The sequence below is a fragment of the Leptolyngbya sp. PCC 6406 genome, from assembly GCF_000332095.2.
Lineage (GTDB): Bacteria > Cyanobacteriota > Cyanobacteriia > Phormidesmidales > Phormidesmidaceae > PCC-6406.
Genome location: NZ_KI913950.1, coordinates 74,944 through 187,328, shown reverse-complemented (window position 1 = coordinate 187,328; position 112,385 = coordinate 74,944). Strand labels below are relative to the sequence as shown.

Sequence of the window (112,385 nt, the reverse complement as noted above, 5' to 3'; positions counted from 1 at the left end):
GCGGCGACGGTCGGCTCTGGAGCCGGAATCCACGGGGGCAGAGTCCCTGGTGGCGGCGGTGGATAAGGCCCAGGTGTTGGCGATGGTGGATGACTTGGAAGCAGCTCAGCAGATCGGGGCGATCGCCCATGATGAGTCGGTGGGAGTTTGGGTTGGTTGTCTTCAGGGGTGGTTTGAGCAATTCCCTGACCCGATTGAGTTGCGCCAGCTCCAGGCGGGGTTGGGTTGGCCTTTGGTGCAACTTTGGTTGGCTCTTTTGTTGGGGGGCTTTGAACTCAGGCCGGTGGGGCAGGGATTCTACACCACAGCCATTTGGGTGGGGCGGGGGTGTTCGACCTAGGGAACTGGAGTATATTTGGACTAGCACTCGCCCCATTTCTCCCATGGCTGCTCCTAAGCCCCTCACTAATGCTCAGCAGATCTCCTTCAAAGAACTGAAGGAGGAAGTATTGATGTGGTGGGAAGTTTTTGCCAACACGATGCGTATCGTTACTAAGGTCGAGGATGCCAAGACTGAGATGCGCCAAAAGTTTGGGGATCTCCGCTGCCGTCGTACCTGGGAGTTGGCCTACAGCTACTACCTAGTACAAGAATGGGCTAATTCCTATTGCTACCAGGGCTATCAAATATTGACTGATCTGATGAACCCGACTGAGGAGCCGGAGTGGTCAGCTAACCTCATTGAAGACCGTCTCAACTTTCTTCTGGAGCATTCCGGGGGGCTCTACATGATTCGAGTCGGGTTAGAGCAACTCCTCAAGTACAACGATCCCGAAGACTGGGCCGCTTCTCAACCCTTCTTTGCCATGGTGCGACAACGCCCAGGGCCGGTGGCCGATGCCGTGGACTACACCTTGAAGCTACGAAGTGCAGCCTTGGCTGGCAACAGTCCTAGCCGTCAAACAGCTTTGCCTATCTCTGCTTAGGAGCTTGCATTAGTGGGTTTTCTCAGTTGGTTTGAGCAGAACAAGGACCAGGCTGCCCTTCAGCAAAGCCTGGATCTAGGCATTGATGGCGAACTGACCCAGGCTCAACACGACCAACAGGTCTTGGCTGAGCGCAAGCAGGTGACGCGGCAGTATACGGGTCGCATTAAAAAGGTGGTTGAGGATAAAGGCGAAAAATCCAAGGAGCCAGCTTATCGGATGGCTCATGCAGCGCTAACTGAAGGTCTATTCGACTGCACTGTTGATGACCTCTACAACGCTGTCGGGGGTAAGAGGGGGAATCGGGACACCCTACCTCCCATCGCTCAGAATGCCTACTTGATGGCGGAGACCCTAGCCTGTGAGGACTTGGATAATCTCAGTGAGGCGGAACTGAAGGCTAGCAAGGCTCAACGCCGCCATCGGGTGGTGCGGGGGGCGGCGCAGTCAGGGCGTAAGGCCAAGGATCTCAGTAGTTGGCGGGATGGGTAGGGTTCGCTTTATCATCCTCGTTTTCCCTTTAACCAGCCGTTGTAGTCTGCATGGGACAGGACGACAAAGGGTTTGAGGCGACCATTTAACCAGCGACACAGCATTCGGTAGTTTTGACCCAGCGGGATACGAATTACTTTTCGTTTACAGGCTTTCAGGGGGCGTCCTTGCAGTTTTCTGTAGTGGACACCTTGTTCTAGCTGGGCCAGGATATGGCGGGCTTTCTTCACCACATGAGCGGGAAGCCGGGTCAGGTCAATCGGGTCGTCCTTAAAGCTCGCTCGCCACTGTTGGCGGGCTTGGCGATCAAGGAAATGCTGATCTCGTATTTGTGTTTCTTGCTGCGACTGGTTACAGTGCGGGCAAGCCTCTTTCGACCTCCTATGGCCACAGGCAGGGGATTGGCGGTGTCTACGGGAATGTCCCAACTTTCGGTACCCAGTTCTGCACAATCTAAAAAACAGAACTCGGGTGAAGACTTGCGTGATAAGGGCGTGGCGGATCTCCGTCAGATCTTGGGGTGAAATAGGGGCGGTTAGGGGGTTTGGGCTAGCTGAATGTCTTGGTCTCTAGCTGTTCTGAATCAGGCGCTAGGGCACATTAGAGGGAAGACACAGGATAGGTAAGGTATGGCACAGGCTATAGACAAATCAGGGATAAGATGTGCCTATTTTCCTGATCTGCGGTGAAATTTAAGAGCAAACCTGACGTCAAGGTTCCCCTTAACCTCGGCGGTGGGAACGCTTTAGCTAATGCGTGTCTACTTACCGCCCAGTGCCACCAATCGCCCCATGCTGTCCTCTATTTTCGATACTTGCGTTCCCCGCGATGAAATCCGCACTGGGGAGCTATCCCTAGACCTGTTTGCGGCGAAGCTGCGCCTAGTGGTCGAAGGTCGTGCGCCCCTGGTGTACGGCGACCCCAGCACATTCTTTGCCAATACCTTTGCCACCGATGGCCTCAAAACCCTGATTAAGGAGGTGTTTGGACGGCTCACGGGGCAGATTGGGGGTTCTCCCATTATTCGCCTAGAAACCAGCTTTGGCGGGGGTAAAACCCACGATGAGATTGCTCTGTGGCATATTGCCCGACGGGGGCGCGAGATTGATGGTTTAGAGCGTTTTGTCGATAATTTGGCCATGATTCCAGATCGCCCCACCCAAGTGGCGGCGATTGACGGACGTGACCTAGACCCTGAAGCCGGGATTTATCATCCCGAATCTGGCATCACGACCTATACCCTCTGGGGGGAGATTGCCTATCAACTGGGGGGGATTGAGGGGTATCAACTGCTGCGGGGCTCTGATGAGAACCGGATTAGCCCTGGCACTTCAGTCCTAGAGCGCCTGGTGGGGGATGAACCCACGGTCATTATCTTGGATGAAATTGCCCGTTACTTGCGGGCAGCCAAGGCTAAGGTGGTGGGTCAAAGTACCCTGGCGGATCAGGTGGTGGCCTTTTTCTTCTCCTTAATGGATCAGGCTGCTTCCTGCAACAATCTGGTCTTTGTCTATTCCCTGGCCTCAGCCTCCGATACCTTTGCGAAGGAAACCGCTGAGGTCCAGCAGGAGCTGGTGCGGGCCTCGGCGCGGCAGGAACGAGTGCTGAGCCCCAGTACGGACATTGAGATCTATAACATTGTGCGTCAGCGGCTCTTTGTCACCATCGGTGCAGAGGCTGCCCAAAAAGCAGCGGAAGCCTATCTGCAAGCCTTCCGCGCTAGTCGGGTAAACCTACCGGATGGCTGTAAGGATGCCAGCTATTCAACCGCGATCGCAAATAGTTATCCCTTTCACCCCGAACTCTTCAACCTGCTGACGAAGAAAATTGCTTCCATTCCCGAATTCCAGCGGACTCGTGGGGCACTTCGGCTCTTAGCACGATTGGTGCGCTACCTGTGGCGACACCAAAATTACCCCCACCCACCCCTGATCCATGCCCACCATTTACCCCTGGGGCTGGAAGAGGAAATCACTAGTGACCTAACGTCCCGCCTCCAACGCTCCTTAATGCGTCTACCCATTGGCGCAGATATCTACAACCCTGACGGGCGCGAGGCCCATGCTCAACTCCAGGATCAAGAATGGCAGGACGCGGGCAAACCGCCCTTCTCTAGTTGGGTCAGCCGCACCATCTTCTTGCATTCCCTCACCCAGGGCATCTCATCCGGCATTCGTCGCACTGAGCTGAATTTGTCGCTGCTCACCCCTGGGCTGGAAATCAGCTTTGTAGATCGGGCCTTGGAGCGATTGACCAACGTGGCTTGGTATCTCGATGTAGACCCCATCACCTCCATCGCCCGGTTTAAGGAAGAGCCCTCCATCAACAAAATTATTGCTGAAGAAAAGGCACAGGTGGGGGTCACCGAGGCCAAGGATGGCCTGCGCGATCGCAGGGATACCATCTTTGCAACCCGGTTTTTTGAACTGGTGAAGGGGCCAGATGCGGCCCATGAAGTGGATGACCGGGCAGATACCATTGCCCTATGCATTATCGACTTCAATGAAGCCACAATTACCTCTTCCCTGGATGGCCCACCGCCTTTGGTAGAGCAGATTTTCAACAACACTGGGGAATCAGGTAAGTTTCGCACCTTCCGTAATCGGCTGCTGTTTCTGCTGGCCAATGGTCAGGAGTTGGAGCGGGCTATTGATCTAGCACGGGAATACAAGGCGATTCAAAACATCCTGCGTAGCCCTAATCGTCTGGAGGATTTGTCAGAAAGCCAGCAGCGGCAGCTCAAGGAAAAGGAAGGGGCCATGGATCTGGAGGTGCGCATTGCCCTCACCAATGCCTATCGCCACCTGTTTTACCCTGCCCATGACTCTGTCAAGGCTCCCAAGGGTTTGATGCACTATCCTCTCCCGGCCCAAGACTCCAGCACGGTGAAGGGAAATCGCAATCAGCAAGACATCATTCTCAAGGCTCTCAAGGACTGTGCCAAGGTGCGGGACGAGGATGCCGCCGCCTATGCCCCCGCCTACTTGCTGCAAAAGGTTTGGCCCCCTGGCATTGACCACTGGACGACCAAGGCTCTGCGAGAGCAGTTTGCCAAAGACCTGAGCCTGAATATTTTGCTGGATGCGGAAGTGTCGAAGCTACGGGATACGATTCGACGGGGTTTGCAGGAAGGGCAGTGGGATATGAAGGTGGGAGATCGCCTGTATATTGCCCCAGGAGGGGGAGATAAGGGGACGCGGGGACACGGAGACGCCCAGTTCTCCGCGTCCTTCTCTCTGCCCGACACCATTGAGTTTTCTGAACGAATGGAGCTTTACCGTCGGGGGGTGTTGAAGCCACCGGAGCCCAGGGTCATTGAGTTGAATGCCCAGGTGTTAGCCGGAGGCGGGGAAGAACCCACGGTGCAGGTGCGCTGGCGTGCCCGCGAAGCGTTGCAAGTGCGTCTGTACCAAGACGAGCAGTTGGTGACCAGCGATCGCGACTTCCTCCCCTCAGATGCCTATGAGGGCACCATTACCCGCACGACTCAGTTTCGGCTGGTGGCGGACTATGGCTCTGGAGAAACGGCGGAGCAAACGGCGACGGCTGTGGTCTACACCGCTGGGGGTGGGGCTCTCCCGAATGGCAACGAGGGCAGAGGCAGCTATGGCTCTCAAGGCACGCTCCTGGAACGCCCGACGCAATGGGAACAAAATGGCAGCCCTAACAAGGTGTTCAATGACCTGGCAGATTGGCTGAACGATCGCCCCGTCAAAGCCCTCACGGCAATGGACCTGACGGTAGCTGATGGGATGGACTACCGGAAAATGGGCACTACCCTGAACCTGCTGGTGCGCTATGACTTTACCGTGGAGCAGTTCGTCACGATTTCGACTGGGCAGCAGTTCGTGCGGCTAGAGTACCAGGGCGATGTCCGGGGGTTCCAAAGCTTTTTCAGCACCCTGAGCGGATTGCTGAACCAGCAAGGCACTGAAGCCACCCTCAATCTAAAGCTCTTATTTAGGTTTGACCCTGCGATCGCACCCAATAGCCCTGAACTCAAGGCACTCCAGCAAGCCCTGACCCGTAATCCAGTAGGGCGGCTGAATCTGCTCGTCAGAGTTGAGTATTGACGCGGAGAAAGGGGGAGGGGGAGGGGGGAGACGCGGGGAGAGGGAGACGCGGGGAGGGGGAGACGGAGATGGGGGATATTCGGTCGTTTAAGGACTTGCGGGTTTGGGAGAAGGCGATCGCAGCCGCGATGGAGATCTTTGAGTTGACGAAGCGGTTTCCTGTGGAAGAGAGATATTCTCTCACTGACCAGATTCGTCGGTCTTCCCGTTCGGTTGCAGCTAACATCTCTGAAGCTTGGCGAAAACGGCGCTATCCGGCTGCGTTTGTCAGTAAGTTGAGCGATGCTGAGAGCGAGGCCGCAGAAACTCAAACCTGGCTCGAAATTGCTTACCGTTGTCAATATCTGACCCTCCAGCAAGCCCAAGCTCTGGATCAGCAATATGAAGCAATCCTCAGTCAGCTTGTTGTTATGATCTCAAAGCCAGAGAAGTGGACGATCCGCCCGTCTACTTCTCCGCGTCCCCAAGTCCCCCCTTCTCCGCGTCTTCATTAGAGGCTATGCAAGAGTTCCAACTGCGGGTTGTACCCCTGAGCAATAATGACTTTGCCCTGGAGCTATACCAGTGCGCCTATAAAAAGGCGGGGGAGAAGAAGCGTCCGGCGGCCAAGCGGGTGGGGCGGCTAAAGGGCAATGCACTGGTGCAGGCGCGGCAGGCTATATACGGGGCGCTCAAAGCGAACAATTACGATCCCAAAACTTTGAGCCACAAGCGCCAAACACCCTATGTCCTCAGTGAGGAATCGGGGGTAAATCTGGCACTGTTGTTTCAGACTTTACAGCCCTTGTCGAAGCCGGAGCGGATCGCCAATATCACTGATGGCATCACGGCCATGAGTAATGAAGAGGCGCATTACTGGTTTGCCAAGGTCAGTAATGGCAAGAAGCGACCCGCGTTGAAGGCGATGCGGGTTTTATTAGGGGATTAGGCATTGAAGTTACCCTACGGAGATGCCGCTAATCCGGCGCAGATAGTGGAGAAGCTGGAGACCTATGCTTTGGACTTCAATCACTCTAGCGGGAAACACAAGGCCAGATTGTTTCGGTCAAAATTAGGAATTACCCTAGACAATAAGGCTCTGCTGGTTGAAGCGCTCATTGTAGCAGCGGCAGCAAAACCGGCGTTTCTCACGACATCTGACCTGTATGGAGAACGCTACGTGATTGATTTCTCGATGACGACAGCAGTTGGCACATCTATGGTGCGGAGTGCTTGGATTATTCAACCCGACAAAGCTTATCCGCGACTGACCAGTGTTTATCCGATCTAAGCAAGGAGACGTTATGAAGACTATTCATCTCCATGACATAGTTGCCCTGATGGAAGATATTCCTGCTCAGCGCTTCCCACGGGGCGGGCAAATTTTACTGCGGCGAGGACAAGTCGGTACGGTGGTTGAAGAGCTAGGAGATGGAGAAGCTTTTGAAATTGAGTTTTCGCGCTCCGATGGCCAAGCCTATGCCATGTTGGCGATTAGAGCTGAACAACTCCTGCCACTGTACTACGAGCCTATGGAGTTAGCCGCAGCCAGCTAACGATGGCTCTACTAGATAAAGGTGGCTTTAGTTATGAAACTTTCAGATCTCGATTCGAGTTCTTTGGCCGCGATTAAAGCGGTTCGGTGGGATCGCATTATTGAGAAGCACGAGGGACCGGAGGATTGGGCCTCTGTGTTGGAGTGGTATGACCCAGAATTCACGATGATTGAGGGGCGGGCAGTTTTACTACCCGTTGAGCGATCACACCATGATAACATCACCATTCTCCGCACCATCTGGAGCGCAGATGGCAATTCCCTCACGCTATTTTTGAAAGACACCACCTACGGCGACGACTGGTTTATGAGTGGGTATATGGCAGTCTGTGATCGCATCCCCAAGCAAGACTTCTACCTGGCGATTCTCTACCATGAGTGGTTCATCATTGAGCCCTTAAATATATCGACTAGCAGCTAACTTAAAAGAAAAAATAGGATAAAACCATGACTCAAAGCACAGCCTCATCCATTAACGTTCAACAGGCGACTCAGGCAGCAAAAGCCTACCTCTCAGAGCTTCAGGGATTTATGGGAGGGCTGGTTAATGATATTCGCCTTGAAGAATCTGAGATATCTGAGGACGATCATCTGTGGCATATAACGCTGAGTTTCACACGCCCAGCCGACAACCAACTGGTGCCTACTCAAGTTCAGCGAGAATACAAGGTATTTGAGATCAGTACAGCAACAGGGCAAGTCAAAGCCATGAAAATTCGGACGCTATGATTGAGGAGATAAAAGCTCTACTGAGTCGGTATCGTTCATTGGGGCTACTCATAGACACTAACATTCTGCTGCTGTACGTTGTAGGGCTTGTGAACCGAGAACGAATTACTCGATTCAAACGCACTCAACAATTTATCCCAGAAGATTTTGATTTGCTGTCGCAGATTATGGCTTCTTTTCAGACCATCGTGACTACACCCAATATTTTGACTGAGGTCAATAGTTTTGTGAATCAGATAGGAGAGCCGGAACGATCGCGCTGTATATCTTTGTTTGGCCAAGCCATTACAAATATGCAGGAAGATCACCAAGCCAGCGCCACATTGGCTACATTCCCTGAATTTCAGCGATTTGGTTTAACGGACTGTGGCATTGCCAGCGCAGCTCGCGATCGCTATCTGGTGCTGACCGATGATCTACGGTTGACGGCACATCTCCAAAGCCAAAATATAGATGCCATTAATTTCAATAACATCCGACCTCTGAGCTGGCCTTAAAAAATCATTAGACAGTCAGCCAGCCTTGGGCTTTTAGGTGGTTCCAGGCCATGGCGAGGTGTTGGGGCTTAAAGAGGTTCTTCTTGCGATCGCTCCATTCCCGCACCCGCTCAATGGCCACCTCGCAATCTACTGCTGTCTGAGGGTCTTCTTGGGCTACCCAGTGCAGGCTTGCCAGCATTTCTAGGCCGTAGGGGGTTTCAAATCCTTCGATTAGCTGACTGACTCGCTCTAAATAGGGGTCAGCATTTTGGCCGTCAGCCAAGAAGCTTTGGGCCGCCTCATGCCCAGCGGGCAAGACCTGAATCTGGGCACGACCGCTACCGTCACCGTATCCACGAATGTAGTGGCCCTCCATACCTTGCAGGGCGTGGCCCAGGTTATGGGCATAGGGGCCATAGTGAAAGCGCTGGTAGGCCAGGGTTTGCAGCGTGGGCTCTCCAGCCACCTTGAGAAAGTAAGCCAGCTTTTGAATTTCGATGCGGCTGGCGCTATACCCCGGTAGCCCGTAGAGTTCTAAAATCCGAATCAGGGCGGCTCTAAAGGCTGTCATTGGCGGCTTTGAAGTGGCGATCGCCATCGCTTCAACCGGCGGTGCCCCGGCTGGTTCAAATACAATCACTTCAATATTGGGCAGCGATTTGAAGGCTTCTAGAATGAGCGGTTTTACCTCGGCCCAGTCTAGTCCCCCATTGCCACAGCCTAGGGGGGGGATGGCAATCGACCGAATCCCCAATCGTTGGACTTCTTCTACTAAAGCGACTAGCCCGGCCTTGATATCGTCAAGCTGGGAGGGTTGCCGCCAGTGGCGTTTGGTCGGGAAGTTGATGATATACCGAGGGTTCAGCAGGGAGTCGGTGGCGACGGTAAACATGCGGCCTGGCTCGACATCGTTGTTCTTGCACGCTTTTTGATACTGCTTAAAGTTGTCTGGAAATGCCCGCTTAAATTGCAGCGCCACTCCTTTGCCCATGACACCTACGCAGTTGACGGTGTTCACCAGGGCTTCAGTTTTTTCGTCTAGGAGGTTGCCACGCTTTAGCTTGAGCATTGTGTCGTCATATTACTAGTTCAATTGTACTGAATAGAGGGGATTGGGTTCAAGACCATCGGGGAGTAATCAAGTCAACTGAATTTTACGAGTAATACCACTGGGGGCGCAGGCGGGCGGTCATCGTTTGCCCAAATTGTCGCAAAATTTGGTTCACCTCGGCAGCGATCGCCTCATCCATCACCCCAATGCCACGAATCAAGGGCCAAGGCACCGCTTGGTGTACCAAAAACTCGGCCTGGCGGCGACGCTTGCGATCGCCATCCTCTTCGGTATCTCGCCAATACTTGGTCTGCATGATGTCCCAGTCGATGGCGGCGTCGATTTCGTTGAGGTCGTCGTAGAAGCTGGTGTAGCCCATGACGGCATGGCCATCGCTAAATACAAACCCTAGACTGGCCTCTGCAATCGCTTCGGCGGTGGTGACTAGATGCAAGATAGACCGCTGTCCGCTGGTATAACCCGTGACGTTGCCGATGTGGATTGCCCCCAGCATGGGCGAACGGGGGGCAAAGTAGAAGGGCACGTAGTCGTGCAGCACGCCACCAGGGCCACAGGGCACCGTTTTGGAGTAGCGCCGATCTTGAATGTGTTCGTAGGCAATGGAGGTGTAGTCGGCCTCGTTGGCTTGCAGCCGGTTTTTGGCTAATAGGGTACCGGCCTGCACGATAGTAGCCAGGTTGCTGATGGGGGTAATGTGGTATAGCCAAACGGGCATTCTACACAGGGCGGTGGTGAGTGCTCCTTAGCGTAGCAATGGGTGGGGTCGGGCGATCGGGCTAGGGCCAGGGCTGTTAAGCAATACCGGCTAAGTCCAGGCAGTTTTTTTTCGCTTCGTACAATGGGATGAGCTATGGAGCCTAGCATGACCGAACCAACGCCCAAGCCCACCCGCCCCGCTGTTTTTATCGAGAAGATTTTTCCGGTGACGCTGCTGAATAGGCAGGTGTACTACGAGCATGGGGGCAACCCGTTTAAGGGGCTGCATCGTTGGTATTCGCGGAAGCCGCTGTCGTTTAGTCGGGCCAGTGTGTTGGGGTCGCTGCTGCCGGATTCGGTGACGATGGAGGAGTTTGAGTATCTGCTGGGGCTGGAGCGGCGGCTGGGGGGGCAGCCGGATACCACCACCAAGCTCTACAAAACCCCGCCTTCGCCGGAGCGGATTAAGCAGGTGCATGACCTGTGTGAGCAGACCTGGGGCACGCGCACGCCGACGGTGCTGGATGCGTTTGCGGGGGGTGGCAGCATTCCGTTTGAGGCGGTGCGGTATGGGTTGAATGTGCTGGCCAGCGACCTGAACCCGGTGGCGGTGGTGACGATGAAGGCGGCGATGGAGTACCCGCTAAAGTTTGGGCCAGATTTGCAGCATGACATTGACAAGTGGGTGAAGTGGGTGGGCGATGAGGCGGAAAAGCGGTTAGGGTCGTTTTTTCCGTCGGGAGAAGAGAATCTCCCCCAGCCCCCCTTTGAAAGGGAATCCCCCCCGGCCCTCCTTTTTAAGGGGGGTGCTGAAGAGGGGGATGCTGAAGTCCCCCTTGAAAAGGGGGATTTAGAGGGATACAACACCGCTAGCGCAGAAGGGAATCCCCCCCAGTCTCCCTTTGCAAGGGGGGAAGCAGAGGGTTCGGAAGTCCCCCTTGAAAAGGGGGATTTAGGGGGATTTGACCGGGGTTTAGGGGGATCAAAAACTTCTCACACAAAAGTCCAAAACTATTTGTGGGCGCATACAGTGGTGTGTCCGAGTTGTGAGTCGGTGGTGCCGTTGAGCCCAAATTGGTGGCTGAGTAAGACGAGTAACTATGCTGGGGCAGGGCAGGCCAGAAAGGTTACGAGCGATTGGTATGCGGTGAAGCCGATTCCAAATCTGGCAGAAAGGCGGGTAGATTTTGAGTTGGTGAAGGGGCGAAAGGGAAAAGGAACGACGATTCAGACACCTGAAGGAGATTTTGATCCGGGGGATTTTAATACGATTAGTCGTGGGGTTGGCAAGTGCTGTAATTGCAGTTCAATTTTAGATGATGAGACTATCAAGGCTTACTCATCAATCAATGATTTTGGCCAGCAACTTTATGCAGTTGCCTTCAAGAAGGGGAAAGGTAACCTTGATTTTAGAATTCCTAGCCAGGTCGATCTGGATGGTGTTGAGAAAGCTGTAATAGAACTAAGAAAAAATGAAGATAGGCTTATTCTAGAAGAGATTATTCCTGTTGAAGCTACAAGTACAGGATTACATGATTCTCCCAGGAACTATGAATACGGTTTACGTCAATATGAAGACTGCTTTAATCCTCGTCAGCTTTTGACGCTAGTGACGTATGTTGAAATCCTGAATGAGGTGAAGGAGAAGCTGAGGGCAGAGCACGAGCTAGAGAAGGTGGCGGCGATTTTAACCTATCTAGATTTAGTGCTTGACCGGTGTGTTGACGTTAATTGTAGGCTTGCCCACGTCAACACAATGGGGCCAAAAATTGAAGGCGCTTCTGGGCAGCACTCACTCAATTTGTTTTGGAACTACCCAGAAACAAACGGTAGCACTCGTTTATGGCAATGGTGTTCGGACAAAGTTTTATCTGACTACGAAGCTCTCTGTAAACAACTTGGCTTAGATCATCCCAGCCTTTTGAACTTCCAGCCAAATCCCCCATCCCCCATCCCCGTCGCGCAAGCGTCCCGATTGCAAACCCCACCAGAAGATTCTGGACCTGCTCCCAAAGTCAGACCCAGAGATGAGCAGCTAGTTGCCCAGATTCAAGCGATGGCAGCACAGCGGAACCTGTCTTATGATTCTCGCTTTTTGCCCTACAACAAAAAACTGGTTGCGCGGGCGAAGGAATTGCGTAAGAACATGACCACTGCGGAGAAAAAGCTGTGGCATGAGTATCTGAAAACATTAGAGGAGCGATTTTGGCGGCAGCGACCGATTGACCATTTTATTGTTGATTTTTACTGTCCTTCTCGTTACTTGGTAATTGAGGTGGATGGTGATACTCATAGCACGGATGAGGCGGAAGCTTATGATGCAGAGCGGACACAAATTCTAGAAGCCTATGGGCTAACAGTGTTGCGGTTTACCAATGATGAAGTGTTGAATAATTTTGAGGGGGTTTGTGCGGCGATTGGGGAGAAGAATCCCCCCCAGTCCCCCTTTGCAAGGGGGGAAGCAGAGGGTTCGGAAGTCCCCCTTGAAAAGGGGGATTTAGGGGGATGCAACGCCGCTAGCGCAGAAGGGAATCCCCCCCAGTCTCCCTTTGAAAGGGGGGAAGCAGAGGGTTCGGAAGTCCCCCTTGAAAAGGGGGATTTAGGGGGATTCGACCGCTGCAAAATTGTCGCTGCTTCAGCAGATAACCTGGCCCATATTGCAGACAAATCTTTGGATGCGATCGTTACCGACCCGCCCTACTACGCCACCATCCAATATTCTGAGCTTTCCGACTTCTTCTACGTCTGGCAAAAGCGCGTTCTCGGTGACATCTTCCCCGAACTCTACCTCTCCGAACTTACCGACAAAGACCGCGAAGCCGTTGCGAACCCTTCCCGCTTCCGCAACATGGGCGAAAGCCCGGAAGAACTCGCCAACCGCGACTACGAAGCCAAAATGGCCCTCGCCTTTGCCGAATACTTCCGCGTCCTCCGTGACGACGGCGTCATGACCGTTCAGTTCAACCACAAAGACTCCGGTGCCTGGGACGTGCTCGCCAAATCCCTCATCGACGCAGGCTTTGAAATCACCGCCAGTTGGGCCGTCAGCACCGAGAACCCGCAAAACCTGCACCAGGCCCAGAAAAACTCCGTCTCCAGCACCGTGCTCCTCGTCTGCCGCAAGCGCGACCCCAACGCCGGTTCCGCCTGGTGGGATGACCTGCGCCCCGAACTCGCCAACCTCGTCGAGCAACGCGCCCCCGAATTTGAAGCCAACGACATCGGCGGCATTGACCTCTACCTCAGCGCCTTTGGCCCCGCCCTCAACGTCTTCAGCCGCGCTTGGCCTGTCCTCGATAGCTCCGGCGTTGAAATGCGCCCCGAAGTCGCCTTTGGGGAAGCTCGTAAGGCGATCGCCAACTACCGCTTCCGCAAACTGCTCGAAGCCGACACCGCCGGGTTCGACCCCCTCACCCAGTGGTACATCCTAGCCTGGGATGCCTTCCGCGCCCGCGAGTTCCCCTTCGATGAAGCGCGACAGCTCGCCCTCGCCGTCGGCGGCTTCAACGTCAGCGACCTGGCCAAAACCCACAAGCTGATCGACTCCGCCAGCGGCACCTGCAAACTGCTCACTCCCCAACAACGCCTCAAAAAACGCGCCTTCTCCACTAACCCCGACGAATTTACCGCCGCCGCCCTAGTCGATGGCCTCCACGCCATCATCGCCCTCTACCTGGAAGAGCAAAGCATCGACCCCGTCCGCCGCTTCCTCAAAACCACTGGCCTGCTCAGCAACGACCTGTTCATGCGCGCCTGGGAAGTAGCCCTCAAGGCGATCCCCCACATCGGCGATGAACGCAAACGGATGGTGGAGGAGAAAGCCCTGGCCGACCTGTGGCTAGCGATGGACGAGATTCAGGCCAAAGTGCTCTACGTACAGCCAGAGCTGGAGTTTCAGGGAGGGCAGATGGGGCTGTTTTAGACGGGGAGAGGGGGAGAGGGAGACGCGGGGACGCGGAGAGGGGGGGACGCGGAGAGGGTTTTGGGGTTGCGTCACCATAGGGTTAGTTAGGAGTTCATAGGGAATAGGCATTATGGCGGGTACATCGGCTAAGGTTCCAAAATCCAAAAAGAAAAACTTTTCCAGCTTTAGCTATGCCGAAGCCTTCAAACAACTCCACTTAGACGATCTCATTCCCTGGGAACTAGCAGCGCCCCCGGTTGAACCCAGTACCTTTTTTCAAGAACGGCTCCACCGCCTAGAGCAAACCTTTGACCTAGAGGGCTACGAAGAATCTAAAAAGCTGCTGATTGATGCCATTTGCGAAGAGGCGATCGCCAGCACCGATCATCTCAAAATTTGGAAGGGGGCACAACTCGAAGGCGATGTAGCGGCGGGCTATGTCGATTATTTAATCGCCGAGCGGAAACGGTATTTAGACATTCCCCTACTGTGCATCATCGAAGCCAAGAAGGACGATTTTGAGAAAGGGCTGGCCCAATGCCTAGTCGAAATGCAGGCTTGCCAGTGGCAAAATCACCAGGCAGACCGAGAGATTGATGTCTACGGCATCGTCACCAATGGCCGAGCATGGCAATTTTATCGCATGGCCCCAACGGGTGCAGTCTACGAAACCCCTGTGTATTCCACGGGCGATATGGATCTGTTGCTGGGTCGATTGCGCTACGTCTTTCAATTGTGCGAACAAAATCTAGGCTAAAGAATAAAGGGAGGACGCGATCGTGACTGCTAAAGCCCCTAAGAAAAAAGCCTTTTCCCGGTTTACTCTGGGCGAAGCCTATAAGCAACTGTCCCTGACGCAACTCATTCCCTGGACGATTGACTTTAGCCCCGTTGCCCCCACCGATGCCTTTCAGCTTCACTTGGAACGGTTACAGGCTTTTGATACTCAGCGCTCCGAAGAGGGCAAAAAGCTACTGATTGATGCCATTTTGATCGAAGCCATTCAGGATTTCAAACGCCTCAAATTTTGGAAAGGGGCAAATCTGGAAAGCGACATTGCCCATGGAGCGGCAGACTACCTCCTTGCCGAAAATCGCGGCTATTTGGAAGCGCCTTTCCTCTGTGTTATTGAAGCCAAAAAGGATGACTTTGAGCAAGGCTTAGCCCAATGTTTGGTAGAGATGCAAGCGTGTCAGTGGAGTAATCGAGTGGGCGATCGCGCAATCGATGTGTTTGGCATTGTCACCAACGGCGAAGGCTGGAAGTTTTACAAACTTGATCAGGCCGGACGAGGCTATGAAACCCTGCTGTATTCCATCAGCGAACTCGAAAACATCCTGGGGCAATTGCACTATATCTTTCGGCAGTGCGAACTACACTTACCCTGAAATCCGTATGTCTGAGGTTACAATCCATCAGCAGTTCAGTTATTTATGGAGGTGACGATGCGTAAGCAAATCATTGAGTACACATCCCCGCTGGATGCCCTAGTGGCCGTGGCCAAGCGTCTAAGCCTGTATGAAACTCAAGCTCAGATGGATTCAGAAGAATTCTTCTATCAATACGGCCAAGGACAATTGGGAGACGACACCGTTTATGTGGAATGGGCCAATGACTATCGCCACTACATCGCCCTACGCCAAGACCTAGAAGCTAGACTCAGCCATGCTGCATGAGCAACTGTCTCGCTATTTGGGACAGGTTGAGGCTGCCGTCTCCCAGTACCCCACCGCTTACGTCGAGCGCTACACCGAAGAAATTTTGACCCCTGAACGGGTAAACCTACGGCTACGCCTTCGGTTTGACTCAGGACGCTTGCTAGAGATCAATGAAGCAGTAGTCGTGGTCGAGAATCAACTGACCTTCCTGGACTATCGCTACCATTGCCAGGATGAGAACAATCAACTGCTGTTTCGCTACGACAGCACTCCTCACTTTCCAGACCTGTCCACCTTTCCGCATCACAAGCACTTGCCCAAGGTCGTCATTGCCAGTGAGAAACCTGATATCACCCAGGTATTGCAGGAAGTCAGCCAGCAACTTCCGGGTTTTCAATGATCCCAAGGGTGGGGTGCCGTCGTCATAATTACGGAAAGGGCCGGATTTCGCAGACGATATTCCTGCGGGTTCCACCTGTTCCCCACCTCACATAGGAGCTTGTAATCTCGTGTCAGTATTTGACGGCATGGCAAAGACAATCGGCAACCTGACAGACCATGTCACAGGACAAATGGTCAAGCTGGGGGCGATCGCGATCGGGCTGCTACTGGCCCTTGCCTTCCTGTTGCAAGCTCTTCCTAGCCCCTTTAGTATCACCACCATCACTGAAGTCCAGGATCTACTGCTGGGCCAGATCCAAGCTGAGAGCCTGCTGACCACGGCCAGTCAAGACATCAGTGCGAACGTCACGATTGACCAAGTTGCCAAAGTCCTGAAAATTCCTATCGGTACCACCAACCTGGTCTACGCCGCAGTGGGCAAAGCAAGCGCCGGGATCGACCTTCACAGTATTGAGGTGGTGAAGTTCAATCGGGAAGCGCGAAGCGTCACACTCCGCATACCAGCGGCAGAGATGAATATCAGTCTTAACCCCGAGCGTTCTGAAACCCTGGCGAACTATCGAAATTGGTTTGGCCCTAAAGCAGGTATTGAGATTTATCAAGATGCTCAGCGCCAAGCCGCTGCTGCCATGAGTAGCAAGGCTTGTACCAGCGGCATCCTAAACGCAGCCACCCATAATGCTGAAGTTGAAATCCGAGCCATCCTTACCAAAGTCGGCTTCCAGCAGGTGACATTTAAGACCACCCCCACAGCTTGCCCCACAGCTTGATACGTTCCCAGCAACTCGGTACTGAAAAGGCCCTGAAAACCAGTTTTCAGGGCCTTTAGCGCATCTGAGCCTATGATCTATGGGTCTTGGCATATGGGTCTTGGCAAGGCTCTAACAAAAGCGCTATAGTTCATGTGAACTATTCGACGATTTGCGACAATCCTTTGCCCGCGATCGCGCAAGTCATGACGACGCTATCCTGCAAAACCAAAGAAGTGCTGGAGTGGCTGCGGGACTTCCAGGCTGATCATGCTTACTTTCCGACCTTTCGGGATGTTCAGCGGGCCGTGGGGTTCAAGTCAGTAAATTCGGCGCGGTACCATATCTGCAAGCTGAAAGCAGCGGGCCTGGTGATTAGTGACCCGAATAAGGCCCGAACCCTGCGATTAGCGGACGTGGAGCCACTAAAGTCGGATTTTCTGGGAATCCCCATCTGCGGTGCGATCGCGGCAGGGAGCTTGGTTGAATTCTTCCCCGATCATGAAATTTCCCATATTCCCCCCGATCTGTTCTCCCCAAAATCCCGAGGACTGGAGCGCTTTGCTCTGCGGGTGCGGGGAGACAGCATGATGGATGTCCATATTCTTGACAACGATGTGGTGGTTTTGGAGAAACCCTTTGATGTCAAGGCAATCAAAAATGGTGCAATTGTGGCAGCGCGGGTAAAGCAGGAAAATCGAGCCACCCTGAAGCGATGGCGACGGGTGGACGACCAAGTTTTTCTAACGCCAGAAAATGCGAACTACTCTACGATTCAGGTAGCGGCCCAGAACGTCTCTGTAGAAGGCATTTATGTTGGGCTAGTTCGAGATTTGGTGTAACCCAGTTCCATGCTCGCTTCCCTGGCCGATTATCCCTGGAAAATTAGCTACGCCAGCGACACCAGCAACCCCGTCGCCGACTTCTACATCCCTGCCCTCGAACGCGCCACCCAATACGATCGCAAATCCGGTTTCTTCAGCAGCGCCATCCTCAGCCAAGTCGCCGGGGGACTCGGCGCTTTCCTCCAGAACCAGGGCCGCATCCGCCTGATTATGAGCTGCCACCTGAGCAAAGCAGATCTCCAGGCCATTCAACAGGGCTACACCCTTCGTGATGCCGTCGCCGCCAACCTAGACGCCAACCTCACCCCACCAGAAAACTTCGCCCAGCTCAAACGCCTCGAAATCTTGAGCTGGCTGATTCAGAGCGATCGCCTCGACATCCGCATCGCCATCCCCCTGCGCCACGATGGCCAGCCCCTCGACCCCGATGAGGCCATCAATACCCACTACATCTATCACGAGAAAGTTTGCCTCTTCACGGACGCTGACGACAACCAGATTGCCACCACCGGCTCCAACAACGAATCCAGTGGCGGCTGGAACTTCAATGTCGAATCCTTCCATGTCTTCTGCTCCTGGGAGGGCGATCGCGACCTGGCCCGTGTGCAAGAAGAAACACGGCGGTTCGAGCAGCACTGGCATAACCAGATTCCTAGCGTCCGGGTATTTGAAGTCCCCGATGCCGTCAAACGCAAGCTGATCCGCTACGCCCCTCCCCAAAAACCCACCTGGAGAATTGAGGATGAGTTTGATCAACGACCGCTTCGAGACGCGGAGAACTGGGGACACGGGGACACGGAGACAGAGGGAGACGGCGATAATCCCATCACCGTGTCTCCCCCTCTCCCCCTCACCGCGTCAGAACTAGCCAGGGAACAGGAGATGTTTGGTGCGATCGCAAACATCCATAAACATCCTGGTTGTCTCGCCGCCTGTCTCGACTCCATCCCCATTCAGCCCTGGCCCCACCAGATCAAAATCCTCAAACGCGCCGCTGCCGAATTCCCCCGCAGCTTCCTAATCGCCGATGAGGTGGGTTTGGGCAAAACCATCGAGACCGGGCTGATTCTCCGCTACCTACTGGTGTCCCAAAAGGTCAAGCGCGTCCTCGTGCTAGCCCCTGCCAGTGTGCAACCCCAGTGGCACGAAGAACTGCGGGAAAAGTTTAACCTCCACTTTTGGAGCCTGACAGGAGGGGAGTTGGTTGATCCGTTTGGTAGCAAGAATGGAGCGATACGGAGATATGGGGACACGGAGATCAGGAGAATCGGGGACACGGAGACAGGGGGACACGGGGATGAAGCCCTCTCCGCGTCTCCCCCTCCCCCCCTCTCCGCGTCAAGCCTCAGCACCATTTGGAATCAGCAAGATCTAATCCTGGCATCCAGTCACCTGGTGCGCCGCCAAGAGCGGATGCAAGAACTGCTCGATGCCGAACCCTGGGATCTGGTCATCCTCGATGAGGCCCACCACGCCCGCCGCAAATCGCCCCAGGCCCGCAAAGATACCCCCAACCGCCTGTTGCAACTGCTGGAGCAACTGCGCGACAAAACCAAAGCGCTGATTTTGCTGTCGGCCACCCCGATGCAAATCGACCCCATTGAAGTCTTTGACCTGCTCGATGTACTGGGTTTAGAGGGCCATTGGGCCGATGGCGACACCTTCTGCGACTACTTTGCTTCCCTCGATAGCAAGCCTGATCGCCACCTGCTGAACTTCTGGCAAACCCTATCTGCCGACTACTTTGCCCGTGGGGGCCAGCCCTGCCCCCGGCTTCAGCAGCACCTCAGTCAGCAAAACCGGATGTTGGCCAGCACCGTTGAGGCCGTGTGGCGGGGGCGGCTGAAAATAACCATCAACGAGCACGCCTACTTGCAAGACGATGCCTTTATCGCCGCCTCCCTGCAATTCCTTTCCACCAACACCCCCCTCAAAGACATGATGTTCCGCCACACGCGGGACACCCTACGGGAGTATTATCGCCTCGGTCTATTGAACAAAGACGTGCCCCGGCGCGAAGTGCGCGATAACGCCATCACGTTAGAACCCTTACGAGAAGCGGAACTCTACCGCCAAGTCAGCGACTATGTGCGCCATTTTTACCGTCTGGCCCAGAAAGAACAGCGCAAAGCTCTAGGCTTTTTAATGACTCTGTACCGCAAGCGGCTGACCAGTTCCTTCTACGCCATTCAGCAATCCCTCCAGCGACGGCTGGATTCACTCATCACTCAACAGGGCAGCAGCCTCACCACCGATGACCTGGCGGATCTGGACGATGCTGATGATGCGGTGATCGAAGGGTTGGAGGGTTACATGGAGCCCGTAGACCCCAGGGAAATTGAGCATCTAGAAGCCCTGCTGCGGCAGTTTGAGAACACTGGGGAAGACACTAAACTGGCCCACTTCATTACCACCCTACGGCAGGAGTTGGTGAATCGGGAAAGTGCGATCGCCTTTACCCAGTACACCGACACCATGGACTTCCTACGGGGCCAATTACGGGAACTGTATGGCGATCAAGTAGCCTGCTACTCCGGGCGGGGTGGCGAACTGTGGCGCGATGGGCAATGGGCCAGCGTCCCCAAGGAAGCTATCAAGCGCCTGTTTCGGGAGGGCACCATTAAAATCCTGCTCTGTACCGAATCCGCCAGCGAGGGGCTGAACCTACAAACCTGCGGGGTGTTGATCAACTACGACCTGCCTTGGAACCCGATGCGGGTGGAGCAGCGCATTGGCCGTATTGACCGCATTGGCCAGCGCTACCCCACCGTCACCATCCACAACTTCTACTACGACGGCACGGTGGAGGCAAAGGTGTACCGGAAATTGCGCGATCGCATCAATGCCTTTACCGCTGTCGTCGGTAACCTCCAGCCCATCCTGGCCCAGGTACCCACCTTTTTAGAAAAGGCCACCATGAGCGTTGACCCGGAAGAAGAAGATGTGTTGCTGTCGGAGTTTGACCAAGTGCTCGACACCCCGCCCCTGCGTCCCGGCCTAGATGACATGGTGCAGCGGGATGTAGAGGCGGATTTACAAGAGATCCAGCGTCCCTTGCCCCCTAGTCCAGTGGGTTGGGCAGACATTGAGCGCACCCTCACCCAGTCCCAGCTTCTCCAGGCCAAGGGGATTCGCTTTTCTCCCAAGGAACCCGACATCTGGGAGTTGCAGTGGGGCGATCGGGTTTACTCAGTCACGTTCCAGCCCAATATATACGATGAGAATCCCTCCCTGCGCCTGATGGCTTGGGGTGATCCGCTCTTTGCTGCCCTAGTGGCCCAGGGGCAAGCCTAGGCGCACCTCAAAACACCTGAAAAAGCTCGGAAGCTTGGTAGCCCCGTCTCTTTGGTCGGGGAGGATGTCAAGGCCATAGCCCATTTGGCTTCCACTGCGAATGCGGGCATGGCCACCGCAGACCCCGCAACATTAAAAAGTCATCTCGGTTCAAGGTAATAACGGCACGATTATCTGCTGTGGCTGTTTTAAGTACCTGAGCGTCGGGAATCCGCTGATTTGCATTCCCTGCATCCAGGGATGTCAACACATCGTGTCCTCGTTGCCGTAGGGTCTCAACTAACTCGAAGGTCAAATTTTCGTTGGCATAGAGCCTAAACAGCATCCCAAGCCTCCTCGCTGTGGTGAGAGGCCATGAGGGTATCAATTTCCCCTGGATGGGTCTGGTAGTAGACTCGGGCGGCCAAAAGGTCAAAGGGAGTCAGCCCAGGGAAATTTCTGATCAAAGCTGTTTCGTCTAGCCCTTGCTGGGCTAGGGAGATCAACGTCCATACGGCAATACGAGTGTTGCGAATGCAGGCATGGCCTCCGGCTACCCCCGGTGTTTTTTGCACCATGTGACCCAGTAAGTCCGCCTGAAACGCCTGGAAATCTTCTATGGACAAAGCTGACACCGCTTCTGCTAATGAGGTTGCCAGTTGGGGATTCATCGACTTAACTCCTGTAGGCCACTAGAGTGAGTTCCGTGAATAGATTCAGCTATGGAACTGATATGTCCTGCAATATGGCTTGACTACTGGTCTTGAAAGGTTGCAGGTCATTGGGTTCGACTCCGCTCTAGCAAGACCGACCGGACATCGCGAAAGTAGCGATCGCTCAGCCTCCCGCGATTCCTTCACTAGCGGCTGAGAACATCAAGGGTTGAGATACTGCGCCTGAATTAGGGCCATATCCCAGAAGGCGGCTTCAATTTTGTGGCCATCGGGGTCGCGCACAAAGCAGCCGTAGTAGGGGTCACCATAGTCTGGGCGGGGACCCGGTGGGCCTTCATCAATGGCCCCTGCGGCCAGGGCCGCTTCGTAGAAGGCATGAACAGCCTCTTTAGTGGGAGCGATGAACCCCACATGGGTACCGTTGCCCACGGTGGCGGGCTGGCCATCGATAGGAGTCTGAATCCAGAACTCAGGCAGTTGCTTGCCGTAGGCGATCGCCCCTGGTTCTCGCATGATGCACTGGCAGCCCAGGGTGGGTAGGACACGATTGTAAAAGGCCACCGCCCGCTCGAAGTCGTTGGTGCCCAGGGACATATGGGAAATGATGCTGGTGTTGTCCATAGCTGATTGACCGTTTACTTAACTCTTGTGGCAATCCACCAGGTGGTACCCCCTGGATCTTTCACTCCGCCCCGTTTGTCTTCGTCATCTTTTTGCATCGGTACCTGCACCGAGGTCGCACCCCAGTCGAGGGCACTTTGGTAGGTGGCATCGACATCCGGCACATAGATATGGACATGGGCTGGGCGGGCAGGCCAACCTTCAGCCTGATCCCCCAGCATGATCACGCCATCCTCTAGGCGTACTTCAGCGTGAATGACATATCCTTGGGTGTCGGGGAACCGGCGCAGTTCGGTGGCACCCAAGACATCGGTGAGAAACTGAATGGTGCGATCGGCCCCGTCTACCACCAGATAAGGAGAAACGGCGGGATAGTTGTCGGGTCGATAAGGTGGGGGCATGACAGTAGAAATAATGGGGTTGAATGCAACCAATGCCGACAAATTAGTACATATAGACTATTTAGTCAAGATGAAGTGAACCTCAATGGAGGTGTGATCTGTCTCTATACGGCGTCCACTCGCGAAAGTCAAAACCTGGCCACCTGATACACCATTAACCCGCAGATCCCTAACAATAAAGAAACCTCATCCACAATAGAGAAGCAACCATGACTACAAATGTACTTGGCTACGCTGCAAAGTCTGCCACAGCCGATCTAGCACCCTATCGCTTTATGCGTCGCGAGCCCCGCGCTGACGATGTAGAGATCGAAATTCTCTATTGTGGCGTCTGTCACTCAGATTTACATACGGCCCGCAATGACTGGGGAGGTACGACATACCCAGTCGTACCTGGCCATGAAATTATCGGTCGCGTGGTCAGCGTGGGGACAGAGGTGACGCGCTTCAAACTGGGGGATCAGGTGGGTGTCGGCTGCATGGTCGATTCTTGCCAGAACTGTGCGCCCTGCGGACAAGGCTTAGAGCAATACTGTGAGGAGTTTCCAACCCTGACCTATGACGGCAAAGATCGCCAGGATCACACGCCCACTTTTGGCGGTTATTCCGAGAAAATCGTCGTGTCGGATAAATTTGTGCTGAAAATTCCTGACGGGTTAGACCTCAAAGGGGCTGCACCATTGCTGTGCGCCGGGATTACCACCTGGTCACCCCTGCGTCATTGGCAGGTAGGTGAGGACAGTCGGGTGGCGGTTGTTGGTCTTGGTGGTTTGGGGCATATGGCGCTGAAACTGGCGAAGGGGTTGGGCGCAGAGGTTACGCTGTTTACCCGTTCTCCCGGTAAGGAGGAGGATGCCCGTCGTCTCGGCGCAGACAACATCGTGATCTCTACCGACGCAGCCCAAATGAAGGCCGTTAAGGGACAGTTTGACCTGATTATTGATACCGTACCCATCGAGCACGATCTCAACCCCTATCTGCCAGCGCTAACGCTTGATGGCACGCTTGCACTAGTCGGGTTTCTAGGCAATCTGATGCCAACCTTAAATACTGTGCCGCTGATCATGGGGCGGAAATCGGTGGCAGGGTCGCTCATCGGCGGCATTGCCGAAACCCAGGAAATGCTCGATTTTTGTGGTGAACAGGGCATCACTTCGGACGTGGAAGTGATTAACATTCAGGATGTTAATGAAGCCTATGGACGTATGCAGAAAAGCGATGTGAAATACCGATTTGTGATTGATATGGCTTCGCTGAAGGACTGATTACAAATAGGTTTTACAATTCCATTTCCACCTTCTGTTGGTGTTTACGCCCCACGCCCCGGTGAGATCGTGGGCACTGTGCTTCCGCACCTACCGCCGCCCCCATCTCCTCCAACATCACCTCTCCACCCAAAATTGCCCCCTTCGCCACCTCCGGGTCTTGGAATTCACCACTAGAGCGTTGAGGCACCCGCAACGTCCCCGGTTCCACCCTCACCACAGCAGCAGCATTGCGGCCATCCTTCGTATATCCCTCAATCTCAATGGAGCGGGCCTGAAAGACCGTACCCAGCATCGGCATCCGGCTATTCTGGGCAAAAGTCCCTATCGCCCTGCCATCTAGGGTCTCAAGGCAGGGTTGATTCGCATGACGCAGATCCGGGTGGTCTGCGGGTAGCCGTCCCACCCGTAGCAGTGTGCCCTCTGCAAACCCCTCAGTCTGTTGATGCTCGTTGTACTGCAACCCAATCAACTGCATTTCCTGGATTGGGCAGTGGTGGCGCAGACGCTCCACTAACGTCGGCAAGCAGAGGTTGTAGGCCAAGGATCCCAATCCCCCGGCAGTCTGTTGCGGCTGCGCCCATGCCAAGTATTTCGCTGGGGCTTCAATGCGACCTCCATACTGGGGCTGAAGGTCGTGGTCAGGGTATGCCGCTAACAGTTGGCTCACCAAACGACGGCTAGGCCGCTCCAGGACAAAGTCAACGTAGGGGCCATGGGTGCTGATCAAGGCGGTGTACTGCCCTGGTGCTGCATCCAGTTTGGCCTTGGCCGCCTCTACCTCAGGACCAAAGGGCGCACTCAGCACCCATTGCTGATTCTCAACGGCATGGTAGGGCAGTTGCATCCGTTTGGCCCCAAAGTGGGTGTCTTTGCCCTCCGCCCACGCTAGGCACGCCTGTCTGAACTCATCGGGCTGGTCCGCACTGTGGCAGGCCACCCACAGCTTTTGTTGAAAGACGATCAACTCCTGGGGGCTATAGTCTCTGGCATCAATGTCCGCTTGAATCGCGTCATAGATCGCCTTGATGGACTTGCGGAACGCTTGCCCCTCCAATCCCTGTTTCCTCAGGTCTCCAAGGGCTTCGTTGTACTGGGTTTTGATGGCTTTGGCGTCTGCGTCTAGTTCATGGCTACGGGTGAAGCGCTCAAACTCCTTCAATCGGGGCAGGTTCGCCACCGCCCCTTGGAAGTAATGCCGGGGGGTATGGTGCAATCGAGCCGGTTCCCACTGGGCATTGACCAGTTTCGGCAACACGTCGAGGGCACTGTTCAGGTCTTCTCCCTCCGGCATCTGGTAGGTGCGGTACACGTTCCGGTCTTTGTGGAAGTCAAAGAAGGGCATGGGGTAGGCATCGGCCCAGTCCTTAGCCTCTGCCAACAGGGTGCTGCCACCAATCTCTTCGACATCTTCTAGGCGTTCGGCGCTTTTGCCATAGTCCACTTCGATTTGCAGGGCTTGCATCAACCGGGTCAGCAGGGCTTTCTTGTCTTGATGAAAGGCTGCTAGGGCTTCAGGGCTACTGCGGTCTTCGGAATCCGGTTGGGAACCCTGCACCCGACCAATGAGGGTGGCGACGATGCCGACTTTGTTTTCACTGCCATAGGCGGCGGCTTCCCTCAGGTTGCCGGATAGCACGGGGGCCGGTTGCATGTGGGTGGCTGGCTCGAAGGTGAATCCAGAGCGATCTACGAGGATGTAGGGTTGTTTGGGCCGTTGCACAATGGCTTCAAAGTCCCCCGGTTCATGGGTCCAGGCGACTTCTTGGGCGATGTGGGGCAGGTCTTTGGCGTAGGACCATTGCATCTGGTCGCCATCAAAGTCCCCTTGGTGGAACTGGGCCGCATCTGCGGGATGCATCCAGATCACGTTCTCGTACTGGCAGAGTTTGGGCACTGACCGATTGATGTATTTGCGGATGTTGTCTTTGCTGGGAATGGGGGAGCGGGTGACAATCACCTCTTCTCCATCGGCAACCCCTGGGATACACACTTGGCCTGATTGCAGTTGGGGGGCGGGTTGGGCCAGGGCGGAGTGATGCTTGAATCCCCCATTGACGGCCAGTTCTTGCCATTGTCGTTGCAGGAAGCGGGCGCAGTAGTCTTGCACTTTGGGGCTTTGGCTCAAGATGCCTTGGACATCGGCCTTCAGGATTTGAATCATGGCCGGGTCGGGGTCGCCCTCTCGGTCTTGGTCACGGCCATCTAAGCCTTCGGCTCCCTGGTTGCGTTCGGCGGCTTCCGCTAGAATCAGGCGCTTGAGGCGGGCTGGGTCGGATTGGATCTGGGCGAGACGGGCGGCTTTGGCGATGGTGATGGGTCCGAGGTCGGCAGCGATCGCGGCGGGGCTGAAGCAGGCGGTGAATTGCCAGCTATTGCGGTAGGGGGTGGCGGTGGCGTTCTGGCGATTCCCCATCACTACCTGGGGTAGGTAGTAGTCCCCCAGGGGCATGAAGTCATCCAGCACTGTTTTATGGATGCCTTTGATGGAGCTACGGTCGAGGATAAGGTCGTAGTCCCCCACCAGGTCATCCTCGACCGCTAGAGTGCCCTTGGCGATGAAGCTGACCGGGGCATCGGGGCTCTCGGTCACATCCCAATTCCGGTTCCAGGCGAGGCGAAACTGAAAGGGCCGCTCGGGGCTGCCATTGAGGGCGGCGGCTAGGGCACTGCTGCATTTGCCGTGGCAGTCTCCGCTCTGGAATCGGGCAGCTTCGGGCTGGGTATAGTCCACTAGTTTGAACCGCAGTCCTTGAATCCGGGCGGTGCCTTCGTAGCAGTTGGAGGTGAACAGGGAGCCATAGCGGCAGGCGGCATCTGGTTCGGAGCGAAAGAAGTTTTGGATTTGGGCTTTGAGGGCATCTCCGCCGAAGTAATGGTTCTGGCCGGAGGAGAAGATCAGGCTGCGCCGTTCCCCTGCCCCAGAACCAGAAGTGGCTAGTTTTAGGGGTTTGAACAGCTCTGGGTTGGGTTCGGGGGCGTTGACTTTCAGCAGCAACAGGGTCTCTAGCTCTGACGCCGTGCAGAGTTGTCCCAGGATGGCATTCTCGACGGGCATCCTGCCGTAGTCGCCTTCGGGGGTGGCGGGTTTTTGCAGGTGAAATCGCCGTCTGCCTTGGGCGGATTCACTAATTTCTAGAACTGGAATTAGCAGTCTATTGGCTTCAATCAGGGTCGTAGGGGCCATAGGTCTTGATGCTCACTACACTTCCCCTCAACCCCGCTAGGGGTCTTTCTGGGTTCAGGGTGGGTGGGGCTATTTCTGTCCTAGCCGATGAATGGGCCGATGACCGCTCTGGCGCTGAAAGTTCAATCTTCGGATAGAGAAGGGGCTGCGTCATAGAGCGCCCCAACCTCTGGGCTCTAGCCAGTGCAGATCCTGGGTGATGGCACTGATTTCCAAAGAGGTGATGAACGCCTGAGAGAATTGTCTCGCAAGGGTTCTAGCTGATTTACTGCAAACAGCCCGAGATGTATACCTGGCAGGGCTTTTAGAGGCTTATCACCCGTCAGAAGTCCAGTGTCCAACGAGCACTTATTGAGTTCTTTGACTTATCCTATTTATCTTGTTACTAGGTATTTGATGAAAGATATAGAAAATCCACAGTCTTCGCTGCTTAAGATGCGCTATAGTTCAAAGAAACTAACCTGCTTGCAGGGTGAGTATCGATACCCTCTACAGGTTCTAGGCTTCTAGTTTCTTATGGCCAAGAAGGCTTGATTAATGATGACAACATCACCTTCAGAAGCACATAACTTCTCGTTACTTGCTCAGGTTACTGAGCTGAGGAAAGCATGGAAGCAAGATTATCCTGACCAGGCACAGGGTGGATTATTATCAATCAGTGGTTTTGAATATCAATTTCTGTTAACGCTTCTAAGAATCGTAGCTTTATGGAAAAAATCAACTGATATTCAACGCCAAGACTTAGAAGTAGCCAAACGTGTTCTTTCTGAAGATATTTCCGATATTACTGAGACTGGAAAATATATTATTTTGACTCAGGCAAAGAGAACTCTCTCTGCTAGCGGCCTCAGGAAAGCTCTTGAGGAATTGTGGGACATTTTCATACTTGCTTCTACAGAAACTCCTGAGCTAGCAACACATCTCGAATTTGTAATATCAGGTCAGTTCAAAGGTGATAAAAACCCACCGAAAGTTATACAAGGATGGGGAACCAAATCTCAAAAATATCCTCAAGAAGAATTGAAATTATTTAAAGAAAAAATCCGCTATGAAATAGTGCCTGATCCAAGATTTAAGCTTCTAACTGAATTACAAGTTCTTGTGAGAAATGAAGATGCAGAAACGACAATTGCGCGCTGGCTAGGGTATCTTCTTCAGCTTGGTTCTGGGTTTTCTCCAGAGAGTATAAGTACATTAATCTGGAAAGAGCTTTCGAGCGACGGAAGCCTAAAGGCATTTCGCACAACACTTGCTAGACTATTCAGCTGTTCTCAGAGCCATCTTTCTGCTATTCGAGAGACTCTTGGTCAGAATATTGTTCTGCCTAGAACAGAGATTTCGGAGTTGCGGCTAGCTTTAAATGAAAAGAATATTACTCTTCTTGTAGGCCCTTCTGGATCGGGAAAGTCGGCACTCTGCAAGTTAGGTATTCAGCAAGAATTTAACCGGGATTTTGACTGCTTATTCTTGCAGGCATCTGATATCACTGTTTTTACTGAGTCCTCAGAAGTCAATGCCAGTCACAAGCTAAGAAGACTTGACGAACTTTTAAACGCTAAGATTACTCAAAAGCCTAGCCTTATTATAATTGATGATCTAAGTGATGTGGATGATCGCCACTTGGATGCTGTTCTGGATTTACTGCAAAAAACGTTGGCTGCTGGTAAATTTTCAGATATTCGTTTTATTCTTGTTTCTCATATAGATGCTAGAAATCGTATTTATGAAAAAATATCCGCCAAATTGGGCAACAGTTCTACCTGCACTGATGTTGAACTACCGCAACTTCCCGTAGATGAACTTCAGTCTTCTGAAAACCTGCCTGATAGTATTGGCCAGCTGATCCAACGACGTCACGAATTTGGACCTGCGCTCAATTTGAAGTTAATTGATTGGCTAGTTCGCAGTATTCAACAAGAGAAAATTGATATACCTGTTTTTAGAAACGATTTAGACTTGCTTAATTGGTTTTGGCAATACTACATTCAAAATGGGCAAAAAACTAGTGATTTAGGTCGAGCATTGATAGAAATTTCTGAGGAGTTGGCCGATAAATTTTTGCCCGATCTTCCATGCTATTTCAATTCGTCCATCGACAGTAGCACTTTAAACGCTTTGGTGAGGCGTGATTGTCTTTATATTGAGGACGAACGGCTCGCTACTACTCATCGCTTTGTTGGAGACTGTGCAAGGTTTCAGTATCTTCGAAGCCAATGTAGAGAGATTGAAGGGGAATATTTAGTAGAAAAGTTGAAAAATCCATTTTGGGTTCAACCAATTCGCTGGTTTTCACTACAGATGGCATTAGAAGAGGAGCAAAGGGAAACTTGGCAGGAACTTTTTTGTGAAGCTTTAGAATACAAGCATTCACAACTTTTAGATCTACTTTTGGATGGTGCAATTTTAAGCAAGCAGCCAAGCTATGTTTTGCAAGAATGTCCAGATGGAAGTCTGTCTTTTGTAATTAAACGTCTCATTTTTCGCCTTCTAAGAATCGCAACAATACAAGATCCCTTTCATGCAGATGACTATAAATCTAAGCCTCTCCAAACACGCATTACGATTCGAGAGAAAGTGATCGGAATTCCTCAACCAGAGTTTTGGGAACCTATATGGCGTTGGCTTTTGTGCCAAGATCCTGAAAACGTACTTGAAGAATCCTGCATAGTTTTTAAGGCATCAGAGGCTTGGTTGAATTGGGGTGAGAAGGCGCAAGAATTCTCGCTTCGAAATGAAGTTGCCAAATTTACGCTTGATTTGGCACAGAAAGTATTGTTGTCTAATCCTAAGTCACGGGGGCGCAGTCTTAGCTCTGCCGAGCTTGCAGAGCTATTTCAACAAAAACAGAGAGAGAAACAGAAAGAGAAACAGAAAGAGAGGGTCTCGCTACCGGAGCCACCTAGGAGAAGAAGCTACTATTTGGGTGATTTTGAGGAAAATGCTTTTTCTTGTATAGTTTTTGCTCTCCTCATCACTCAAGAGCGTGCAACATGGTTTCTCAGAGTATTGGCAGGCCGAGAAATTGTCCCGGCAAACAAGCTAGAACCCACGGAAGTTTCATCTTTATTGAGTAGACCTGGTATAGGAATACTTGAGACACCACATCCACAAGGCCCGTTAGGAGAAGTTAATCACCGTTTCCGAAAGTTCATGCTTAGCCGGAATGGTCTATATCTAAATGCAGTTATCCTTACCAATCTTCAACTTGGAGTTGAGTTATTCTTAGCTTTGATGATTCAACCGCCAAGCTACCGCTATGAAAATGATATGGATTTTGATTGGGATAATCGACATATCGGGATAGCTGGCTCTAATGATATCGATGTTTGTACCTTCAAATTCCTCCCGTTGCTTTCATTACTAGAAATTGATGAAGCAGTTGCCATCAAAGTCATCAATATCCTTTGCAAAATTGCGACAAAAAACAATCAAAATAATTGTGAAAAAATCGACCAAAGAGCAAGTTATTTAGAGGATAGTTTAATTGATCCTCTTCGGGCTGATACACATGAGCTTAGTTTAATTATTGGGAATGTTAATAAACAATTTGAGGGAGAACGAAAAACTCTTTACTGGCACCGAAACAGTTTGCTGCCCCCCAGAATTATTAACTGTCTTCTTATGACATTAGAAGGATGGCTTTATAGCCGCCCTTCTAGGCATAAACTTGAATGCGCTGTAGATACCATATTAAACCAAAGTGATACAGTTGCGCTTTTAGGCGTTTTAGTGACATTGGCGAAATGTGACTCTCGTCTCCTAAGCGGCTGTCTGATGCCGCTCGCTTCATCAGTACAATTACTCGTATGGTTAGAGTTAGAACAGATTGATAGTAGTGGTCAAAACTATGGTTTCGACAGCATTGGCTCCAGAAAACTTCTAAAGGAAGAGCAATGGGAGTTGCTAGAGTTTAATCGACTTTCATATCGCAAATATGATTTGTTGAGAATAATTTTGGGCCTATGGATAAACGAAATTATCCCATACAAAGAAAAAGCAAAATTTCTGAATAACTGGGACGATATTCAACTTGCGCTAGTTCCGGAGGTAAGCCGCAGAAGAGCCTTAAAAATTCGTGCATGGTTTGAACCAAACAATTGGAAAAGAGAAGTTAATCATCAAGATGAACATGAGTTTCAGTTTGTTGGAACTTTGTCCGAAAATGAGGAAGCTGATGCTAGAGCTGAGAATGCTCTTTTAAATCTCTGTCATCATCAGATTACAATGATATGTCGAAATATTATTGATGGAGAGCAGGAAAAAACCTTAGAGATTCATGACTATCTCGAAGATATTTTGACTAGTGACGAAAAAGTTGAAATGTTTAGGAATAATCTCGAATCAAAAGCATTCTTTAATGTTATCTGGGCATCCATTGCGATCATCCTACAATCACCACTTAAACCTTTAAGTCAAGAATTAGAAGCCGAATTGAGTTGTTTGGCCGAAATTCTTGTGAATGCTCCTTTTTTCCTGGATCATTTCAGTCGCACTCAGATTTTCAACCTAGATGCTAGAGCCTTTATTTCTCATATAGCTCCTAACTTAATAGGGAGACTTACGCTTGAAAGCGAAATGCTTGCTGCAACTTTCCGATGCTTAATTGGCGCACGGAATCGAGATACATCAGCTTTCTTGAGGTCTTGGCTTGAGGAATATGGGTTTGAACATTTGCTTACTCAAAAAATCATCAATTTAGTTCCTTATATTGCCCGCTTAATAACACTAACTCATACTTTAGCCTATGCTAGATGTATTCAGAAAGTTGTCAGATCTAATGGCTCTTATACAGTTCCACGTCCTGAAGAAATTGATTATGAAGTTGGCAAGAGGGAGAATCCTCAAGTTCAGGAGGCTTGGGTAAGCTTACAGCGTGACTTTATCGAGGATAAGTTACAGCCGATTACGATTTCCAATGCTTCTGAGTGGATTCCAGAATCATTGAATGAGTCTCTACAAAAAATTCCTACATGGCTCAAGGACAGATATATTCATCATTCTTTTGATTGGGAATTCTTATTGGCGGTATTAATTCCTGTATTTCGAATAGTAGGACAGAATGATAAAAGCTCAGAGTATGTCACAGACCGAAAGAAACAAGTAATAGCTGAATTGATTTATGAGCGAGAAAATACATATTCTGAATTCCAAGCCAGTGAAGAAGAAGAAAATATACTCAGTAGATCGCATGTACAAATACATCTCTATCCAGTTCAATATCAGATTTTAGATGAAATACTTAAGCCAAGTGAAGCAGGTTTTGTGAGTCGGTTAAACGAAGTCATTTGCGAATACAAGAAGATTAACTTAATCGACTATATTTTTCTGGAGCATGTGATTGACAGCCTGATATACAGTTCTACGGATAGTTCTGCTGCTGAAAAAACAAGTATTTCATTGCATCATCAAACAGTCTTTACAATTGGAGATTATCTCAATGAATTTACAAAAAAGTCATCATCTAGCCTTAAGATCCTTGGAAGAAAAGAGAATGTCTGGGAACGAATGATTGAACTTATTTCTCGAAACCCTAAGTACACTGTAGATGTGGATTTTATAGATCAGTTTGCTGTGAATTTCGTCAAACGCTACCAAGAAATTCTATCTCCTCATTATCGTTTGAGGGAGAAGCTTTATCACATAGCTAAACTCAAAATTTTTAAGCAATTGCGGCGAACAATTTTCCAGCTCTTAATTGAAAAACCGGAAACTATTTCTGATGGCAAGAGCAAAGAGAGTAAGGCTTTGGTTCAAGTTTTAGCAGAGCTCTGGGATTCTGACTATACATGGATAATTGACAGGCAGTCTCGATGTAAAAGCTTCAAGTTTATGATTGGTCAATTGCAGAGAATTGATGCAGTAGGAGCAAGCGTTTTAGCAGATCAAGTAACTAAGTTTCTGTCAAATCCTTCCAGTAGCTAACGGCTGTACACATCGCTAGATTAGCTATGTGTATTTTATGCAATATGCTGCCATTCTACTGGCATGGATAAGACGACCCACAACAATTGCTGCATTGAGCTAACACCATCGACCACAATCGAATGCCATCAGCTTTATCAAAGCCCAACGAGATCGCCCCACCTGCCAAAGCCCATCCGGCTCAGGATGTCCCCCTGGCGTGACGCTGCACCATAGCCCGGATCCCCTGAGGACTGCTGTATTGAGAAGCCATCGTTCCCGTGCGCTGGTCAAAGGTAGTGGCAAAGCGCTCCAGATGCCCCGTCAACAAATCCAGCACAAAGCGACCCATCACCGTTGCCACCTGGGGATTCACCATCAAGCTCTGGGCATTGGCCATAGCCAACTCAGCACAGGATAAGGGGGCAGAGGCTAGCCTTTCCTCCGGTCGAGGCACCAACAACTCTGGAGCCTGCACATTAGGGGCAGGTAGATACAGACAGCTCTCCGCATCTAGGCCATAGTCCTGGAGATCGAGGGAAGTGCAATTGCCCGCTAACACCTGACCATGGTGTTCACTATTACCCCCATCAATCCACCACGTCATGGGCAGATCCCGGCGACTGTTACCCAGATCCAGGGCCGCCAGGATGCTCCTGCGGGCCTCAGCATTGTCCACACACCCACACAACACCGTCAGACATTGGCGACCGCAATCCGGCATTCGGGGACTGAAGGGCTCAGCGATCGCAGTAATGGGCAACCCCAGCGCCGCACCATAGCGTCGAGCCAGGGTATGGGCCTTATTACTACCCACCTCTGCCCCACAAAAGCATTGCCGGGTAATGTTCTTAGCCTCCACCCCATCCGGGTCCACCAACACCAGCTTGGCCCCTCGTCCCTGCTCTTGCAGCATCAATACCACTCGGCACAGCAGTTGCACCAAGAAAGACCCCGTGCCACCACAGCCAATTAGCCACAACTCCACCTGGGGAGCCGGGGGCAGCACCACGGGGCGCGCATTGAGAATGTCTAAGTTCAGCGCTAGGCTCATGGTGAATCAACTCCGTAGTACACAGCATGGGCAGGAGCCCTATCTCGCACTCCGGCCTCACCGGGGCTAAACACCGCAGCCATCGGCACCACCCAGAAGTGACCCATCAGTCCCACCCGCAGCAACAGTTCCGGTTGCCCTTGGTGCAAGCGGCCTAGGACTCCATAGAGGCGAAACCCACTGCGTTCATCTTGGTCATCCGTGCGAGAGAAGTAGGCCGGGTGGGTGCCGTGGCTATGAACCTCCATCAGAGCCCGGTGAGCACTGGAATCTGGCCCCGTATCCAAGGGTTTGCAGTGGTTAGGGCCTTGGCTTTGCCGGGGCACCGTTAACCCCCAATCCCCGCCCCCAGGGGCCAGCACCAGATGAAATAGGATTTCATTGGGCAATGCGGCTTGGGCCAGGGTCACCATCCGCTGCACCAGGGAGATCGGCACTAGGGGCAGCTTCAACCAGGGCTGGAGTGGCCCTAGTCCAGGAATAGGTTGGCTGTGGGCCGAGATCGGCATCAGGGCACTCAGGCCAGGGCGCTGGGCCAAGGCAAAGACCCCATTACTCGCGACCCAATAGTCCAACAAGCTGCCCTGGGACTGGGTCGGGGCGGGGTGATGGGGATAGTGAAATCGGTATTGTCGTAACGAAACAGTCGTCATAGTCATCTTGAGTACTCCGGGTTAAGTAGCACCTTCAGCCCTTGCTCGATAGACAACGGCGGTAAGCCAGGGGCCGGAATCAGGTCTTCACTGGGGTAGCTCCTACGGCCCTGCAACCGATGGAGGTGCTGAATGATGTCGTCTGGGTATTGCCGAGATTTGCCCCGCACCGAGTGGCGGGTGAAGGGGCTGGTTACGAACAAGTCCCAGGCTTGAGGTAGGCTTTGGGCAGAGGCCAAAGGGGGTTGGTTACTGCCCCAGCAAATCTCCCCCGGCACCTGGGCGTAGGGGTTGGTATTGGGCAGCGGGGCCAGCATCATCCGGCTCTGGGGGCTAAAGGTTTTATCTGGAATCGCCCACAGCCAATAGGTCTGTCCTAACCCCACCAACACCAGGGGCGGCAGGGGCACTTTCAACCTGAGTTCCCCGGCCTCGCCTGCAATCACCAAGGCATGGCATTGTCGGGGAATCACCAACACTGCCCAATCCCCCGCCGCTGCCATCCCCGACCGCACAACCCCTGGGGCCAACCACCCCGTATCAATCTGGGCCAAGTGAAAGGCTCGCTCCAATGCTTCAGGGGACAAGCATTTGTAGCTCAAGCTGAGGGGACAGCGCTGGGTGCGGCGCACATAGAGGTACTGATCCGCACCCATCAAAATGGCGGCCTCGAAGTGCTGCCAGGTATCTATGGCCAGGGGGTGAAGTAAGTGCTCCTGCACCCGCTGCAATTGGTCAGGACTCAGGGTTAGGTCTGGCTCTGTAGGCTGTTCCATAGCCGGATCACCTCCTGTATACGGGTACTAAAGTCAGCTTCCAGCCAATCAATCAGGGTTTGGACTTTGTGGAGGTAGTCCTGGGCTCTACGCCATTGCACCTCTGCCTCCTGCACCGCTGCGGGGGTCCAAGCCATGAAGTGGGCAAACTCAACCCCCCATTCCGGGCGATTGACCGTATCCAGCCACAGGTTGCCTGTTGCTTTATCCACCAAGGCCAACAGCATCGGCACAAACCGTAGGGGCATCGCTTCTTGGTTAAAGCGCTGACGCAGGCGGCGGCGAAACGAGACGGTGAATTCCACTGGGGGCCAAGCTGAGATGGCGGCCAACGCCAAGCCCACCCTCTGGACATACCAATCCTCGACATCAAGGGCATCGATTAGGTAACGCCCCTCCTGACTCAAGGGCAGCAGGGCGATGACGGGGAGCATCCACTGTTCCAGCAGTTCCTCTTGGTGAATATCAATGCCCATATCCAAAATGGGTAACCCCTCACTCAGCAAGGTCTCAGTCCCCAAATCAGGCCAGTACTCCCCCGTCGGCAAGCGTTGGTTAATCTGCCGAATCAGGCCCAATTCATGACGACTGTGGGCGTTCTCCAGGTCATACCCGTCATCGGCAGTGCAGTAGCGCTCCTCTGGACCATGGCGAGCAAAGGCTGCGGGCATCAGGATTTGGTAGAGGGCCAGCACCTGGTAGTGGGCCAAGCTGGTTTCCAAGGCCATCTGGGCCATGGCAGGGAGCAACACCCGGCGATCGCGGTAGCACTGGAGGCGATACTGGGCCTCGGCCCGACTGGTGGCAACTTTGAAGGGCACCATGGCTCAAAACCCCACCACTAAGGTGCTAACCCCAGGGGCTTGGTGCAGCCGTCTGAGGGTCGTGCGTCGATGCTGTTGCTGTTGGCAGCTCACCGCCAAGGCACGGGTGATGGCCCCTGAGATCTCGCTGGCATTCTCCGCATCAATCCCCACCCAAAACTCGTGGTATTGCAGGGCGGCATGGGCACAGGTCGCCGGATCCAAACCCATCGGCTCAGCATCCAACTGGGCTAACCTTGCCCCTAACCCGGTTCCCTTACTCCCTTTACGCGCAATCAACTCCACCTGGGTAGCACTGCGTTTAATTTCTGCCTGGGCTAGGGCGGGATTGATAGAGCCGAACAGTTTTAGCAACAGTTCATCACTCGCTGCAATCTCCGACGGGATTTGATGCTGTTGCCCCTCAAGGACTACTAGGGTATGGGCCATAGCAATCATGCCTCCTTCAAAACAGATTAATTTGGGTTTGGGTCAGGCCCTCGGCATCGGTTGTGCTGCGGGGGCGGCTGGGGGCGGCGGTGCTCTGGGGGGGGCGACCCTTGCCCTGCTGGCGCAGCCGTTGTTCATAGTGCAAAGCCCGAATCGCTAGGGATGCCTGCAAGTCCTGCAAAAGCTGATGCAGCGCTTCGGGTAAGGGTCCCAATTCCCTGGCATCCAGCAAGCGGGCTAGGGGGGCATCGTCGTAGGTGGTCACGGCAATCATCACCTGGCGCGGCTGGCCTTCCCTGGGGGCGAGCCAATGCACTTGGAGGCTATAGGGCACCACAGCCCAGTCATAGTTGCGCGCTGGGGTCACCTCTGGGGCTGGGGACTGGGTCATGGCTCGTTCATCCCCGTCGCATCCATCGCCATGCGCTCTAAGCTGGTGGGGGCCATTTCGTAGACCACTTTTTGCTTCCGGGTGACCTCTGTACCCGCCACTGGCCTGCCCTGCTTCCAGGCCGCTTTGATGGCTTGCTTATTGACCTTGGTGCTCTCTTTGACTTCAACGGTGACGTACTCCTCAGGCACCGCTGCCTCATCCAGCACTTGGCAGGCCGGGGGATTCAGTTTGATCCGAATCCGGTAGGTTTGACCGACCACTTCTCTACCAATGGTGCCCATCTGGTTCAGGGTCAAGATCCGCTGATCCAAGGTCGTTGCCCAGCGGCTGAGGCGCTCTAGGGCTTGGTCATGCACCGCCATCAGGCGATCGCGGCGGGCTTGGAGGGCAGCCAGTTCCGCATCAATGTGGTGTCGCAGGGCCACATGGTCATCCACCGCCTGGGCCTGGTGGGCTTGGGTTTGCCACAGTTGCTCTAGCAATTCGGCTTCAGTCTCAGCATCCGGGCTATCGTTCAGCAGTCGCCACAGTCGGGCAGCACTACGACTCACCAAGCTCAAGGAACGTTCTACAACACTCGGGGGCGGGGTAGCTCGTCGTTGGGAAGGGACAACCATGGGTTCAAGGGGATTGAATAACGGCTTCCCTCCCCAGCGATAGCGGCCCCCATCGCCCGCTTCTATCGCCAGCCCTCAGAGCAAAGACAGTTGCTGCTGCGGGCTGTGGTACTGACCCCACATCTTCATCCACCCCCTTCGATGCTTCTCCTGAACCAAGGCTGGAGCGATGGTCACCATATCTTCAATCCGCACCCCCGATTCCTGGCGCTGCTCAATCCAGACCCGCCAAAACCCATCCGGCTGGTGGGACAACTGCCCTCCCAACTGCGGGCCTATACTCCGCAGTTGCCTCTCCATATCTCCCCTGCCCCCTGCCCCCAACATCTGCACCCGACGCCAGGGCACCGCTGTCCCCACGATGCGCTGCACCCGGTACAGCGCCCAGGGCAAGCTGGCTAGGCGCGACTCCAGGTTATCCAAGGCGGCTTGATTGCCATCCTCTTGCAGCATTTGGGCCAAGCTCCGACCTTGGGGATAGAGGGTTTGTTTGGGGTTCAACCGTCGAGCCACCTGTTCCACTAGCAGGGCAAAGCCGGACTCTGCGGGGTAGCGACGATGCTTCATCAGCACCTCTTCCTTCGGTCCCGCAATGCCCGAGAAGGGACAAAACACGCAGGCTGAGCGCCACCAGTCTTCTTTGCCCTGGGCGATCTCACGGCGGGCATGGGCTTCGGTGTCCCCCCGCGCCATCGCCAAGTTCTCCATCAGCGGATAGAAGTTGATGCGCTTCACCTGGGAGGTTCCCTTTGGGGTGCGCTTGGCCTCAGAGAGGTCTCCCCGCTGGCGGCGACGTTCTTCCCCGAGGGTGAAGCCAATCGCTACGTACACCGTTGGCAATCTTTCTGGTTCCGTCGGGCGGGGGGCCATGGGGGGCTCTAGGATCTCTAGCCAAGATGCACAGGGTTCCGTTTTGGTCTTATGGCTACAGCGGCGACGGCCCTGGACATATTGGGGCACTACGCCGCTGCGCAGCAGTTCTTGTCCCAGACCGGCCCTATCCAGCCAGCGGCCTAAAGGGTCTGCCTTGAAATGGTTTTGGCACAGTTGTCCTTTACTGCTGTACTGGGGCACAATCCCCCGCTGAAGCAGTTCTTGGCCTAGGCCATAGCCTTGATTCAGAACTTCATCTAGTACCCATTGGTCTTGGCCGAGGTGTTTGAACTTGGGGGAGCATTGCCGACGCGCTTCGCCAAACTGGGGAATAGTGGCCCCCCTGAGCAGTTCATCGGACAGGCCATAGCCCCCATGGGCATGGTGGGGCAGCGCTGGGAATTGCTGCACCAGGGTTGCGGCTGACATGAAGTCCAACACCCTTGGGTCTAGGGGCGGGAGGGGATGGGCGGGATCCGCTTGATAGCCCCGTATCCAGCACCGTTTCGGGCTGCGAGTATCTTCCAGGGTCACATAGCCCTCACTGCAACTGGGGCCAGCTCGCATGATCTGCACGGTGCGGATGCCTTGCTGGGCAAAGACAGGGTATTTATAGGTCTCGTTTAAGTAGCCCGTGTGCCACCACTCGTTCAGCGTTTGGCTGGTGAGCACCACCAGTTGCTCTAGCTCAAACCGTTCTCCGTTGGGCAGCAATCGAGTTTCGGGGCGGGTGGCCCAGAGGTGACCAATCGTGGAGCTATCACACCCTAGGCCATCCATCAGCACCACAATTGGTCGGGCAGTGGGTTCAGCGGTCATGGGTTTTTCTCAATACTCAGGGGACAAAAAAAGCCCTACTCAGGACCATTAACTGACTTGGGGCAGGTCGCCCTGAATTCTGAGCCAGCAGTGATAGTTGATGGCCCCTGCTTCGGGGGTATTAATCGTCAATTTCAACCGCCGGGTCTGCTGCCACACGAGCGGGGTGACGGAGCCTTTGAGGAAGGCATCCATATCGTTGAAATCAAACTCTCCGGGGTGGTGCAGCAAGTCCACATAGAAGCGGATGTGGTCAAGACCCTGGTTAATTAGGGTGAAGTTGCAGAAGCATACGCCTTGTTTCTGCGAGATCAAGGTAGGGGGCATCGGGCATGATCCCTTTCGTCACGTCATCCCCTAGCGCGGTAGCGGCGCTCAGGCCATCGCTCCAGTCCCTCGCAAAAAGCCTCCCCTAGATAGAACCAGGGGAGGCTTTGGAGGGCTGCAATTTACCCTTGAGTCAAGGCAAGTTTAGCCTGAGGGGCTATTCTTCTTCGCCAGCTTGGCCTTCGCTCAATTGCTTCAGGTGGATATGCTTATAGCCCACCTTAATCTCAAACTCATCGCCGGGGTTCAATCCCATCTCTTGGGTGTAGGCAGAGCCAATCACGATCTGACCATTTTTATGTACCCCGACCCGATAACTGGCCTCCCGACCCCGACCATCTTTCTTTTTCTCGGGCTCTAGGGAAATGCCTCGGGCCGCTAGTAGGGCGTCGTAGAAGCCGGTCAGGTCAATGCGGGCTTTACCCGTTTTGGTGGTGCTGTAATACCCACAGGCTTTAGCCGTATCCCGTTTACTCAGCTCACTCAACTCCTTGACTTTTTGCAGTAGTTCTTTACCTGTCAAAGGAGCTATTTCTGCTACGGTCATCTAGAAAACCTCAGTTTTGATAATTCACCCAACTATTCTACAGAGTAAATAAGATTCTGTAGAATAATTGGATTTTTACTGATATGACTCAGCCCGTCTAGGGGGAATATCCGATTAGACTAGCGGTTCCCTAGGCTTGAATCCAGCGTCGGCCATCAGGGGCATCGAACATCTCTATAGCTGTGTGGCGAAGGCAAGGGTAAGGGCAACTCTAGATGGGATAAAGTAACCCCCTACAGGGCCGTAACCATCAGGGATTAGGGTTTGGTGGAATTGATGGAATTGCCAATGCACTTCAACACACTTGTAGATTGGCAACGCCCAAAACCGGGGCTGCAATGATAAGGTGGCTTCCTCACCCAACCTGGGGGCAAACCCTATTTTGGGATCAGGGAGACACGGCATCGGGGATCGGGTTTATGCCATTAATGTCATCCCACCCCATCAGGTGTTCTCGCTGCACCTGCGGCTACCGCGCCCCTAGTTCAAATGGGGCTGATGCAATGCTCGCTCTAAATGCCCGCGCCGCTGGGCCTCCGCCAGCAACCGGGGCCAACACTGGAGCCGTTCTCCTTTGGCGACTGCGCCTCGGGCCGCGCTATGGGCTAAGGGCAATAGGTCTCGGTCTTTGACCAAATCCGCTAGGGCAAACTGGGGAATCCCGGTCTGTTTTTGACCCAACACTTCCCCGGCTCCCCGCATCTGCAAGTCGGCTTCGGCTATCTTGAAGCCGTCTTGGTGCTGGGCCAGAATGCTCAGGCGCTCTTGACTGGCGGCTGTCCCGGCTCCATCAATAAGTAGGCAATAGGATTGGTCACCGCTGCGCCCCACCCGACCCCGCAGTTGATGCAGTTGGGCCAACCCAAACCGTTCCGCTTGCTCCACCACCATCACCGTGGCCTTGGGTACATCTACCCCGACTTCAATCACGGTCGTTGACACTAGAATCTGACTTTGGCCAGCGCGAAAGGCATTGAGGGCTTTACTTTTGGCCTGGGTAGTCATGCGTCCATGGAGCAGTCCCACTTGGTAGTCGGCAAAGGCTTGTTGATATTGGGCGTAGGCTTCTTGGGCCGACTTCACCTCTCCGTCAGTGCTGCGCTCTACCAGGGGCAACACCACGTAGGCTTGAAATCCCATCGCCAGTTGCAGCTTCACCAAGCGCTGGACTTGCCCTTGCCCCTCTGGCCCCAGCACTTGGGTGATGATGGCTTTACGACCAGGGGGCAGCTCGTCAATCAGGCTCACGTCCACATCCTGATGCAGGGCTAAGGCCAGGGTGCGGGGAATGGGGGTGGCGGTCATGCTCAACAGGTGGGGATTGGGGCCTTTGGCCACTAAGGCATTGCGTTGCTTCACCCCAAAGCGATGTTGTTCATCAATCACGGCCAGACCCAAGTTAGCGTAGGTGACGTTGGCGCTGACTAGGGCATGGGTGCCCACAACTAAATCAATCTGGCCGCTAGCCAAATCCGCCAGCAGCGCTCTCCTGGCTTTAGCTCGGGTTGCGCCCATCAGCAATGCGGTCGTCATTCCCAAGGGCTTCAGCCAGCCCTTGACCTTGTGGTAGTGCTGCTCAGCTAGGGTTTCGGTGGGGGCCATCAGGGCAGCTTGGTGACCCTGGGCGATGACTGCAAGGCAGGCGGCTACCGCTACCACGGTCTTGCCGGATCCCACATCTCCCTGCACCAGGCGATTCATGGGAAAGGGCTGGGCCAAGTCATCCAGGATATCGACAATCACCCGTTGTTGGGCCTGGGTCAGGGTGAAGGGCAAGTTGGCTTGGAATTGACCCAGCAGTTCTAGTTTCAGGGGGCGACCTGGGGCCACGGGGGTGCGGCCCCGGTGCAGCAGCAGTGCTAGGTGCAGGTAGAAGAATTCATCGAACACGAGGCGCTGGCGGGCGGCTTCTAGTTCTGTTTCGGTTTCAGGGAAGTGGATCTGCTTTAGGGCGATCTTCAGGTCCACCAAGCCATAGCGCCGTTTGACTTTGGCGGGCAGGGGGTCGTCGGGTAGGGGGGTCTGGGCCAGGGCGACTTGGATCCGGTGTCGCAGGTCTTCGGCATCTATCCCTCGGCTCAGGCGATACACGGGTTGCAGGGTCAGCTTGGGCACCTGGGCTATCTCATGAGCCGACACCGGCTGCACTGCTTTGGCGTTGATGGTGAGGCAGTGGGTGTAGTTGTCGTATTTGACGGCACCCCTCATCTGTACCCGGCACCCTTTGGCATATTACTGCTGTTGTTGTCGTTGCCATGCCGGTGAGGTGTAGGGCGGTTCGGCTTTATGGAAATGGGTACACAGCAGGCGATGGCGGTGATCACGGCTGGCGATCGCCCACCGCTGCACGATTAGTTGGCCCTGTTTGGCGGGGCGAATACTGTGGTGAACGAGGCTACCGATGACGGTGACGCACTCTCCGGCTTGAATCTGCTCTAGGGGTTTGTATTCGTAGTGCTCATGCCGTTTGGGATAGTGGTGCAGCAGGTCTAGGGGGCTATGCAATCCCAGCTTAGCTAGGGCGGCGGCGGCGGTTGGTCTCCGCTGGGGGCGGCGGGTTGAGGGCTTTGCCATCGGGGGTGATTGAATGCATCACCCCCAACCCGCGATAGCGTTTCGGGTTGGCTATTCAGGGGGGTTTGTAAAGCAGTTTGTGTCCATGCCTAGAATCAAGGGATGGGTGAGGGGCATCACCTTATTGTTAGAATTATTGCTATTAGCAGACCCATGAGGCTCGATCATCTATGACGATACTCTCTGGGCAGCCCGTCTGCCATACAAATCGACGAATGACCTTTGAGGAGTATCTCAATTATGACGACGACACTAATACTCGCTACGAATTGGTGGATGGTGTATTAGTTGATACGGGTGCGGAGACAGCATTAAATATCTCGATCGTGTTTTTTCTCGCGATCGTCTTTGCCCAGCAAGGGATTCCCCCCTACCGCCTTGGCAACAAGCATCTCATTGCGGTTAGCTCCACCAAAGTTACGGCGCGAGATCCTGATTTAACCGTCCATTCTGAAGCATCTTATCATGCCGTCATTACCCAAAAGCAATCGCTTCTAGCCTACGACCAAGCCCCCCCGCTACTCGTCGTTGAAGTTGTGTCACCCGGCAAACCTGGAGAGCCAAATTACGACAGAGACTATATTGAAAAACGCCAAGAATATGCTGATCGGGGCATTCCTGAATATTGGTTAATCGATCCCGAACGCCACGTGATACTGGTATTAACGCTTCAAGGACAAGTCTACCAAGAACAGGCGTTTACCGGACAAGGAGAGATCATTTCTTCCATATTCCCTAACCTCAAGTTGACTGTCAATCTCATTTTGAATGCTGGTCGGTAGTGCGATTAGGGCAATCCACTCCATGAGGAAGTGAAGTGACGACGAGATAGATTGGGCATGGGTTTAAACTGAGCCTTCCACTGGTTCACGGGAGACGGTAAATGGCACGGTTGGGCAACGAGAGTCGGCCATGTGACCTGAGTAGATATACTTAAGAGAGGGTCTGTCACCTAGACAGAATGACTCAGTATAATCCCCCCTATTCCTTTCGCTCCTTTTCCTGCCGCTGTGCCCGACTCACATGAGCCTGAATTTTGTGATATTCCGCTCGCCAGGTCATGGTCTCCACCCCCAACCAACCCTTAATCGTCACTGACTTGGCATTTACCCGCAGCACCTCATACCAGGTATGGCTATACTGCACCCAATCCCCCTTGGCGATATCCGCTCTGGTCAACACCCCACCCGCTGCCGCTAGCGCCTGCTGCCAGTGGGCGATCGCTGCTTGAGCATCCTGGAGTTGGAGCTGATAGCGCGTATGGTTCGGGTAGCGATCCAACAACCGCTGTGCTTCCTGTTGATTGGCCTCAGCTTCCTTCAGACGGTTGCCGATATACTCCTTCGACTGACGATGGCGGATCTGACCCTCACTACCCGCTGCCCTCTGGCTCAATTCCTCTGCCGTCCGAGCCGCAGCCACTGATTGATCCATGGCTTTATGGGCACGATTAAGGGCACGGCGATGGCCCTTTTCGCTATGGTGTCCCACCAGGATAGGCTGACCCACGGAAATCCCTTCCACCGCCGCATTGGAGCGACGGTAAGCCGCTTCGCCCTCAGCACGTTGCTTGACGGCCCGCTCTTGATACCGCTGCGCCCGTTGCGCTGAGCGCTGGTTGCGGGCCTCTACCTGTACTTCTAGGGTCTCTTCGCCTTGCTCCTCAATCGCCTCAGCCAGTTCAACTGTGGGATCATCCCAGAAGCTAAAGGTATTGCGTCCCGTGAAGCGGGTATTGCCCCCCAAGTCATAGAGCACGCTCCGGAAGGGAGCCACCCGACCGGTCACCAACCACACGGGTTTAGGCTGTTTTCCCCGACGTTTAGGGGTCGTTTGGGACTCGGTGATGGTGAGCCCTTGCTGGTTCAGGAATGCGGTAGCAGCGGCATGGTCCATGGGATTGGGGGAATTCACATCTCCCCCCGGCGGCGCTAGCAGCCCTATCCCGCATCGACCAAGGCGGGCAGGTTAAAGCCTTGGCCAAACTCCAGCAACAGTTGCCGCTGTTGGGCAACCTATAATCAATGAAAGAGAATTGCTTTGGTGCAAAGGTATGATCGCGATCGCACCTATCAAATCTTTACCAGATGGCTCAGTGGCAACTATCCCCATGAGCTGGGCAGATTACCAACAACTGGCTGCAAGCAGAGGCGATCGCAGTACTCCGCCTCTTAAATATGCTGATGGATACCTGACCCTCAAGATGCCAACCTTTGAGCACGGCCAGCTAGATGCCATTGTGGCTGATTTAATGGTTGCTCTCCTCAATCCGCAGCTCCGCGATTATGTTCGCACAACTTAATTTGGGTGGATCTTGGGGAACCGAAGAGAATTATTTGTATCAAATCATTCATTTATTGGCAATGGAAAGGATGTCCATACCAGAAAACGGATGATGATAAAAATGGAGTACCGAGGCTTGATCTGTGTCTGCCAAAGATGTTTTCCATGAGGCTGTAAAACGCGCGTTGCAAAAAGAGCAGTGGACGATTACTGACGATCCGCTTCGGTTTAAGTTTGGCAACGTCAACTTTCAAGTTGATTTGGGTGCAGAGCGATTGCTTGCAGCAGAACGGGCGGGGGAGAAAATAGCAGTCGAGATCAAAAGCTTCTTAAATCCCTCTGCAATTACGGATTTTTATGCTGCATTAGGGCAGTTTCTCAGCTACCGTCTGGCTTTGGAGTCTGTTGAACCGGAGCGAAGTTTATACCTGGCAATCCCAGTGGATGTTTACCAAACATTTTTTCAGTACGAGTTCACTCAAAGTGCGGTAAAACGGTATCAGGTCTTGATAGTTGTGTATGATCCAGCTAATGAGGTGATTGTGCAATGGACAAAATAGCTCAATACCGGAAATACGTTCAGACGTTACTCAGCCAGTATGCCAAAGATGATATTTCGGACGATGTGGTCGAAGTCCAACTCATTTTTGACACTGAGCGGGATCATTACCAGTGGATGAATGTGGGTTGGGAACAGTTCAACCGGGTTTATCGCTGTATTATTCATTTCGATATCAAAGATGGAAAAATTTGGCTCCAGCAGAACCTGACCGACCAGAATCTGGCTGAGGAGTTGGTTGAAATGGGTGTGCCCAGAGAGGATATTGTGTTGGGCTTGCAGCCTCCTTATAAACGTCCATACACAGAGTATGGAGCAGCTTAAAAGTACAGTAGTGGCGCAGTCGAATCGGGATAGGGAGAATTCTTACGAATCGGGTATGTCAAGTAGTTTGTGTCAATCGTGGGGACTCCCAGCAATCGCTCTCCCTTCCCTCTCAGCTTCGGGATTATGACCCGCCGCACCGGAGAAGGTTGATAGCTGCCATCTCGCAAAGATTGGCGAATCTCGTCCCAGTGAAGCCGAGCATAGGACGCAAACTCGTCCAGCACCATCCCGTCTATGCCGGGTGCGCCTTTATTGAACTTCACTTGCTTCCATGCCCGGTGCAGATTCTCTGGGGCAAGAATTCGCTCCATCAAGTTCGTCTCTAAGGCTGGCTGCATGACTCCACGCCAATCCGTTTCTCCCCCGAACGAGTTCAGCAAAACGTCTGAGTTTTCCATCGCTCCTCCTTTGATTCAATTGGGTTCGGCCCTTCGCCTTGTCTGACCCATTACAGGCCAGCATTTGACTACTATGGCCTCGGCTGACTTCTGCCTCCGGCGACGTGCGTTCTGGGAGTTTTTTTAAACGCCTCCTGGGCTTCAGGGTCACCTTTTCGATGACGGGGACGAGGCACTTGCAGGGATTGCTCTAAGCGCTTGAGATAGTCCCACCCTCGCTGGGGCCAGACCTTCACCACTCCGGTTACCTCAGCGATGACCTGAGCAACTTTTGGCCCGCTCCAGACCCCGTCATCGTCCGGGGGCGATTGCAACCGAGACTCCAGGTCTCTGAGTTGCTCAGCGTTGAGCAGACTACGAGATTGCTGGGGTCGCTGATCTTTGCGGCGATTGCGTAGGCCATCAGCGCCATAACGGTTGTAATCTCTCACAACGGAGCGGGCGTAGTCGTAGTTCAACCCAACGGCTTTAGCCGCATCCGTCAAGGTCGTTTGCGTGTGAACCAGCCACAGTAGATGCCAACGGCGAGACTCGACGGGGTCTTGGCTAGCGCGATATCGCGCTTTGAGCTCGTCGGCTGAAAAATGAGGTTCGAGATGCAGGGGTCTTGGCATCTCTCAACCCTATACTATTTCGGAGGTATACAAGTCGGATTTGGTATCAGTCAGACTCCCTTAGCCTCAAAGACTGCCAAGGCGGCAGATCTCCCCAGATAAGAACGTGGACTGTCGATGCGCAACCGCGTCATTTACCGTATCCCCTGAACCAACGGGCTACCCTTCGGGAAGGCTGCGCCTATGTTGTGTTGTGCCAACTCGCCCCAGAGACTCGGCCTTCATATGACGTTTCTGTCCGTCGGCTCGCACTTTTGCCGCTGGCTTCCTCTAGACCCTCCCTCGCGGAAACGCCCTTGCCTTAAGCTAGTGGTTGTCCATCTCTCGGCTCCTATGACTTGCGAGCATTTGGATGGCTGGTTCTCCCACAGGGGACTTTCACCCCATTAGTTCACGCCCATGCTGGGCGTACACAACGCCGTTGCAGCGGAACGGTTCAGTTCTATTAATTGAGTTGTCAAGCTTACCTGCGTCCGCTGAACCGAGCCGTTAGACTCCCTTATCTCATTAAATTAGAATATTTGACGGATTCAATATAAATTGCTTCACTTTACATCCCCCAATTCTCGCCGTTCTGTAAGTCTGTTTCCCTGTCTAATAGCTCTACCTTTATCACTGCTGTTTGTAGGTTATATGACAAAATCCTCAACGCCTGCCGAGGTTCACATTACAACATCAACAGGCACTCTCTATGGCACACAGATTATTCCAACTTCTAATCTGCCAGAGCCAGTGGTGCTGATCATTGCGGGTTCAGGTCCGACTGATCGCAATGGAAACAATCCTCTAGCTGGGCAGAATAATAGCCTCAAACTCCTCGCTGAAGGATTAGCGGATCATGGCATTGCCTCAATCCGATATGACAAGCGCGGGATTGGAGAAAGCGCAGTCGCAGGACTTGAAGAAGCTGATTTGCGTTTCGATACCTATGTTGAAGATGCTGCACTTTGGATTCAGCAATTGCAGGCAGATTCTCGTTTCTCAAGCATCACCGTAATTGGTCACAGCGAAGGCTCTCTGATCGGAATGCTGGCAACCCAAAAAACCGGAGCAGATGCTTTTGTATCAATCACCGGAATTGCCCAAACTGCATCACAAGTTTTACGAGATCAACTGCGACCTAGCTTGCCAGATGCATTATGGCAACAGAATGAGCAGATTCTTGCTGCTCTGGAGCAAGGTAACATAGTGACCTCTATTCCACCAGAACTAAACATGCTCTACAGATCGAGCGTCCAACCCTACCTCATTTCCTGGTTCCGCTACACCCCTGCTCAAGAGATTAGGCGTCTCACTGTACCTGTTCTAATTGTTCAAGGAACAACTGATATCCAAGTACCTGTCAGTGAGGCGCAAGCCCTGAAAATAGCTAAGCCGGATGCGGAGCTTAGAATTATTGAGGGGATGAATCACGTCTTAAAAGCTGTTTCATTAGACCCTGAACAGCAAAATGCTTCCTATTCTGACCCAACGCTGCCAGTTGTGCCTGAACTCGTTGAAGGGATAAGTCAATTTATTCATAGCAGTGAAATGCGCCGTGAGTCTAACCAGTCGCGGCACCGGAACGTGCCAAATTGATTGATTGAGTGGCAAAGGTTATTTGCGTCCGGTGAACTTGGTCGTTCTGCTGCTTACGTTTCGGGTGACGGCAGTGATTTGAAGCTTATTGGTGGGATGAACAAAAAAGCACCTACCAAGATCTTGAAGATCTAGTAGGTGTAGGGTAGTTTGAGTCGTTCTTTAGCCTGAATTAAACCGTTTCTGTGAGCTGATTGTTCAAGGCTACGGCATCAATTTCGTAACGTTGAAACAGTTCGCTCAAAGTAGCTTTGTCTGTTTCAGCGAGTCGGACTACTCCCCACAAGAGATGCTCCGTTCCAATCGACTTCTTACCCTGAAGCCGAACAATTTGCAGGGCAAGCTCTAGAACGAACTTACTTTGTGGACTGAACTCTAAATTCTCACGAAATTCAAACGAATGCTCATTGGTTTCGATATCCAACGTCACACCGTTGGCCCGAAGTAAACGAGCAGAAGTGGTGGTTGAATCAGCCAACAAGCCAGCCAGGAGGTGTTCGGGTTCAACTTGCGAGTTCTGCGATCGTGTCGCCTCATTGCGAGCAAAATTGAGTGCGTTGATTGCCTTTTCCGTAAACCGCTCGAATCCAAACTCAAAGCCAAAGAAATTTTTAACCCGCTCAACTAGTGTCTGCATAGAGTGCTTTGCCTCGTAAATGAAAACATCTTCGATTGCGACTTGAAACAGGTTGGCAATTTTGAATGCCATATCTAGGCTGGGGTCAAATTTACCTGACTCAAACCCATTCACCGCCTGACGACTGACTCCTAACTCTCTAGCAAGGTCAGATTGTGACCATTGATGCAGTTGTCGAAGTTCTTTCAGTCGATTTTTCATGGGGCTGCCTGTTCACTGTCAAGTATTACTTTACATCCTGACTAGGCGGAGCGTCAAGTGTCACTTGACAAGATATGTCTGTGGTATCGTTTGGAGTGGTTAAAGCTCTCGCTCCAAGCGCGGCAGAACAACGCCGTTGCAGCGGACTACAAAGTTGGTTGGTGTTATGGTGCAAGTCTTCGGTAGCCGCTGAGCAATGTGAAGGCTCGACAATTGCCTATAGGGCACCTTGAACAATAGATCTGCTTAAGGATTGCGTCGCCTAAAAGCCTCATAATATCGTTGCCCATTCTCAAGTGGGGTCAAGATATTCTCAATAAGGCCGATTTATCGAGGTGCCCTATATGTGATCTGCTTCGGAGGAAACTATGTCTGAACCATCTCAACTTTTTGTTCAAATCCGAATCAGCAAAGGAGCTTTCGATCAATTTTTACTCCATAAAGTTGTACCTCCGTCACAGTTCGGAGACTGGGAAGATTGGCTATCAACGGCAGAGTATTACGGAGATAAAATTACCAATGAAACAGTTGACAAATTCAGCAGATGGGGTTTTGCCGTTGGTTCATGGTTGCGTGACTGGACAGAAGGTAAGTATACGGATTCGGTTATCAATCAATATGATGAACAAACTCGAACTTGGACGCTGGCGGTGACTGATTTTTCGGAAAATTACAGAGAATTTATCATCAATCTGAATGTCATTAGGCAAATTGCTTTGTTCAAAGACATCAGCTCCAAAGATTATGTTCTTATTATTCCCTTTTTCTTTGGCAGTGGTACTGAAACACCGGAAGCTGTGATGGAGATTGCCGAAAATAGCTCCGTTTTTATTTCCTCTGTTCCGGAAGATATTGCGCTTATTGCGAATTCTTGGTTTTCCAGACAAGCTGACGAGCAATTGGATTAAGCGCCAATTCAAATCTGAAGTGCATCAGTGCCTGGTGTATCTAGACAGAATACTTCGAATGGTGTTTTGTAGTCAAGCGATTTTCTTGGTCTTTTGTTAATCAGTATGACTGCTTTTTCTAATGCTTCTGGCTTCACTATTCTGAAGTTTGTTTGCTTTGGAAAAAACTGTCTTAATAATCCATTCGTATGTTCATTTAATCCACGCTCCCAGGAATGATAAGGATTGGTAAAATAACACAATAATCCTAACTCCTTGCCTAACTCTGCATGACCACTAAACTCCTTGCCATTGTCAAATGTCATCGTTTTTCGTTGTGTTTTTGGAATCTGAGTGAAGCGCTCAATCGTCACCTTATTGACTTCGGAAGACGTTTTATTTTTACCTAGCCCAGCCACTAAAAACTTCGATGCTTTGTCCACGTGGGTCACAATCACGCCATTATGGTTCCCCCCAATCATCGTGTCACTTTCCCAATGACCTATTTCAGTCTTGGCATCCGCTATCGCAGGCCGATGTTCTATCCCTATACGCCCTGGGATCTGCCCACGCCTTGAGTTACAGCCCCCTCGCTTACGACGCTTGCCTCGCCCCTGCCGTAAATACTTCTGGTATTCCTTCAAGCCTTCATGGTTGGCATAGATCATCTGATAAATCGTTTCATGACTGATCCGCGATCCGCCTTCTCGCTTCAGTCGTCCAGCGATTTGCTCAGGACTGTGGTACTGCTTCAGGCGTTGTTTGATCTCGAAAATACAGTTCTCTGTTACACAACTAAAAGCTGTCTTTGATTGCTGTCGTCGAGCCTGCATTTTCTGATGGGCGCTGTCGGGTAAGTAATGTCCTCCTTCGCTTCGATTGCGGGCTATTTCTCGCGATATGGTGCTCTGATCTCGTCCAACTTGCCGAGCAATAGCACGCATCGACAATGCGGTTGTCATTCTCAATTCGTAAACTTGATTTCGCTCAGAAGCGCTAAGCTGGATATAGCTCATAGGGTGTCTTTTTGTTGTAGGAAACATCAGACTATCCTATGAGCCTCTCTACGGGACGCTTCTAGGTGATGCACTTCATTCTAGAATTGGCGGAATTACGGTTAAAACCCAGCCGATCAAATCCCAAAAAGCCGGAGTCATGCCCCGGCTTTTTGGGTCTGCGTCGTCGAACTTCAACAGCCATCTGGCCCACAAAAACTGTGCCCGTACAGCACCTCCGCGTCACAGATATAGGCAATGCCCGCATAATCATTGAAAAACTGCGTTGCGACCCTATCCGCAATCTTTTCGGCCGTATCCCGATTTTCGGTAAGCACCTCAAACTTTACATTCGACTCGGTGTCGGAAACGCTGGGCTGTCCCGATGAGCGCATATTACGACTACCTTTACCGCCAGTTTCCAACACCGTGTAACCGGTCGCCCCGGCTTGGTCGATGATCTGGGCGATCTTTTTCAGCAGCAATTTCTCTGTGATAATAACGAGCTTTTTGGCTGGCTTAGCCATGTAGGTTACCTCCTTAAAAATGTATTCATTGAACCACTGGGTCACCGGGCCAGGGGAACACCGGCAGACCGGAGCCGTTTAGGATTAGCCACCCGTCAGCGCTTGGGCGAGCCCGACGAAGAGCGGTATGCACAATGCGATCGCAACCGGCGTGCCGATGGCCGTGGACGCGCCGATGTAGGCGGAGGGATTGGCCGACGGAATACCAGCCCGTAGCGTGGGTGGCCCTGAAATGTCTGAACTGGAGGCGGCAATGACGGCCAGGAGTGCGATGCCGCCAGCGCTGAATCCCGTTGCATAATGGGCAATCATGCCGAGACCGAAGGCGATAAACCCATGCAGAAAGGGGGCCACAAAGGCATACAGGGCGTACCACTGAGCCACCTTGCGCAGCTCGTTGAGTCTGGCCCATGCCTCCATACCCATGACCAGCATCAGGATCGAAAGCAGGCCGCGGAAGAGGGGATCGTAGAAGCTCTCGTAGACACTTTCCGGCCGGGTTAGGATGCCTAGGGCAAGACCAAGCAGCAGTGCCGATAGGGCAGGACCCTGGATGCTTTCCTTCACGATGGGCCAGATTTGAACTCGATTGCTTGGGATGCTGCCCCCCGACCCGCTGGCATACCCACCTGCGCTACCCTCGCCAGGATATCCGCCTGCAGTACTGCGCTGGTCGATGGGAGCCCCGCCTACGGCAACTGCGGGAACCGGCTGGTTGATGGGAGCCCCGCCTGTGGGAATCGGCTGCGTGCCGAGATACTCTTCATTTCTGAGATACTTCTCGTTTTTGAGATACTTCTCGCGCTTCTGCTTGCCGGTATAAATGCTGGCCACGACGATCGCCGTCACGAGCGCCGAGATGTCCATGAAGGGATAGAGTGCGCCAGCCCATGCCTCGTATTCGATGCCTTGCCCTTCCAGTACCGTTATGCCAGCGACCATGGTGGAACCACTCACGGCACCGAACAAGCCCGAAGTCGCAACGGCATCCACGACTCTGATGTTGGGCAGCTTGGCAAACGTATAGCGCCCGATGAACACGATCAAGATCCCCGTTACCACGGCGAACAACGCGGGCAGCAGCATCTCTGCCAGATTGCCATTGCGGATCGCCATGCCGCCGGTCAGACCGACTTTGATCAGCAGCATGAAGACGATGAACTTATAAATTGCATCGGGAATTTGCAGCTCGCTACCGAGGGCAGCAATGACAATACCGCCAATCAGAAAGCCAAGGGTCGGGGACTGCAACTGCGCCCCAAAATTTGTTAAGAACTCGGACAAGAAATCCACTGAAACCTCCTTTCGCGTCCTCTAACGAAGAGTGACTATTGTGACGAGTAAGCTTCAAAGAGTTGAAAAAAGTAGGGGTGAAGCGCTTCACCCCCACAGCACAGGTGTTACAAAAATGCCTGTCGACAAGGTTTTAGAGAGGGCCGCTCTCCGAAGAGGGCTGAAAGGTGCCGGTGTTCTGCATCACCTTCGATAGAGTTTGGTCTATCAATGCCTGAATCTCTATGTGATTGAGTCTATCCTGAAGGACACAGACTTTTCTGGCTCTCCCGCATGGATTTGCAACACAATGTCAAATCCAAATCATAAGTTTTCCTTTTTACTGAAAGCTCCTGACATATTTTTGGCTAATACAAATCGCGATCGCAGAGTTTTCTCAATGGGTCATGGCGTTGGCCATCAGAGCATCCGCGACCTGTCGTCCCTGGCCGATCTGAGGCAGTTCCAGAGTCTATGTGTATTTGGCAATGGAATTATCAAGGTCGCACTGCTGCAAAATTTCACGAGAGCTGCGATCGCTCTCGTTGGGCCATAAATACAGGAGTAGGAGCAAACGGTCGTTTGCCCCTACGGGATACCCGTCTTGATTAGGGGTTTTTGAATTCGGATTCGGTAGGAGCTAATCAATCCACATTTCGGGGGGAATGGTTGTCGGCCCATAGGTCGCGGATGGACTGTAACTGACGAGGTTACCCCACCCCACCGCTAGTAGGAGACCGAAGAAGACGCCCCATAAAAAAGTCCAGGCATGAGATGAATCGAGTACGCAGAGCAGGCGACGATCGCCGCTATATATGTGCAATAGCCAGCCTTCGCTGGTGTTGTCAAATCGAGTTCGCAGGTTAGTTGATTCAAACTTGTTCATGGTGTCTGCTCCATGCTGATCAGTTGTGTGTAGTGGCGGCGAGCCAAAGCCCGCCCGTGACGGAAACACCTGTCAGAAATTCACCTGTGAATGGAGAGTGTCTCAGGGACAGAGACTGGGCATCTCAAACCTGACATAGATATCGAGCAGAAGATGGAAATCTATGCTTTGGCTTTGAACGATATTCTTAAGCCTATAGCTAAATTTACTGGTTGGATGGTGGTCATAGCGCCAAAAGGATAAGTGTTTTTTATAAAATACTTTCGCTAATCTGAAGCAATCTTGCTCGCCAAAGGGTGTTGGATTCGCTGATCTTTAGCATACACTCAAGAATATGGTTAAAGACAGAACCATAGACTTTTGCCTTTAGTTGCCGGAACAGAACGAGCTAAGAGGTAACCCATGCGACCTAGCAATCTAGCGAGTTCGGCGGCGTCACGTTGGCCTGCCGATAGTGCTTCAGAGCATAGGCTTTTGGAGGACTTCGCTGGGACCGTGGGGGTAGGCAAGCGCAGTTGCTAACAACACCGCCGAGCAATCTCCCGAAGCTCCAGTTACAGAAAACTCACCCCCCGCTCACCGTGCCAGTCGAGTTTGGTGCAGACTCCCGCCTGAACTTGGCAGCATCCTCACAGCAACCGCAATCAGGTGAGACATAGCTATGTCCACACAATGATGAAGACCTAAACAAGGATTTGTCTATGTTTGCCCAACTGCCAGAGCCTCGGATGCACTGGATTCGATGGATATTGACGATCACGTGGCTCCTAGTGATCGGTTCCCTATTTTATGATCCCTGGACATCGACATTAACCGAGCCGAATCATCCCTGGAGTCTCTTGCGGCTCCCCGATACCTGTGTGCAAGTGCAAGGAAAATGTTTATCTGAGCAACCCTATCCCTTGGGAACCACCCTCTTCTGGGGAGCAATTGTCCCCAGTGCGATCTTTATTTTGTTGGTATTTGGCCATGAGCTATGGCGGCGGATCTGCCCTCTATCTTTTTTATCCCAGATTCCTCGCGCCTTAGGCTGGCAACGCCAATTCAAGCGGGAGAATCAAAAGACTGGTAAGGTGCGTTACGAATTGGCAAAGGTTCGCTCCGATTCATGGCTGGGTCGCAACTATCCCTATGTGCAATTTAGTTGGCTATTTGTGGGATTGTGTGGGCGAATTTTATTTTTTAATGCCGATCGCCTGGTGTTGGGGGGTTGGTTACTATTCACCATTGCAGCAGCGATCGCCGTCGGTTATTTTTACGGCGGCAAGTCCTGGTGTCAATACTTTTGCCCAATGGCACCGGTTCAAAGTATTTACAGTGAGCCAGGGGGCTTATTGAGTAGCAAAGCCCACATGAGTGATCAGTCGATTACCCAATCCATGTGTCGTACCGTATTGCCGGATGGGAAAGAGCAAAGTGCTTGTGTAGCCTGCCAAAACCCTTGCATTGATATTGACGCTGAACGAACCTATTGGGACAGCCTCAATAAGCCGGAAACCTCATTTCTGCGATATGGGTATGTAGGGCTAGTGGTGGGCTATTTTGGTTATTACTATTTGTATGCAGGCAACTGGAACTACTACTTTTCCGGAGCATGGATCCGACAAACCGATCAGCTAGCCTCGCTGTTTGACCCCGGCCTCTATCTATTTGGGCAAGCCATCAACATTCCCAAACTGGCTGCTGTCCCTCTGGTGCTGGGTGTATCTACTGCGATCGGCTATTGGGGCGGGCGGTGGATCGAGAAACGCGCTAAGTTTTACAGTCGTCGACAGCATTCAACGCTATCGTTGGCGAAGCCTTCCGGAACAGAAATCGAGATCATTCGACATCGAATTTTTACTCTCTGTACCTTTGGAATTTTTAACTTTTTCTTTATTTTTGGGGGGCGTCCCTTGATTCAGCTCCTACCTTTATCTGTGCAATATCTCTACGATCTAGGTCTGATCTCGTTAAGTACACTCTGGCTCTACAAAACTTGGCGGCGGAGTCCAGATATTTATTCTCGCGAAAATCTCGCCAGTCGATTTCGCAAACAATTGGAGAAATTGCAACTCAATGTTTCGCAGTTTTTAGACGGACGTACGCTCAGTGATCTCAATACTCATGAAGTCTACGTTTTAGCCAAAGTTCTCCCTGGTTTTACCCGCGAAAAGCGCCACCAAGCGTATAAAGGAGTGGTTCGAGAAGCATTAGAAGAAGGCTATGTAAACTACTCCAGTAGTTTGGAAGTCTTACAGCAAATGCGCCGAGAATTAAATATTACCGATGATGAACATCGCATCGTTTTAGAGGAATTGGGCATTGAAGATCCTGAGTTACTTAGCCCCAACCGTCAACGTAGTTTAGAAAATCAGATTCGTCTGAGTGGCTATCGAAAATCGCTTGAGCGGCTCATGCTGCTGCAAAGCAAACAGTCCGATAGTCTACGATTGAAAGACGGTCACCTCCCAACTCTAGAGCAATTATCAACCCAAAATTCGGCTGAGATTCGCTCTTTGCGACGTGAATATTCAATTACACCTCAAGAGGAAGATTGGATTTTAAGTGGATTCTCTGCAAATGCAGGAAGCGTCAAAAAGGCAGAGTTTCTCCTAGCTCAATTATCAGGATTGATTGATAGTTATCGCGCCTTAAATCAACCCATGCTCCGTGAATATCAGCCAGTGTTAATGCTGCTGCGAGAAAATATAAAACACAAAAAAGAACTGATCGTGCGCTCGGTTCTAGAAACGCTAGTGATCCTCCAAAATGATTCAGTAGCTCCAAGTCTTGCACAGTCTTTACAAGAGTCTTCGCCTGCCATTCTAGTGGAGCTTTTAGAGGAAGAGGACTGGGGCGATCACCTCTCGCCAGAGATTTTGAGATTTCTGACCCAACCTGGAGAAACTCCCGTCTCCTGTTCGCTAGAATTCTCTTCTCAACAGATTCTGGGTTATTTAGAAGCTCTGCTCCAGGATCAGAATCCGCTAGTTCAAGTGGCAGCTCTCTATATGATTGCCCAATTAGATGCAAAACGCAGTCAGGCAATTGTTCAGACTCAACAGTATGCGGCACAGTCGGAAATCGTGCGGGAAACTGCCGAACAGCTTCTGTCTATACCGACTCCATGCCCTCCGCTCACAGCATTCTCAACGCTAGAGAAATTAGTTTATTTATTTAATAGCGATTTCTTCCATCGGATGCAGAGTGAAACACTAATTGCCCTTGCCCATCAAGCGGAAGTAAGAGTCTACTCTAGCGGTGACGTGATCACAGAAGCCGGTGATACCTGTCGGGAATTATTGCTGCTGATTGAGGGTGATGCCAAGATTCACTATCGTCTTGGTGACGATGTTAGAGTTGAATGCCTTCAGCCTGGGCAAACGCTGGACGAGCTAGAAGTCTTGGCACACAGTACCTCAGAAAATACTATCCTTGCAGCCAGTGAAAAGACGCGCATTTTAGCAATCTCAGTTGATGCTTTTGACGACTTACTTGACCATGACCCTGATTTTGCTCGACGGGTTTTAGAATTGGAAAGTCGGCAGTTGCAGCGGTTTGTGCGTTCGGTACAGCTCCAGCCCCTTTAAACTGATCAGTCATGCCCAACAAATTTCGTTCACCTGGTTATCACCCAATCCAGAAGCTAAAAGTGATTCTAGCGGGTCTCCATATTGCGGTAGTCACCGATTTTAGTGTTGCTTATAAGATAGTCTTGTCGGGACCCATTTTAGTCAGCGCTTTCCTTTTTCGCCAATGGGTGGATGTCAGCTTGGTACTACTTGCAATAGGGCTAATGCTCATTTCTGAGTTGTTTAACAGTGCGATTGAAGTCCTGTGTGACTTTGTTGAGCCTCAGCAGAATGATCGTATCCGAGTCAGTAAAGATATTGCTGCAGCAGCGGCTGGACTTAGTATTCTGGTATGGGCAGCAATTTTAATTATTGAAAGCATCCGTCTCTTGAAACTATAGTAAAAGAAGCCTGTTCAGTGGCCAGTCACCTAACACGTCACGGTAGCGAACGGTTGAAATTCGCTGGTGATAGTTCCAAGGTTATCTGCCGCCGCTGCGTTTTGCCGTTAAATTTGCGGCACTGGTCTCTTAATCGGTGATAAACCTTCAAAGCTCTTATGCAGTCATGGTTTGAGGCGATTCAACCTAAAATCATGAAAACACTTGTCCAGCAAGGCTTTCAGCCATCCATCTCCTGTTAGCGAACCAGTGCCAATTTGCTGCGATAATATATTACTCACCTAAGCATTTGAATCACCTATTCAAACTGGCGTTGCTTTGCCCTGGGGTCAATCCCCAGTAGGCGCACATAGTTACCGGAGTGCGCTGCTAAAAACTGCTTGATCTGGGCCAAAACCTCAGCTTCTTGAGTCGCCGCCAGGGTAGGGCCACTCTGCCAAGACCCTGCTTTAAATCGGCGCGGGTCAGCATACTCTAAGCCAACCCGATGCCCTAGCCGGAGTTGTTGCCGTAGCTGATCTACAGCTTCTGCACTCAATCGGTCAGCGGTGGGTCTGTGGCCATTCTTGGGGCCACCGTTGCTCTCCGGGTGCCCATGGGCCGAGGTTTGCCACCGGGTCAGACAGGCCACATCGTGGGCACAGCGATCGCCCGCCAGCAGCGCCTGGTTGACGGCAACCACATGGTGAGAGCAGGCGCAACTGAGCAACTCTAAGATTTCTTTAGATGGGGTGCGATGGTCGAAGACCGGCCCAAAGGGCCATCGCACTCCGGCTTTTTCAGTTCACTACGCCGCCGCTTCCAGTGACCACAGTTCCCAGCCCTGCCCCCGGTGGCCAGTACCAAATACCTCGGGGTGGAAAATTTCAGCCAAAATCTCCAAAGACTCCACTAGGCGCGGGCCAGGGCGATTAAAGTACTGATTGCCATCCACTAGGTAGACGTGCCCCTGGCGCACCGCCTTCAGGGTAGACCAGGCAGAATGATGGGTTAGCGTTTCGGCTTCGCGGCGGGTCACCGCCAGGTCGTAGCCGCAGGGCATAATCACAATGATCTCAGGATCAGCGGCGATCAAGTCCTCCCAGCTAATCCAGGGAGAGTGCTCCCCTGGGGTACCCAATAGCGAGGTGCCACCGGCCATCTGCACCAGTTCCGGTACCCAGTTGCCCGCCGCCATTAACGGCTCGATCCATTCAATGCAGGCGACGGTAGGCTTGGGCGCACAGGCCGCCGCCTGGGTAACGCAAGTCTGCACTCGACCCTGCAACCCAGCCACTACCGCCACTGTTTGCTCTGCCCCCAGAGCCAAACCCACTCGCTCAATATCGGCCCATACATCCGCCAGACAGTTCGGTTCCAGGGAAATAATCTGGGGCTGGCTGCCGGTCAGTTGCGCCGCTGCCGCTTCTACCTCTGCCAAGTTGACAGCGCAGACCTCGCACTGCGCCTGGGTGAGAATGTGGGTCGGGCGTAGAGCCTCTAGCACCTCCAGATTCACCTGGTAGACACTCAGAGCCGAGGTGAGCAACTCGGTCACGCGCTGGTGAATGGTAGCACTGTCACCCGCCGGGTCAAATTTGGGGGCGGTGCAGACGGGTAGGGCCTTTACCGCTGGGGGATAGTCGCACTCGTGGCTGCGCCCCACCAAACAGCCTCCCAATCCCAAGGCATCTACGATCTCGGTAGCACTGGGAATCAGCGAGACAATCCGCAACGGGTGACAGGCAGAAGCAGCAAGGTTCATCAGGCACCGAGGAAGTGGTCTGAGTTGTACACGACAGCCATCTTGGCAATTTGAACGGGATAGGCGAAATGCTTATTCCACAAGACCTGTGACGAGCCAACAGCACCTAGATTAAGACACCCTACCAATAAGGGACAAGGGCAGTTCTTAGTCAAGCGGATGCGGTATGGGTGCCGGGGGGCGACAGGGCCTCAAAGGTTTGCAAAAAGGGGGCAGCGGATTCCCCTGCGGGTAGTCCCACAGTTCCATTACCCCTGCCTCCTACCTTGTCGATGACGGGCGCGCACCTGTTGAATCAAGTGCCGCAGGCGCGATTGTCTCTGGGCCTGCTTCTGGGCGCGCCCTTGGTAGTAGGCCACGGTATTCAAGATTGATTCCGGGGGGCGACTGGGGTAGGTGGCTCGCCGTTGCGCATCTTGCCAGATCTGCTCTGACTCTACTGAGTCCATCGGTGGCGAACAGCGATCGCAATAGGCGTAAAACAACGCTGCGGCACTAGGCTCATAGCCCACCCCTTCCTGCTCTAGGAAGGCAGCGGTAGCCACCAAGTTGCAGGCCAGCTTATAGCCATTGCTATGGCGATAGCCCTGCTCTGCGCCATAGGCAATCAGATAGCCATCATCTTGACTTAGGCATTGTCGTAGGGGGATGCCGCTAGCGCGGTGGGGGGTGCCCCTTCTAGAGGGTGGGCTTCCCATCAGGGGGGGTATAGGCTGCGGGGATGGGAATTGTCTTGGTCCCAGCCCCGTCCTTTCTTCAACGAGCGCTGCCCTCGGCTCAAGGGTGGCATCTCTTTGGGCCTGATGCCTCAGTTGTACCCACCGCCGCCAGCGCCTATCGTCTAAGCCCTGGGGAAAGAGTCCCCCTTGGTCTAGGGCAAGTTCCAATTCATCCGGCCCATAGGACTGGGGAGAATTCGCCTTGAGCCGTACTACCCGAGGCGGCGATAGGGCACCATTGACCACCCTGCGCCGCACCATTCCTGGCATCCGCATGGCTCTGCCCAGGTTACAAATCTGTGGGTCTGAGTTCTGGCGAATGCACAACTTGCGGTTCAGCCGCAGCCAATCCTTAGGGGCCAAGGGGGTGTCACTCCTGAAGTACACATGCAGGGATTTACCCCCGCTATAGACCACCGCTGCCGGGACAAGGCCAGTATCCGCTTCCAGGCGAGCGATTTCCTGGGCTTGGACAGCAAGGGGTTGATCATCGATTTCGTAGAACAGGCAATGGCATTGTTGGACGTGATGGTTGCCAATGCCCCCCTGGGGTTGATTGGGATAGAACGATACCGTCGCCCCCTGCCTGGAGGCTTGGTAGACCCATTGCCAACCATCGTGATAAACCTTGCCCTGGGGCCGCCATCGGGTGGTGCCCTGGGGGTCTTTACCTGCGGCCCGACACCGCTGCAACTTGAATCCTCGCTGGGTCACCTGGCCCCGGTAGACATAGTGCTTGAGGCATTCACACTCCCCTCGGTGATAGCGCTCCCAATGGTGGGGGGCCAATTCCAGGGGCAAGTCCCAACTCAACTTCACCCAGATCTGTTGACCCACGACAAAGCCAAGGCGACGCAGGCAAATCACGGTCATGCGCCGCAGCTCCTGTATCGAGGGAGTAGGGCGCTGGGCAGAGGGATTGGGGTCTGGAGCGGGTAAGGAAACCATAGGGTCACCCTGGGCTAAGGGGCATCGTTTGGGCGCGACAGCGGCTGGGCTACAGCTCTAGTTGCCGGGATCGGTAGCGACTGACTCCAGCAGGGGGCTGGGTTGGCACCTGATTTGGGGCTGGGGATAGGGCATTCACCTGCGCTTGCGCTTGATGCTGTTGCCACCAGGCCATTACGGCAATGCTGCTTTCAGGTGAATTGACCCCCCGGTACTGCCTCAATCCCTGCAAGGTATAGGCTCGACCCAGTTGCGATGCCCTGAAGTACAAGCCTTTGTAGCCATAGACCAGTCCGGTGGTGTCCTCGTCTATGGGGTTGAAGGCTAGCGCTACCCCTTGGGCCTCCAGGGCGCTCGCCCACTGCTCTAGGGTGGGGGCACCCTGACAGGTCCCATCAATCAAGTCCTGAAGTTCTGGCTTGATGGCCGGGTTACCCGTTGAGCGCTCTTGGCGAATCATGCCCACGGTCGGATGATTCCGCTCCGTTGACCAGGGCTGGGAACTGCGGGCCAATCCATAGGCATCTTCTAGGTCCTGAATGACTTGGATCGCTCTGGGATGGTCCCAGGAGTCCCGCACACAGGTATTGCTCATCATGTTGTGCCGACCCGCCACGATATGAATGTGGTCGTGGGCGGTATCGGTATGGCGAACCACCAGGAAGGGCACATGGCGATAGCCCATCTTGGTCAGGTACTTAGCCCCTATCAAGAACCAAAGACAGCGGCTGAGGCGCTCGCCCCGCTGCACCGCTATGGAGGCATGGTAGACCTTGTTTCTGAGACGACTATCGGCCCAATGACAACTAAAGGTCATTTCCTTTGCCGCCATTAACGGGTCTTGGGTATAGCCCATATTGGAGCCAATCAACTCAGCTCCAGGCTTCTCCATCACATACTTCAGGACACCGTAGGGTTCTTGACATTTTGTATGTTTAACAATCATCGTCACCAATCTCTAAATCAGGTTGATTCAGGTCAGCTTCAGGCTCAAGGCTAATCGTCTCTAGCGCTATCCATTGCCGTTGTAATTGTTGGATTTGACTCAGCAATTCCCCTAGGTCAACATCCCCTAAGTTAAGAACAATCCCTCCCTGGCCATGTCCCCATTCCAGGCGTTCTAACTCAGCACGGAGCCCTTCTAGGTGCAACCTCAGCTCCGTCACAGCACCATAGAGTTTCCCTATCCTCGGCTCTTGCCGTTGACAGGCATCGACACAGGCGGCAATCACTTGAGCAAGGCTCAACCCCAACGCCTCTGATTGCTGCATCAGGTATTGATACTGGCTCTGGCTAAATCCTGCCTTCACTCTTTTGTACTGCTTTGCCATCAATCTACGGGTTCAAGCTATATCGGCAATCCTACAAAAGCTATTTACAGCCCTAAAGCTATGGTTTGTATCCTGACAAATAAAATCCAAAATCAGCTCTACCCTAAGTTGGTTTTTAACCCCGATCCACCCCCCGCTTTCTATTACTTTTGATAGAGCCTTAGTTGTCCTGTACTAATGGAAGCGTTGTGGTCTGAGCCGCACAAAAAAGCCCTGCCTTAAGACCCCACTGGGCTCAAGGCAGGGCCATTGCACCTACTGGCTGTTAATCGTCATCGTCGTCGTCGGCTTCACTGATTTCAGCGGCATCCTCGAAGTCGTCGTCATCATCCTCGTCATCGCCATCGAAGTCCTCCGCATCAAAACCGTCAGCACCTCCCATGGTCGAAGTCGCTGCTCCAATGGCATCGCTTAAGGCTCGATTAGCCTGACGGCGTTCGATGGACTCGATGTTGACCGCTGCCAACTGGGCTAGGCATTCATCTCGCTCTGGGCTAAAGCGGGGAGCCAAGAAGCTATGGGCCAGTTCTGCCAGGGCATTTCCAATGGCAGTCACCGTCTCTTCCTCGGCTTGCACCGGGTTGCCACCCACAATCTTGATGAAGACTTGAGCGTTCCAAGTACTCCAGTCAAAGCGTTTGCTGGATTTGACTGTACTGGCCTCGGTCTGGAGCTTTTGCCCCAGCAGTTCCCGCAGGCCATAGAAGGCTTGGATGACGATCGCCCGCTCTCCCGTACTGGGCACTAGCCCTAGGCTCTTTTTCGCCCAGCCCCGCAGCATGGAACTGGGGGTGCGGGACTGGGTACTACGGCTTTTAGCTGCCGTCGTGCGCCCAGCCGTTTGACGGGTCTGGGTCGTTCTGCGTTTTTGAGTAGTGGCCATTTGCAATCACCGTAAGGGTCAACACCCAGGGCAATATCACCCCAGGTCACCCCAACACCCCAATCGGGGTCATCAGGGTCAGGGTGGGTGGTACTTGAATCACTTCTCCCCTCACCCCGATAGGGGTATGACTCCAGCCTTAGGGTGGGTGGGAGTTCGGCTGACCTCTGGCTTCGCCTCTGCATTCTTGCCCCCCAGAACACCCATCCCCACTACGCCTATCGGTGCGGATAGAGCCCGGTTGCATTCTTTATGGGCACCGATCCGTCCTTCTTCTTGGCCCTTACCCGTCAGTATCATTACGAGACTGAATCTCTACGGTTTTAATCCGGTGCCATCCCCTGGGCTAGACCCCTATTGGGGGGTTGATTTTTGGAGTGGGTCACGACGGCATTTCTTGCCAGAATTTCGCACCCCATCAAGGTTTGAGCACCTTGGCCTAGGGGCAGTACATCAGAACTGAAAAGTCACGCCATTTAAGCCCAATCTCACCTGTATTACCACAAGACTGGCCCCATCCCCTGACTATCATTAGCTCCACCTAACTCCAAATGGCTCTAATGGGCTCCAGATAACTCCCTATGGAGTCTTGATTACCGTCAAAATTGGGATTCCAACAACGTTATGGATCGCTAAGGTTGCACTGGGTTCCAATCTCGACCCTGGTTGCACCATGAAGGGCATCTCTAGGGCCATGGCCATTCCCGTGGCGACACTGTTCCTATGGGTCAGTCCAGGCTACGGGGCTAGGACGGTATTAGTGGTGTCCCTTGGGGACTACTGAGGACAGTCCATTGGGTGGGTGGGCGGGTAAAAGCAGGGATGCCGATGTCCTGCTCAAGGGCTAGACATCGGCACCCCGACCCTGCGCCTAGTAGCGCGTTTGCCGTTGACGGCGGCGGTCAGACTGCTGATCAAATGCCTCCTCTGCCTCTGCCATCGAGCTAATACCGAAGTATTGACTCAACAGCGTCAAGAGTTGCTTGGCACCCAATTCGCCATAGTCCTGGTCAAACTGGGCTTTGAATTCACTCCAGTCAAACTCCAGATTCATCTCATAGCGAAACTTGCTACTGAGGCTCTGACCCGTCTTCTGGCGCAGCACACTCAGCAGCATCAGTCGCGTCCGTTCCGTCTTCGGCACCATCTCCCCTAATGCTTGTAGGTAAGGGTTGACCTTAGTAGTACGGGCAGTGCGAGTTTTGGATTTGGTTCCGGTAGCCATCATTCACCTTTGAATGAACGTCACCCGAGCGCGACGATAAGTCGCCTGACCTCAAGGGTCATTCACCCGGTATCCCCAAGCCCCGCTAGGTGCTGGCTCCGCCTGGGCTCCGGTGGGTGGGCCAAAAATGCCCCCAGGCATTACACCTGGGGGCACCTCCAACGGCTCTAACCCTTATTCGTCGTAGTCATCAAAGTCATCTTCGCTGAACTCATCCTCTCCCTCTATGAGTCCATCTGAACCCGTAGACGGTGCGGACAGGCCAGTAGCGCGAGTGCCATATTTACGGCTGACTCGGCTATTGCGTTGGCGGCGTAATCGGCTGAATTCCTCCAAGGCAGCTTGCATGGTGCCGATGCCATAGAACTCGTTCAGCTTACCCAGCAGTTGGTCTTTGCTGAGGCCACGATACACTTCATCCAGCGTTGCTTTGCACTCGGCCCAGTCAAACTGCTCTTCCTGTTGCTCCAACCGAAAGCGGCGATTTAGATCCTGCGCCACCTTTTGAATCAACAGATTTAACAGCATCAACCGTTGCCGTTCCTCAAATCGAGGCAGTTGCGACAGCGCATCGACATAGGGGTTGACCCGAGATTGCGTTTTATACTAAATCCTGCTTAGTTACCCCCGATTCAAAAAGGCTAATGCCATTCGCCTCTACAGTTTGACCGTTTGGGAATCGGGGTTATGCAACTCGGATTTGGTATTAGTCGTCATCGTTCAATCCAATGAATCACAACTGAGCTTGACGCTCACCCCAGGGCGACGTGAGTCGCAAGGTAACCCTCAAGGGGTTGACCCCTCTCCTTCATCCCCTGGGTGGGTGGGTGGGCACCCCAATACCCCAATACCCCATCTCCCCATCTCCCCATCTCTTCAACACCCCAATTCCTATCCCCCGACAGAGGGCATTGCTAGGACACAGCTTCCAGGATGAAAAAGCTGTCATCCTGCGCCACTATGGTGGATTCCCTCAGCGCTTGGTACCCCTTAGCCGTCCAAGCCCACAACCACATCACCGCGATCGCGTGCCAACCCTTTGACCGACCCCAACTCTTGGCCCAGTTCCAAGCCTGGAGCCGCGACTTGGGTAACCTGCCCCTGTACCTGATCAATCCCGGCTTTCCCCAACTGCAACAGGTGATCTCAGCTTCCCCCAACGGCTTCCAAGTTCAACCCACTCCCAATCTTTTCCCTGCGCCCATATCCCATCCCTCCGCTCTCCTCACCCAGCTCCAGCAAAACCCCCAATCGGGCATCTTCATCGTCGAGGGCTTGAGTTTGCAGGGCACAGAGCAACATCAACTGCACAATCTTTTTGAGCAGTTGCGCGTCAACCCTATTCCCTGTCATCTAGTTCTGGTGGCGGAGCACTTTACCCTCCCGGTCGGCCTACATGGCATGGTCCCCCTGCTAAAGCTGCCCTACCCCGACTTGGCCCAAGTTGAGGCGGTAGTGGAGCGATGTCTCACCCAGTTCCAGCCCCAGGGTGAGGGGCAACCGGGCGACCGCCTACGTCTACGCCAAGCTCTACAAGGACTGGGGTGCGGGGAAATGGATTGGGTTTTAGCCCAGCAGACGCCCTGGAGTGATTCGGTTGCGGCCTTGGCTCAGCGGGTGTTGGACTACAAGATTGCTAAGTTGCGGGGGCGGGGGCTGGAGTTCATTGGCCAACCCGACGTGCCCCAAGCAGCGGGTCTAGATTTGTTGGATGCTCGTCTGGAGCGCATTGCCGCCCTACTTGACCCAGCGGCAGCCCAACACCACCTCAAATTCCCTACTGGCATGGTGCTCTGGGGCTTGCCGGGTACGGGCAAATCCCTCAGCGCTAAGCTAGCGGCTAAAACGTTGGGGGTACCCTTGCTCAGTGCTGACTGGAACGGGTTGCGGGGGACAACGTCCACTGAGAGCTTAGCCAACCTGCGCTTCTTGCTCGACACCGCTGAGGCCATCTCACCCTGTGTCCTCTACTTTGATGATTTCGATAAGGGCTTTGCGGGATGGGACACCGACATCACCGCCAAGCAATCGGCGCAGCGGCTTCTCACCTGGATGCAGGAGCACACCGCCCCCGTCTTGGTGCTCGCCACTGTCAACCGTTTGGGCCTATTGCCGGTGGAGTTGCAACGACGACTACCCGAGGTCTTTTTCTTTGACCTGCCCCACGATGGGGCGCGCTATGACATCTTTAACCTTCACCTGGCCCTGTATTTCCCCGCCTTTCGCCTCGCCCCAGGGCAACCCTCTCCCTTTACGGACGGGCAATGGCGGGAGCTGCTGACGGCCTATCGGCTGTGCATCCCCGATGAAATTGGCAATGCCGTGCGCCGGGTCGCTGAGGATTGCTTCTATCAACACTGGCAAGACGGCAGGGGAGATCAGCCCCTCCAGGTCACCTTTGAGCAACTCTTGGCCCAACGCCAAGCCTTTACCCCAGCCCTAGTGCGGGAAGAGGGGCCGATGCTGGAGATTCGCAACCATGCCACCTACGCTAAGCCCGTCAGTAGCCCCGATACTTCTCGTTTCGCTCGACCCCAGCAGGAGCTGTTTGAATATTGAAACCCTAATTCACCGATCGCTCGATCGCCTGAAGTGATTCATCGCACCAAGCGACCCAGTCTTCTTGATAACGAATCGCACGGCGAATAATTAGATGCATATAGAGATCCTTTAATTGCAATGACTCCAAATTCTTGGCAAAATGTTCATCCATCGTTCTGGCTTGTTGTGCCATAGCTGCGTGGAGTTGTCGTCTGCGCTCAATTTCGCGACGGATGACTTGGCAGTCCACCAGATGGCCTGCTAAGCCCATGATGCCTAAGTCTTCTCGAATTGCCGTGGGTTCTGTCGGTTGGTTTAACCAGTCGAGCAGCTCTTGTTGCCCTTGAGGGGCGATCGCGTAAATCTTCTTGTCCAAGCGTCCCGGTTGCGGAATCGCCTCATAGGTGATGCTGCCTTGCTGCTCTAGTTTTCTCAGTTCCGCATACACCTGTTGCTGGCTGGCTTTCCAAAAGCAGCCACCAAACCCTTCTGCAAATTCCTTAGCCACCTCATAGCCGCTGAGAGGTTGACGGGACAGAAAAGCCAGAAGCGTGTGCTTGAGAGCCATACAGGTAAGGTCGAACGAGATAGATCTGAAAAAGCTTGACGGATTTGAACCCAAAGTATACGCTAATTTCTATATTCAAATTCTTGAATACAAATAATTGAACTAAAGCGGACGATATGAATTTGTCGAAACCTCATCTGTCAGACCCATGGAGCACGCACTCCCGATGGCAGTGGCGGTTGTTTAATCGATATGGTGCATGGGCAGTCGTGACGGGTGCATCCTCTGGAATTGGTCGCGCGATCGCTATCCAGCTCGCGATCTCGGGGCTGAATCTGGTGCTGGTGGCTCGGAGTCAATCCACACTGGAACAGCTTGAACAAGAGCTGACCCAGCAATATGGAATTAAAGTACGGACGATCGGGCTGGACTTAGCAGAGCCGACTGGAGCTGAGTCTTTAGTGGCAGCCATTCAGGATTTAGAGGTGGGTTTACTGGTGGCAGCAGCAGGCTTTGGCACTTCAGGACTATTTCTCAATGCCTCATTGGGTCGAGAGATAGAGATGTTGCATCTCAACTGTCGATCGCTGATGGCGTTATGCTGGCACTTTGGGCAGCGATTTGCGCAACAACGCAGCGGCGGACTGGTGCTAATGAGTTCGATCGTTGGATTTCAGGGCATGCCCTATGCCGCTCATTATGCGGCGACCAAAGCCTATGTTCAGGCACTGGCGGAAGCGTTACATGTGGAGTTGGCACCGCTGGGAATTGATGTCATTGCTTCTGCCCCTGGCCCCACTCGCAGTAATTTTGCCGAGCGCGCTGGCATGAACATGGGCAAGGCACTCGATCCGGAGTTAGTTGCCAGAGAGACCTTGCAAGCCCTAGGTCGTCAATCGGTCGTTTTACCTGGATGGTTAAGCAAGCTGCTGACGTATTCCCTGGTGCCCTTACCTCGGTGGGCGCGAGTACGCATTATGGGCGGCGTGATGCAGGGGATGACGAAGTCATAGAAAAGTCGCTTCCCTCGTCGTAGAATTGGACAATAGAAGCGATTTAAACATCACAAAACTAGATTGGGCAAGTGGAATTATTATTGCGACAAAGCTGTAATGGCAAACTCGGAACAAAACATGATCAACAATCCGATGTTATGAGCAATAGACTTGATAAGAGAGTCACGTTATCGGTAGTCGCCATCGACTAAAAAGAAAAGTGCGCCTGCGATCGCAGGCGCGCTCAACTACTTTGGCTCAACTACTGAGCGATGCTTAACCTAGCGAATTACAGGGACATCGCTAAGCGCTACTGGCGTTGCCTCACCCGAAGCTAAATCCAGCGGGAAGTTGTGGGCATTGCGCTCGTGCATCACCTCCATACCCAGGTTGGCGCGGTTGATCACATCGGCCCAAGTCGCAATCACCCGACCTTGAGAATCGAGCACCGACTGGTTGAAGTTAAAGCCATTCAGGTTAAAGGCCATAGTGCTAATGCCCAGGGCCGTAAACCAAATGCCCACGACCGGCCAAGCTGCCAGCAAAAAGTGTAGGCTGCGGCTATTGGCATTAACACCAAGGATGACCTCATTAGTGCGCCCCACTAGGCGGCCAAAATAGCCATGGGCGGCAATGATGTTGTAGGTTTCTTCCTCCTGGCCAAACTTATAACCGTAGTTTTGAGACTCAATTTCGGTGGTCTCTCGCACCAGACTGGAGGTTACTAAAGAGCCATGCATAGCAGAGAACAGCGCCCCGCCAAACACCCCAGCGACCCCCAGCATGTGAAACGGGTGCATCAGAATGTTGTGCTCCGCCTGAAATACCAGCATGAAGTTGAAGGTGCCCGAAACGCCCAGGGGCATACCGTCAGAGAAGGATCCTTGACCCAGCGGGTAGACCAAGAACACGGCGGTAGCAGCAGCAACCGGGGCAGAGTAGGCGACACAAATCCAGGGACGCATTCCTAAACGGTAGCTCAGCTCCCACTCCCGACCCATGTAGGTGAATACTCCCAGCAAAAAGTGGAAGATCACCAACTGGTAAGGGCCACCGTTGTAGAGCCATTCGTCTAATGATGCCGCTTCCCAGATGGGGTAAAAGTGCAAACCAATGGCGTTAGACGAGGGCACCACTGCCCCTGAAATGATGTTGTTGCCATACATCAACGAGCCCGCGACAGGCTCTCGAATACCATCAATATCTACGGGTGGGGCCGCAATGAAGGCAATCACAAAACAGGCGGTTGCAGTTAGCAGGGTTGGAATCATCACCACGCCAAACCAGCCGATATAAAGGCGGTTTTCGGTGCTGACGATCCAACGGCAAAACTGCTCCCAAAGACTGGCGCGATCGCGCCGTTGCAAGAGAGTCGTCATATGGATAGTCATTAAAAAACAGCAAAATTCGTCTGTTCAGGCTAATTACTGCTTTTTTAGAGCGTCAAAGGCCGATCCAAATTACTGACGACATCTGACGCGATAAAGCATCACTCAGGCTAAACAGGCAGGTTAGCCGTAGAGGCAGACGCACTACTGACTAACTCGTTAGTTAATGTAACCCAGGGCTTCCAGGGTGTCAACAACTAACTTTCCAGTTAGTTAGCGGGCTCATTTTGTCTTTGTATCTTGGTTTGGTCAGTGGTTGCGGCTGAGCCCTACGCTGTATCCTAAGTGGGTAGCTTGGTAGGGACTTTAGGCACATTGGCGGCGAAGGCAGGGCGAACTGCGATTCGGCAAACCCGTGATGCAGAGGCAACTCGGGCAGAGATTTTGGCGGCGGCTGAAGAAGAGTTTGCTCGCTTTGGCTTTGCTGGAGCTAAAACGGATGCGATCGCAGCCCGAACGGGTGTGACCAAGGCCATGATTTACTACTACTTCAGCAGTAAAGATGAGCTATACAAAGCGGTCCTGGAACGACCCGCAGCAGATTTTGCTAATGCCTTTAAGGGGCTAGACTTAGAGCAAATGCCTCCCGATGAAGCAATCAAGACCGTGATTCGGGTAGCCATTGCCCATGAAGTCAGTCATCCCGATTATGGGCGAGTGCTCCTCCATGAAGCCATGGAGAATCAGGGGAAGTATTTTCACTTAACCGGATGGGATGGTCCCATCAATCGAGTTGTGGCCGTTGTCGAACAGGGGATCGAAGACGGTACATTTCGCTCGGTCGATCCCTGGCTGGTGGTGAACCACATTATGGCGATCTGCACGTTTTACTTCAACGCACAGCCGAATATGCGAAACGTGCGGCCAGAGTTTGAGTGGTTCACTCCAGAAGCCATTGAGCGGCTGACCGAGTCTGCGATCGCTCTAATCTTGACGGGGATATTGGCGGGGATTAAGACCAACCCATAAGTCAACTATTGCGCCCACATTGGGACAAACCCTCAGTGGTCAAGGAAGAGTTATGCGACGACTCTAACTCTAACTCTGAGCCATGGCTTGAACGCTGACAAACTGCTTGCCGCAGTCCTTGCAGCGATAGCACTGCTTGCCACGGCGATGACCATTCTTAGTCAGGCGATCTGACTGGCAATGGGGACAAATCATTACTTTCATTACATGAGCACTATCCTCATCCCCGACGTGGGGCTCCAGGTAAGCCCTCAACAGTGCCTGAATTTCCTGCATAAGCTGCTGACTATGCCCCTGATCGCCCTGGCGAAAAGCAGCCAGCATCACGGCATTACTGCTGTGAACACAGACCTCTGCCAATACATTCGCCTTGGGGCTGGACAACGCTGGATTGCGCTGCTGCAAGAGCATGGCTAGAGACGTGATCACCGTCTGAGTCAAGCCTTCATCAATGGACTGAAACAGCTCGCGAGAGGTGTAGAACTGGACAAACATTACCCGCGAGACGGGGTCTTCAAAGAGCTTACCCACAGCCGACGTTAGGGCAGCCAGCATCTGTTCTAGGGGGCGTCGCCCAATGTCAGAAGCATTCACCTGCGTCCACATCGCCTGAACCCGTTCCAGATGACGCAGTTCCATGGCCTGGAAGATGGCAGCTTTATCTGGGAAAAACTGATACAGCGACCCAATCGCCGTCCCAGCCTTAGCGGCAATCATATGAGTCGTCGCGGCTTCATACCCGACTTCATCGAATACGAGGGCTGCTGCCGCCAGAATTTTTTCAACCCGCTGTTTACCCCGCTGCTGCTTCGGTTGGCGACGCAGATGGCTTGACGAATGCGAGAGATCTGTCATATTTTGAAAAGGCGACGAATTTCTCACAATTTTATCTCTGGTGGAGGCCATCATGCCCTCAATGTTGCCCGGTGCGCCCTGGTTGCTGGCGCATAAGTCGATGCTGGCTGTAAACCAGCCCCGCAAACTATCTCTCCACGGTAATGATTATGTAATGTGGAAGGATGAGACTGGGACTGTCCAAGCGTTGCCCAATGCTTGTCCCCACATGGGAGCAATGCTGTCTGAGGGCTGGTGCGACGTGGTTGAGGATGGCAGTAGTCAGGTCGTTTGCCCCTTTCATGCGCTGCCCTTTGATGCTCAGGGATGCACAGTGCTCCCAGGGAAAAAGCAGAAAACTTTACCGCAACTTCAGCCCTTAGCGTTGGTGATTCAGGGCGATTTTATTTGGTCCTACGGTGGTTACGAACCTGAAGTACCGATTCCGACCCGGTTGAAGGAGATCGCTGATACCTACGATTTTATTGGCCATACAGCCGATACTAGCGTGGCAACGGATCTGCTGACCCTGCTGCTCAACATGCACGATTACAATCACCAAAATGGTACCCATCGCCACCTATTTCAAATCACAGAGGTGCAGTTTCACCAATTTATTGACCAGGGTCACCAGTCCCACGCTTTTTATGACATGCCCACGGCTGCCTACACCTGGACTGAAAAGCTGAGAAAGCCAGATTTGTTTTTGCTGCCGGATACAATCAAAGCTCATCTGGAGAACCACTTTCCGTCTCTAGTCATCTTTCATGGCGAAACATCTCTGGGGAAAGTAGCCCAGTGTCATCTTTTTGTGCCGGAAGCGGAGTATCGTACCCGCACTTACATTTTGCTTTTTGGTCAAGCCAGACATCCGGCGTTTAAGGTATTGGGCTCTAGCTATCTCAAGTTTGGCAAGGTGGTAGTGGAACAAGATGTCGATATTCTGAGCAAGCTCTATAGCAACACTCCACAGAAAATTAAGCTGAACAATGAGGTTGGTATGGATTGGGTGAAGCGCAATTTTGCCAACTTTCCGGCGGTAGTCGAACCCAATTTGTCCAGAGGTGATCGCCCTCAAGTTGACAACTGTATCTAGGTTTGTCACAAGACTCATAGCTCTTATTTAATGAAGGCTGAAACCAAACGGGGGGCAGATCAATTGTGAAAGACTGAGCAAGAACCGTTCACTCCACTACAGAACATCCCGTCAGCTCCGATGCCGGATGAGCAACGCCTCCACTAATTGCTGAGCCGTTTTCAGCCGTTGCGGACTCTCCGACTGGGCCACCCAGGCTGCCAACTCATTCAGCGCCCCATTCACCACATGGGCAAAACCTTCGCCATCGATCACCTGCAATTGGCCCTCATCCATCGCCATCTGAATCGGCTCCTGAAGCAAGCCAAACCCATACTGGTCAATCTCGACCAAGGTGTCTGCGGCTAGTACCGCTGGCGCTTCGATAAACACTAACCGCCGCAAATCCTCTTGCTGGGCGACCTCCAGAAATGCCTGACAGCCGACCACGAGCTGCTCCCAGTTGGTTTCCAACAGCTCAATGCGGGTACGGATGTGGGCGGTGATTTCGCCATAGGCTTCCACCACCACCGCCTTAAACACCCCCAGCTTGTCGTTGAACTGGTGGTATAGCGCCCCACGGGTAATCCCCAGTTCACTGATAATTTCCTCGGTGCCAGTGGCGGCATAGCCTTTCGTGGCAAATAAGTACCGCGCCCGATCCAATATGGCGCGGCGGGTGCGGCGGGTTTGTTCGGCCTTGGTCAGCTTGGCAGGCATCGCGATCGCACAAAGACATTCAGACAGTATGCATCTTGACAGGGCGAGAAAGGGGCTCTATTTTTAGATACATACAGACTGTATCTTTTCAAGGGCCGTCTTAGAGAAGTTGATATGTCCGCGCTGATCACAATTCGAAAGGCTAAGATTGCCGATATTCCCTTTCTTGTTCAGATTAAATGATCAAGCTTCGTTGTCGCCCCTCAACCACTGTTTTTGGGAAGATCTGATAGATGACACCGGCACTACAGGTTGGACTTTTGTAAAATCGATGTCTTGAGGTTATTCTCAAATGAAGCTTGATGAAGTTGTCCCTTGGGGCAGAACGCTGGAAGAATATAAGTCAATGTTTAGTCTGTCGAAGACAGATCTAAACACGAAAATCCTTGGCTGTGGTGATGGGCCAGCTAGCTTCAATGCCGAAATGACTGCGTTAGGACACTCTGTCGTGTCTATCGATCCGGTTTATCGGTTTTCTGCCGAACAAATTGAGCAGCGTGTTCGAGCGACTTATGAGCAAGTCATTTCACAAGTAAAGCAAAATCCTCAAAACTATATTTGGAGAAACTTTCAAGATGCTGATGAGCTTGGTAAAGCCCGCCTTAACGCAATGGAGAAGTTTCTGTCGGACTATGAAGCAGGAAAAGCTTCAGAACGATATTTAGACCAATCTTTACCAAATCTAGAATTCTCTGATAATCAGTTCGATCTGTGTTTATGCTCTCATTTACTCTTCTTGTATTCAGAGCAATTGCCTCTTGATTTTCACATGGCTTCGATTCATGAACTCCTACGAGTTGCTTCAGAGATAAGAATTTTTCCGTTGCTTAAACTGAATTGTGAGACATCTCCATACCTTGAGCTAGTGATGGAAGACTTATCTAGCAAAGGTTGTCATGCACAAGTTCAAACTGTTGCTTACGAATTTCAAAAGGGTGGAAATCAAATGTTGAAAATTAGTCGAGGAGCGATCGCGATATAACAATCTTATTGCAACGAATTGTCGAAAATCACTGGTGGTAATCTAGTCAATGCTGCAACGGGCGATTGTAAAGGATGTCCTCTGGAGTCCCAGCATATTTTTAACCAAGAGTCATAGATTAGGAAGTTGTAGGATAGCCACAGCAAAGATGATTACTTTCTCTGAGCAGCGGGATATTGGGATCGAGCAAATTCTTCCAATATACGAGTTGAATGGTTGGTCCTCAGCACAAAAGCCTGAAGCACTGTATCAGGCATTACTTAATTCTCATGCACTTGTTTCGGCTTGGCATAGCGAAAGACTTGTTGGCATCGGCAATGCAATCTCAGATGGATTTTTAGTGGTGTATTATCCTCATTTGTTAGTTCATCCAGATTATCAAGGTCAAGGAATTGGCAAACGAATCATGGAGATCTTGAAGCAGAGATATCAAGAAATGCACATGCATATGCTTGTAGCAGATAGCGATGCGATCGCATTTTATGAGAAATGTGGCTTTACAAGGGCTGGAAAAACAGAGCCGATGTGGATATACGCTGGTGATGACCATTGAACAAGATCTGTTTCAAGACTGCTCTGATGAAGACATTACCCGCGTGATTGCGGTTAACTTGGTAGCCCCCATACGGCTGGTGAAGGCACTGCTGCCTGCTTTGCGGCGATGGTCAGAGACCGGCCCAAAGGGGCCATCGCAGAATCCCAAAATCATCGTTATGGGCGCGCGCTCTGGCCGTGATAACTTTCCAGGGCGGGAGGTGGCCAACAGCGCCTCAAAGTTTGGTTTGCGGGGGGTGGTACATGCCTTGCGAGAGGAGTTGAGAGCCCAGCAAGTTGGCATCACGGTGATCAATCCTGGCAACGTGGGTACGCCGGAGGTGCTGGCTGATTGAGCCGCAGATAACTTAACCGGTGGTGAGGCAATTCCCCTCAGGGATCTGCTGGCGATTATCGACTGCGTGCTCTCATTGTCACGGGCAACCTGCATTAAAGAGATCGACGTGCCCGCCATGCTGGGGGAGGGGGCCTGAGCAGGGGCGGTGAGGATGGGTTCAATTGCTGCTATATCTACTGCATCTACTGGCAGGCCGCTGAATAACGTCGCCAGATTGCGCTAACTCCTGCTGTTCTGAAGGCAGGTTATCGGTAGCATGGGTGCAATCCTACAAAACCCCCATGAAGGAACTGACAACGGCGATCGCCATTGACGCAACCCCCTCGGTCGTTTGGCAAATCCTGATGGACTTTCCGGCTTACCCCGACTGGAACCCCTTCGTTCGCTCAATTCAGGGACAGGCTGTACTTGGGGCTCAGCTCGTGGCACGGCTACAGCCCCCTGGGGGACAGGCCATGACCTTCAAACCCACGGTTTTAGTGGCAGATCCTGAACGGGAGTTTCGCTGGCGGGGTCGGTTCATCCTGCCGGGGTTATTTGACGGCGAACATCGGTTTCAGATAGAACCCCTGGCAGAAAATCGGGTGCAGTTTATCCACAGCGAACAGTTTTCGGGGGTGCTGGTGCCATTGCTGGCTAAAAGCCTGGATACGAATGTGCGTCAGGGCTTTGAAGCCATGAACCAGGCCCTTAAAGATCGAGCTGAGGCGGGGTTAGCATAAGGGCTTGAATCACCAGCGATCGCCTGACCGACCGTGGCGATGGGGCTGGGGCCAAGGGAGATGTCAGTCATGCCTAGCTGCTACACCTTTACCGACTACTCCCCCGACTGGCCCCTGGCCTTTGAGCGAGCGGCGACTCGGTTACGAGAACTGTTAGCCGATGAGCTGATCGCTATTCACCACATCGGCAGCACCTCGGTACCGGGGCTGGCAGCCAAGCCCATTATCGATCTGTTGCCTGTAGCACGGTCCATTGCCGCCATTGAGGAGCAGACTCCCCAACTTGAATCCGCCGGTTACAAAGCCTGGGGTGAATACGGCCTGCCGGGGCGGCGCTACTTCACCCAAGACCACGGCGGCTACCGCACCCACAACATCCATATCTATGGCCAGGACAACCCGGATATCGAGCGTCACTTGGCCTTTCGAGACTTTCTTAGAGCCCACCCGACGGTGCGCGACGAGTACGCCGCCATCAAGCGGGCCGCCTACACCCAGCACCCGGCAGATATTGCCGCCTACAGCGACAGCAAACACGCCTGGATTCAAACAGTCGAGGTTCAAGCACTCGCGTGGTATCGGCAATCCAACCGCAATCCAACCTGAAACCAGATCATTTGCTCTAATAGTTGGCAAGATTGCTGATGCAAGGAGGGGACCGATGTCTATTGAGCTGCCAAAAGACAAACACCGGGAGGCCATAGCGTCCATCGTGCGCTACTTCCAGGAACAGCGGGAAGAGGAAATTGGCAACATTGCCGCAACTGGCTTGCTGAGCTTCTTTTTGGAAGAAATTGGCCCCAGTATCTACAACAAAGCCGTAGCCGACATTCAGCAACGGATGCAAATGCACGTATCGGATCTAGACATTGAGTTTCACGAGGAAGAGTTCCAGCACTGGCCCCAGTCTGATCGCAAGCTTAGAAAGGACTAATTGAGGCCGCAGGCTTATGATCTTGCCGGTACCGTAGATTGGCTGGCGCACTCCCGACCTGCTATGACCCACCCTGATCCCCAATCGCTATTAAAGTCCCTATTGGCTGATTTGCATGCCCAAGTGGATGCGAGCTATCGAGACCGCATCGCCACCCTTTTCAATGTGGATGTCCAGGACTTTCTGGGGGTGCCTACCCCCAAGGTGCGGCAACTTGCTGGCCAGTATTTCAAGCAGATGCGCCACTTGTCGCTGCCTGAAGTGCTGACAAGCTGTGAAGTCCTATTGGAGGCGAGGATATACGAATGCAGGTTGATTGCCTTTAACTGGAGCTTTCGCCGCAGCGCTGATCTAGAAACCCACCATTTCGACCGATTTGAGTCCTGGCTGCGTCAGTATGTCAACGGTTGGCCCGACTGCGATGACCTGTGTACCCACTCCCTGGGCTGGGTAGTCGCCACGTTTCCAGGGGTGGCCCAGCGGGTGATTCCCTGGACGGGGGAGGCCAATCGCTGGCTGCGCCGGGCCGCTGCCGTTAGCCTGATCTATGGTTTGCGGCGGGGGCTGCTATTGGCAGAGGCGCTGATGGTGGCGGAATGCCTGCTGGAGGAGGAGGACGAGCTGGTACAAAAAGGCTGTGGCTGGATGCTGAAGGAAGCCAGCAAGCCTTACCCTGACGATGTGGCTGAGTTTGTGCTGCGCTACCAGGGGCAACTGCCCCGGTCGGTGGTGCGCACTGCGATCGCTAAACTCCCAGATTCCCAACGACAGCAAGTCCTGAGACGCAAAGCGACCTCCCATTGATCCCATGCATTCCTTCCTATCCCTTGAAAGTCACAGTGCCTGCCCCCGCAATTCTGATTTCCCTCGGCGCTTACCAGCTCACGGCTATGGCCACTGCCTTGCCTCTGACAATGCCCATGGGTCGAGTGCTGCTAGTCCTGTTACTGACTTTCTTAATGTGCAATGTTTCGGGGGCTATTGCGACTCGCCGTCTACAGGCCGCTGACCCCGCTGATATTTTCTAGCCGATATTTTCCAACTGTGACTTTACGGTTCATCCCTACCAATCTCTGCCCGTAGACCTCTCTTCATTCTTTTTAAACCTATGCTTTCTCCTGCCATCGCTATCCAGAAAGTCAATCACTACTTTGGCAGCGGCAGCCTTAAAAAGCAGGAGTTGTTCGATATTAGTTTAGAGATTCTCCCAGGAGAGATCGTGCTGATGACTGGCCCCTCGGGTTCGGGAAAGACCACTTTACTGACGCTGATCGGTGGATTGCGTTCGGCCCAAGAAGGGAGCCTACAGGTGGTGGGCTTGGAGCTTTGCCAGGCCAGTGAGCGTAAGCTGGTTAAAGCCCGTCGTCACAATGGTTATATCTTTCAGGCCCACAATTTGCACAACAGCCTTACTGCCTTAGAAAATGTGCAGATGGGTCTAGAAGTTCACGGCACCTTAACTAGGGTTGAACGACATCGCCGCGCCGCCGATATGCTAGCTCAGGTGGGATTAGCGGATCGCCTCAACTACTACCCAGCGGGGCTATCGGGCGGACAAAAACAGCGAGTGGCGATCGCCCGTGCTCTAGTCAGTCGTCCTCAGTTGGTTTTAGCGGACGAACCCACAGCGGCGCTAGATAGTAAATCGGGACGGGATGTCGTGACTCTGATGCAGGAGTTAGCTAAAGCGCAAAATTGCACCATTTTGCTAGTCACCCACGACACCCGCATTCTTGACATTGCCGATCGCATCATTCACATGGAAGACGGCGTGTTGAAGCGCAACTCCGCCACGTAGCCAGGGTGTCCACGGCAACTTGCTCAGATACGTGGCGATACTGACTTCGATGCCCTTCGCGATGACGAGCGATTCCAGGCGTTGTTGGAAGGGAGTGGGGGGGAATGATTAGAGGGCAGGTTCACACCCGTAGCTCAAAACCAGGCAATACGTTTTCACCAGACAGCGTCGTGGGCATAGAGATTACCTGCACCGCTTGCCCAGCCCGATAAATTTCGACCTGCCGATCGTGAGGGTTAATTAACCAACCCAGGCGCAACCCACTGGCCAAGTACTCCGCCATCTTCGTGCGTAGCTCCGACAAAGATTGCGGCTTAATCACCCCATGCGAGATCGATTGAGAACGCAACTCAATCACAAAATCAGGACAAATTGGTGGAAAGCCTATTCGCTGTTCAGAAGTTAAAGCTTCCCAACGATCTAACTGCACCCAAGCGACATCCGCTGCTCGGGTTGAGCCAAATGGCAGCTTAAACGCCCCTTGGGAGCTAAAGACTTTCCCCAGCTTGGTTTGCCGATTCCAAATGATCAGGTCGCCGATTAAATCAGCCTCCTGGCTGCTGCCTTCTCCGCCTACCGGGGCCACTTCTACCAATTCTCCTTGGGCTGTGCGTTCGAGCATGCGATCGGGATGATCCAGACATAGTTGCTCAAAGTCTTGCTGGATCAGGTATTGAGGAGGAGTTTGAACCATCGGGCTAACCTAGCTGGGACGATTATGGCAGTCATCCAGAGGGTTGTGATGCGGCACCATAGCTTACTGAAGCTTACTGATCAACCTATCATATTCAGCGTGAGTCCCGAGTCCCATCCAGAACCAGGAAGTACCGTTCCCGATGTCCACACCTAAGGCTCAGCAACTCAATCCCGCTCGAACTGACCAATATTTTTTACCCAACTTCTTAAAGGGTAGAGATTAAAGGGTAGAGAGGGGCGGATTGTTCTCGTTCCCAGGCAGAGCCTGGGTGCCAGACAACATCGTGGTTCTTGATGTTTCGGCTTAAGTTGATACCCTTTTACCCAACTTCTTGAAGGGTAGATAGGGGTGGATCTGTGCCGTTGGTAGGCCCTCAAAGCATCCTCAAGTTCTCTCCAGCAGCTCTTGGGAATAGGCCGCCGTGTCCCTGGGCAGAAAGGTCATGGGCTGGAAGGTGTGATCCGTGAGCTTAAAGGCGCGGTCGATCTCGATTTGGCTCAAGAAATCTAAATCGTGGGAAATCACCCACAGCGCCCCCCGGTAGTCATTAATGGCGGTAATGATGGTCTCAACCGTGGCAATATCCAGATTATTGGTAGGCTCATCTAAAATCAGCAAGTCAATGGCAGCAATGCTGATCATGGCCATGGTCAGCCGCGCCAGTTCCCCTCCACTCAAGGTTGAGGCAGGTTTATTGACCGCCTGGTTGAAGAATAGGAAATGCCCGAGCTGCTGGCGCAGATGTTGGTAAGGCAGCGCTGGATTGGCGGCTTGCATGTTTTCCAGGAGGCTGCGACGGCGATCAATGAGCCCATAGGTTTGATCGAGGTACACGATCGCCAGTGGGTCAGCCAGCCGGAGGTGGGCCGCGTCGAGCCGAACAGAATCGGTTTCAGCAACGATGGCTTTGACCAGGCTAGACTTGCCTGAGCCGTTGGCTCCAGCCAGGGTGATGCGATCGCCAGCGACCACCTGTAGCTGAATGTCCCGAATCAGAGTATTCTCCCCAACCCTGAGACAGCCATCGCGGATTTCCAGTACCGTCCGGCGTTTTTGATTGTTTTCTACCAGTTGCAGGGAGGTGGCCTTAGTGGTTCTCACCTTGGTTTCAGCCACCTGTTGGGCCGCCTGGACAATGGCCGCCTGGTTGCGCTGAGCCGCCGTCCCCGCCCTGCCAGAGGCTCGATTGGCAAAATAATGCTGGGCCATCTTGCCCATGCCACTACTCTCGGCTTTCTGCTGACCACCACGTTGGGATCGGGCTGCCCGCTTTTGCTCCGCTAGGGCCATCGCCTTAGCCCGTTTCAGCGCTTTCTGGGCTACCTGATGGGAGCGCTCCGCCGCCGAGAGCTGGGCTTGCTTTTGCTCTCGGTAGAGGGTGTAGTTGCCGCCGTATTCATCCAGTCCCTGGGGCGTTAGTTCCCACGTCGTCGAGGCCACTTGGTCGAGGAAATAGGGCTTGTGGGAGACGATTACCAATGCCCCCTGGAACCGATCCAGGCAGGCCCGTAAATGCTCTAGGGCCAGCAAATCCAGATGGTTGGTGGGTTCATCCAGCAAGAGGATTTCTGGTTCAGGCGCAAGGGCGATCGCCAGCAACAGTTTCGTTAGTTCTCCCCCGCTCAAGCTGACAATGGGTAAGGATAGATCCAGTTCGGTCTCTAATTGCGTCCTTAAAAACTCGTCGATCCACCACCAGTCCTCGGCGGCAGCACTGAGCCATTCCAGGACTGTCTCCGTCGGCTTGGTCTGATCAAGGGTACTGACCTGAGGCACATAGGCCACCGATCCATCCCGCGAAATCGATCCACGGCTGGGCTGGAGGTGCCCCGCCAAGAGTTTCATCAGGGTAGACTTGCCGCTACCGTTGCGCCCTACTAGGGCAACGCGATCGCCGGATTGCAGGCTGAGGTTAATCTGCTCAAACAGAGGGGCGATCGGGTCAAACCTGTAGCTGAGATCCTGGGCAGATAAGAGTGTTTTGGCCATGCTGACTTCTAAAGCTAATCACCTGGACATTGGGAAGGGGTGAAGGGGCGTAGCTTAGAAGAAACTTCATGGCGTTCAAGGGGGCGCTAACGGTGGTCAGGATTGCAGATACAGTAAGGCTAGCGTTGCCTATCAAGGATTTGCAGCCAGTTGCAACATAATAGCAATCCCACTCATGTCCATATTCATACATGTACAGATTCATAAAGGTTGGGATTCATGTCTGGGTGCGATCGCCCAAGCGGCTCGATCTAGGCCATAAACCGAACAGTGGTTGGGGCCAAATTGTCGGTATGCCAAAAACGTGAACCCAAGGCGCTCGTAGAAGCGGTGGGCACGGGTATTACTGCTCAGGGGATCTATCAGAATGGCTGTGACCTGAGGGTCGGCAAAGCAACGGGTCAAGGCTAGCCGCATCATGGTGGTGCCGTAGCCTTGACCTAGGGCTGTGGCTTCCCCAATCCAAATATCGATCGCCCGCAGATTGTAGCGAACTGTTCAATCCAAGTTAATCCTCGTAGGTGCAAGGGACAGAAGAGTCCGAAGCTTGAACGCCTCGCCCCAGCGCTGATTTCCCAAGCCTGACTCCAGATTCGTCTGCATTTGCCACCAGGTGGCTATGGCTCCGTCATAACCTAACAGGGGAGACGCCGTATCCGTGATGGCCAGCGACTTCCCCTGCAGGATGGCGGCGGTCGCGGCATCAGCGGGGAACAGGGTTTCTATCCGCAGCTCTTGTAGGGTGATGTCTCGCGGCGTGCCCAGCGTAGAAATAATCGCCATCATTCCCCCGCCCAGCTTTGGCCCACCTGCACCGCCACCTTGACCGGGATGGGGGAGAGCACCGGGGCAGCAGCTTGCTCCATCAACGCCACCAACTGATGGGCCACAGTCTCCGCCAGCTCTGCCCTTACCTCCAGCACAATCTCATCATGTACCACCATCAACAGCTTCACCTCAGGGCTCAACACCGGCACCAACTTCACCAAGGCCCGCTTGATAATATCCACATTCGTTCCCTGCACCGGGAAATTGAGCCATTCATTCAAGCTGGGCTGCTCCTGCCAGCGCCGCACCCGACCCAGCAAGGTATAGGTTTGGCGTACTCTGCGTTTGCCCTGTAGCAATCGTCGGCCCCGGCGGTGCCATTCCCGCACCCCTTCAAACAACTCGAAGTAGCGCCGATGGAAATGTAGCGCTTGACGATGGCTGAGAATTACCCCGTACTTGAGCTGGGCCTCTAGCTGAAGCCGAATCGCGCTCATGCCATAGATCAACCCAAAGTTGATGGCCTTAGCCAGACGGCGTTCCTCATCACTGACTGCGTTGGGGGACTTATCCATCAGCAACCCTGCGGTCATCCGGTGCACGTCCCGACCCCGGCGGTATGCCTGCACCAGCAGCGGGTCACGGGTGACCTTGGCGATGATGCGCAGCTCAATCTGGGAATAGTCCGCCTTCAGCAGCACATGGCCTGGGGCTGCGGTAAAGCATCGCCGCACCAAGGCTTGATGCGGCATGGTTTGCAGCGCCGGGTGACGACAACTAAAGCGACCACTCCTAGCACCCATCTGGAACACCTGGGGATGCAACCGTTGGGTCTGCTGATGGCGATGGGCAGGCAACCCCATCATCGTATCCAGCACCTTCGCCACCCGCCGCCATTCCAGCAGAGGGGGCAACGCCGGGTGACGATCCACCACCTTGATCACACTGCGCTGGTCCGTGGACTTCAGGTCTAGCCCTTGGGCCGCCAAAGCTTGCTTCACCTGTTGGCTCGACCCCAGATTGATGCCGTACTGGGTGGCCTGCGACAGCTCGGGCAGCAAGCTAATCTGCTGCTGAAGACTCACCCCCAGGGCTTGGTGAAAGTCCACAAAGGCTTGCTGCCGCTGCCCTTGTAGCTTGGCAATGGCCTCCTGCCAACGGTATGGGTCTAGACCCATACCGTTGAACTCCATCCAAGCGGTGGCTGGGATGCAGGCCGATTCCAATTTAGCGATCGCCAGCAACCGAGCCTGACCCCATTGAGCCGAATACTGCTTCAACAAAGCCACCAATCGTCGCCGCAGCCCTAGGGCATAGGCCGCATCCCAAGCCGCATACTGACGTTGTTCAACAGTCAACTCCCAGCGGCTGAAGTCACTGCGCTGCTGGCTCTTATCCAACGACACCTTCAACACCCGTTTTACCACTCGCCTCAGGTTCGAGGGGCAGCGAATCCCCGCCTTCAGCACCTGGTAGGCCAGTTGGGTATCAAAGTATGGCCCCTGCAATGGCAACCCCGCTGCCCTCAGCATTTGCCAATCAAACTTCAGAGTATGGCCCACCTTTAAAGCTGAACCCTGCAACAAAGCAGCTAGGGCACTCCAGTCCTCCACCTGCCACAGGTCAATCACCAGGGTGGGCTGATGGGCGCTGGCCACCTGCACCAAACGCACCCGGTCGCAGTGGGGGTCAAGGCCCGTCGTCTCAGTGTCAATGCCAAGCACCTTGCAGTCCTGCAATTGGGCAACCCCTTCCTCCAGTTGGGCAGTAGTTTGGATGTCCCTCCAAGCCAAGTTGACGGGAGGGGTTCCCGGCATCGGGCGAGAGCTTTGAGCATTGCCGGTCTCCGCAGCGGTGTAAAAGTCAAGGGCAGCCATAGGAAGGGACGATGGATGGGCATCCCCTACCGGGCGATAGCACCCATAGTTTGGCCTTCGTCTACGGATGACCTAGGCCCCTTCGTCGGAGGCCAGCGACCTCTGCTCCAACCACCGCTGAAAATCATGGCAAGCAATTGCGTCGCGGCCAGGGCCGGGGGTAAGGCGATGGGGCAATTCACTCACCAACGTTTCGATTTCCGCTGTCAACCACCGCAGGGCGGTCAGTTGGATGGTCAGGGCATCAGGCCGAGATCCACCGGGCTCTTGCTGAACCTCCATCTGGGCGGACAACTCACTCAAAGCTTGTTCCAGCAGGTCTGAGCCCACCAAGGTCACCAGGGCTTGGTAACTATCGCTGGAACGTGGGGTGATGGACGGGCAGGTCGTAAGCGGGGCAGTCATGGGCAGCCAGGAAACACGTCGTTCCCCACCCGTGGAAACGGGCCTCAACCCCATTGGCTTCATCCCGCCATCACACCTCTATCTAAAGTTGTAAATTTCACCCCTTCATCAACTCTTCAAACAACCCTTTTGACAGAGGTCATTTCGTAGGGATGTGTTTTTTCATAGGTGTAAACAATATTTCTATTGCCATGCCACGGACCCCTAAACCCCATGTAATTGTGGCCATCGACTTTGGTGGTTCCCTCACCAAGGTGATCTATCAACATCGACGCGGCCAACCTCAACTTCTAACCATGTCCCCTGAGGCTACCGTCACGACTCGCTTTGCCGTAGACAAGATTTGTGCCTTCAATATCAACCCGGTTCCACCAGAGTTTCTCTGTTGGGTTCAACCCCTCGACCATGAGGGTCATCCCATTGCAGATGAAGTCGGTGCTGTAGGAGACTTGGGGGCTCAGATCGCAGGCTTCAATAGCTTGAATATTGCCAAGAATGAGAAGGCTCTCTACAAACTCATGGGGGCACTCTCTGTTATTCATCAACGATTGAACAACCAGGGATACAAGCTCAAGCCAGACTTTCGAGTTTCGGTACAATGCATGTTGCCTGCCGACGAATATCAGCTTGGTTCTCGTTTTGAGAAAAGACTCCAATATATCCTTTCCACGGGTGTATTGACTCCCTCTGGCGTAATTCAACCAGAGCTATTCAGCTTCCACTGCTATCCTGAAGCCTCAGGAGTGGCCACTGAGTTTATCACCCGTCATCCCCATATTCAGAATGCAGTGGTATTTATGCTGGGTCACCGCAATACCAGTGCCGTCATCATTCGAGAAGGGCGCATTAAGCAGTTTAGAACCTCGATGTTGGGGTTTAATCAATGTTTGGAAGAAGCCTGTGGTGCCCATGGGGTGACTCCCCAAAAGTATCTGGACGCTATCTTCAGCAACCATCAACATCGCCATGGGGATCCCTATGCCGCCATTACCCCCTATCGAGATCCTCAGCAACGAGAATTAGCAGGCCAAGACTTACGTTATCACCTTCGTCAAGCCCAAATACTTTACGTCAAGACTCTATCCGAATGGTTTGATAATGTCCTGATGAATGAGTCTTCCCCTGACCTCATCTTCTGTGGAGGAGGAATCAATGTCATCACCCCAGCCTTGAATGAATATCAACCGGATCTACCCCACCACTACGGTTCTGGGGTCAAGATTCCGGCAGACTTTAGCACCGATGCTCTCACCCATCGTCTCGATGATATCTATAGCCTCTTTAGTAGCCTGCAAAATCGGTTCAAGTTCTCCGCTCACCATTCACTTGAATCTTCACTCCAAAAGAGTTGTGCTTAGGCTTAAAGCTTGGATTTTGGATTTTTAGGCAACATCATCACTGGAAATTACCCATGACCCCTTCTAACTATCGCATTCAACTACGCCCTGGAACCGATCTCGAACAATCTTTGTTTGAATTCCTTAAGCACAGCAAGTCCATCAGCAATACCCACATCGTTAGCACCCTCAGCACCTTCTACTTAGTAGAGTATCTGTATCTCAACCCAGATCGGGTTAGCCCACAGGAACAACAATATTTAGTGCTGTCCTCCTATGAAAATATTAGGGCTCGATTAGAGTTGATTCAGAATCTATTTCCTGAGCTGATACGAAGCCGCAGTGGGAGTTTCTATCCTGCCAAGCAAGTCACTATTCCAGACAAAATGCCCAGATCCTATCCCAGCCAATCTCCGATTCCCTCATCCGCAAGCAAGGCTCAATACTCTCAGGGAAATCAGTCAGATTCAACCAGCACTCCTGAGGTTGATTTGGCTCACCAAACCCGTCACAGTACAGAGCAATCCTCTCCCTCCGACCTTTTTGATTTATCCGATGTCACCTTCCAAACGGATGATGCTAGTCAGTATTTGGAAAAGCATTTCCAGAGCAGTGACCAGCTGAATTAACTCCCGTGAGCCAGTGTTCCCTACTACAGCCTCAGCACCTTAGTACAGCCTGAAATCATGAGTTCTAATTCTGCCATTTCAACATCAGAGGTAGACCCTACTTTTCCTCAGTCCAGTGCGACTCCAGCCCCCATTCCCTCCATTCACCTGATTGACTCCTTCTCTGGGGGGAAGGGCAAGTCTACCTTTGCCCGTTTTATTGCCCATCACATCGACTTTCACCTCCTGGCGGCCAAGGTGATTGATGCCGATGTCGGTCACAACATTAAGCCCTACTACCCCGATACCCTCGAAATCGACATTCGCGCCAACAAGGACTACACCTCCGATGAGGTTACCCGTTACCTGCGGGGGGGATTGAGCCTCTTCATTAACTTCCCCGGCTCTAGTTTCGAGTTCTCTTCCCATTGGTTGCAAGACCACAATCTCACCGCCCTACAACTGCTCCCCAGCGATTCCCCTGACCATTGCTTTGACCTCGTCACCCAGCCCCGTTTTGGGGCATTGAATGTGGTTCAACTCCAGCAAGGGGAAGCTAAGGCCCAAGACCAAGCCCAGCGCCGGGGGCAATCCTCTCCCCCATCCGCTTCTCCCCGCATCGTGCGTTGGTTCCTCTCTGGTTGTACCGAGGATGATGCCGCTGAATTCCGCCGCACCGTCGAGTACTACGACCACAACCATCCCGGTCACCTCACCCATGTCCTGGTGCGCAACAATGCTCTCCTGCCCAATGCCCTCCGGCCTAACTGGGATCCCCTTTATTCGGTATCCGGTTTTCGGGAGTTCTTACAACGTCCCGACCTTTACGACATCGAATTCCCTCGTCTAGAGCACCGAGAGATGAACCTGCTGCAACGCGAAAAGCTCAAGTACGTGGCCGGGGTGATGCACCCGGATTGGGAACTGATCAGCCGCAGCCGCATCGACCGTTTCCTCGTGGCTGCCACCCAACAAATCGAGCAGTGCGGTCTGCTAGCGGAGATCCCTTCCCTAGAGGCAGTGCTCCACCCTGAACAGGTTGCACCCAACCCCACAGAACCCAATGGGGCCAGTCCCCCTAAAGCCAAGACTCCCCGTCGTCGCTCTACCAAGACTCAGAAATCCTAGGGGGCACCATGGACCATACCCACACCCCAGATGCTGGGACCAGGCCAACCACTGACCCACCAGCTTCCCTGAGCCAGAGCACTCTACGGTGGTTCCATCGCTTAAGCGCCCCCTTCCAGCACCGTCAACCCCAGCTCCAGGAACCCCCTGACCCAGCCCATTGGCCCGCCCACGACCCGGATCGGAATGGGAACAGCCCTGAGCCCAAGCGGGTGGTCAATCCCGTCGTCGCCCAGCGGGTGCAAGAACTGGCCCAGGAGGCCAAGGCCCATGCCCTTTGGCAAGCCATCAGTGACCAACCTACCCTGGCTCAGACCTACAGCCCTGAGGAGTTCCTGTGGATTGTCACCACCTTGCAACGCTCTGTCCAACGCTCTGGCCTCCATGGGATCGCTCAGGCCAATACCCGCATGGATGCCGCCTTTGAGCAGCAATCCGATGCCTTCAAGCAACACACCTATGAGGCCATTCTGGAGCTGGGCATTAGCCCTGAAGACCCCCTCTTTGCGGTACTCTTTGCCACGGGCAGGCTTGAATCGTTGCTGATGGAGAAGCCCCACACCCTCAAGCTCATGTTCGAGGGGTGGTCAGAACGCCTGCACCATCACCTGGAACAATGCCAAGACCGCCTTCAGCACCAAGAGCAGGTCGCGGTCAAAGCCCAGGAAAAAGAGATCGCCGCCGCCGTGAAGCGCCTCATCCTCAAAGCCTCCTTTGACAAGGTGCTCTACGGCCTCACCATTGGCAATATCCTCACCGCTGGGGTGATCTTGGCCCTGACCGCCCTGGCTGGGTTTTGGCTGGGCCAATTGCGCCAAGCTGCCGTTCGCCCCAACTACGCCACTGGCCCCGTCCGCCTCACCCTCGATGAGGTTAATGCCCTGAACTGGGCCACGAGTGAAGACGGTCAGCGGGCACGGCAACTGTGGAATTGGAACCAAGATCTCCTCCACGATTGGCGCTGCGAACAGCAGGCCGCAGAGCTGGGCATCACCTTGGCCCTGCAAGGGGAGTTGGCGGACCAGGGGGCTTGTGTCCTCTGGGTGCGGCCAGTAGAAGAGCGCATCTTGCAATGAACCCCAAATCCTACCGGCTTTAGACCTCTTTGCCTCAGAACAATTGCATTTGCACTTGCTCAGGCTCCATCAAGGGAGCGGCCTCGGCGTTACCGCCTTCAGGGCTAGCCGCCACACACCCCATCCCACTGCCCCTTGCCACCACCCGCCGCCGCAGGGTGGTTGAAAACTCCCTGAGCACATAGGGGTCGGGAGTGCGCAGGTGCGTGGGAAAGGTTTGGCGTAATTCAGCGCTAGCCGGAAACAACGTGGGGTGACGCTCTAGCACCTGGGCAAAGGCCCACACACAGGCGTCTCGATAGTCTGGGCTCAGGGGGGCCACTAGGGTATAGGGCTGGATGGCGCACACCAGCTCTGCGGGGACACATTGTTCACTTTCTTTCCCCTGCTCTACCTCATCGAGCAGTTGCCAGAATCGCTCTAGGCGCACTGCTTTTACCAACTTTTGAGTTTGCGCTGAAGGTAGAGAAGAAGACCATTCAGTTTTGCCAAATATGACCGGGCCTGTGAAGTATTTAACTTGGGCATTACTCAACCATTTCTCGTGATACAGAAGCCCCACACAAGCCGTCATAAACCCCACATCTGGAAGCACCTCAGTCATTATCCTTAAGCGCTTCAAGGTTTGGGATTTATCGTCCTGACAATCAGAGCCAGTATCCAACCCAAATAAGGTGGATTGATTAGCAATAGGAACTTTCGCCATGGCGGTTAGGCAGGTCACAACACCCCCTATGGCGATAGCAATACCCCTATCTCCAACTCTCTCCGTCAAAGGATAGATTTTATTCTTTATTTTGCTTCTAAATAGGGTTTTATTTCTATCCCAAGAATGAGCCCAGTATAGATATCTAATCGCTAATTTATGATTGTTGGTATTAACCCATTCCATTCATTTATTGGAGGTCAAGATTGTGATTTCCCCTGATGGTTACGGTGATTCAGGTTACGGCGATTCGGGCTATGGCAATTCGGGCTATGGCGGTGACACCCCTCCAGCCCCCTACGGCAGCCCTGAATCCACCGGCCCCGGCTATGGCACATCGGGCTACGAAGATACCCCCAACGACGGCACCCCCAACACCGGTTTAGGGGCGGGCAACAATCCTTACCGCACCCGCAGCTTTGCTGATGGCTATCGGGGTAATCCCTTTGAGGCCAACGTCTTTGACACCCCCTACACTGAGTCCTCCGCTAACCCCATTCCCCAAGGGGAGGGCTATGGCAAGGCGGTTCTGCCCACCTCTGGCTACCGGCGGCCCACCGCTCAGGACTACGGCGACGATGACGAGCTCGTGCTCTAGGTTCCTTTCAATCTCGTTCCAACACCACCCCGTTTCCCTTACCCCTATGACCCATGCTGTTCCGGTGTTTGATATGGCTATTGGCCATAATTCTGACGATGCTGATGGGGGGGCAGCCGACTCTAGCGGCTGACAACACCCAGGCCAGCAGCATTACTAGCGCCTCTATATCTCTGGGGAATCCCCCATCCAACCCCGACTTCAATCAGCTGGCCTTTGACCAGTTCCCGCCCCTGACCACCAGTGGCAGCTTCCTCGAAGGCTCTGCTCAGCGCACTTGGCAAGCGGGCCAAACCCCTGACCAGGTGCTCACCTTTGCTGATATTACTGAGCTCAACCCCCAAGCGCTTACCCTAGAAGCCATCGGCAGCGGGGTAGCCCAGGATCTAGGGGCCAGTCCCCTCAGCGATTTCCCCCTCCTAGCCCAGCAATCGGTAGCTAACCTACTCACGGCTGTTCCTACCCTCAGCGGCTTTGAAGTAGAGTCCCTCCCCCCTATTGCCGCCCTATTTAGAGACACTGACCTGCGGCAGGGTCTCACGCTCTTTCAGGCTCTACAACAGACCCCTGATCTAGCTCAGCGCTCCCTCAATCAGATTGACTTGAGGGCATGGGCTATCAATACCCTACCCGGTGTGATCCAAACTGCCCTAGGAGACTTCCCTGGATTTGAGGCCGCTACCCTCGACCAAGTTCCGGGTATCCCTGAGTTGCCCTTATCCAGTTTCCCCAGTCCCCTCGCCTTGGTAGGGGGCACCACTATGCAGATTGATTTCATCTGGGGGCCAAAGGAGGGGGAGCGTACCCGTACTATTTCTGGCTCTGAGCAACAGGGCTTTGCCGTGCCCTGTTACGTGGAGCGGCAGGACTGTAGTTCCATTGAGTTGCAAACCCTGGGCTCTGGCTCCCAGGCCCTCGACGGTAGCCATTGGGTTTCGGGCAAGTACCAAGAGGTGGAAGGCGGCAGTGGCCTACTACGGGCTGTCAATGGGGGCAAGGAGCCCACCGGCAGACATCCCTATGGCCCCCTCTTTAAGCAGGTGATCTGGGAGCCCGATGAAACCACCGATACCGTCTCTAGCGCCCTTTTCTTTCGTGCCTGTGCCCTAGGCGGCTGTACCCCCTATGTGATTGGCCCCTTTCCTTTCATCACCTATCGCATCAATGACCCCATCTTTGTCGGTGCCCTTGAGGGGGATGCTCCCAGCCAAACCCCGTCTACACCCACGGGTGCCACTCGGGGGGGAGGGATGCCGGGAGTCCGCAATCTGGCACTAGGGGGCACCTTCGACCCCAATTGCTTGCTTCGCTCTACCCCAAGGGGCTCTAATCGCTCGCCTCAGGGTATTGATCTGGGCTTGCTTGCCCATGCCATTGGCGCTATCGAGTCCCAGGGCAGTGGCGGCTACAACGCTGTCGGAGTTCATGTCTGTGCCGATGGGGGCCGTAACTGTGGGCGGGGGTTGGGCAAGTATCAATTCATGTCCTACAACCCCTATGCCGTGGAACTGATCTCCGCTCGACCGGGGGGCTCTGAGTTCTTGGCACGGGTCAATGGCGGCCATCGACCGACTAGCGACGAGTTGATGCAGTTCTTCCCCCCTGAAGACCAGGACCGGGCCTTTGAAAGCGCTTTGGCCAGCAACATTGAGCGCGCCTCAGGGCAAATCGACCCCACCACCGGTCAACCTTTTCAAGGCGATCGCTTGATTGAGCGCGCCGCCCAGATGCACTTCGGCGGTCCCGGTAGCGCCATTGATGGTGGCAGCTCCGATGCCCATGGTCGTCTCAGCTTGCGCGACTATGGCCAGCGTACCCGTGAGCTATATCAGCAAGGGGGCGGCTCCAGTCAATGTCCGACGGGGGCGAGCGGAGCAGCAGGTCAAGCCAATGGCGAACTGGTCTATCCCGTCGCGGGACAATTCCCAGTCACCAGTGAGTTTGGCCCCCGACCTGCCCCTTGTTCTGGATGCAGTTCTAACCATGCGGGCATCGATTTGGCCACCCCAGTAGGAACCCCCACCGTTGCCGCTGATGGCGGCACGATCACCTTTGCGGGGATCAGCGGTTCCCTCACCCGTGGGTACGGCAGGGTCGTCTACATCGACCACGGCAATGGTCGCCAAACTCGATATGCCCATCTCGACCGCATTGATGTGGTTGAGGGCCAGCAGGTCGGACAAGGGGAATTGATCGGCACCACGGGCAATACAGGCTCTTCCACTGGACCCCACTTGCATTTTGAAGTGCGGGAGAACGGAGTCCCCCGTAACCCCAGGGACTATATCAACTTTTAGCTCACCTTCATGGAGAATTAACCCATGCGTAAATCTCGAAAAACAATCAAGTTTCTCAGCCTATTACTTTTGGCTTTTGCTATCACTACCGCGACTGTTTATAGGCCAAGGATCAGTCATGCCCAAGCCAACTTCGAGACTTGTCCACTTCAGAGTCAAGGGGCTGTAGATGGCCTCGAACTCATTGCTCAAGTACAGAATGAAGGGCGGCATTTTAGCCTATTCAACGTCATTGACGGGCACACTACCAGTCATGCTATTCAGTCGATCCGTAGCGACAGCCAATGTGAGTTGGAGTATTGGAACCCTACAGGTCAAGATATTCGCATCACTGCAACCGATACCCTACCCAGCTCTGTCGCTCAGGCTTTGTTGGTCGCGCTATACCAAAGCATCATTGATGATATCGGGCGAGATCAATTCGAGGCTGAGCTTAGAGACAGTATCGAGCAATGGGGCACCGATTATCTCTCTGAAGAAGAAGTCGGAGCTTTACAGGAAATAGGGTTCACCTTGTTCTAGAAACAACACCCAACCGTAGGCAGCAACTCCCTTTTTTCCGACTCAAGTTTGTTCCCTTCCCAATGCCAAGGAGGTTAAGTTGCGATGTTGACCAAGACACCCAATGTCCACAGTGAATTACGTCAACCCCATGCTCTCGGGCTGTCGTTGCCCCCACCTCTAGCCAATGCCCTCTCAGGGCTATTACACCTACGCTGGACTGACCTCCAAGCCGCTATGGCGGGTCAAGGACCAGACCTGGAAACCATACTCACCCAATTGCCAACCCCACCCCGATGGCTATTGCGAGCGGCCCAGCGCCTCCGCATCGGCTTTGCCCTCGCCGTCATCCTCAGCATCGCCCTAGCCAGCTTCGGCTGTAGCGCCCAAGCCAGTGCCCCTTGGCGGGTGGCGACTCAACTCGTACCGGCACCCTTGCTGGAGGAGGTGATGGCAGCCGAAACCAGCTTGACGGGAGACCAAGCCCAGGCCGTGCAAGAGGACATGCTGGCCTGGAGCATTCCGGGCAAACAGGGCCGCTTAGTCTTGCTCAACTACAACAGCGATCTCCTCTGCGGCAGCGCCGGGTGCCTCTACAGTGGCCTCTGGCTAGAGGGGGATACTCCCGTGGGTGCAGGTCTGGTGCTCTCTACCTACCTGCGCCCAGAGTTGCCCCCTGATACCCCCCTGATCCAGCCGATTGACCTAGAGGATGGGGTAACTCGACCCTTGCCCTGTCTGGCTATCAATCAGCTTGATGACGACCACATGCAAGCCTTGACCCTATGTCTGCGGGGAGAGCGCTATCAAGTGGCCAGCGATCGCCGTCTCCCCCTTGAGACCGGAAGCTCACCCTAGCCCAGCCCTGATACCGGACTGGGCTGGCAGCACTCGGACTAAGCCTTAGAAGTCATCGTCTTCGTCTTCGCCAAAGTCCTCTTCTTCCTCTCCTTCTATGTCTTCCTCGGCTAGGGTATGGACGGCTTCGACATCAATGATTTCGGCATCGTCGTCGTCATCACCGTAGTCGTCATCCTCATCTCCCAATGCCAGGTCAGCAGGGGTGGCCTGCACTACACCCGGCAGGGCTTTGACCGGTTCTGCAGCGGGGAGCGTCAGGGCGGAGGATTCCACAAACCCGGCGACTTCCTCCTGCAAACCCCACACCAATCCCTTGCCCTGGGGAGTACCCAGAAATAGCTCTGGCAGGGTCTCGGCACTAGGGGTCACCGTTGCCTCTACTTTGCAGCACCAGGACTTGTTTCTGCCCTGGCCCTCTTTCTCGGCCTCAAAGCGTAGCGGTAGCACCCCCAAGGAACGCCATCGGTCTGACTTGCTGGCAAAGGGTTGGTTGGTGTACTCCGCAAAGGCTCGCTCTAGCTTGCGGTAGTAGTCTTCGTAGGTGCTAATCAAGCTCCACAGGGCTACATTCTTGAACCGCACGATGAAGGGCACCGTATGCAGCGGATCATTGTCCTCGCTCAGGAAGACCAGGGCATGTTCCGAGCACACCTCCATCAAACCCTTGTCGAGCTGGGCGCGGTATTCCTCGTAGGGACCCACAAAGGTTTGGCCTAGGGCCGGGTCTGCTCCCCGCTCCACCAATTGATCCGCATCTTTGTAGCGAATGTAGGGCGGGATGTGCTGCAACACCACCATCCGGCATTCCCTCAGCAATACCCCGTCTACCTCGTTCCCACCAATGGTGACTTGATCTAAGGCATCGGGCTCTGGTAGCTCTAGCCAGCCCCCTGACTCCAGTTGATCCACCGGAATCAGGATGCCTGCGGGCTTGTCGTTGATGACAATGCCGTAGGGCAATCGGGGGCGGCGGGCTTGGTTGTACTCCGGATTCAGCAGCTCTGGGTCTACTTCAAAACGAATAGCGGCCCCTTTGCGACCTGAGGCTTTAGCGGCACCATTGGCCCGACGGGAGCTCGTTCGAGCTGAGTTCGTCCGACCTACACCTGAGGCTGAGGCGCGAGGCGTTCTTTTTGTGGTCATGGGGATCCTTGATATCACGACACAACGGTCATCACCCCAGGCGATAGCCCCACCCCTCTCACCGACTCACCTATCCCCCTTAACACCATGTTTGGCATTGACCTCGGCGCGCTCCTTCAGCAGTACAACAATCCCCAGGGCTTCTTGATGTTGGGGGCCTTTGCCACGTTGGTGGGAATGATGGTGCTGCTCAATGACAACACAGGAAAACTCTCTACCGGTCGCACTGTCGGGACGGCTGAACGATTGGCGGCCACCAGCACTGCCCTGAAGCAATTGCGCTTACCCAGCACCTATCTCCCCCCTAAGCTGGGCCATCACCACCGTCAACCCCGAACGCTCAACCCGCCCTCAAGGAAACCACACCCCCCGGTCCCCCCTAACCGCCTTGTCCTCTGGGCGGGCAAGATGCCTCAGTTCTGGTGGGGTGGCCGCTGGCGGGGGCTGGGGGCAAGGCTACAAACCTTGATGGGGGCCATGCCCGCACTCTGGCTCCCCGATGCCCAGCGCAGTGTCCTGGTATTGGGTAATCCCGGCTCTGGGAAAACCGCCAGTGCTATCGACCCTATGGTGGAATCGGCCTTAGCTCAAGGCATTCCCGTCTTGCTCTATGACAAGAAGGGCGACCAGATGCGCCTCCACGCTCCTCTGGCCGCTCGCTACGGTTACCAGGTCCATGTCTTTGCCCCCGGTGAACCCTATAGCGGGGTGCTCAACCCCATCGAATTCCTGCGCGACTCTGCTGATGCCGTCATGGCGGGGGAACTGGGGGCGGTCATCACCCGCAATGCCCAATCTACTCAAGGGGGGCGCAGTGATGAGTTCTTCACTAAGGCCGGGGAACAACTGGCGAAGGGCTTGATGCAGTTGGCCCGAGATACCCCTTTCCCCGATATGGCCATGGTCTACGCCTTTCTACAGCTCCCCGACTTGGTTCATCGGCTTGACTACGCTGTACAGACCCAGCGCCTCAATCCTTGGGTCGCTGCTAGCTTTAATCAATTCCTCAGCGCGAAGGGTGCCGAGAAGACGGTCTCCGGCATCATCACCACGACTGCCGCTACCTTCAGCAGTTTTATTCAACGCGACCTTTTACCTAGTTTTGTGGGTTCCTCCACCATTCCTGCTCGCATCCAGGGTAAGCAGATCATTATCTTCAAGCTTGACGATGCCCGCCGCAGTGTCATTGGCCCTTTGCTGGCCGCCGCCATTCATCTCTGTGTGGTCAAGAACCTCAGCAGTCCTCGCCCTGATCCCATTGCCATCGCCATCGACAAGTTGCCTTCTCTACGCCTCGACCGCTTACCCCAGTGGATTAACGAGTATCGCTCCAATGGCGGTTGCTTCATCCTGGGGGTGCAGTCCCTGAATCAGCTCTATGACACCTATGGCGACAAGATGGGGGAGGCTATCTCTGCGGCCTGTGGCACCCATTTTCTGTTCAATCCAGGCGATATCAAGACCGCAGAACTCTACAGCAAGCGCTTTGGAGAGAAGGATGTAGCTCTCAAGCAGCGGTCTCGGGGCCGCACTATGGCGGCTCGGGCGACCCAGAGCATCAACTGGAATGAGTCTCTACAAAAGATGCCCCTCTTTACCCCGGACCAAATCCTGCGGTTCATTGAGGGACAGTGCATCATTACCAATCCCGCCTATCGCTCTGGCCATGAGGGTTTGATTCCCTACAGTCTCCGCATTCCTTTGCCTAAAGGTGAGATCAGGCGTGCCCAGGAAACTACCGCTCTTTGGGAGCCCTACCTCATGCCCTATCTCACCCAGGCCAGCACTCAGATCAGCCCGGAGGCGATCCTCTCGGGACTCCGGCAGCGCATCGTGCAGGCAGAACAACTGTTGCCTGAACCGCCAGGGGAGGGTGCTGAAGCAGAAATCAGGTGACTGACAACGCAAAGTTTTCCCTCCTTCTCATCTTCCGGCGCAGCTAATAGTCGAGTGGTAATTAGCACACCTTGAACAGATTTGGGAGTCAGGGATTGTCCTGAACTCTAGGATTCCCTATGAATGAGCGTTTTAGGATCGGGTCCGTGACCCATAATTCTGAAACCCGCTATACCGCTATATACGTTGTTCCGCTACAGGTCTTTCGCAAGTCACCGCAGGAATGTGACAGTATCGCAAGACTTCCCAATCTAAAAAGGTCTTGAAAAATCAATACATCAATCAGGAGGAATGATGGCCACTTGCTACATATTGATGCCAATCCACGTGGAGAACGTTCTCATTCTCGCCGTATCACTCGTGAGTTTATTCAGCACTAGAACTTGAAATGCAGTCATTTCTACTGAGTATTCATCCGATGCCATGAAAATTCTTGCAATTGGTGCAACAGGGTTTATTGGATTGCGTGTCACTCGTCAGTTAATGACGCAAGGGCATGAAATTGCCCTGTTTCACCGAGGTAGCACCATTACCAGCAACTTGGACTCAGTCCTACATTTCTATGGCATGCGTCATCAGCTCCCCAACTTCAAAGCTGATTTTGAACGCTTGCCCCCAATGTTGTCCTCGACATCATCCCTGATACCGAAGCCCAGACTCAGGATGTTGTTCAGGTGTTCAGCAGTTGCACTCAGTGCATCGTTGCCATGCTCCACTATGTCATGAGCCGATTTAGCCACAAAGCTGGTAAGCAGTGACCAGAGTACAGCAGGTATTTCCCCATGGAAAAAACGTTAGGGACTATTCTTTGGCTGGAATGATCGGCAGAATCAGCCGGGAGACAGCGGCGGTGTGATGATAAACCGTCTGGGTTGCGGTGACTGGCTGACGCTCAGTGGGAATGTTGCGGCCCGTGTTGGGATTGCGGTCAAAGCGGGGATAGTTGCTGCTGGAGACCTCCAGGCGCAGGCGATGGCCGGGGAAGAAGACTTGGCTGGTGGGCCAGAGATCGATCTCGATTTCGGTAGGCGTCTGGGTTTCTGCTCGGGTATTGGTGCCGATCGCATTGCCGTAACCCCGCCGGAGAATCCCTTCGGAAACGTTGTACCCCGTGCCATCGGGATAGACATCCACCAGTTTGGCGGTGAAATCGGTATGGGGAGCCGTGGTCGAAACCTGGAGCCGTAGCTGCACTGGCCCCGTCACTTCAATCGCCTCGCTCAGGGGCGGGGTGGTGTAAACCAGCACATCCTGCCGCTGTTCCACTGCGTTTTGAGGCTGAATGCCTGCGTTTGGCCCAAGCATGGTTCCCCCAGCACTGGGCACCGGGTTTTGCGGGTCGTAGACAAAGCGATCGCTGGCTTCTTCCCTTGGTGGCTCTAGACTGAGGACGCCGTCACCGTTGAGGGTATTCGCCCGACCGTTGCTGTGCAGGTAGTAGGGCGTATAGCGGGTACGGGGCAGGGGCCAAGCCGATTCTTCCCGCCAGGTGTTAGCGCCCATGACATAGATTTGCACCGGGCTGGGGTAGGCCGTCTCGGGAGCGCCTTTGATCTGGTGATCAAACCAGGGCAGGCTGGGGCCAATGCTCTCAAAGCGGTAGTTGCGGGGGCGGCTGCCGTCGGGGAAGGTGACGGTGTTGGCGTGGGTCCAAGGCCCGATCACCAGGCGGGTGGCTTCGGCTACCTGGGGGGCAGCGCTGGCGCGAATCTGTTCAAAGTCGTCCAGTTGGGTGGGCAAAAACGGATCGTACCAGCCTGCCATCAGCAGGGCCGGAGCCTGAAGCTGGCGGGCGCGATCGCGGTCATCGACCGATTGCCAGTAGCGATCGCGCTCGGTGTGGCTAGCCCAGGTATCAAAAAACGGAATATTCTGCACCGCTCGGTCATCGGCCTCTAGCAGGGGCCACCCCTCAAAGCCCTGCTGTAGCTGCTCTGGGGGGACAGGAATATCGCGGGGGCCGTAGCTGAGGGTCGCCCAGTAGAGGGCGCTTTCCAGGGAAAACGCGCCGCCGGGGTAAAACATGCCATAGAAGTCGGTGCTGCAAATCTGCGGTATCAGGGCCGACAACCCTGGATCGACCTGGTCGGCCAGCACCCACTGGGTATAGCCAAAGTAAGAGCCGCCCCACATGCCGATGTGCCCGTCGTACCAGGGCTGCTGGGCGATCCACTCCAGCGTGGCTCGGCCATCCTGGGCCTCGTTCACAAAGGGCGGATCGTAGCTGCCGCCCGACTCATAGCGACCTCGGGTGCCCTGGATCACCGTGATGTAGCCGTGACTGGCCCAGAGGTGGCCCACGGTGCGGGCAAACAGAATGTGTTTGATCTGTTTGGAGTAGGGAATGCGCACCAGAATGGTGGGGGTAGCGGCGGCGGTGCGGGGATGGTAGACATCGGCAACCAGGGCTGTGCCATCGGGGGCGGTCACGGTCACCCGGCGCTCCAGTCGAACGCCATAGCGGTTGGGCGGATAGTCTAACTGGTGACCCAACCAGGCAGCGGCGATCGCACTGCCCCGCCCAATGACCAACAGCAGCAGTGCAGTCAGCCCCGCCAACAGCCACAGCCAGACCCGTCGGTGGGAGAAACACTGCACGCGATGACGAAAACCTCCTGCCCTCATGGCTGCCTCCTATGACGATGACCCCAGCCCCAGAGCCAGAGATAAGCGGCCAACACCCAGTGAAACACAATGGGAATCGTGCCCTCCCCCAGCCAGCGGCGTTCTGGATAGAGGCTCATGGTGACGCCGTAGCGAATCACCATCACCAGGGCGTAGCTGTAGCTCACATACTGTAGACCCTGACCCAAGCGGGGTCGGAGCCGTTGAAACCAGCCCTGCCCCTGGGCCAGGTCGCGATTGATCTTGACCTGGAGTGCCAAAATCAGCAGTTGGCTGGGCAACAGCAGCGGGTAGGGCAGCAGCCCCGAATACCAATGGGCCATGGGGGGCAAAAAGGGCACCTGGCAGCAGGCCACCAGCCCCTGCCCCAGCACCCGCAGCAAAAACAGCAGCGTCAGCGCCCACAGCCAGGGCACCGGATGCTGACTGGGCCATAGACCCTTCAGCCGCCAACCATCAGTGGGGGTGGGCATGGGGCAGTGTCAGCTCATAGGTTTGCACGATCGCTTCGGTATCCAGCGGTAGGGGCTGCTGGGTGAGCACCGGCCATTTGTACTGCACCTCCCGCTGGCCCTGGGCAATGGCCCAGCGTTGGGTTGCCTCTGCCCAGCCCAGGCGCATCCGATGGAGACAGGGGAACTGCAACCGCTGAGAAGCCCGTTTTTGGGCGTATTCCGTGTTGTTCAGCGATAAAGCCACATCCAGGGCTGACAGCAGTTGCTCAATCCACTCCGGGCTGGGGATGTCTGACATTTCCCAGTACAGCTCGTAGCGCATGGCCTGGGCATTGGCCACCAGTCGGTAGGGGCCGACCGGCTGGTGAAACTGGCGTTGTAAGGCTGCGATCGCAGTTAGGACATGGTTGACATGCAGTTTTTCCCCCGTCAGGTTACTCATGTCGCGGCCCTTGCGCAAAAAGGCAATGATCGGCGACCGATGATAGAACCCCGTCACCTCCACCACATCATTGATGTGATAGCGGTAGAGCCCCCCAGGGGTGGTTAACAAAATCTGGTACTGTTGCCCCTTTTCTAGCTCATGGCTGAGCAAAATCGGCGGGTTCGCCTGGTCGGCACAGGCTTCTGGAATAAATTCATAGACATTCAGGGTCAAGTCCAACAGCCCCGCAGGCGTATTGTTCTCGTAGGGCAGGGTGATCCGGGCTTCACTGGCCAGATAGCCCAAATCTCGAATCGGCAACGGGCCATAGTCAGCCGTGAGCTGTCGGGCCTGGGCTCCCACCGACCCGCCCGTCCAGCAGCCCAACAGCTCCAGGTGGGGCCAACAGTCCCGAGGCCGCAGTGCTCCGGTGGTATTGAAAATCTGCTCCAGTTGTTTGGCCCGTTCCGGCAGGGGCCGCTGGGCGGGGATGCCCTCACCCCCTGCACCATCGGCAATCGCTCGAATCAACGATTCAGCCTGGTGCGTCATCACCGTGGCCAGCCGCTTGAGGGTACTGGGATTGGGCGTACACAAAAAAGATACCTGCCGCGCCAAGGCGCAGCGGGCAATGGCCCAGTAGCGGCGATCGTAATCAGGAATTTCGAACACGCCATAGGGGACGGCATAGGTGCGACGAATCAAGGCCGGAATCTGTTGGTAAATCCGCCCCGACAAACTGCCGTAGGGAATGCCGCCAGGGGTGTAGCCTTCAATCGCCGGACTGACAATCCCTACCACCGCGCGGCTCAAAAAGGTCGGATGATCTTGCAAAATGCGGTAGAGCCACTGCCGCATCAGTCGGGCTCCGCCTTGCTCTACCCTGGCGGTGACAGGAATATATTTGGGCTGCCCGGTGGTGCCACTGGTCATGGTGAACATTCGCACCGGCTCATTCAGCAAAATCTTGGCTTGACCCGCCATCATCTGCTGGACGTAGGGCCGAAAGCCTTCGTAGTCGCGCACGGGCACTGCCTGACGGTAATCCAGCAGGGTGCGAATCTGATCAAACCGATGCTCGCGACCAAACTGGGTGGTGCCATGATGGCTGAGCAACTGGCGCAATAGCCGCTCTTGGGCCAGGTCAGGGGCCTGGGTGGCCGCCTCTAGCCGTTGCTTTAGGGCTCGCCCCTGCCAGCGCAGGCCGAGGGTAAACAGTCTCGCCATAACTTCACGCCACCTGGGTTGGAAGGGTAATTATCTGCTCAGCATATTTTTCTAGCAGGGCATCCTGAATCTCGACCCCCAACCCTGGCACCTTTAGGGGTTTAGCCAAGCCTTGATGGCCAAAGTGAATCGGGCGACGACTCAGATCTTCCCGCAATAACAGGCTGCCGTAGGACCCTTCGCAAAAGCTAATCTCTGGCAAATAGGCCGCCAGGTGTCGTCCAGCAGCAGAGAGAATTGCCGTCTCGCCCACCTGGCAGCCTACTTGCACCTGGATGCCAGCAGTCTGGGCTAAATCTGCGATCGCAAGGGTTGGCCCCAGCCCCCCGCATTTCGACAGCCGCAGATTGAAGCCTCGGCAGGCCCCAGCCTCAATCAGCGCCTTGGCATCCGCCAGGGTAATCAAGGATTCATCCGCCATTTGGGCCATGACTGAGGCCGCTTGTACCCTTGCTAAATCCTGGGGGTCACCGCGCGGAATCATTTGCTCGGCGCTGTCGATCTGAAATTCTGCCAGAGCCTCACAGGTCGCGATCGCACTTTCTACGGTGTAGGCTCCATTGCCATCCACCCGCAGCGACACCTGCGGCCCCACCGCCGCCCGGATCGCCGCCAGCCGTTCGTAATCCGCCTCCCCTGTAATCTTCACCTTCAAGTGGGGCAAACCAAACTGCTTAAACCGCTTGGCGTGTTTCACTGCCCCTTCAATGCTGCTAGCTGTGATCACGCCGCTGTAGGTCACCGAGCGCCGAGGCGGCAAGAGTTCCCCCAGGGAAACCCCGGCAGATTTCAGCAAACAATCGACCAGGGCCAGCTCAAAGCCGCACCGAGCCGCATTCCAGGCCACTACACTTTCAGCAGCCATACCCCCAGCATTGACAACGACCTTATCAGAGTGCCCTGTCGGCACCGCCAACGCCCTGAGCCAAGGAATCGGCTCCTGGCCTGACCAATTGGGATAGTCGAACGCTTGCACTCCAGGCCATAGCGTCCTTTCCATAAATTGCAAACAGCTCGCCACGGTTTCTCCTGTGACGTAGGGCCGAGCCACCGCTTCTCCATAGCCGACGGTGCCGTCCTCAGCCCGGAGCCGCACCACGATTGAATCTGAACTATTGCGGGAGCGAACGCTGTGGGCAAAGGCTTCGACAAAGGGAATCCCCAGGGCAAACAGGGTAGCCTCAACGATTTTCATGGGCAGATCCGGCAAGCTGGGGCAGGTCGGCGAAATATCGCTTGATAAAAATGTTTTCGCGGAAGGTAATGTCGAGAATCGTCTCTAGATCCTCAGCCTCGATCTCGTAATAGGCCAGGTATTGCTCAACGCTGTCTAACCCTTCCTCGGCGTGGCGAATATCAACCTCAGAATGGTGATGAAACCAGACCAGACTCTCTGGGGGCAAGCCGCGATAGGTTGCCAAGGCATGGCCCATGCGCCCAGCCAACCGAGAGAGCATCCACTCGAAGCAGGTCACCTCTAGCAGCACCGACAGCCCCAGTTCCTGTATCGTGCCAAACAGCAGCGGATCGGTGCAAAGCTGCCGGATTTGAGCCTGGGCCGCTTGGGCTAAACGGGCCTGCCGATCGTCATCAAACCCGGCGGCTGTCGCCAGTAGATACAGCAAATCGGGGTGGCAGATCGCCACCTCATCCAGCCCCAGTTCTTCGAGCAGATTGTGTTTGATTTGGGGCGCTGCGGCTGGCGGTGCCACGGCGTAGAGAAAAGCCAGGATTTGGGGGCTTTTGAGATGGGTCTGACAGAGGTTAAAAATTAAAGCATCGTACTCTTGGGCAGATGCCTGTCCTTGCTCTAGGCGCTCAAACCAGGGGGAGCGCTCAAACGCCTGTACTTGGGCAGCATATTGGGCTTCAATCAGGGGACGAATCGCCAGCGCCATCATAAAAAACCTCTGATTGTAGAGCGTCAATCACAAGGGACTGTGCTTAAGCTATCCAGATCAAGCGTTTGTCTATATTAGCCCGAATAATCCGTCAACCTCCTTTTGTTCGACAAAATCATGAAAATACTTGCTGCTCAAGGCTGGGGAGCTTTCATCACCCGTTAGAAGACTAGTACCGAATCAAGCAACCTCATCTAGCTCAGGAATATGCTCGGCTTCATAATTTTCGATTAAGATACTAATCATATCTATAGTTGCCGATCAGCTAGCAATCATTAGTACACGTCATCATGAGAACCAAGATTTAAAAGCAGAATTGATGGCTCTTGCGTCTCCACATTATTATTCACGAATTCAAACAAAATCCTCAGTTTGTAGTCAATTGAAGCCGACCAAATTCCAGCCAAGTCGCCTGTCAGTTTATGGGTTTGTAAGCTGGGATGAAATGGATTCTCAGAGAGTTGACTCAGCGTTTGTTCAATTGCAGAGCGCAAATTTGGATTACGCTTTACCAAGCGCTTAAAGGCTCTCAATGATTTGGGAGTCCAACCAATTTGTCTCATTCGTCTAACTCGGCCATAAAGTCAGCAACAGAACCAAATTGCACTTGACCTTGAGCGTATTCTTGACGGACTTCGGCAATCTCATCCATCAGTATTTTTCGCCGTTGCTCGATGAGTCGCTTCTGGAAAAGTTCAAGTAGAGCTTCCTGATCATTCAGTGACAAGGTTTCAATTGTTTCAATTGCTCTCTGAAAAGTAGAGGATTGTTCAGTCATAGCGATACTCCAAAATGAACCAGAAAATTTTACTAAATGGCATCTAAATCCCTAATATTCTCCTGTTTGAACAACTGCTCCTGTGCCCATTCTCGAAGTTTTTCATCGGGATCATTGAGGGAAACATTTCCCAAAAAATCTTGCGTACTAGGAATGTTTGCCCAGTTACTAGTAATTTGATAAATCGCCTCTCCTCTTACTTCACGATCTATAAAGTCTGTAGCAATTTTTTTCAACCAATCTAAAGTTCTAGGATCGTTTTTGCCAATTTGACTTATTGCTTCTACAATCGCATGGGGTATGTGGGCAGACACTAGTGAATAGAACATTGGTATACTGCCAGTAAAATAATAAATATTATCTATTTCTCGCTTCAAAATATCAATTAATTCTGCTGATACTTTATCTCTCGAAGCGGAATGTTCTATGTCTGAGATGCAATTCGCAGCAAGGAATAAATGCGATAGATATGGATCCAAGCTATTCTTGCTGAGATATTCAACTAACTCACTCGCAAACTTAGGATCAATCGCACCGCAAATCAGCCTCAAAACCTCATGCCAGGTTTCATCTTGCCAGTGTTTTCCAAACACCTCATCGCGCAATTGTTCAAAGGTAAGAGTGCGTTGTTTCTCGAAACGATGGACGATCTCAACGGCGCAAAAATATTCCAAAAAGGTGCGATGCATGAAGCCGTAGGTGTCGGCTCCGCGATAGCAGAGGATGAAGTTGCGCTCTCGGAGTTGGTGAATCAACCGATTGGCTTTTTCGCGGGGGTCGCTGAAGCCCTGATCGCGCAAATAGTCGGTCAAAATTCGAGTGAGGCATTCTGCACTGATGAGATTTCCTTTCAGCCCGTCTTCCCCGGCCTGCATCTCATAGGCAATCAGACGCAGCATTTCCTGCTTTTCCCGTCGCCCGATCGCATCCATCGGAATCTGCAATCGCTTGTGATCCACATCCCAGTGGTAGAGCAACACCCGCGAAGCTTGGTCATACAGGTCGGCTCTGTCGCGGGGTAACTCTTGCCGCCGATTCAGAATTGCCATCATTGTCAACAACAGCGGATTGTCTGCCAGGTTAGCGATCGCTTTGGAATTTGCGATCGCATCCTTCAATCGCTGTTTCAGCCGCACTTTATCCGGATCGCTGCCCATAGAAAGGTCATACCAGCGATCGATGAATTCATGAATTTCGTCGGTATCTAGGGATTGAATTGTGAAGTGTCGGAAGTCACTATGTTGGAGGCGATCGGGATTGTAGCCAATGATGCGAGACGTGACCAACACCTGAGCTTTAGGGTATTGCTGGGAAAAGCGAATGATGTCATCAATGACAGTCGATTGAGTGGCGCGATCGAATACCTCGTCCAATCCATCAAACATGACCAGCGTAGGAGACTCCAGCAAATGCTGATGAAGTTGCTGCTGATCAAACTGCCAATCTACACCGCGACCGCGATGCAAGAATTCCAGAAAGTTCGCAGATGGAGTAATGGCAAACTCCCGCAACTCAATCAATAGCGGCAGCCTTAAGACCTCGGAGGTTTTGAAACCCTCCGAGGTCTGAGCCTCAGCCCATTCCAGGGCTAGGTATTGCAACAGACTGGATTTGCCCGAGCCTGGATCGCCTAAAATCACTGCCCGCTGCGAGTCAGCTACCACTTCTAAAACCTTTCGAGCAGGTTGCTGAAAGTATTCACGACGGTCATACTCTAGGGCTTCAGGAGATAGATCTGCTTCAAGTCGCCCTTCGGCTTGCAGTTGCCGTTTCAAGTCCGAAGGCAGGTCGTAGCGCATGGGGGGCAAGGCTTCTCGCACCGTTTGTTCAATGAACATTGCCCAAAGCTTGATGGCATCAACTCGGTCAGTACTGTCGAGGGTATACAGCTTCAGGTAGCCATAGCTGGACTGCAAGCTGGCTCGATAGGTTTCAACATCAAATCCGGGCGAGAGTTGGGCCGTATTGCGAGCAATGTCTTCTAGCAGGTCAGAGTTCAGAACTTCCCGCAACTCTGAATTCGCTTTAACAATACCCCTGACCTCATACACATATTCTTTGCAGACCCCCCGCCAATCAAACTCTTCTGAAGGAAATTGCCATTTAGAATCTTGATACTGTTGTACCCAAATTTGCTCTAACTGCCCATAATTGATGTTTTTGCAATCCTTGTCAAAGGCTTTTCCCAGGATGGGACGCACTGTCTTATCCTGCACAAACTTCTTGATTTCTGCCTGATAGTGATGCTGAATACTGGTTTCAGGAACGTCGTTAATCTGAAGTTCTTTAATAAATCGCTTGATAAAGTAACCAACTGCCTCTGCCATTGGCGTCTTCAATGCTGAGGCATTGAGTTGGCTGACTCCGCTACTTAGGCAATCCTTAAAAAAGTCTTGAACATACCCCTCCAGGACAGGTTTGCTCAAGTCGAGAACCTGCTCTAGCACTAACTTGCCGAGCTCTATTCCGGTTGTAGCTGCCAACCATTCCAGCATATTGAGGTTTCAATCATCACCCAGCACTCCCTCTAATATCGCATCCATGTTGGGGAGATGCCAGAGATTTCAAGCTCCCGCCACAATAGGCAACCCTGCGCTACCTCTTCCTCTAGCAGGCATTCCGCTACCATCAATGCCTCTGCCAGCAGAAGTCCTCGCCGCAGACCATAGATCAAGCTAACGGCGGCAGCTCGGCGCAGCGGGGAATCTCGCCCTCGGGACTTGTTATTATGCTAATGCAGGTCTAAATCTTCACTGGTTCCCCAGTTCAACGCCATGAAGTCTTTTCTAAGCTACGACCCTTCACCCCTTCACAACGTTCAGGTGAGTAGGCTTAGACGTCAGCATGGCAAAAATACTCTACTATTTTGCCAACCGGGCCTCTAGCACCGCAGGCCATGCCGCGAAGCGCAACCAGGCGGCGGTTGCCCAAGCTGCCCACCAGGTGGCCGAAACCAAGGTGAGAACCGCAAAAGCCACCACGGTTCAACTGGCAGAAACCAGTCAGAAGCGCCGAACGTTACTGGAAATTCGAGATGGCCGCCTCAGGGTTGGGGACAGCATCCTGATTCGGAATATTCAGCTACAGGTGGTGGCGGGAGATCGTATTGCGATCGCAGGGGCCAACGGCTCTGGTAAGTCCAGTCTGGTCAAAGCCATCTTTGCTGAGGCTGAGGCAGTCCGGCTCGAAGCCGCAGATCTACGCCTAGCCGATCCGCTCGCCGTGGTGTATCTCGATCAGACCTATGGATTGATCGAGATACACCACGGCGTACTGGACAACCTGCAAGTCGCTAACCCAGGGCTGCCTTATCAGCAGTTACGCCAGCAACTGGGCCACTTCCTATTCTTTAACCAGGCGGTGGATAAACCGGCCTCAGTCCTGAGTGGGGGCGAACTGGCGCGGTTGGCTATGGCCATGATCAGTGTTGCGACCATCGATCTGCTGATTCTAGATGAACCTACTAACAATCTGGATATTGAAACGGTTGAGACAATTATTGGGGCCATTAATGACTATCGGGGAGCGTTATGGGTGATTTCCCACGACCTCGACTTTTTGAGCCAAATCGAGATCGACCGCGCCTTGACGCTCAAGCACCAGACCCTACACATTCAATCTTCATACTACGGCTGTAAGGTACGATTATGTGCGATTCGTATTACCCCATCACCCAAATCAAATTCACAGACTGAAATCAAGTCGCTTCCAATTCGATGAAATCACCTTTTTTTAAGATTCCTTCTACTAAAACCGCACAGTAAATTCCAGCAAAGTTGCCGTGTGATTGGGCAACCTTCTGCGAAACTTCCGGGTTATGTTCACCCGTATCTGGATCGAGCGAAATCATCTTACAACGCGGGTCGCGCTCAAGAACCATGACCGTCGCAGTTGAACCAATCCGTAGACGGCGACCGACAAAATTATCTTCAGAAAATCCGATTTCGTCTGACGCAAAGTCAAAGTAGACGTTTGCTCGAAAACGCCGCTTATCAATTGGGATTGAGCATTCTGATTCAATTTGTCGAATCGTGGATAAGCTGATTAAGGAAATCGGGCGACAATCGGTTAAAGCCCGGTCTGAACGCACAAGCTTCAGTTGGGTCTTTTCGTCAAGTCCTTCACTCAGTAGTTGTATCAGTTCTGGGTCATCGACAGAAACAGTTTTGCCTGCCGGAGTGACAATGTCCAAAATCATGTCTTCTGGGTCACTATTAGCAGGTGTCACCCCAGGTACTATGCTCGTTGCTTCGATTAAATTTGGTGGTTTCGAGGCTCGTTCCGGGTAGCGATATTGCGGACGATACTGCAACATTTGGTGCTGCACATTCGCGTTCAAATAAGGAAATCCTTTGCGGGCAGTGGAACTTTTGAAGGCATAGCAGCGATCACCGTAGATACCAGAAAATCCCATAAAGATTTCGGGCATTTCCACGCCGCGCATACTTTTAACGGGGTAGCACCACAAGCTTTCAATGGTTCCGATGATTGTCATATCAAAATTAAAAATCTTATTTTAGTTACTCACTGCTCTGCAAAAATATCTAACGTTCTCAACCAGCGGCGGTAGACAACTTTGAAAGCGGCACAGTGACTTCCGTCCGTCTGCTGCGTTGGGGTTGTTATGCGGCATTTGCACTATCACTGATCCGCAATCCAATCTTGACACACCTCGCAAAAAGAGACATCTGCTTCTTCAGAGTTCAAAAGACTTTCCAAATCAGGATGCTCAGGTGGGTTATCGCCTTTTTCCCATTCACCTAAATATTCTATGTAAGTTTGCTCACATTTTGCACACTGACAACCTTCATATTTAGCGCAGCAATTGTAGCAGTAAATGATCGTAGAGTATGACCTTGGATCGGGTAGAACAACTGCTTCTTTTCTAAGTTCATCAAGTTCTTCTAGCTTCTCAGACAAACTTAATCCTAGCTCTAAACTCACGAAATCATCTAAGAAGCGGAATGCGACACCCAGAAATTTATTAACTGCATCTTTATCAAGAGAAGCTTCCTTATGCTCAATATTGTTTCTTGCTTGTCGCAACTCTTCCAGCTCTCCAGCCAACTGATATTTAGCTTCTTGTTTGCTATTTGACTTACATTCCACATAGCTATCCAGCGGAATATTCACTTCATTCACCAACCGCCCAATTGCTTCAACGCAGCTTTATCCCATCACAGTCTCGCTAGCTCTTCTCAAGCCAGCGCGATCGCACACTTCCCCTTCACGCTCCCTCGCCATCCCCGCCAACCGCCCCTACTTAAACCAGGTCTGCTTCAGCCCAGCGACATCCCACCCTGCCAGTTCAGCGGCGGCCTCGTAGGTGCTGTGGAGAAACCCCAGCAGTGCCTGGTCAGGGTCAGCCGCTTCGCGCACCGCCGCGTAGGGCAAAACAAACTCCCCCAGCCCCTCATGGAAAAACGCCGCCTCCGGCTGCACGGCTGCATCTTTGAACCCCTCCGGCATCGGGTAGGCGTAGGAATAAAAAGCCGGATAGCCCAGGCCAGTACCGGGCCAAAACCCAGCACTGCTGACCTCCTGACAGTAGGCTTCTTGAGCCACATCGTCGGGCAGGTTGGGCACCCCCCCAGGATGTAACGGCGCGGGGCGTCCCGAAAACCGCGTCACCGCTAGGTCAAAGCTGCCCCAGAAAAAATGGACTGGGCTGACCTTGCCACAAAAGTGAGCGCGAAACTCGCGGAAGACGCGCTCAGATTGCAACAGCACCCGCCAAAACTGTTGGGCCGCCTCGGCATCGTAGGCTCCATGGGTTTCATCTTGCTCAAAGGGGATCGCGTTTGGAATTTCGTTCGGGGTGGTGTGGATGCACACGGCAACGCCCAACTCCCCCAGGGCTGCCATCACGGCCTGATAAAAGTCTGCCACCGAGCGAGGGCGTAGGGCCACCGTTCGTTCCTGCCCTGCACTGGTAACGATGCGCAACTGGTGATCAAAAAAGTCGAAGCCAAGCTGAAAGATCTGATCATCGTGGGGAATGGTGCCCGTCGTCAGCCCCCGGGCCGTCACATACAGCGGTACATGCCAGGAGTGGTTAATCCACGGCGTTTGTACCAGGCGAATTTTGCCTACAATCTGCGTCCACAGGTGCAGGGTCGTGCAGGTGTCTTGCCAATCGTCCAAACTCAGCGGTGGCCAAAGATGAGGCATAGCAGTTCCCCCAATAGGTCAAGCAACCTCGGCAAAGCTCGTCAGGCGGCTCAATCGCTATGCTACTGCACCTTGGGCGTTACAGATTACAGAAGGCGATCGCCCCCTGCCCCCAACACCCGCCCCTGCCTATTTCCCAACAGATCACCAATTGGGTCTTGGGCAAACTCCAGAGTGAATCACCTCTTCGCCCATGAACTAATGCTATTGTCTGCCCAACTTGAGGGTACCGTGCATGGGCCAGCGCACGGCTGAAGCCAGGGGGGTATTCGGTGAAATCGCGCCAACCCATCTCCCTAGCGCGACTTCATGATCAGCCTTCCCAACCCAGCGCCATAAACTTGTCTACCACCTGGGGCAACTCATCCACCCCAGCCCGACGGCCTCGACTATCGAAGCCACAACCCTTCACCATCGCCATAAAGATGTCGTAATCTCCTTGCGCTACCAACTCCTGAGGGACAAGGCGCTCCAGCACCACAATACTGGTGACAATGCCCACCTTGCACTCCGCTTGCCACACCTCTGGCGGCAGTTGAATGCTGGCCCAAAGTCGAGCCTGCTCTAGCAACCAGCAGCGATCTGCCCCCGACTTCTGGTCCGACAACAATCCATTGGGGGTCAGCATCACCACCACCTCTCCAGGGGCCAGGGAGCGCACACACAACTCTAGAAACAATGCCTCCAGGGCGGCACTCTGCTTAACCCGATTCGTCCGACTCCACTGGGTTGAATCTTTGCCTTCCGAACGCCAGCGGTGGGCCAGATAGAATTTCTCCCCCACCTCAGGCCACAGCGTTCCTTTGCCAAAGGGCGGATTAAGGATCGCCAGAGTCCCCATAGGCAAGATCTCCGCCGGGTCAATCGGGGCCGCCGCCGCACAGTTATCGAATAGCTCTAGCCATTCAGAACAAAGTGAGTTGATCACGGGTTTCTCCTTCCTGGGGTGAATTCACGGTGGCTTTAACCAGGGTGGGGACTTCAGGCACCTTGGCCCACCTTGAGTCCAAGGGCGCGCCGCTAATCAAAGACGTGCCCCTTTGCTCTAGGGCATCCCCCCAAATCAAGTCCCCGCCTAGCTTGGGAATCGGCAACGCCAAGTCCGGGGCATAGAGCATAAAGTTAGCGATCGCACTCTCCAGCAACCGCTTGTCCCGCTCCCACCCCACCATTGCCCTGCAATAGTTCGAGGCCGCAAGGCTCAACCGTCCCGTCCCCAGGCAGGGGTCAAAGGCCCGCATTCTTTGCCCTGAACGACCGCCCACCTGATGCCCCATTGCCGCCATCGCCTCAGCCACCGACGGCAGGGTCGGGTAAAAGCGGCTGTGCTTCTGGCCATACTTCCCCTGGGCCAGGATGTGACCAAAATAATCACTGGGGCAACGCATCAGCAGTTCTAGATCCAGAGTCTGGGCCAGCTTAGGGGTAATGTCTGAACCGCTATAGGGCTGCACTGGCGGGGTGCCTTGATAGGGATGGCCTAGGCCGTAGAGCAACCACCGGGCCAAGAAGCTGACCTCGGTAATGCCCCCCCTGCCGTATCCTCCCAATGCCTTGATACAGGCTTCTATCATCTTTAAGGTGCGCTCAAATCCCGCATCCTTTGGATTCAAGAACGGCACCGGTTCTGGGGGCAGCAACGAGACTGTGCTTTGGGTCAAGGCAAGTCGCCACAGTTCATAGCGACCTTGGTAGGTGGCATCTAGCGTTAGCCACTGGGGCAACAACCAGCCGTGGGCATAGGACATGGATTGGGGACAACGCATCACCCCTACCGGCGATAGCGGCAATCCCTACCTGTCACCGAAGGGTGAGCACAGTT

113 protein-coding genes and 3 pseudogenes (2 of these 116 only partly in view) are annotated in these 112,385 nt (G+C 53.6%); 55 read left to right on the top strand and 61 right to left on the bottom strand.

Features of this window, described 5'->3' with window-relative positions; genetic code table 11:
- The 12 genes from LEP6406_RS0225415 to LEP6406_RS0225360 form a co-directional block, all read left to right on the top strand.
- Positions 1-340 carry the 3' end of a hypothetical protein gene (locus tag LEP6406_RS0225415; RefSeq protein WP_155834879.1) on the top strand. 377 nt of this gene lie to the left of the window's left edge, so only the last 340 of its 717 coding nucleotides appear in the window; its start codon lies beyond the left edge, outside the window; the stop codon is at positions 338-340.
- A gap of 43 nt (positions 341-383) precedes the next feature.
- Complete coding sequence (locus LEP6406_RS0225410) at positions 384-926, top strand: hypothetical protein (RefSeq protein ID WP_008318665.1); 543 nt, start codon at positions 384-386, stop codon at positions 924-926.
- A gap of 12 nt (positions 927-938) precedes the next feature.
- Positions 939-1,418, top strand: a complete 480-nt coding sequence (locus LEP6406_RS30735; RefSeq protein WP_008318662.1) for a hypothetical protein — start codon at positions 939-941, stop codon at positions 1,416-1,418.
- A 212-nt stretch (positions 1,419-1,630) separates the two neighbouring features.
- Positions 1,631-1,942, top strand: coding sequence for a hypothetical protein (locus LEP6406_RS32445; protein ID WP_008318659.1), 312 nt, complete (start codon positions 1,631-1,633; stop codon positions 1,940-1,942).
- A gap of 228 nt (positions 1,943-2,170) precedes the next feature.
- Positions 2,171-5,491, top strand: coding sequence for an ATP-binding protein (locus tag LEP6406_RS0225395; protein ID WP_008318655.1), 3,321 nt, complete (start codon positions 2,171-2,173; stop codon positions 5,489-5,491).
- A gap of 68 nt (positions 5,492-5,559) precedes the next feature.
- A complete protein-coding gene (locus LEP6406_RS0225390; protein WP_008318653.1) occupies positions 5,560-5,985 on the top strand; it encodes a four helix bundle protein in 426 nt (141 codons plus the stop codon).
- Between the two features lie 5 nt (positions 5,986-5,990).
- Positions 5,991-6,419 (top strand): DUF7680 family protein, encoded by a 429-nt coding sequence (locus tag LEP6406_RS0225385; RefSeq protein ID WP_008318651.1) that lies wholly within the window; start codon positions 5,991-5,993, stop codon positions 6,417-6,419.
- A 3-nt stretch (positions 6,420-6,422) separates the two neighbouring features.
- Positions 6,423-6,761, top strand: a complete 339-nt coding sequence (locus LEP6406_RS0225380) for a DUF6883 domain-containing protein (RefSeq protein ID WP_008318649.1) — start codon at positions 6,423-6,425, stop codon at positions 6,759-6,761.
- 13 nt (positions 6,762-6,774) lie between these two features.
- Positions 6,775-7,026, top strand: a complete 252-nt coding sequence (locus LEP6406_RS0225375) for a DUF4926 domain-containing protein (RefSeq protein WP_008318647.1) — start codon at positions 6,775-6,777, stop codon at positions 7,024-7,026.
- 33 nt (positions 7,027-7,059) lie between these two features.
- Positions 7,060-7,446: a hypothetical protein gene (locus tag LEP6406_RS0225370; RefSeq protein WP_008318644.1), complete on the top strand. Its 387-nt coding sequence runs from the start codon at positions 7,060-7,062 to the stop codon at positions 7,444-7,446.
- 26 nt (positions 7,447-7,472) lie between these two features.
- Positions 7,473-7,754 carry a hypothetical protein gene (locus LEP6406_RS0225365; protein ID WP_008318640.1) on the top strand — a complete coding sequence of 94 codons (282 nt, stop codon included), beginning with the start codon at positions 7,473-7,475 and terminating at the stop codon, positions 7,752-7,754.
- The gene (locus tag LEP6406_RS0225360) at positions 7,751-8,251 is read left to right on the top strand and encodes a PIN domain-containing protein (protein ID WP_008318638.1); all 501 of its coding nucleotides are present in this window, start codon (positions 7,751-7,753) and stop codon (positions 8,249-8,251) included. The genes LEP6406_RS0225365 and LEP6406_RS0225360 overlap by 4 nt, the downstream gene beginning before the upstream one ends.
- Positions 8,252-8,258: 7 nt before the next feature.
- Here LEP6406_RS0225360 and LEP6406_RS0225355 read toward each other — a convergent pair whose 3' ends face one another.
- Positions 8,259-9,302, bottom strand: coding sequence for a type II toxin-antitoxin system antitoxin DNA ADP-ribosyl glycohydrolase DarG (locus LEP6406_RS0225355; RefSeq protein WP_008318636.1), 1,044 nt, complete (start codon positions 9,300-9,302; stop codon positions 8,259-8,261).
- Between the two features lie 85 nt (positions 9,303-9,387).
- A complete protein-coding gene (locus LEP6406_RS0225350) occupies positions 9,388-10,020 on the bottom strand; it encodes a type II toxin-antitoxin system toxin DNA ADP-ribosyl transferase DarT (RefSeq protein ID WP_008318634.1) in 633 nt (210 codons plus the stop codon).
- Positions 10,021-10,167: 147 nt separating this feature from the next.
- Between LEP6406_RS0225350 and LEP6406_RS34560 the strand changes: the two genes are divergently transcribed.
- From LEP6406_RS34560 to LEP6406_RS0225310, 8 genes are all read left to right on the top strand, one after another.
- A complete protein-coding gene (locus tag LEP6406_RS34560) occupies positions 10,168-13,923 on the top strand; it encodes a DUF1156 domain-containing protein (protein ID WP_008318633.1) in 3,756 nt (1,251 codons plus the stop codon).
- Positions 13,924-14,035: 112 nt separating this feature from the next.
- Positions 14,036-14,662, top strand: coding sequence for a hypothetical protein (locus LEP6406_RS0225340; RefSeq protein ID WP_008318628.1), 627 nt, complete (start codon positions 14,036-14,038; stop codon positions 14,660-14,662).
- Between the two features lie 22 nt (positions 14,663-14,684).
- Positions 14,685-15,293, top strand: coding sequence for a hypothetical protein (locus tag LEP6406_RS0225335; RefSeq protein WP_008318627.1), 609 nt, complete (start codon positions 14,685-14,687; stop codon positions 15,291-15,293).
- 57 nt (positions 15,294-15,350) lie between these two features.
- Positions 15,351-15,581 (top strand): antitoxin TumA, encoded by a 231-nt coding sequence (gene tumA / locus LEP6406_RS0225330; protein ID WP_008318625.1) that lies wholly within the window; start codon positions 15,351-15,353, stop codon positions 15,579-15,581.
- On the top strand, positions 15,571-15,963 hold the full coding sequence (gene tumE, locus LEP6406_RS0225325; protein WP_008318623.1) for a toxin TumE: 393 nt from the start codon (positions 15,571-15,573) through the stop codon (positions 15,961-15,963). Before tumA ends, tumE begins: the two co-directional genes overlap by 11 nt.
- Positions 15,964-16,090: 127 nt before the next feature.
- Complete coding sequence (locus LEP6406_RS0225320; RefSeq protein ID WP_027269443.1) at positions 16,091-16,735, top strand: DUF4230 domain-containing protein; 645 nt, start codon at positions 16,091-16,093, stop codon at positions 16,733-16,735.
- Between the two features lie 134 nt (positions 16,736-16,869).
- Positions 16,870-17,556 carry a transcriptional repressor LexA gene (gene lexA / locus LEP6406_RS0225315; protein WP_036031802.1) on the top strand — a complete coding sequence of 229 codons (687 nt, stop codon included), beginning with the start codon at positions 16,870-16,872 and terminating at the stop codon, positions 17,554-17,556.
- Positions 17,557-17,565: 9 nt separating this feature from the next.
- Positions 17,566-20,853, top strand: a complete 3,288-nt coding sequence (locus tag LEP6406_RS0225310) for a helicase-related protein (protein WP_008318617.1) — start codon at positions 17,566-17,568, stop codon at positions 20,851-20,853.
- A gap of 67 nt (positions 20,854-20,920) precedes the next feature.
- On the opposite strand, the gene LEP6406_RS33455 is transcribed toward LEP6406_RS0225310, so the two are convergent.
- The 4 genes from LEP6406_RS33455 to LEP6406_RS0225295 form a co-directional block, all read right to left on the bottom strand.
- The gene (locus LEP6406_RS33455; RefSeq protein WP_008318614.1) at positions 20,921-21,178 is read right to left on the bottom strand and encodes a DUF5615 family PIN-like protein; all 258 of its coding nucleotides are present in this window, start codon (positions 21,176-21,178) and stop codon (positions 20,921-20,923) included.
- A complete protein-coding gene (locus LEP6406_RS0225305) occupies positions 21,168-21,503 on the bottom strand; it encodes a DUF433 domain-containing protein (RefSeq protein WP_008318613.1) in 336 nt (111 codons plus the stop codon). Before LEP6406_RS0225305 ends, LEP6406_RS33455 begins: the two co-directional genes overlap by 11 nt.
- 204 nt (positions 21,504-21,707) lie before the next feature.
- Entirely contained in the window at positions 21,708-22,127 is a 420-nt protein-coding gene (locus LEP6406_RS0225300; RefSeq protein ID WP_008318611.1) for a VOC family protein, read from the bottom strand.
- A 14-nt stretch (positions 22,128-22,141) separates the two neighbouring features.
- Positions 22,142-22,528 (bottom strand): VOC family protein, encoded by a 387-nt coding sequence (locus LEP6406_RS0225295; RefSeq protein WP_008318609.1) that lies wholly within the window; start codon positions 22,526-22,528, stop codon positions 22,142-22,144.
- Positions 22,529-22,737: 209 nt separating this feature from the next.
- Here LEP6406_RS0225295 and LEP6406_RS0225290 point away from each other — a divergent pair, with 209 nt between their 5' ends.
- Positions 22,738-23,793 carry an NAD(P)-dependent alcohol dehydrogenase gene (locus tag LEP6406_RS0225290; RefSeq protein ID WP_008318607.1) on the top strand — a complete coding sequence of 352 codons (1,056 nt, stop codon included), beginning with the start codon at positions 22,738-22,740 and terminating at the stop codon, positions 23,791-23,793.
- Positions 23,794-23,806: 13 nt separating this feature from the next.
- Here LEP6406_RS0225290 and LEP6406_RS0225285 read toward each other — a convergent pair whose 3' ends face one another.
- Positions 23,807-26,980 (bottom strand): hypothetical protein, encoded by a 3,174-nt coding sequence (locus LEP6406_RS0225285; protein ID WP_008318604.1) that lies wholly within the window; start codon positions 26,978-26,980, stop codon positions 23,807-23,809.
- Between the two features lie 537 nt (positions 26,981-27,517).
- Between LEP6406_RS0225285 and LEP6406_RS0225280 the strand changes: the two genes are divergently transcribed.
- Positions 27,518-32,902, top strand: coding sequence for an ATP-binding protein (locus LEP6406_RS0225280; protein WP_008318602.1), 5,385 nt, complete (start codon positions 27,518-27,520; stop codon positions 32,900-32,902).
- Positions 32,903-33,083: 181 nt separating this feature from the next.
- Here the strand turns inward: LEP6406_RS0225280 and LEP6406_RS0225275 are convergent, their stop codons facing one another.
- The 12 genes and pseudogenes from LEP6406_RS0225275 to LEP6406_RS30730 form a co-directional block, all read right to left on the bottom strand.
- Positions 33,084-33,935: a ThiF family adenylyltransferase gene (locus LEP6406_RS0225275; protein WP_008318599.1), complete on the bottom strand. Its 852-nt coding sequence runs from the start codon at positions 33,933-33,935 to the stop codon at positions 33,084-33,086.
- Positions 33,932-34,594 carry a Mov34/MPN/PAD-1 family protein gene (locus tag LEP6406_RS29735; RefSeq protein ID WP_008318596.1) on the bottom strand — a complete coding sequence of 221 codons (663 nt, stop codon included), beginning with the start codon at positions 34,592-34,594 and terminating at the stop codon, positions 33,932-33,934. The genes LEP6406_RS0225275 and LEP6406_RS29735 overlap by 4 nt, the downstream gene beginning before the upstream one ends.
- Positions 34,591-35,364, bottom strand: a complete 774-nt coding sequence (locus LEP6406_RS29730) for a hypothetical protein (RefSeq protein WP_008318594.1) — start codon at positions 35,362-35,364, stop codon at positions 34,591-34,593. The genes LEP6406_RS29735 and LEP6406_RS29730 overlap by 4 nt, the downstream gene beginning before the upstream one ends.
- Positions 35,337-36,188 (bottom strand): hypothetical protein, encoded by an 852-nt coding sequence (locus tag LEP6406_RS0225260; RefSeq protein ID WP_008318593.1) that lies wholly within the window; start codon positions 36,186-36,188, stop codon positions 35,337-35,339. The genes LEP6406_RS29730 and LEP6406_RS0225260 overlap by 28 nt, the downstream gene beginning before the upstream one ends.
- A 3-nt stretch (positions 36,189-36,191) precedes the next feature.
- Positions 36,192-36,626, bottom strand: a complete 435-nt coding sequence (locus LEP6406_RS0225255) for a hypothetical protein (RefSeq protein WP_027269442.1) — start codon at positions 36,624-36,626, stop codon at positions 36,192-36,194.
- 7 nt (positions 36,627-36,633) lie between these two features.
- The gene (locus LEP6406_RS0225250; protein ID WP_008318589.1) at positions 36,634-37,008 is read right to left on the bottom strand and encodes a hypothetical protein; all 375 of its coding nucleotides are present in this window, start codon (positions 37,006-37,008) and stop codon (positions 36,634-36,636) included.
- Complete coding sequence (locus LEP6406_RS29725; protein WP_008318587.1) at positions 37,005-37,628, bottom strand: siphovirus Gp157 family protein; 624 nt, start codon at positions 37,626-37,628, stop codon at positions 37,005-37,007. The genes LEP6406_RS0225250 and LEP6406_RS29725 overlap by 4 nt, the downstream gene beginning before the upstream one ends.
- A 75-nt stretch (positions 37,629-37,703) precedes the next feature.
- Positions 37,704-39,320 carry a hypothetical protein gene (locus LEP6406_RS0225240; protein ID WP_008318585.1) on the bottom strand — a complete coding sequence of 539 codons (1,617 nt, stop codon included), beginning with the start codon at positions 39,318-39,320 and terminating at the stop codon, positions 37,704-37,706.
- Between the two features lie 48 nt (positions 39,321-39,368).
- Positions 39,369-39,647: a hypothetical protein gene (locus LEP6406_RS0225235; RefSeq protein WP_008318583.1), complete on the bottom strand. Its 279-nt coding sequence runs from the start codon at positions 39,645-39,647 to the stop codon at positions 39,369-39,371.
- A 157-nt stretch (positions 39,648-39,804) separates the two neighbouring features.
- Entirely contained in the window at positions 39,805-40,194 is a 390-nt protein-coding gene (locus LEP6406_RS0225230; protein WP_008318580.1) for an AbrB family transcriptional regulator, read from the bottom strand.
- A 480-nt stretch (positions 40,195-40,674) separates the two neighbouring features.
- Positions 40,675-42,411, bottom strand: a pseudogene (gene recG, locus LEP6406_RS29720) (ATP-dependent DNA helicase RecG); the annotation flags it as partial.
- Between the two features lie 15 nt (positions 42,412-42,426).
- The gene (locus LEP6406_RS30730; protein WP_008318577.1) at positions 42,427-42,768 is read right to left on the bottom strand and encodes a hypothetical protein; all 342 of its coding nucleotides are present in this window, start codon (positions 42,766-42,768) and stop codon (positions 42,427-42,429) included.
- Between the two features lie 215 nt (positions 42,769-42,983).
- On the opposite strand from LEP6406_RS30730, the gene LEP6406_RS0225220 reads away from it, so the two are divergent.
- Positions 42,984-43,550, top strand: coding sequence for a Uma2 family endonuclease (locus LEP6406_RS0225220; protein ID WP_027269441.1), 567 nt, complete (start codon positions 42,984-42,986; stop codon positions 43,548-43,550).
- 199 nt (positions 43,551-43,749) lie between these two features.
- Here the strand turns inward: LEP6406_RS0225220 and LEP6406_RS0225215 are convergent, their stop codons facing one another.
- Positions 43,750-44,682, bottom strand: coding sequence for a DUF3560 domain-containing protein (locus LEP6406_RS0225215; protein ID WP_155834878.1), 933 nt, complete (start codon positions 44,680-44,682; stop codon positions 43,750-43,752).
- Positions 44,683-44,821: 139 nt separating this feature from the next.
- Between LEP6406_RS0225215 and LEP6406_RS0225210 the strand changes: the two genes are divergently transcribed.
- The 3 genes from LEP6406_RS0225210 (at position 44,822) to LEP6406_RS0225200 (ending at position 45,934) form a co-directional block, all read left to right on the top strand.
- Positions 44,822-45,070: a hypothetical protein gene (locus LEP6406_RS0225210; RefSeq protein ID WP_027269440.1), complete on the top strand. Its 249-nt coding sequence runs from the start codon at positions 44,822-44,824 to the stop codon at positions 45,068-45,070.
- Positions 45,071-45,194: 124 nt separating this feature from the next.
- Entirely contained in the window at positions 45,195-45,611 is a 417-nt protein-coding gene (locus tag LEP6406_RS0225205; RefSeq protein WP_008318567.1) for a XisH family protein, read from the top strand.
- The gene (locus tag LEP6406_RS0225200) at positions 45,599-45,934 is read left to right on the top strand and encodes a XisI protein (protein WP_008318565.1); all 336 of its coding nucleotides are present in this window, start codon (positions 45,599-45,601) and stop codon (positions 45,932-45,934) included. Before LEP6406_RS0225205 ends, LEP6406_RS0225200 begins: the two co-directional genes overlap by 13 nt.
- Here the strand turns inward: LEP6406_RS0225200 and LEP6406_RS0225195 are convergent.
- Together LEP6406_RS0225195 and LEP6406_RS29715 are read right to left on the bottom strand one after the other, a co-directional pair.
- Positions 45,931-46,275, bottom strand: a complete 345-nt coding sequence (locus LEP6406_RS0225195; RefSeq protein WP_155834877.1) for a reverse transcriptase family protein — start codon at positions 46,273-46,275, stop codon at positions 45,931-45,933. The genes LEP6406_RS0225200 and LEP6406_RS0225195 overlap by 4 nt on opposite strands.
- 131 nt (positions 46,276-46,406) lie before the next feature.
- On the bottom strand, positions 46,407-46,949 hold the full coding sequence (locus LEP6406_RS29715) for a winged helix-turn-helix domain-containing protein (RefSeq protein ID WP_008318562.1): 543 nt from the start codon (positions 46,947-46,949) through the stop codon (positions 46,407-46,409).
- A 633-nt stretch (positions 46,950-47,582) separates the two neighbouring features.
- Here LEP6406_RS29715 and LEP6406_RS0225185 point away from each other — a divergent pair.
- A complete protein-coding gene (locus tag LEP6406_RS0225185; RefSeq protein WP_008319582.1) occupies positions 47,583-48,527 on the top strand; it encodes an alpha/beta hydrolase in 945 nt (314 codons plus the stop codon).
- A 172-nt stretch (positions 48,528-48,699) separates the two neighbouring features.
- Here the strand turns inward: LEP6406_RS0225185 and LEP6406_RS0225180 are convergent, their stop codons facing one another.
- Positions 48,700-49,365 carry a helix-turn-helix transcriptional regulator gene (locus LEP6406_RS0225180; protein ID WP_008319580.1) on the bottom strand — a complete coding sequence of 222 codons (666 nt, stop codon included), beginning with the start codon at positions 49,363-49,365 and terminating at the stop codon, positions 48,700-48,702.
- A 368-nt stretch (positions 49,366-49,733) separates the two neighbouring features.
- Here LEP6406_RS0225180 and LEP6406_RS0225175 point away from each other — a divergent pair, with 368 nt between their 5' ends.
- Complete coding sequence (locus LEP6406_RS0225175) at positions 49,734-50,273, top strand: hypothetical protein (protein WP_008319579.1); 540 nt, start codon at positions 49,734-49,736, stop codon at positions 50,271-50,273.
- An 8-nt stretch (positions 50,274-50,281) separates the two neighbouring features.
- Here LEP6406_RS0225175 and LEP6406_RS0225170 read toward each other — a convergent pair whose 3' ends face one another.
- The 3 genes from LEP6406_RS0225170 to LEP6406_RS0225160 all read right to left on the bottom strand — a co-directional run bounded on the left by LEP6406_RS0225170 (position 50,282) and on the right by LEP6406_RS0225160 (position 53,067).
- Complete coding sequence (locus tag LEP6406_RS0225170) at positions 50,282-51,268, bottom strand: IS30 family transposase (protein ID WP_008319576.1); 987 nt, start codon at positions 51,266-51,268, stop codon at positions 50,282-50,284.
- Positions 51,269-51,441: 173 nt separating this feature from the next.
- Positions 51,442-51,774 (bottom strand): P-II family nitrogen regulator, encoded by a 333-nt coding sequence (locus LEP6406_RS0225165; protein WP_008319573.1) that lies wholly within the window; start codon positions 51,772-51,774, stop codon positions 51,442-51,444.
- Positions 51,775-51,858: 84 nt separating this feature from the next.
- Positions 51,859-53,067, bottom strand: a complete 1,209-nt coding sequence (locus LEP6406_RS0225160) for a sodium-dependent bicarbonate transport family permease (RefSeq protein ID WP_008319572.1) — start codon at positions 53,065-53,067, stop codon at positions 51,859-51,861.
- A 379-nt stretch (positions 53,068-53,446) separates the two neighbouring features.
- Between LEP6406_RS0225160 and LEP6406_RS34555 the strand changes: the two genes are divergently transcribed.
- Positions 53,447-53,602, top strand: coding sequence for a hypothetical protein (locus tag LEP6406_RS34555; RefSeq protein ID WP_155834876.1), 156 nt, complete (start codon positions 53,447-53,449; stop codon positions 53,600-53,602).
- An 84-nt stretch (positions 53,603-53,686) separates the two neighbouring features.
- Here LEP6406_RS34555 and LEP6406_RS31715 read toward each other — a convergent pair whose 3' ends face one another.
- Positions 53,687-53,932 carry a hypothetical protein gene (locus LEP6406_RS31715; protein WP_008319569.1) on the bottom strand — a complete coding sequence of 82 codons (246 nt, stop codon included), beginning with the start codon at positions 53,930-53,932 and terminating at the stop codon, positions 53,687-53,689.
- A gap of 701 nt (positions 53,933-54,633) precedes the next feature.
- On the opposite strand from LEP6406_RS31715, the gene LEP6406_RS0225145 reads away from it, so the two are divergent.
- Positions 54,634-57,504 (top strand): cyclic nucleotide-binding domain-containing protein, encoded by a 2,871-nt coding sequence (locus LEP6406_RS0225145; protein WP_008319567.1) that lies wholly within the window; start codon positions 54,634-54,636, stop codon positions 57,502-57,504.
- A gap of 11 nt (positions 57,505-57,515) precedes the next feature.
- Positions 57,516-57,887 carry a diacylglycerol kinase gene (locus LEP6406_RS0225140; RefSeq protein ID WP_008319565.1) on the top strand — a complete coding sequence of 124 codons (372 nt, stop codon included), beginning with the start codon at positions 57,516-57,518 and terminating at the stop codon, positions 57,885-57,887.
- Between the two features lie 298 nt (positions 57,888-58,185).
- On the opposite strand, the gene LEP6406_RS29710 is transcribed toward LEP6406_RS0225140, so the two are convergent.
- The 8 genes from LEP6406_RS29710 to LEP6406_RS0225100 form a co-directional block, all read right to left on the bottom strand.
- Positions 58,186-58,656: a RuBisCO small subunit-like domain-containing protein gene (locus LEP6406_RS29710; RefSeq protein WP_008319564.1), complete on the bottom strand. Its 471-nt coding sequence runs from the start codon at positions 58,654-58,656 to the stop codon at positions 58,186-58,188.
- Positions 58,657-58,674: 18 nt separating this feature from the next.
- Positions 58,675-59,631, bottom strand: coding sequence for a cobalamin-binding protein (locus tag LEP6406_RS0225130; protein WP_008319560.1), 957 nt, complete (start codon positions 59,629-59,631; stop codon positions 58,675-58,677).
- Positions 59,632-59,879: 248 nt separating this feature from the next.
- Entirely contained in the window at positions 59,880-61,298 is a 1,419-nt protein-coding gene (locus LEP6406_RS0225125; protein WP_027269438.1) for a hypothetical protein, read from the bottom strand.
- A 49-nt stretch (positions 61,299-61,347) separates the two neighbouring features.
- On the bottom strand, positions 61,348-62,244 hold the full coding sequence (locus tag LEP6406_RS0225120; RefSeq protein ID WP_008319558.1) for a relaxase/mobilization nuclease domain-containing protein: 897 nt from the start codon (positions 62,242-62,244) through the stop codon (positions 61,348-61,350).
- Complete coding sequence (locus tag LEP6406_RS0225115; RefSeq protein ID WP_008319557.1) at positions 62,234-62,629, bottom strand: hypothetical protein; 396 nt, start codon at positions 62,627-62,629, stop codon at positions 62,234-62,236. The genes LEP6406_RS0225120 and LEP6406_RS0225115 overlap by 11 nt, the downstream gene beginning before the upstream one ends.
- Before the next feature lie 265 nt (positions 62,630-62,894).
- The gene (locus LEP6406_RS0225110; RefSeq protein ID WP_008319556.1) at positions 62,895-63,512 is read right to left on the bottom strand and encodes a hypothetical protein; all 618 of its coding nucleotides are present in this window, start codon (positions 63,510-63,512) and stop codon (positions 62,895-62,897) included.
- Positions 63,513-64,383: 871 nt separating this feature from the next.
- Positions 64,384-64,659 carry a hypothetical protein gene (locus tag LEP6406_RS0225105; protein ID WP_155834875.1) on the bottom strand — a complete coding sequence of 92 codons (276 nt, stop codon included), beginning with the start codon at positions 64,657-64,659 and terminating at the stop codon, positions 64,384-64,386.
- Positions 64,660-64,911: 252 nt separating this feature from the next.
- The gene (locus LEP6406_RS0225100; RefSeq protein WP_008319554.1) at positions 64,912-65,265 is read right to left on the bottom strand and encodes a hypothetical protein; all 354 of its coding nucleotides are present in this window, start codon (positions 65,263-65,265) and stop codon (positions 64,912-64,914) included.
- Positions 65,266-65,670: 405 nt separating this feature from the next.
- Between LEP6406_RS0225100 and LEP6406_RS0225095 the strand changes: the two genes are divergently transcribed.
- Positions 65,671-67,296 carry an ATP-binding protein gene (locus LEP6406_RS0225095; RefSeq protein WP_081748178.1) on the top strand — a complete coding sequence of 542 codons (1,626 nt, stop codon included), beginning with the start codon at positions 65,671-65,673 and terminating at the stop codon, positions 67,294-67,296.
- Between the two features lie 4 nt (positions 67,297-67,300).
- On the opposite strand, the gene LEP6406_RS0225090 is transcribed toward LEP6406_RS0225095, so the two are convergent.
- A complete protein-coding gene (locus tag LEP6406_RS0225090; protein ID WP_008319552.1) occupies positions 67,301-67,846 on the bottom strand; it encodes a PadR family transcriptional regulator in 546 nt (181 codons plus the stop codon).
- A gap of 209 nt (positions 67,847-68,055) precedes the next feature.
- On the opposite strand from LEP6406_RS0225090, the gene LEP6406_RS0225085 reads away from it, so the two are divergent.
- A complete protein-coding gene (locus tag LEP6406_RS0225085; RefSeq protein ID WP_263971272.1) occupies positions 68,056-68,799 on the top strand; it encodes an SDR family NAD(P)-dependent oxidoreductase in 744 nt (247 codons plus the stop codon).
- 263 nt (positions 68,800-69,062) lie between these two features.
- On the opposite strand, the gene psbA is transcribed toward LEP6406_RS0225085, so the two are convergent.
- On the bottom strand, positions 69,063-70,160 hold the full coding sequence (psbA, locus tag LEP6406_RS0225080; RefSeq protein WP_027269434.1) for a photosystem II q(b) protein: 1,098 nt from the start codon (positions 70,158-70,160) through the stop codon (positions 69,063-69,065).
- 294 nt (positions 70,161-70,454) lie between these two features.
- Between psbA and LEP6406_RS0225075 the strand changes: the two genes are divergently transcribed.
- Complete coding sequence (locus tag LEP6406_RS0225075) at positions 70,455-71,138, top strand: TetR/AcrR family transcriptional regulator (protein ID WP_008319549.1); 684 nt, start codon at positions 70,455-70,457, stop codon at positions 71,136-71,138.
- Between the two features lie 96 nt (positions 71,139-71,234).
- On the opposite strand, the pseudogene LEP6406_RS34550 reads toward LEP6406_RS0225075, so the two are convergent.
- A pseudogene (locus LEP6406_RS34550) lies at positions 71,235-71,333 on the bottom strand (IS1 family transposase); the annotation flags it as partial.
- Positions 71,334-71,390: 57 nt separating this feature from the next.
- Positions 71,391-71,993 (bottom strand): annotated as a pseudogene (locus LEP6406_RS0225070) (TetR/AcrR family transcriptional regulator); the annotation flags it as partial.
- Positions 71,994-72,045: 52 nt separating this feature from the next.
- On the opposite strand from LEP6406_RS0225070, the gene LEP6406_RS0225065 reads away from it, so the two are divergent.
- Entirely contained in the window at positions 72,046-73,068 is a 1,023-nt protein-coding gene (locus tag LEP6406_RS0225065) for a Rieske 2Fe-2S domain-containing protein (protein WP_008319547.1), read from the top strand.
- Positions 73,069-73,179: 111 nt separating this feature from the next.
- Here the strand turns inward: LEP6406_RS0225065 and LEP6406_RS0225060 are convergent, their stop codons facing one another.
- Positions 73,180-73,767: a TetR/AcrR family transcriptional regulator gene (locus LEP6406_RS0225060; RefSeq protein WP_008319546.1), complete on the bottom strand. Its 588-nt coding sequence runs from the start codon at positions 73,765-73,767 to the stop codon at positions 73,180-73,182.
- Positions 73,768-74,059: 292 nt separating this feature from the next.
- Between LEP6406_RS0225060 and LEP6406_RS0225055 the strand changes: the two genes are divergently transcribed.
- The 9 genes from LEP6406_RS0225055 (at position 74,060) to LEP6406_RS0225015 (ending at position 79,095) form a co-directional block, all read left to right on the top strand.
- On the top strand, positions 74,060-74,749 hold the full coding sequence (locus LEP6406_RS0225055; protein ID WP_008319545.1) for a hypothetical protein: 690 nt from the start codon (positions 74,060-74,062) through the stop codon (positions 74,747-74,749).
- Between the two features lie 148 nt (positions 74,750-74,897).
- Complete coding sequence (locus tag LEP6406_RS0225050) at positions 74,898-75,302, top strand: GNAT family N-acetyltransferase (protein ID WP_027269433.1); 405 nt, start codon at positions 74,898-74,900, stop codon at positions 75,300-75,302.
- Positions 75,292-75,639: an SDR family oxidoreductase gene (locus LEP6406_RS29705; protein ID WP_008319543.1), complete on the top strand. Its 348-nt coding sequence runs from the start codon at positions 75,292-75,294 to the stop codon at positions 75,637-75,639. Before LEP6406_RS0225050 ends, LEP6406_RS29705 begins: the two co-directional genes overlap by 11 nt.
- A gap of 283 nt (positions 75,640-75,922) precedes the next feature.
- Positions 75,923-76,363, top strand: coding sequence for an SRPBCC domain-containing protein (locus LEP6406_RS0225040; protein ID WP_008319542.1), 441 nt, complete (start codon positions 75,923-75,925; stop codon positions 76,361-76,363).
- A 69-nt stretch (positions 76,364-76,432) separates the two neighbouring features.
- Complete coding sequence (locus LEP6406_RS0225035) at positions 76,433-76,969, top strand: GrpB family protein (protein WP_008319541.1); 537 nt, start codon at positions 76,433-76,435, stop codon at positions 76,967-76,969.
- 55 nt (positions 76,970-77,024) lie between these two features.
- On the top strand, positions 77,025-77,297 hold the full coding sequence (locus LEP6406_RS0225030) for a DUF2164 domain-containing protein (protein ID WP_008319540.1): 273 nt from the start codon (positions 77,025-77,027) through the stop codon (positions 77,295-77,297).
- Between the two features lie 63 nt (positions 77,298-77,360).
- Complete coding sequence (locus LEP6406_RS29700; protein ID WP_008319539.1) at positions 77,361-78,101, top strand: DNA alkylation repair protein; 741 nt, start codon at positions 77,361-77,363, stop codon at positions 78,099-78,101.
- A 35-nt stretch (positions 78,102-78,136) separates the two neighbouring features.
- Complete coding sequence (locus tag LEP6406_RS0225020) at positions 78,137-78,325, top strand: hypothetical protein (protein WP_027269432.1); 189 nt, start codon at positions 78,137-78,139, stop codon at positions 78,323-78,325.
- Positions 78,326-78,405: 80 nt separating this feature from the next.
- A complete protein-coding gene (locus LEP6406_RS0225015; protein WP_008319537.1) occupies positions 78,406-79,095 on the top strand; it encodes a DevA family ABC transporter ATP-binding protein in 690 nt (229 codons plus the stop codon).
- Between the two features lie 121 nt (positions 79,096-79,216).
- Here LEP6406_RS0225015 and LEP6406_RS0225010 read toward each other — a convergent pair whose 3' ends face one another.
- The 6 genes from LEP6406_RS0225010 to LEP6406_RS0224985 all read right to left on the bottom strand — a co-directional run bounded on the left by LEP6406_RS0225010 (position 79,217) and on the right by LEP6406_RS0224985 (position 84,831).
- On the bottom strand, positions 79,217-79,789 hold the full coding sequence (locus LEP6406_RS0225010; RefSeq protein WP_008319534.1) for a Uma2 family endonuclease: 573 nt from the start codon (positions 79,787-79,789) through the stop codon (positions 79,217-79,219).
- Positions 79,790-80,176: 387 nt separating this feature from the next.
- Positions 80,177-81,781 carry a ribosomal protection-like ABC-F family protein gene (gene abc-f, locus LEP6406_RS0225005; RefSeq protein WP_008319532.1) on the bottom strand — a complete coding sequence of 535 codons (1,605 nt, stop codon included), beginning with the start codon at positions 81,779-81,781 and terminating at the stop codon, positions 80,177-80,179.
- A 201-nt stretch (positions 81,782-81,982) separates the two neighbouring features.
- Positions 81,983-82,255 carry a GNAT family N-acetyltransferase gene (locus LEP6406_RS29695; protein ID WP_263971275.1) on the bottom strand — a complete coding sequence of 91 codons (273 nt, stop codon included), beginning with the start codon at positions 82,253-82,255 and terminating at the stop codon, positions 81,983-81,985.
- 24 nt (positions 82,256-82,279) lie between these two features.
- On the bottom strand, positions 82,280-82,567 hold the full coding sequence (locus LEP6406_RS35545) for a hypothetical protein (protein ID WP_008319526.1): 288 nt from the start codon (positions 82,565-82,567) through the stop codon (positions 82,280-82,282).
- Entirely contained in the window at positions 82,564-84,426 is a 1,863-nt protein-coding gene (locus LEP6406_RS0224990; RefSeq protein ID WP_008319524.1) for a DNA polymerase, read from the bottom strand. The genes LEP6406_RS35545 and LEP6406_RS0224990 overlap by 4 nt, the downstream gene beginning before the upstream one ends.
- A gap of 72 nt (positions 84,427-84,498) precedes the next feature.
- Positions 84,499-84,831 carry a hypothetical protein gene (locus LEP6406_RS0224985; RefSeq protein WP_027269430.1) on the bottom strand — a complete coding sequence of 111 codons (333 nt, stop codon included), beginning with the start codon at positions 84,829-84,831 and terminating at the stop codon, positions 84,499-84,501.
- A gap of 191 nt (positions 84,832-85,022) precedes the next feature.
- On the opposite strand from LEP6406_RS0224985, the gene LEP6406_RS0224980 reads away from it, so the two are divergent.
- The 4 genes from LEP6406_RS0224980 to LEP6406_RS30725 are packed head-to-tail and all read left to right on the top strand — an operon-like array spanning position 85,023 to position 88,980.
- Positions 85,023-86,189, top strand: a complete 1,167-nt coding sequence (locus tag LEP6406_RS0224980; protein ID WP_008319519.1) for a hypothetical protein — start codon at positions 85,023-85,025, stop codon at positions 86,187-86,189.
- Positions 86,190-86,242: 53 nt separating this feature from the next.
- On the top strand, positions 86,243-86,797 hold the full coding sequence (locus LEP6406_RS0224975; protein WP_008319517.1) for a hypothetical protein: 555 nt from the start codon (positions 86,243-86,245) through the stop codon (positions 86,795-86,797).
- Positions 86,798-86,854: 57 nt separating this feature from the next.
- Positions 86,855-87,904 carry a hypothetical protein gene (locus LEP6406_RS0224970; protein ID WP_008319514.1) on the top strand — a complete coding sequence of 350 codons (1,050 nt, stop codon included), beginning with the start codon at positions 86,855-86,857 and terminating at the stop codon, positions 87,902-87,904.
- 8 nt (positions 87,905-87,912) lie between these two features.
- Positions 87,913-88,980 carry a DUF6753 family protein gene (locus tag LEP6406_RS30725; RefSeq protein ID WP_008319513.1) on the top strand — a complete coding sequence of 356 codons (1,068 nt, stop codon included), beginning with the start codon at positions 87,913-87,915 and terminating at the stop codon, positions 88,978-88,980.
- 34 nt (positions 88,981-89,014) lie between these two features.
- On the opposite strand, the gene LEP6406_RS0224960 is transcribed toward LEP6406_RS30725, so the two are convergent.
- Entirely contained in the window at positions 89,015-89,584 is a 570-nt protein-coding gene (locus tag LEP6406_RS0224960; protein WP_155834874.1) for a hypothetical protein, read from the bottom strand.
- Between the two features lie 310 nt (positions 89,585-89,894).
- On the opposite strand from LEP6406_RS0224960, the gene LEP6406_RS30720 reads away from it, so the two are divergent.
- The 4 genes from LEP6406_RS30720 (at position 89,895) to LEP6406_RS0224940 (ending at position 93,940) form a co-directional block, all read left to right on the top strand.
- On the top strand, positions 89,895-90,284 hold the full coding sequence (locus tag LEP6406_RS30720) for a hypothetical protein (protein ID WP_008319509.1): 390 nt from the start codon (positions 89,895-89,897) through the stop codon (positions 90,282-90,284).
- Positions 90,285-90,364: 80 nt separating this feature from the next.
- Complete coding sequence (locus LEP6406_RS0224950; RefSeq protein WP_225886720.1) at positions 90,365-92,581, top strand: M23 family metallopeptidase; 2,217 nt, start codon at positions 90,365-90,367, stop codon at positions 92,579-92,581.
- A 24-nt stretch (positions 92,582-92,605) separates the two neighbouring features.
- Positions 92,606-93,103 carry a hypothetical protein gene (locus LEP6406_RS0224945; protein WP_008319505.1) on the top strand — a complete coding sequence of 166 codons (498 nt, stop codon included), beginning with the start codon at positions 92,606-92,608 and terminating at the stop codon, positions 93,101-93,103.
- A gap of 84 nt (positions 93,104-93,187) precedes the next feature.
- On the top strand, positions 93,188-93,940 hold the full coding sequence (locus LEP6406_RS0224940; protein WP_008319503.1) for a hypothetical protein: 753 nt from the start codon (positions 93,188-93,190) through the stop codon (positions 93,938-93,940).
- A gap of 45 nt (positions 93,941-93,985) precedes the next feature.
- Here the strand turns inward: LEP6406_RS0224940 and LEP6406_RS29680 are convergent, their stop codons facing one another.
- On the bottom strand, positions 93,986-95,086 hold the full coding sequence (locus tag LEP6406_RS29680) for a DUF5895 domain-containing protein (RefSeq protein ID WP_008319501.1): 1,101 nt from the start codon (positions 95,084-95,086) through the stop codon (positions 93,986-93,988).
- Positions 95,087-95,173: 87 nt separating this feature from the next.
- Between LEP6406_RS29680 and LEP6406_RS0224930 the strand changes: the two genes are divergently transcribed.
- Complete coding sequence (locus LEP6406_RS0224930) at positions 95,174-96,982, top strand: type IV secretory system conjugative DNA transfer family protein (protein WP_008319500.1); 1,809 nt, start codon at positions 95,174-95,176, stop codon at positions 96,980-96,982.
- Between the two features lie 801 nt (positions 96,983-97,783).
- Here LEP6406_RS0224930 and LEP6406_RS0224925 read toward each other — a convergent pair.
- The 8 genes from LEP6406_RS0224925 to LEP6406_RS0224895 form a co-directional block, all read right to left on the bottom strand.
- Entirely contained in the window at positions 97,784-99,607 is a 1,824-nt protein-coding gene (locus tag LEP6406_RS0224925; protein ID WP_008319495.1) for a CocE/NonD family hydrolase, read from the bottom strand.
- Positions 99,604-100,080 (bottom strand): hypothetical protein, encoded by a 477-nt coding sequence (locus LEP6406_RS0224920; protein WP_008319493.1) that lies wholly within the window; start codon positions 100,078-100,080, stop codon positions 99,604-99,606. The genes LEP6406_RS0224925 and LEP6406_RS0224920 overlap by 4 nt, the downstream gene beginning before the upstream one ends.
- Positions 100,064-101,713 (bottom strand): GH3 auxin-responsive promoter family protein, encoded by a 1,650-nt coding sequence (locus tag LEP6406_RS0224915; RefSeq protein ID WP_008319491.1) that lies wholly within the window; start codon positions 101,711-101,713, stop codon positions 100,064-100,066. The genes LEP6406_RS0224920 and LEP6406_RS0224915 overlap by 17 nt, the downstream gene beginning before the upstream one ends.
- 4 nt (positions 101,714-101,717) lie before the next feature.
- Positions 101,718-102,908 carry a mandelate racemase/muconate lactonizing enzyme family protein gene (locus LEP6406_RS0224910; protein WP_008319489.1) on the bottom strand — a complete coding sequence of 397 codons (1,191 nt, stop codon included), beginning with the start codon at positions 102,906-102,908 and terminating at the stop codon, positions 101,718-101,720.
- A complete protein-coding gene (locus LEP6406_RS0224905) occupies positions 102,895-103,614 on the bottom strand; it encodes an iron-containing redox enzyme family protein (RefSeq protein ID WP_008319488.1) in 720 nt (239 codons plus the stop codon). The genes LEP6406_RS0224910 and LEP6406_RS0224905 overlap by 14 nt, the downstream gene beginning before the upstream one ends.
- A 275-nt stretch (positions 103,615-103,889) precedes the next feature.
- Positions 103,890-104,177, bottom strand: a complete 288-nt coding sequence (locus LEP6406_RS35770) for a type II toxin-antitoxin system RelE/ParE family toxin (protein WP_008319485.1) — start codon at positions 104,175-104,177, stop codon at positions 103,890-103,892.
- Complete coding sequence (locus tag LEP6406_RS0224900) at positions 104,174-104,392, bottom strand: hypothetical protein (protein ID WP_008319483.1); 219 nt, start codon at positions 104,390-104,392, stop codon at positions 104,174-104,176. Before LEP6406_RS0224900 ends, LEP6406_RS35770 begins: the two co-directional genes overlap by 4 nt.
- Positions 104,393-104,424: 32 nt before the next feature.
- The gene (locus LEP6406_RS0224895; protein WP_008319481.1) at positions 104,425-106,887 is read right to left on the bottom strand and encodes an NACHT domain-containing protein; all 2,463 of its coding nucleotides are present in this window, start codon (positions 106,885-106,887) and stop codon (positions 104,425-104,427) included.
- Between the two features lie 349 nt (positions 106,888-107,236).
- Between LEP6406_RS0224895 and LEP6406_RS31705 the strand changes: the two genes are divergently transcribed.
- Positions 107,237-108,112 (top strand): ATP-binding cassette domain-containing protein, encoded by an 876-nt coding sequence (locus tag LEP6406_RS31705; protein WP_008319480.1) that lies wholly within the window; start codon positions 107,237-107,239, stop codon positions 108,110-108,112.
- On the opposite strand, the gene LEP6406_RS0224885 is transcribed toward LEP6406_RS31705, so the two are convergent.
- The 5 genes from LEP6406_RS0224885 to LEP6406_RS0224865 all read right to left on the bottom strand — a co-directional run bounded on the left by LEP6406_RS0224885 (position 108,090) and on the right by LEP6406_RS0224865 (position 112,311).
- Entirely contained in the window at positions 108,090-108,887 is a 798-nt protein-coding gene (locus LEP6406_RS0224885) for an MOSC domain-containing protein (protein ID WP_008319478.1), read from the bottom strand. The two genes, LEP6406_RS31705 and LEP6406_RS0224885, sit on opposite strands and share 23 nt — an antisense overlap.
- A 146-nt stretch (positions 108,888-109,033) precedes the next feature.
- A complete protein-coding gene (locus LEP6406_RS0224880; protein ID WP_008319476.1) occupies positions 109,034-109,534 on the bottom strand; it encodes a hypothetical protein in 501 nt (166 codons plus the stop codon).
- Between the two features lie 117 nt (positions 109,535-109,651).
- Positions 109,652-110,563 carry a DUF5996 family protein gene (locus LEP6406_RS0224875; protein WP_008319473.1) on the bottom strand — a complete coding sequence of 304 codons (912 nt, stop codon included), beginning with the start codon at positions 110,561-110,563 and terminating at the stop codon, positions 109,652-109,654.
- A gap of 313 nt (positions 110,564-110,876) precedes the next feature.
- Complete coding sequence (locus LEP6406_RS0224870) at positions 110,877-111,491, bottom strand: N-6 DNA methylase (RefSeq protein WP_008319472.1); 615 nt, start codon at positions 111,489-111,491, stop codon at positions 110,877-110,879.
- A complete protein-coding gene (locus LEP6406_RS0224865) occupies positions 111,469-112,311 on the bottom strand; it encodes a hypothetical protein (RefSeq protein WP_008319469.1) in 843 nt (280 codons plus the stop codon). The genes LEP6406_RS0224870 and LEP6406_RS0224865 overlap by 23 nt, the downstream gene beginning before the upstream one ends.
- Here LEP6406_RS0224865 and LEP6406_RS33220 point away from each other — a divergent pair.
- On the top strand, positions 112,310-112,385 hold the 5' portion of the coding sequence (locus LEP6406_RS33220; RefSeq protein ID WP_155834873.1) for a hypothetical protein. It continues 65 nt past the right edge of the window; only the first 76 of its 141 coding nucleotides appear in the window; it begins with the start codon at positions 112,310-112,312; its stop codon lies off the right edge, out of view. The genes LEP6406_RS0224865 and LEP6406_RS33220 overlap by 2 nt on opposite strands.

Excerpts from the sequence above, each read along its gene's own strand:
- LEP6406_RS0224875 (WP_008319473.1), bottom strand. The coding sequence starts at position 110,563 with ATGCCTCATCTTTGGCCACCGCTGAGTTTGGACGATTGGCAAGACACC.
- LEP6406_RS0225385 (WP_008318651.1), top strand. The coding sequence starts at position 5,991 with ATGCAAGAGTTCCAACTGCGGGTTGTACCCCTGAGCAATAATGACTTT.
- LEP6406_RS0224945 (WP_008319505.1), top strand. The coding sequence starts at position 92,606 with ATGCGTAAATCTCGAAAAACAATCAAGTTTCTCAGCCTATTACTTTTG.
- LEP6406_RS0225395 (WP_008318655.1), top strand. The coding sequence starts at position 2,171 with ATGCGTGTCTACTTACCGCCCAGTGCCACCAATCGCCCCATGCTGTCC.
- LEP6406_RS0225110 (WP_008319556.1), bottom strand. The coding sequence starts at position 63,512 with ATGGCCACTACTCAAAAACGCAGAACGACCCAGACCCGTCAAACGGCT.
- LEP6406_RS0225145 (WP_008319567.1), top strand. The coding sequence starts at position 54,634 with ATGTTTGCCCAACTGCCAGAGCCTCGGATGCACTGGATTCGATGGATA.
- LEP6406_RS0225125 (WP_027269438.1), bottom strand. The coding sequence starts at position 61,298 with ATGGTTTCCTTACCCGCTCCAGACCCCAATCCCTCTGCCCAGCGCCCT.
- LEP6406_RS0225230 (WP_008318580.1), bottom strand. The coding sequence starts at position 40,194 with ATGACCGTAGCAGAAATAGCTCCTTTGACAGGTAAAGAACTACTGCAA.
- LEP6406_RS0225210 (WP_027269440.1), top strand. The coding sequence starts at position 44,822 with ATGATCGCGATCGCACCTATCAAATCTTTACCAGATGGCTCAGTGGCA.
- LEP6406_RS0225100 (WP_008319554.1), bottom strand. The coding sequence starts at position 65,265 with ATGCTGTTAAATCTGTTGATTCAAAAGGTGGCGCAGGATCTAAATCGC.
- LEP6406_RS0225105 (WP_155834875.1), bottom strand. The coding sequence starts at position 64,659 with ATGGTGCCGAAGACGGAACGGACGCGACTGATGCTGCTGAGTGTGCTG.
- LEP6406_RS30730 (WP_008318577.1), bottom strand. The coding sequence starts at position 42,768 with ATGGCAAAGCCCTCAACCCGCCGCCCCCAGCGGAGACCAACCGCCGCC.
- LEP6406_RS0225390 (WP_008318653.1), top strand. The coding sequence starts at position 5,560 with ATGGGGGATATTCGGTCGTTTAAGGACTTGCGGGTTTGGGAGAAGGCG.
- LEP6406_RS0225035 (WP_008319541.1), top strand. The coding sequence starts at position 76,433 with ATGCCTAGCTGCTACACCTTTACCGACTACTCCCCCGACTGGCCCCTG.
- LEP6406_RS0225290 (WP_008318607.1), top strand. The coding sequence starts at position 22,738 with ATGACTACAAATGTACTTGGCTACGCTGCAAAGTCTGCCACAGCCGAT.
- LEP6406_RS0225240 (WP_008318585.1), bottom strand. The coding sequence starts at position 39,320 with ATGACCGCTGAACCCACTGCCCGACCAATTGTGGTGCTGATGGATGGC.
- LEP6406_RS32445 (WP_008318659.1), top strand. The coding sequence starts at position 1,631 with ATGGCGGGCTTTCTTCACCACATGAGCGGGAAGCCGGGTCAGGTCAAT.
- LEP6406_RS0225050 (WP_027269433.1), top strand. The coding sequence starts at position 74,898 with ATGATTACTTTCTCTGAGCAGCGGGATATTGGGATCGAGCAAATTCTT.
- LEP6406_RS0225235 (WP_008318583.1), bottom strand. The coding sequence starts at position 39,647 with ATGCCCCCTACCTTGATCTCGCAGAAACAAGGCGTATGCTTCTGCAAC.
- LEP6406_RS0225060 (WP_008319546.1), bottom strand. The coding sequence starts at position 73,767 with ATGCCTGCCAAGCTGACCAAGGCCGAACAAACCCGCCGCACCCGCCGC.
- LEP6406_RS0224990 (WP_008319524.1), bottom strand. The coding sequence starts at position 84,426 with ATGGCTGCCCTTGACTTTTACACCGCTGCGGAGACCGGCAATGCTCAA.
- LEP6406_RS0224985 (WP_027269430.1), bottom strand. The coding sequence starts at position 84,831 with ATGACTGCCCCGCTTACGACCTGCCCGTCCATCACCCCACGTTCCAGC.
- tumA (WP_008318625.1), top strand. The coding sequence starts at position 15,351 with ATGCGTAAGCAAATCATTGAGTACACATCCCCGCTGGATGCCCTAGTG.
- LEP6406_RS0224910 (WP_008319489.1), bottom strand. The coding sequence starts at position 102,908 with ATGAAAATCGTTGAGGCTACCCTGTTTGCCCTGGGGATTCCCTTTGTC.
- LEP6406_RS29735 (WP_008318596.1), bottom strand. The coding sequence starts at position 34,594 with ATGACTATGACGACTGTTTCGTTACGACAATACCGATTTCACTATCCC.
- LEP6406_RS0225115 (WP_008319557.1), bottom strand. The coding sequence starts at position 62,629 with ATGGCAAAGCAGTACAAAAGAGTGAAGGCAGGATTTAGCCAGAGCCAG.
- LEP6406_RS0224930 (WP_008319500.1), top strand. The coding sequence starts at position 95,174 with ATGTTTGGCATTGACCTCGGCGCGCTCCTTCAGCAGTACAACAATCCC.
- LEP6406_RS0224865 (WP_008319469.1), bottom strand. The coding sequence starts at position 112,311 with ATGTCCTATGCCCACGGCTGGTTGTTGCCCCAGTGGCTAACGCTAGAT.
- LEP6406_RS29700 (WP_008319539.1), top strand. The coding sequence starts at position 77,361 with ATGACCCACCCTGATCCCCAATCGCTATTAAAGTCCCTATTGGCTGAT.
- LEP6406_RS0225170 (WP_008319576.1), bottom strand. The coding sequence starts at position 51,268 with ATGAGCTATATCCAGCTTAGCGCTTCTGAGCGAAATCAAGTTTACGAA.
- LEP6406_RS0224895 (WP_008319481.1), bottom strand. The coding sequence starts at position 106,887 with ATGCTGGAATGGTTGGCAGCTACAACCGGAATAGAGCTCGGCAAGTTA.
- LEP6406_RS0224900 (WP_008319483.1), bottom strand. The coding sequence starts at position 104,392 with ATGACTGAACAATCCTCTACTTTTCAGAGAGCAATTGAAACAATTGAA.
- LEP6406_RS35545 (WP_008319526.1), bottom strand. The coding sequence starts at position 82,567 with ATGATGGCGATTATTTCTACGCTGGGCACGCCGCGAGACATCACCCTA.
- LEP6406_RS0225300 (WP_008318611.1), bottom strand. The coding sequence starts at position 22,127 with ATGGACAACACCAGCATCATTTCCCATATGTCCCTGGGCACCAACGAC.
- LEP6406_RS0225130 (WP_008319560.1), bottom strand. The coding sequence starts at position 59,631 with ATGAACCTTGCTGCTTCTGCCTGTCACCCGTTGCGGATTGTCTCGCTG.
- LEP6406_RS0225370 (WP_008318644.1), top strand. The coding sequence starts at position 7,060 with ATGAAACTTTCAGATCTCGATTCGAGTTCTTTGGCCGCGATTAAAGCG.
- LEP6406_RS0225375 (WP_008318647.1), top strand. The coding sequence starts at position 6,775 with ATGAAGACTATTCATCTCCATGACATAGTTGCCCTGATGGAAGATATT.
- LEP6406_RS0225360 (WP_008318638.1), top strand. The coding sequence starts at position 7,751 with ATGATTGAGGAGATAAAAGCTCTACTGAGTCGGTATCGTTCATTGGGG.
- LEP6406_RS0225140 (WP_008319565.1), top strand. The coding sequence starts at position 57,516 with ATGCCCAACAAATTTCGTTCACCTGGTTATCACCCAATCCAGAAGCTA.
- LEP6406_RS0225175 (WP_008319579.1), top strand. The coding sequence starts at position 49,734 with ATGTCTGAACCATCTCAACTTTTTGTTCAAATCCGAATCAGCAAAGGA.
- LEP6406_RS0224960 (WP_155834874.1), bottom strand. The coding sequence starts at position 89,584 with ATGACTGAGGTGCTTCCAGATGTGGGGTTTATGACGGCTTGTGTGGGG.
- LEP6406_RS0225040 (WP_008319542.1), top strand. The coding sequence starts at position 75,923 with ATGAAGGAACTGACAACGGCGATCGCCATTGACGCAACCCCCTCGGTC.
- LEP6406_RS0225195 (WP_155834877.1), bottom strand. The coding sequence starts at position 46,275 with ATGCAGCCAGCCTTAGAGACGAACTTGATGGAGCGAATTCTTGCCCCA.
- LEP6406_RS34560 (WP_008318633.1), top strand. The coding sequence starts at position 10,168 with ATGACCGAACCAACGCCCAAGCCCACCCGCCCCGCTGTTTTTATCGAG.
- LEP6406_RS0225250 (WP_008318589.1), bottom strand. The coding sequence starts at position 37,008 with ATGACCCAGTCCCCAGCCCCAGAGGTGACCCCAGCGCGCAACTATGAC.
- LEP6406_RS0225200 (WP_008318565.1), top strand. The coding sequence starts at position 45,599 with ATGGACAAAATAGCTCAATACCGGAAATACGTTCAGACGTTACTCAGC.
- LEP6406_RS0225220 (WP_027269441.1), top strand. The coding sequence starts at position 42,984 with ATGACCTTTGAGGAGTATCTCAATTATGACGACGACACTAATACTCGC.
- LEP6406_RS0225340 (WP_008318628.1), top strand. The coding sequence starts at position 14,036 with ATGGCGGGTACATCGGCTAAGGTTCCAAAATCCAAAAAGAAAAACTTT.
- LEP6406_RS0225010 (WP_008319534.1), bottom strand. The coding sequence starts at position 79,789 with ATGGTTCAAACTCCTCCTCAATACCTGATCCAGCAAGACTTTGAGCAA.
- LEP6406_RS35770 (WP_008319485.1), bottom strand. The coding sequence starts at position 104,177 with ATGAGACAAATTGGTTGGACTCCCAAATCATTGAGAGCCTTTAAGCGC.
- LEP6406_RS29730 (WP_008318594.1), bottom strand. The coding sequence starts at position 35,364 with ATGGAACAGCCTACAGAGCCAGACCTAACCCTGAGTCCTGACCAATTG.
- LEP6406_RS0225185 (WP_008319582.1), top strand. The coding sequence starts at position 47,583 with ATGACAAAATCCTCAACGCCTGCCGAGGTTCACATTACAACATCAACA.
- LEP6406_RS30725 (WP_008319513.1), top strand. The coding sequence starts at position 87,913 with ATGGACCATACCCACACCCCAGATGCTGGGACCAGGCCAACCACTGAC.
- LEP6406_RS0225275 (WP_008318599.1), bottom strand. The coding sequence starts at position 33,935 with ATGAGCCTAGCGCTGAACTTAGACATTCTCAATGCGCGCCCCGTGGTG.
- LEP6406_RS0225310 (WP_008318617.1), top strand. The coding sequence starts at position 17,566 with ATGCTCGCTTCCCTGGCCGATTATCCCTGGAAAATTAGCTACGCCAGC.
- LEP6406_RS0224915 (WP_008319491.1), bottom strand. The coding sequence starts at position 101,713 with ATGGCGAGACTGTTTACCCTCGGCCTGCGCTGGCAGGGGCGAGCCCTA.
- LEP6406_RS0225055 (WP_008319545.1), top strand. The coding sequence starts at position 74,060 with ATGAAGCTTGATGAAGTTGTCCCTTGGGGCAGAACGCTGGAAGAATAT.
- LEP6406_RS0224925 (WP_008319495.1), bottom strand. The coding sequence starts at position 99,607 with ATGAGGGCAGGAGGTTTTCGTCATCGCGTGCAGTGTTTCTCCCACCGA.
- LEP6406_RS0224980 (WP_008319519.1), top strand. The coding sequence starts at position 85,023 with ATGCCACGGACCCCTAAACCCCATGTAATTGTGGCCATCGACTTTGGT.
- LEP6406_RS0225350 (WP_008318634.1), bottom strand. The coding sequence starts at position 10,020 with ATGCCCGTTTGGCTATACCACATTACCCCCATCAGCAACCTGGCTACT.
- LEP6406_RS0225280 (WP_008318602.1), top strand. The coding sequence starts at position 27,518 with ATGATGACAACATCACCTTCAGAAGCACATAACTTCTCGTTACTTGCT.
- LEP6406_RS0225355 (WP_008318636.1), bottom strand. The coding sequence starts at position 9,302 with ATGCTCAAGCTAAAGCGTGGCAACCTCCTAGACGAAAAAACTGAAGCC.
- LEP6406_RS29725 (WP_008318587.1), bottom strand. The coding sequence starts at position 37,628 with ATGGTTGTCCCTTCCCAACGACGAGCTACCCCGCCCCCGAGTGTTGTA.
- LEP6406_RS0225305 (WP_008318613.1), bottom strand. The coding sequence starts at position 21,503 with ATGAATCCCCAACTGGCAACCTCATTAGCAGAAGCGGTGTCAGCTTTG.
- LEP6406_RS0224885 (WP_008319478.1), bottom strand. The coding sequence starts at position 108,887 with ATGACAATCATCGGAACCATTGAAAGCTTGTGGTGCTACCCCGTTAAA.
- LEP6406_RS0225410 (WP_008318665.1), top strand. The coding sequence starts at position 384 with ATGGCTGCTCCTAAGCCCCTCACTAATGCTCAGCAGATCTCCTTCAAA.
- LEP6406_RS29705 (WP_008319543.1), top strand. The coding sequence starts at position 75,292 with ATGACCATTGAACAAGATCTGTTTCAAGACTGCTCTGATGAAGACATT.
- LEP6406_RS31715 (WP_008319569.1), bottom strand. The coding sequence starts at position 53,932 with ATGAACAAGTTTGAATCAACTAACCTGCGAACTCGATTTGACAACACC.
- LEP6406_RS34555 (WP_155834876.1), top strand. The coding sequence starts at position 53,447 with ATGGGTCATGGCGTTGGCCATCAGAGCATCCGCGACCTGTCGTCCCTG.
- LEP6406_RS0225260 (WP_008318593.1), bottom strand. The coding sequence starts at position 36,188 with ATGGTGCCCTTCAAAGTTGCCACCAGTCGGGCCGAGGCCCAGTATCGC.
- LEP6406_RS0224975 (WP_008319517.1), top strand. The coding sequence starts at position 86,243 with ATGACCCCTTCTAACTATCGCATTCAACTACGCCCTGGAACCGATCTC.
- LEP6406_RS0225065 (WP_008319547.1), top strand. The coding sequence starts at position 72,046 with ATGCCCTCAATGTTGCCCGGTGCGCCCTGGTTGCTGGCGCATAAGTCG.
- LEP6406_RS31705 (WP_008319480.1), top strand. The coding sequence starts at position 107,237 with ATGGCAAAAATACTCTACTATTTTGCCAACCGGGCCTCTAGCACCGCA.
- LEP6406_RS29715 (WP_008318562.1), bottom strand. The coding sequence starts at position 46,949 with ATGCCAAGACCCCTGCATCTCGAACCTCATTTTTCAGCCGACGAGCTC.
- tumE (WP_008318623.1), top strand. The coding sequence starts at position 15,571 with ATGCTGCATGAGCAACTGTCTCGCTATTTGGGACAGGTTGAGGCTGCC.
- LEP6406_RS0224970 (WP_008319514.1), top strand. The coding sequence starts at position 86,855 with ATGAGTTCTAATTCTGCCATTTCAACATCAGAGGTAGACCCTACTTTT.
- LEP6406_RS0224920 (WP_008319493.1), bottom strand. The coding sequence starts at position 100,080 with ATGCCCACCCCCACTGATGGTTGGCGGCTGAAGGGTCTATGGCCCAGT.
- LEP6406_RS0224905 (WP_008319488.1), bottom strand. The coding sequence starts at position 103,614 with ATGATGGCGCTGGCGATTCGTCCCCTGATTGAAGCCCAATATGCTGCC.
- LEP6406_RS0224940 (WP_008319503.1), top strand. The coding sequence starts at position 93,188 with ATGTTGACCAAGACACCCAATGTCCACAGTGAATTACGTCAACCCCAT.
- LEP6406_RS0225090 (WP_008319552.1), bottom strand. The coding sequence starts at position 67,846 with ATGGCTCTCAAGCACACGCTTCTGGCTTTTCTGTCCCGTCAACCTCTC.
- LEP6406_RS0225320 (WP_027269443.1), top strand. The coding sequence starts at position 16,091 with ATGGCAAAGACAATCGGCAACCTGACAGACCATGTCACAGGACAAATG.
- LEP6406_RS29680 (WP_008319501.1), bottom strand. The coding sequence starts at position 95,086 with ATGACCACAAAAAGAACGCCTCGCGCCTCAGCCTCAGGTGTAGGTCGG.
- LEP6406_RS0225365 (WP_008318640.1), top strand. The coding sequence starts at position 7,473 with ATGACTCAAAGCACAGCCTCATCCATTAACGTTCAACAGGCGACTCAG.
- LEP6406_RS0225095 (WP_081748178.1), top strand. The coding sequence starts at position 65,671 with ATGAAAAAGCTGTCATCCTGCGCCACTATGGTGGATTCCCTCAGCGCT.
- abc-f (WP_008319532.1), bottom strand. The coding sequence starts at position 81,781 with ATGGCCAAAACACTCTTATCTGCCCAGGATCTCAGCTACAGGTTTGAC.
- LEP6406_RS0225120 (WP_008319558.1), bottom strand. The coding sequence starts at position 62,244 with ATGATTGTTAAACATACAAAATGTCAAGAACCCTACGGTGTCCTGAAG.
- LEP6406_RS0225255 (WP_027269442.1), bottom strand. The coding sequence starts at position 36,626 with ATGATTGCTATGGCCCATACCCTAGTAGTCCTTGAGGGGCAACAGCAT.
- LEP6406_RS0225180 (WP_008319580.1), bottom strand. The coding sequence starts at position 49,365 with ATGAAAAATCGACTGAAAGAACTTCGACAACTGCATCAATGGTCACAA.
- LEP6406_RS0225165 (WP_008319573.1), bottom strand. The coding sequence starts at position 51,774 with ATGGCTAAGCCAGCCAAAAAGCTCGTTATTATCACAGAGAAATTGCTG.
- LEP6406_RS0225285 (WP_008318604.1), bottom strand. The coding sequence starts at position 26,980 with ATGGCCCCTACGACCCTGATTGAAGCCAATAGACTGCTAATTCCAGTT.
- LEP6406_RS0225015 (WP_008319537.1), top strand. The coding sequence starts at position 78,406 with ATGCTTTCTCCTGCCATCGCTATCCAGAAAGTCAATCACTACTTTGGC.
- psbA (WP_027269434.1), bottom strand. The coding sequence starts at position 70,160 with ATGACGACTCTCTTGCAACGGCGCGATCGCGCCAGTCTTTGGGAGCAG.
- LEP6406_RS0225030 (WP_008319540.1), top strand. The coding sequence starts at position 77,025 with ATGTCTATTGAGCTGCCAAAAGACAAACACCGGGAGGCCATAGCGTCC.
- LEP6406_RS0225295 (WP_008318609.1), bottom strand. The coding sequence starts at position 22,528 with ATGCCCCCACCTTATCGACCCGACAACTATCCCGCCGTTTCTCCTTAT.
- LEP6406_RS33455 (WP_008318614.1), bottom strand. The coding sequence starts at position 21,178 with ATGCTGTTTAGGCTCTATGCCAACGAAAATTTGACCTTCGAGTTAGTT.